This window comes from Pseudomonas delhiensis (assembly GCF_900187975.1).
GTDB lineage: Bacteria > Pseudomonadota > Gammaproteobacteria > Pseudomonadales > Pseudomonadaceae > Pseudomonas > Pseudomonas delhiensis.
In genome coordinates this window covers 169,801-280,594 of the sequence record NZ_FZPC01000001.1, presented here as the reverse complement: position 1 = coordinate 280,594, position 110,794 = coordinate 169,801, and the positions used below count along the sequence as shown (strand labels likewise).

Annotated in this window: 102 protein-coding genes (2 of these 102 running past the window's edge); 46 read left to right on the top strand and 56 right to left on the bottom strand. The window is 69.1% G+C overall.

The genetic code is table 11. The features are described from left to right. Positions 1–65: the 3' portion of a LysR family transcriptional regulator ArgP gene (locus CHC02_RS01280; protein WP_089389703.1), read on the top strand. 835 nt of this gene lie to the left of the window's left edge; the window shows 65 of its 900 coding nt (coding positions 836–900); its start codon lies off the left edge, out of view; its stop codon occupies positions 63–65. Here the strand turns inward: CHC02_RS01280 and CHC02_RS01275 are convergent. Further along, positions 52–1,104, bottom strand: coding sequence for a saccharopine dehydrogenase family protein (locus CHC02_RS01275; protein WP_089389702.1), 1,053 nt, complete (start codon positions 1,102–1,104; stop codon positions 52–54). The genes CHC02_RS01280 and CHC02_RS01275 overlap by 14 nt on opposite strands. Positions 1,105–1,283: 179 nt before the next feature. Here CHC02_RS01275 and CHC02_RS01270 point away from each other — a divergent pair, with 179 nt between their 5' ends. After that, positions 1,284–2,273 (top strand): NAD-dependent epimerase/dehydratase family protein, encoded by a 990-nt coding sequence (locus CHC02_RS01270; protein ID WP_089389701.1) that lies wholly within the window; start codon positions 1,284–1,286, stop codon positions 2,271–2,273. 90 nt (positions 2,274–2,363) lie between these two features. Here the strand turns inward: CHC02_RS01270 and CHC02_RS01265 are convergent, their stop codons facing one another. After that, positions 2,364–2,633, bottom strand: coding sequence for a hypothetical protein (locus tag CHC02_RS01265; RefSeq protein WP_244160886.1), 270 nt, complete (start codon positions 2,631–2,633; stop codon positions 2,364–2,366). A 263-nt stretch (positions 2,634–2,896) separates the two neighbouring features. Here CHC02_RS01265 and CHC02_RS01260 point away from each other — a divergent pair, with 263 nt between their 5' ends. Further along, positions 2,897–3,736, top strand: a complete 840-nt coding sequence (locus CHC02_RS01260) for a kinetochore Spc7 family protein (protein ID WP_089389699.1) — start codon at positions 2,897–2,899, stop codon at positions 3,734–3,736. A 241-nt stretch (positions 3,737–3,977) separates the two neighbouring features. Here the strand turns inward: CHC02_RS01260 and CHC02_RS01255 are convergent, their stop codons facing one another. The 6 genes from CHC02_RS01255 to CHC02_RS01230 all read right to left on the bottom strand — a co-directional run bounded on the left by CHC02_RS01255 (position 3,978) and on the right by CHC02_RS01230 (position 9,314). Then, positions 3,978–5,027, bottom strand: coding sequence for an alkene reductase (locus tag CHC02_RS01255; RefSeq protein ID WP_089389698.1), 1,050 nt, complete (start codon positions 5,025–5,027; stop codon positions 3,978–3,980). Further along, positions 5,024–6,226: an MFS transporter gene (locus CHC02_RS01250; protein WP_089389697.1), complete on the bottom strand. Its 1,203-nt coding sequence runs from the start codon at positions 6,224–6,226 to the stop codon at positions 5,024–5,026. Before CHC02_RS01250 ends, CHC02_RS01255 begins: the two co-directional genes overlap by 4 nt. 48 nt (positions 6,227–6,274) lie before the next feature. Then, positions 6,275–6,586 (bottom strand): ArsR/SmtB family transcription factor, encoded by a 312-nt coding sequence (locus tag CHC02_RS01245; RefSeq protein WP_089389696.1) that lies wholly within the window; start codon positions 6,584–6,586, stop codon positions 6,275–6,277. A gap of 629 nt (positions 6,587–7,215) precedes the next feature. Beyond that, positions 7,216–7,746, bottom strand: a complete 531-nt coding sequence (ppa, locus tag CHC02_RS01240) for an inorganic diphosphatase (protein WP_089389695.1) — start codon at positions 7,744–7,746, stop codon at positions 7,216–7,218. Between the two features lie 82 nt (positions 7,747–7,828). Next, positions 7,829–8,647 (bottom strand): M90 family metallopeptidase, encoded by an 819-nt coding sequence (locus CHC02_RS01235; protein ID WP_089389694.1) that lies wholly within the window; start codon positions 8,645–8,647, stop codon positions 7,829–7,831. Positions 8,648–8,654: 7 nt separating this feature from the next. Beyond that, the gene (locus tag CHC02_RS01230; RefSeq protein WP_089389693.1) at positions 8,655–9,314 is read right to left on the bottom strand and encodes a DedA family protein; all 660 of its coding nucleotides are present in this window, start codon (positions 9,312–9,314) and stop codon (positions 8,655–8,657) included. Between the two features lie 173 nt (positions 9,315–9,487). On the opposite strand from CHC02_RS01230, the gene CHC02_RS01225 reads away from it, so the two are divergent. Then, positions 9,488–11,068, top strand: a complete 1,581-nt coding sequence (locus CHC02_RS01225; RefSeq protein WP_089389692.1) for a PP2C family serine/threonine-protein phosphatase — start codon at positions 9,488–9,490, stop codon at positions 11,066–11,068. On the opposite strand, the gene CHC02_RS01220 is transcribed toward CHC02_RS01225, so the two are convergent. The 5 genes from CHC02_RS01220 to eat form a co-directional block, all read right to left on the bottom strand. Continuing rightward, positions 10,964–11,854, bottom strand: a complete 891-nt coding sequence (locus CHC02_RS01220) for a substrate-binding periplasmic protein (RefSeq protein ID WP_089389691.1) — start codon at positions 11,852–11,854, stop codon at positions 10,964–10,966. The genes CHC02_RS01225 and CHC02_RS01220 overlap by 105 nt on opposite strands. 92 nt (positions 11,855–11,946) lie before the next feature. Beyond that, positions 11,947–12,411, bottom strand: coding sequence for a GNAT family N-acetyltransferase (locus CHC02_RS01215; protein ID WP_009615966.1), 465 nt, complete (start codon positions 12,409–12,411; stop codon positions 11,947–11,949). Positions 12,412–12,775: 364 nt separating this feature from the next. Beyond that, complete coding sequence (gene eutC, locus CHC02_RS01210; protein ID WP_089389690.1) at positions 12,776–13,579, bottom strand: ethanolamine ammonia-lyase subunit EutC; 804 nt, start codon at positions 13,577–13,579, stop codon at positions 12,776–12,778. 10 nt (positions 13,580–13,589) lie between these two features. After that, on the bottom strand, positions 13,590–14,984 hold the full coding sequence (locus CHC02_RS01205) for an ethanolamine ammonia-lyase subunit EutB (RefSeq protein ID WP_089389689.1): 1,395 nt from the start codon (positions 14,982–14,984) through the stop codon (positions 13,590–13,592). A 52-nt stretch (positions 14,985–15,036) separates the two neighbouring features. Continuing rightward, entirely contained in the window at positions 15,037–16,401 is a 1,365-nt protein-coding gene (gene eat / locus CHC02_RS01200; RefSeq protein ID WP_089389688.1) for an ethanolamine permease, read from the bottom strand. A 280-nt stretch (positions 16,402–16,681) separates the two neighbouring features. Between eat and qhpR the strand changes: the two genes are divergently transcribed. Continuing rightward, positions 16,682–17,731, top strand: a complete 1,050-nt coding sequence (gene qhpR / locus CHC02_RS01195; RefSeq protein WP_089389687.1) for an AraC-like transcriptional regulator QhpR — start codon at positions 16,682–16,684, stop codon at positions 17,729–17,731. A gap of 320 nt (positions 17,732–18,051) precedes the next feature. Here qhpR and exaC read toward each other — a convergent pair whose 3' ends face one another. Beyond that, entirely contained in the window at positions 18,052–19,572 is a 1,521-nt protein-coding gene (gene exaC, locus CHC02_RS01190; RefSeq protein WP_089389686.1) for an acetaldehyde dehydrogenase ExaC, read from the bottom strand. Positions 19,573–19,876: 304 nt separating this feature from the next. On the opposite strand from exaC, the gene CHC02_RS01185 reads away from it, so the two are divergent. The 4 genes from CHC02_RS01185 (at position 19,877) to CHC02_RS01170 (ending at position 24,312) form a co-directional block, all read left to right on the top strand. Further along, a complete protein-coding gene (locus CHC02_RS01185) occupies positions 19,877–21,787 on the top strand; it encodes a sigma-54-dependent Fis family transcriptional regulator (RefSeq protein ID WP_089389685.1) in 1,911 nt (636 codons plus the stop codon). Between the two features lie 264 nt (positions 21,788–22,051). After that, a complete protein-coding gene (mpl, locus tag CHC02_RS01180) occupies positions 22,052–23,404 on the top strand; it encodes a UDP-N-acetylmuramate:L-alanyl-gamma-D-glutamyl-meso-diaminopimelate ligase (protein ID WP_089389684.1) in 1,353 nt (450 codons plus the stop codon). Position 23,405: 1 nt separating this feature from the next. Beyond that, entirely contained in the window at positions 23,406–24,035 is a 630-nt protein-coding gene (gene ubiX / locus CHC02_RS01175; RefSeq protein ID WP_089389683.1) for a flavin prenyltransferase UbiX, read from the top strand. A 16-nt stretch (positions 24,036–24,051) separates the two neighbouring features. Next, positions 24,052–24,312: a YceK/YidQ family lipoprotein gene (locus CHC02_RS01170; protein ID WP_089389682.1), complete on the top strand. Its 261-nt coding sequence runs from the start codon at positions 24,052–24,054 to the stop codon at positions 24,310–24,312. A 309-nt stretch (positions 24,313–24,621) separates the two neighbouring features. Here CHC02_RS01170 and CHC02_RS01165 read toward each other — a convergent pair whose 3' ends face one another. The 3 genes from CHC02_RS01165 to CHC02_RS01155 all read right to left on the bottom strand — a co-directional run bounded on the left by CHC02_RS01165 (position 24,622) and on the right by CHC02_RS01155 (position 27,366). Next, positions 24,622–25,263 carry an oxidoreductase gene (locus CHC02_RS01165; protein WP_089389681.1) on the bottom strand — a complete coding sequence of 214 codons (642 nt, stop codon included), beginning with the start codon at positions 25,261–25,263 and terminating at the stop codon, positions 24,622–24,624. A 42-nt stretch (positions 25,264–25,305) separates the two neighbouring features. Then, positions 25,306–26,820: a C13 family peptidase gene (locus tag CHC02_RS01160; RefSeq protein WP_089389680.1), complete on the bottom strand. Its 1,515-nt coding sequence runs from the start codon at positions 26,818–26,820 to the stop codon at positions 25,306–25,308. A gap of 90 nt (positions 26,821–26,910) precedes the next feature. Further along, positions 26,911–27,366, bottom strand: a complete 456-nt coding sequence (locus tag CHC02_RS01155; protein WP_089389679.1) for a MaoC family dehydratase — start codon at positions 27,364–27,366, stop codon at positions 26,911–26,913. 152 nt (positions 27,367–27,518) lie between these two features. Between CHC02_RS01155 and CHC02_RS01150 the strand changes: the two genes are divergently transcribed. From CHC02_RS01150 to CHC02_RS01140, 3 genes are read left to right on the top strand one after another with little or no spacing between them, the layout of a single operon-like run. Beyond that, entirely contained in the window at positions 27,519–27,887 is a 369-nt protein-coding gene (locus CHC02_RS01150; protein WP_089389678.1) for a CidA/LrgA family protein, read from the top strand. Further along, positions 27,880–28,593 (top strand): LrgB family protein, encoded by a 714-nt coding sequence (locus CHC02_RS01145; RefSeq protein ID WP_089389677.1) that lies wholly within the window; start codon positions 27,880–27,882, stop codon positions 28,591–28,593. The genes CHC02_RS01150 and CHC02_RS01145 overlap by 8 nt, the downstream gene beginning before the upstream one ends. A 15-nt stretch (positions 28,594–28,608) precedes the next feature. After that, positions 28,609–29,199, top strand: a complete 591-nt coding sequence (locus tag CHC02_RS01140) for an LON peptidase substrate-binding domain-containing protein (RefSeq protein ID WP_089389676.1) — start codon at positions 28,609–28,611, stop codon at positions 29,197–29,199. 171 nt (positions 29,200–29,370) lie between these two features. Here the strand turns inward: CHC02_RS01140 and prpD are convergent, their stop codons facing one another. The 6 genes from prpD to CHC02_RS01110 all read right to left on the bottom strand — a co-directional run bounded on the left by prpD (position 29,371) and on the right by CHC02_RS01110 (position 37,944). After that, positions 29,371–30,855, bottom strand: a complete 1,485-nt coding sequence (prpD, locus tag CHC02_RS01135; RefSeq protein ID WP_089389675.1) for a 2-methylcitrate dehydratase — start codon at positions 30,853–30,855, stop codon at positions 29,371–29,373. 243 nt (positions 30,856–31,098) lie between these two features. Further along, on the bottom strand, positions 31,099–32,286 hold the full coding sequence (prpF, locus tag CHC02_RS01130; protein WP_089389674.1) for a 2-methylaconitate cis-trans isomerase PrpF: 1,188 nt from the start codon (positions 32,284–32,286) through the stop codon (positions 31,099–31,101). 135 nt (positions 32,287–32,421) lie between these two features. Then, complete coding sequence (acnD, locus tag CHC02_RS01125; RefSeq protein ID WP_089389673.1) at positions 32,422–35,031, bottom strand: Fe/S-dependent 2-methylisocitrate dehydratase AcnD; 2,610 nt, start codon at positions 35,029–35,031, stop codon at positions 32,422–32,424. Positions 35,032–35,049: 18 nt separating this feature from the next. Continuing rightward, complete coding sequence (prpC, locus tag CHC02_RS01120; RefSeq protein WP_089389672.1) at positions 35,050–36,210, bottom strand: bifunctional 2-methylcitrate synthase/citrate synthase; 1,161 nt, start codon at positions 36,208–36,210, stop codon at positions 35,050–35,052. A 127-nt stretch (positions 36,211–36,337) separates the two neighbouring features. Continuing rightward, positions 36,338–37,225: a methylisocitrate lyase gene (prpB, locus tag CHC02_RS01115; protein WP_089389671.1), complete on the bottom strand. Its 888-nt coding sequence runs from the start codon at positions 37,223–37,225 to the stop codon at positions 36,338–36,340. After that, complete coding sequence (locus CHC02_RS01110; RefSeq protein WP_089389670.1) at positions 37,222–37,944, bottom strand: GntR family transcriptional regulator; 723 nt, start codon at positions 37,942–37,944, stop codon at positions 37,222–37,224. Before CHC02_RS01110 ends, prpB begins: the two co-directional genes overlap by 4 nt. Positions 37,945–38,140: 196 nt before the next feature. Here CHC02_RS01110 and CHC02_RS01105 point away from each other — a divergent pair, with 196 nt between their 5' ends. After that, positions 38,141–38,752 carry a class I SAM-dependent methyltransferase gene (locus tag CHC02_RS01105; RefSeq protein WP_089389669.1) on the top strand — a complete coding sequence of 204 codons (612 nt, stop codon included), beginning with the start codon at positions 38,141–38,143 and terminating at the stop codon, positions 38,750–38,752. Between the two features lie 7 nt (positions 38,753–38,759). On the opposite strand, the gene CHC02_RS01100 is transcribed toward CHC02_RS01105, so the two are convergent. The 3 genes from CHC02_RS01100 to CHC02_RS01090 all read right to left on the bottom strand — a co-directional run bounded on the left by CHC02_RS01100 (position 38,760) and on the right by CHC02_RS01090 (position 39,959). Beyond that, a complete protein-coding gene (locus tag CHC02_RS01100; RefSeq protein WP_009615991.1) occupies positions 38,760–38,999 on the bottom strand; it encodes a hypothetical protein in 240 nt (79 codons plus the stop codon). Positions 39,000–39,164: 165 nt separating this feature from the next. Then, complete coding sequence (locus CHC02_RS01095; protein ID WP_089389668.1) at positions 39,165–39,395, bottom strand: hypothetical protein; 231 nt, start codon at positions 39,393–39,395, stop codon at positions 39,165–39,167. Between the two features lie 111 nt (positions 39,396–39,506). After that, positions 39,507–39,959, bottom strand: coding sequence for a hypothetical protein (locus tag CHC02_RS01090; protein ID WP_089389667.1), 453 nt, complete (start codon positions 39,957–39,959; stop codon positions 39,507–39,509). Between the two features lie 126 nt (positions 39,960–40,085). On the opposite strand from CHC02_RS01090, the gene CHC02_RS01085 reads away from it, so the two are divergent. Continuing rightward, the gene (locus CHC02_RS01085) at positions 40,086–40,382 is read left to right on the top strand and encodes a type II toxin-antitoxin system MqsR family toxin (protein WP_089389666.1); all 297 of its coding nucleotides are present in this window, start codon (positions 40,086–40,088) and stop codon (positions 40,380–40,382) included. 2 nt (positions 40,383–40,384) lie between these two features. Further along, positions 40,385–40,786, top strand: coding sequence for a type II toxin-antitoxin system MqsA family antitoxin (locus CHC02_RS01080; protein WP_089389665.1), 402 nt, complete (start codon positions 40,385–40,387; stop codon positions 40,784–40,786). A gap of 451 nt (positions 40,787–41,237) precedes the next feature. On the opposite strand, the gene aauR is transcribed toward CHC02_RS01080, so the two are convergent. The 8 genes from aauR to ada all read right to left on the bottom strand — a co-directional run bounded on the left by aauR (position 41,238) and on the right by ada (position 50,209). After that, entirely contained in the window at positions 41,238–42,566 is a 1,329-nt protein-coding gene (aauR, locus tag CHC02_RS01075) for a two-component response regulator AauR (RefSeq protein ID WP_089389664.1), read from the bottom strand. Continuing rightward, positions 42,563–44,449 (bottom strand): sensor histidine kinase, encoded by a 1,887-nt coding sequence (locus CHC02_RS01070; protein ID WP_089389663.1) that lies wholly within the window; start codon positions 44,447–44,449, stop codon positions 42,563–42,565. Before CHC02_RS01070 ends, aauR begins: the two co-directional genes overlap by 4 nt. A gap of 163 nt (positions 44,450–44,612) precedes the next feature. Further along, entirely contained in the window at positions 44,613–45,347 is a 735-nt protein-coding gene (locus CHC02_RS01065) for an amino acid ABC transporter ATP-binding protein (RefSeq protein ID WP_089389662.1), read from the bottom strand. Beyond that, positions 45,344–46,012: an amino acid ABC transporter permease gene (locus CHC02_RS01060; RefSeq protein ID WP_176450303.1), complete on the bottom strand. Its 669-nt coding sequence runs from the start codon at positions 46,010–46,012 to the stop codon at positions 45,344–45,346. Before CHC02_RS01060 ends, CHC02_RS01065 begins: the two co-directional genes overlap by 4 nt. After that, entirely contained in the window at positions 46,009–46,755 is a 747-nt protein-coding gene (locus tag CHC02_RS01055) for an amino acid ABC transporter permease (protein WP_089389660.1), read from the bottom strand. The genes CHC02_RS01060 and CHC02_RS01055 overlap by 4 nt, the downstream gene beginning before the upstream one ends. A gap of 332 nt (positions 46,756–47,087) precedes the next feature. Then, positions 47,088–47,996, bottom strand: coding sequence for a glutamate/aspartate ABC transporter substrate-binding protein (locus CHC02_RS01050; protein ID WP_089389659.1), 909 nt, complete (start codon positions 47,994–47,996; stop codon positions 47,088–47,090). Positions 47,997–48,427: 431 nt separating this feature from the next. Further along, on the bottom strand, positions 48,428–49,069 hold the full coding sequence (locus CHC02_RS01045; RefSeq protein ID WP_089389658.1) for a phosphatase PAP2 family protein: 642 nt from the start codon (positions 49,067–49,069) through the stop codon (positions 48,428–48,430). Positions 49,070–49,150: 81 nt separating this feature from the next. Continuing rightward, a complete protein-coding gene (ada, locus tag CHC02_RS01040; protein ID WP_089389657.1) occupies positions 49,151–50,209 on the bottom strand; it encodes a bifunctional DNA-binding transcriptional regulator/O6-methylguanine-DNA methyltransferase Ada in 1,059 nt (352 codons plus the stop codon). Between the two features lie 122 nt (positions 50,210–50,331). Here ada and CHC02_RS01035 point away from each other — a divergent pair, with 122 nt between their 5' ends. From CHC02_RS01035 to CHC02_RS01015, 5 genes are all read left to right on the top strand, one after another. Continuing rightward, complete coding sequence (locus tag CHC02_RS01035; RefSeq protein WP_089389656.1) at positions 50,332–52,692, top strand: ATP-binding protein; 2,361 nt, start codon at positions 50,332–50,334, stop codon at positions 52,690–52,692. Between the two features lie 18 nt (positions 52,693–52,710). Continuing rightward, positions 52,711–53,892 carry a response regulator gene (locus CHC02_RS01030; protein ID WP_089389655.1) on the top strand — a complete coding sequence of 394 codons (1,182 nt, stop codon included), beginning with the start codon at positions 52,711–52,713 and terminating at the stop codon, positions 53,890–53,892. Positions 53,893–53,984: 92 nt separating this feature from the next. Next, complete coding sequence (locus tag CHC02_RS01025; RefSeq protein ID WP_089389654.1) at positions 53,985–54,878, top strand: PA4780 family RIO1-like protein kinase; 894 nt, start codon at positions 53,985–53,987, stop codon at positions 54,876–54,878. A gap of 50 nt (positions 54,879–54,928) precedes the next feature. Beyond that, positions 54,929–55,426: a nucleotidyltransferase family protein gene (locus CHC02_RS01020; protein ID WP_089389842.1), complete on the top strand. Its 498-nt coding sequence runs from the start codon at positions 54,929–54,931 to the stop codon at positions 55,424–55,426. Between the two features lie 92 nt (positions 55,427–55,518). Beyond that, the gene (locus CHC02_RS01015) at positions 55,519–56,409 is read left to right on the top strand and encodes an EamA family transporter (RefSeq protein ID WP_089389653.1); all 891 of its coding nucleotides are present in this window, start codon (positions 55,519–55,521) and stop codon (positions 56,407–56,409) included. Between the two features lie 786 nt (positions 56,410–57,195). On the opposite strand, the gene cueR is transcribed toward CHC02_RS01015, so the two are convergent. The 3 genes from cueR to CHC02_RS01000 all read right to left on the bottom strand — a co-directional run bounded on the left by cueR (position 57,196) and on the right by CHC02_RS01000 (position 60,518). Continuing rightward, entirely contained in the window at positions 57,196–57,597 is a 402-nt protein-coding gene (gene cueR, locus CHC02_RS01010; protein WP_089389652.1) for a Cu(I)-responsive transcriptional regulator, read from the bottom strand. Continuing rightward, on the bottom strand, positions 57,584–60,007 hold the full coding sequence (locus tag CHC02_RS01005; RefSeq protein ID WP_089389651.1) for a heavy metal translocating P-type ATPase: 2,424 nt from the start codon (positions 60,005–60,007) through the stop codon (positions 57,584–57,586). The genes cueR and CHC02_RS01005 overlap by 14 nt, the downstream gene beginning before the upstream one ends. Positions 60,008–60,113: 106 nt before the next feature. Then, the gene (locus CHC02_RS01000) at positions 60,114–60,518 is read right to left on the bottom strand and encodes a hypothetical protein (protein WP_089389650.1); all 405 of its coding nucleotides are present in this window, start codon (positions 60,516–60,518) and stop codon (positions 60,114–60,116) included. Between the two features lie 152 nt (positions 60,519–60,670). Here CHC02_RS01000 and CHC02_RS00995 point away from each other — a divergent pair, with 152 nt between their 5' ends. Beyond that, positions 60,671–60,868 carry a heavy-metal-associated domain-containing protein gene (locus tag CHC02_RS00995; protein ID WP_009616013.1) on the top strand — a complete coding sequence of 66 codons (198 nt, stop codon included), beginning with the start codon at positions 60,671–60,673 and terminating at the stop codon, positions 60,866–60,868. Here CHC02_RS00995 and CHC02_RS00990 read toward each other — a convergent pair. Beyond that, entirely contained in the window at positions 60,847–61,500 is a 654-nt protein-coding gene (locus tag CHC02_RS00990; RefSeq protein WP_089389649.1) for a TetR family transcriptional regulator, read from the bottom strand. The genes CHC02_RS00995 and CHC02_RS00990 overlap by 22 nt on opposite strands. Positions 61,501–61,648: 148 nt before the next feature. On the opposite strand from CHC02_RS00990, the gene CHC02_RS00985 reads away from it, so the two are divergent. The 3 genes from CHC02_RS00985 to CHC02_RS00975 all read left to right on the top strand — a co-directional run bounded on the left by CHC02_RS00985 (position 61,649) and on the right by CHC02_RS00975 (position 67,374). After that, a complete protein-coding gene (locus CHC02_RS00985; RefSeq protein WP_176450302.1) occupies positions 61,649–62,833 on the top strand; it encodes an efflux RND transporter periplasmic adaptor subunit in 1,185 nt (394 codons plus the stop codon). Between the two features lie 13 nt (positions 62,834–62,846). Beyond that, the gene (locus CHC02_RS00980) at positions 62,847–66,011 is read left to right on the top strand and encodes an efflux RND transporter permease subunit (RefSeq protein WP_089389648.1); all 3,165 of its coding nucleotides are present in this window, start codon (positions 62,847–62,849) and stop codon (positions 66,009–66,011) included. Positions 66,012–66,198: 187 nt separating this feature from the next. Next, positions 66,199–67,374 (top strand): multidrug effflux MFS transporter, encoded by a 1,176-nt coding sequence (locus CHC02_RS00975; RefSeq protein ID WP_089389647.1) that lies wholly within the window; start codon positions 66,199–66,201, stop codon positions 67,372–67,374. A gap of 6 nt (positions 67,375–67,380) precedes the next feature. On the opposite strand, the gene CHC02_RS00970 is transcribed toward CHC02_RS00975, so the two are convergent. Together CHC02_RS00970 and CHC02_RS00965 are read right to left on the bottom strand one after the other, a co-directional pair. Then, on the bottom strand, positions 67,381–67,560 hold the full coding sequence (locus CHC02_RS00970; RefSeq protein WP_089389646.1) for a hypothetical protein: 180 nt from the start codon (positions 67,558–67,560) through the stop codon (positions 67,381–67,383). A gap of 92 nt (positions 67,561–67,652) precedes the next feature. Further along, positions 67,653–68,546: an AraC family transcriptional regulator gene (locus tag CHC02_RS00965; RefSeq protein ID WP_089389645.1), complete on the bottom strand. Its 894-nt coding sequence runs from the start codon at positions 68,544–68,546 to the stop codon at positions 67,653–67,655. Between the two features lie 273 nt (positions 68,547–68,819). Here CHC02_RS00965 and CHC02_RS00960 point away from each other — a divergent pair, with 273 nt between their 5' ends. Beyond that, positions 68,820–70,715: a propionyl-CoA synthetase gene (locus tag CHC02_RS00960; RefSeq protein WP_089389840.1), complete on the top strand. Its 1,896-nt coding sequence runs from the start codon at positions 68,820–68,822 to the stop codon at positions 70,713–70,715. A 667-nt stretch (positions 70,716–71,382) separates the two neighbouring features. Next, positions 71,383–74,109 carry a winged helix-turn-helix domain-containing protein gene (locus CHC02_RS00955; RefSeq protein WP_089389644.1) on the top strand — a complete coding sequence of 909 codons (2,727 nt, stop codon included), beginning with the start codon at positions 71,383–71,385 and terminating at the stop codon, positions 74,107–74,109. A gap of 263 nt (positions 74,110–74,372) precedes the next feature. On the opposite strand, the gene CHC02_RS00950 is transcribed toward CHC02_RS00955, so the two are convergent. Then, positions 74,373–75,230: a hypothetical protein gene (locus CHC02_RS00950; RefSeq protein ID WP_089389643.1), complete on the bottom strand. Its 858-nt coding sequence runs from the start codon at positions 75,228–75,230 to the stop codon at positions 74,373–74,375. Positions 75,231–75,320: 90 nt separating this feature from the next. Here CHC02_RS00950 and CHC02_RS00945 point away from each other — a divergent pair, with 90 nt between their 5' ends. Beyond that, a complete protein-coding gene (locus CHC02_RS00945) occupies positions 75,321–75,983 on the top strand; it encodes a TetR/AcrR family transcriptional regulator (RefSeq protein WP_089389642.1) in 663 nt (220 codons plus the stop codon). A 68-nt stretch (positions 75,984–76,051) separates the two neighbouring features. Further along, complete coding sequence (locus CHC02_RS00940; protein ID WP_089389641.1) at positions 76,052–76,990, top strand: alpha/beta fold hydrolase; 939 nt, start codon at positions 76,052–76,054, stop codon at positions 76,988–76,990. A gap of 373 nt (positions 76,991–77,363) precedes the next feature. Here the strand turns inward: CHC02_RS00940 and CHC02_RS00935 are convergent, their stop codons facing one another. After that, positions 77,364–78,203, bottom strand: a complete 840-nt coding sequence (locus tag CHC02_RS00935; protein ID WP_089389640.1) for a metal-dependent hydrolase — start codon at positions 78,201–78,203, stop codon at positions 77,364–77,366. 123 nt (positions 78,204–78,326) lie between these two features. Here CHC02_RS00935 and CHC02_RS00930 point away from each other — a divergent pair, with 123 nt between their 5' ends. The 3 genes from CHC02_RS00930 (at position 78,327) to CHC02_RS00920 (ending at position 80,873) form a co-directional block, all read left to right on the top strand. After that, complete coding sequence (locus tag CHC02_RS00930) at positions 78,327–79,343, top strand: AraC family transcriptional regulator (RefSeq protein WP_089389639.1); 1,017 nt, start codon at positions 78,327–78,329, stop codon at positions 79,341–79,343. A 72-nt stretch (positions 79,344–79,415) separates the two neighbouring features. Then, on the top strand, positions 79,416–80,060 hold the full coding sequence (locus CHC02_RS00925) for an MBL fold metallo-hydrolase (protein WP_089389638.1): 645 nt from the start codon (positions 79,416–79,418) through the stop codon (positions 80,058–80,060). An 84-nt stretch (positions 80,061–80,144) separates the two neighbouring features. Next, a complete protein-coding gene (locus CHC02_RS00920) occupies positions 80,145–80,873 on the top strand; it encodes a YiaD family glycine zipper/OmpA-like lipoprotein (protein WP_089389637.1) in 729 nt (242 codons plus the stop codon). 554 nt (positions 80,874–81,427) lie between these two features. Here CHC02_RS00920 and CHC02_RS00915 read toward each other — a convergent pair. The 4 genes from CHC02_RS00915 to CHC02_RS00900 form a co-directional block, all read right to left on the bottom strand. Next, positions 81,428–82,342 carry an acyltransferase gene (locus CHC02_RS00915; RefSeq protein ID WP_089389636.1) on the bottom strand — a complete coding sequence of 305 codons (915 nt, stop codon included), beginning with the start codon at positions 82,340–82,342 and terminating at the stop codon, positions 81,428–81,430. 125 nt (positions 82,343–82,467) lie between these two features. Then, entirely contained in the window at positions 82,468–84,591 is a 2,124-nt protein-coding gene (gene pta, locus CHC02_RS00910; protein WP_089389635.1) for a phosphate acetyltransferase, read from the bottom strand. 59 nt (positions 84,592–84,650) lie between these two features. Beyond that, positions 84,651–85,838, bottom strand: a complete 1,188-nt coding sequence (locus CHC02_RS00905) for an acetate kinase (RefSeq protein ID WP_089389634.1) — start codon at positions 85,836–85,838, stop codon at positions 84,651–84,653. Between the two features lie 5 nt (positions 85,839–85,843). After that, entirely contained in the window at positions 85,844–86,176 is a 333-nt protein-coding gene (locus tag CHC02_RS00900; protein ID WP_089389839.1) for a DUF3565 domain-containing protein, read from the bottom strand. Between CHC02_RS00900 and CHC02_RS00895 the strand changes: the two genes are divergently transcribed. The 6 genes from CHC02_RS00895 to CHC02_RS00870 all read left to right on the top strand — a co-directional run bounded on the left by CHC02_RS00895 (position 86,145) and on the right by CHC02_RS00870 (position 91,169). Continuing rightward, positions 86,145–86,630 (top strand): FKBP-type peptidyl-prolyl cis-trans isomerase, encoded by a 486-nt coding sequence (locus CHC02_RS00895; protein ID WP_089389633.1) that lies wholly within the window; start codon positions 86,145–86,147, stop codon positions 86,628–86,630. The genes CHC02_RS00900 and CHC02_RS00895 overlap by 32 nt on opposite strands. 203 nt (positions 86,631–86,833) lie before the next feature. Beyond that, the gene (locus CHC02_RS00890; protein WP_089389632.1) at positions 86,834–87,316 is read left to right on the top strand and encodes a glutathione peroxidase; all 483 of its coding nucleotides are present in this window, start codon (positions 86,834–86,836) and stop codon (positions 87,314–87,316) included. 115 nt (positions 87,317–87,431) lie between these two features. After that, positions 87,432–88,172, top strand: coding sequence for a nitroreductase family protein (locus CHC02_RS00885; protein WP_089389631.1), 741 nt, complete (start codon positions 87,432–87,434; stop codon positions 88,170–88,172). Between the two features lie 78 nt (positions 88,173–88,250). Next, a complete protein-coding gene (locus CHC02_RS00880) occupies positions 88,251–88,844 on the top strand; it encodes a TetR/AcrR family transcriptional regulator (RefSeq protein ID WP_089389630.1) in 594 nt (197 codons plus the stop codon). 58 nt (positions 88,845–88,902) lie between these two features. Then, a complete protein-coding gene (locus tag CHC02_RS00875) occupies positions 88,903–90,015 on the top strand; it encodes an NADH:flavin oxidoreductase (RefSeq protein WP_089389629.1) in 1,113 nt (370 codons plus the stop codon). Between the two features lie 194 nt (positions 90,016–90,209). After that, positions 90,210–91,169: a DegV family protein gene (locus tag CHC02_RS00870; RefSeq protein ID WP_089389628.1), complete on the top strand. Its 960-nt coding sequence runs from the start codon at positions 90,210–90,212 to the stop codon at positions 91,167–91,169. Here the strand turns inward: CHC02_RS00870 and CHC02_RS00865 are convergent, their stop codons facing one another. Next, positions 91,170–92,372: a glycosyltransferase family 4 protein gene (locus CHC02_RS00865; RefSeq protein ID WP_089389627.1), complete on the bottom strand. Its 1,203-nt coding sequence runs from the start codon at positions 92,370–92,372 to the stop codon at positions 91,170–91,172. A gap of 191 nt (positions 92,373–92,563) precedes the next feature. On the opposite strand from CHC02_RS00865, the gene acpA reads away from it, so the two are divergent. The 3 genes from acpA to CHC02_RS00850 all read left to right on the top strand — a co-directional run bounded on the left by acpA (position 92,564) and on the right by CHC02_RS00850 (position 95,774). After that, a complete protein-coding gene (gene acpA, locus CHC02_RS00860) occupies positions 92,564–94,258 on the top strand; it encodes an acid phosphatase (RefSeq protein ID WP_089389626.1) in 1,695 nt (564 codons plus the stop codon). 119 nt (positions 94,259–94,377) lie between these two features. Then, positions 94,378–95,214, top strand: coding sequence for a hypothetical protein (locus CHC02_RS00855; protein WP_139210174.1), 837 nt, complete (start codon positions 94,378–94,380; stop codon positions 95,212–95,214). Between the two features lie 8 nt (positions 95,215–95,222). Continuing rightward, positions 95,223–95,774: a hypothetical protein gene (locus CHC02_RS00850; RefSeq protein ID WP_244160881.1), complete on the top strand. Its 552-nt coding sequence runs from the start codon at positions 95,223–95,225 to the stop codon at positions 95,772–95,774. A gap of 68 nt (positions 95,775–95,842) precedes the next feature. On the opposite strand, the gene CHC02_RS00845 is transcribed toward CHC02_RS00850, so the two are convergent. The 3 genes from CHC02_RS00845 to CHC02_RS00835 form a co-directional block, all read right to left on the bottom strand. Then, positions 95,843–98,446 carry an autotransporter outer membrane beta-barrel domain-containing protein gene (locus CHC02_RS00845; protein WP_089389624.1) on the bottom strand — a complete coding sequence of 868 codons (2,604 nt, stop codon included), beginning with the start codon at positions 98,444–98,446 and terminating at the stop codon, positions 95,843–95,845. Positions 98,447–98,943: 497 nt separating this feature from the next. Next, on the bottom strand, positions 98,944–99,684 hold the full coding sequence (cysZ, locus tag CHC02_RS00840; protein ID WP_089389623.1) for a sulfate transporter CysZ: 741 nt from the start codon (positions 99,682–99,684) through the stop codon (positions 98,944–98,946). 86 nt (positions 99,685–99,770) lie between these two features. After that, complete coding sequence (locus CHC02_RS00835; protein ID WP_089389622.1) at positions 99,771–101,708, bottom strand: sensor domain-containing diguanylate cyclase; 1,938 nt, start codon at positions 101,706–101,708, stop codon at positions 99,771–99,773. A 367-nt stretch (positions 101,709–102,075) separates the two neighbouring features. On the opposite strand from CHC02_RS00835, the gene trxB reads away from it, so the two are divergent. Beyond that, a complete protein-coding gene (trxB, locus tag CHC02_RS00830) occupies positions 102,076–103,023 on the top strand; it encodes a thioredoxin-disulfide reductase (RefSeq protein WP_089389621.1) in 948 nt (315 codons plus the stop codon). 812 nt (positions 103,024–103,835) lie between these two features. On the opposite strand, the gene CHC02_RS00825 is transcribed toward trxB, so the two are convergent. The 5 genes from CHC02_RS00825 to folM form a co-directional block, all read right to left on the bottom strand. Next, positions 103,836–104,174, bottom strand: a complete 339-nt coding sequence (locus CHC02_RS00825; RefSeq protein ID WP_009616043.1) for a HopJ type III effector protein — start codon at positions 104,172–104,174, stop codon at positions 103,836–103,838. 13 nt (positions 104,175–104,187) lie between these two features. Beyond that, complete coding sequence (locus CHC02_RS00820; protein ID WP_009616044.1) at positions 104,188–104,511, bottom strand: DUF1244 domain-containing protein; 324 nt, start codon at positions 104,509–104,511, stop codon at positions 104,188–104,190. Between the two features lie 118 nt (positions 104,512–104,629). Next, positions 104,630–105,001: a dihydroneopterin triphosphate 2'-epimerase gene (folX, locus tag CHC02_RS00815; RefSeq protein WP_009616045.1), complete on the bottom strand. Its 372-nt coding sequence runs from the start codon at positions 104,999–105,001 to the stop codon at positions 104,630–104,632. Positions 105,002–105,003: 2 nt separating this feature from the next. Then, positions 105,004–105,564, bottom strand: a complete 561-nt coding sequence (gene folE, locus CHC02_RS00810; protein WP_208604337.1) for a GTP cyclohydrolase I FolE — start codon at positions 105,562–105,564, stop codon at positions 105,004–105,006. A gap of 29 nt (positions 105,565–105,593) precedes the next feature. Further along, entirely contained in the window at positions 105,594–106,304 is a 711-nt protein-coding gene (folM, locus tag CHC02_RS00805) for a dihydromonapterin reductase (RefSeq protein WP_089389619.1), read from the bottom strand. A 148-nt stretch (positions 106,305–106,452) separates the two neighbouring features. Between folM and CHC02_RS00800 the strand changes: the two genes are divergently transcribed. Then, positions 106,453–106,905 (top strand): flavodoxin, encoded by a 453-nt coding sequence (locus CHC02_RS00800; protein ID WP_089389618.1) that lies wholly within the window; start codon positions 106,453–106,455, stop codon positions 106,903–106,905. Between the two features lie 208 nt (positions 106,906–107,113). Here CHC02_RS00800 and CHC02_RS00795 read toward each other — a convergent pair whose 3' ends face one another. Beyond that, positions 107,114–107,998 carry a LysR family transcriptional regulator gene (locus tag CHC02_RS00795; RefSeq protein ID WP_089389617.1) on the bottom strand — a complete coding sequence of 295 codons (885 nt, stop codon included), beginning with the start codon at positions 107,996–107,998 and terminating at the stop codon, positions 107,114–107,116. A gap of 98 nt (positions 107,999–108,096) precedes the next feature. Here CHC02_RS00795 and CHC02_RS00790 point away from each other — a divergent pair, with 98 nt between their 5' ends. The 4 genes from CHC02_RS00790 to CHC02_RS00775 form a co-directional block, all read left to right on the top strand. Beyond that, positions 108,097–108,474, top strand: coding sequence for a CidA/LrgA family protein (locus tag CHC02_RS00790; RefSeq protein WP_089389616.1), 378 nt, complete (start codon positions 108,097–108,099; stop codon positions 108,472–108,474). Beyond that, positions 108,461–109,159, top strand: a complete 699-nt coding sequence (locus CHC02_RS00785; RefSeq protein ID WP_089389615.1) for an LrgB family protein — start codon at positions 108,461–108,463, stop codon at positions 109,157–109,159. Before CHC02_RS00790 ends, CHC02_RS00785 begins: the two co-directional genes overlap by 14 nt. A gap of 89 nt (positions 109,160–109,248) precedes the next feature. After that, positions 109,249–110,025, top strand: a complete 777-nt coding sequence (locus tag CHC02_RS00780; protein ID WP_089389614.1) for a class II aldolase/adducin family protein — start codon at positions 109,249–109,251, stop codon at positions 110,023–110,025. Continuing rightward, positions 110,025–110,794: the 5' portion of an alpha/beta fold hydrolase gene (locus CHC02_RS00775; protein ID WP_089389613.1), read on the top strand. 127 nt of this gene lie beyond the right edge of the window; the window shows 770 of its 897 coding nt (coding positions 1–770); it begins with the start codon at positions 110,025–110,027; its stop codon lies off the right edge, out of view. The genes CHC02_RS00780 and CHC02_RS00775 overlap by 1 nt, the downstream gene beginning before the upstream one ends.

The window sequence follows — 110,794 nt, the reverse complement described above, 5'->3', positions numbered from 1 at the left end:
CCGCGCTGACCGCCCACCTGCTGCGCCGGGCCGCGGCCAGCCTGGTGCCGATCAGCCGCGGATGACGATGCGCCCGCTGCCCGGCAGGGCCTCCACGCAGCGCGGGCCGAACAGCTGCGACGGAGTGAAGTAGCCGCCGGGGCCGTGGTGGCCGAGCAGGTGGCGCACGGCCAGGAGCACGCCGTGCACGGTGACGTCGTAGCCGTTGGCGGTCTCCAGGCGCGCCGTGCGCCGCTCGCCGCGGCCGTTGCGCGCCTCGCCCCAGACCCAGGTGCGCAGCCGGCTGCGCGCCTGCTCGTCGGGGCCCTTCACGCGCCGCTGCACCTGCTGCTTGAGCCAGTGCTGGACGCCGTCGCGGCCCAGCAGCGGGCGCAGCGGGTCGATCAGGCGCATGCCAAGGGCCGCCAGCGGCGGCGCCGGCAGGTACACCTCGATATTGGGGATGCCGGTGCTGTAGAAGGCGGTGGCGACGTCGCCCCAGGGAATGCTCACGGCGTGCTTGAGGCCGCGGCCGAAGTCGATGTCGCGGCGCTTGTAGCCCAGCGGCACCTCGACCAGGCGGCCGTCGCGGCGCACCTTGCCGCCCAGCTTCAGGCCTTCCACCGTGGTCTTGGCGGTGCCCGGCGAGAGCCCGCTGCCGGTGTCGAAGCCCAGCGCCAACTGGGTGGCGTCGGGCAGCGCCTCGGCCAGGCAGGCGGCGACGCAGTCGGTGGGGATGACGTCGAAGCCGACGCCGGGGCAGACCACGCAGCCGGCGGCGCGGGCGCGCTCGTCGAGGCCGTGGGCGTGTTCGAAGACGCCGATCTCGCCGGTGATGTCGACGTAGTGCGTGGCATTGGCCAGGCAGGCCTCCAGCAGGGGCGCGGCGGTGGCGGAGAAGGGGCCGGCGCAGTTGGCCAGCACGGCCACGTCGGCCAGGGCCCCGGCTGCGCCGTCGGCGCCGAACACCCGGCACTCCAGGCCCAGCACGCTGCCCAGCGCCTGCACGGTGGCGGGGTCGCGCCCGCCCAGCAGCGGGCTCAGGCCCTGGCGCCGGGCCTCCTCGGCCACCAGGCGGCCGGTATAGCCGTTGGCGCCGTAGATCATCCAGTAGGGCTTGCTCATTCGGAGGCCTCGCACAGGGAACGGGGAAGGATCGCCGTGGTTCTAACCGGCCGCGACACGGCTTGTCACCCGGCCGCGAGTCGGGCGGCCGGCAAGGACGCTGTTCTGGCGTGCGCGGCCAGCGTGGCCGGGCGGGTGGCCTGCTAGAGTCGGCAGACAACAACTATAGAGGTGCGTGCATGAAGATTCTGGTCACCGGCGCGAGCGGGTTCATCGGTGGGCGTTTCGCCCGCTTCGCCCTGGAGCAGGGCCTGGCGGTACGCGTCAACGGCCGCCGCGCCCAGGCCCTGGAGCCGCTGGTGCGGCGGGGCGCGGAGTTCATGCCGGGCGACCTGGCGGACGCGGCCCTGGTGCGGCGCCTGTGCGATGGCGTGGACGCCGTGGTGCACTGCGCCGGCGCGGTGGGCGTGTGGGGCCCCTACGAACACTTCCACCAGGCCAACGTGGTGATGACCGAGAGCGTGGTCGAGGCCTGCCTGAGGCAGGGCGTGCGGCGCCTGGTGCACCTGTCCTCGCCGTCGATCTACTTCGATGGCCGCGCCCACGTCGGCCTGAACGAGGACCAGGTGCCGACGCGCTTCGCCAACCACTACGGCGCCACCAAGTACCAGTCGGAAAAGGTCGCCCTGGGCGCCGCCGAGTTCGGCCTGGAGGTGCTGGCGCTGCGCCCGCGCTTCGTCACCGGCGCCGGCGACACCAGCATCTTCCCGCGGATGATCGCGGCGCAGCGCAAGGGCAGGCTGAAGATCATCGGCAAGGGCCTGAACAAGGTCGACTTCACCAGCGTGCAGAACCTCAACGACGCCCTGTTCAGCGCGCTGCTGGTCACCGGCACGGCGCTCGGCCAGGCCTACAACATCAGCAACGGCCAGCCGGTGCCGCTGTGGGACGTGGTCAACTACGTGATGCGCCGCCTCGACCTGCCGCCGGTGACCGCGCACATGCCCTACCCCCTGGCCTGGTCGCTGGCGGCGCTGAACGAGGGCCTCTGCTACCTGCGCCCGGGCCGCCCCGAGCCGGTGCTGACGCGCATGGGCATGGCGGTGCTGGCCAAGGACTTCAGCCTGGATATCGGCCGCGCCCGCCAGTTCCTCGGCTACGAGCCGCGCGCCAGCCTGTGGGACGCGGTGGACGAGTTCTGCGACTGGTGGAAGGCCAGCGGCCTCTGAAGCGTCCGTCGCGGCTTCCATCGCTTTCGTAGGATGGGTGGGGCGCAGCGAAACCCATCGCCCGGGATATTGCTGCGCTCGACCCCGGCGTCACCCGCGCAACGGTCCCGAGTAATGCCGTTGCCCGGACTCGCTGGGCAGGAAGCTCGGCTCCTGCACCACCCGCGGCAGGCGCACGCCGCTCAGTTCGCTGAGGCGCTGGCCCAGCTCGCGGGTGCCCTCGCGGCTGGAGCCCTCGCAGGCGTGCAGCATGAGCGCGATGGCGTCGGCTTGCTGGAACTGGATGTCCAGCGCCTGTTCCTCGCGCAGACGGCGGCGCAGTTCGCGCATGCAATCCAGGATGGCCTTGTTGAATTCGATCACCCAACTCCCTCCCCCGCAGTGGGCGCCAGGGTGGCGCCGGTGCTGAGGCGGAGCAAGGCATATGCCATACTGTCGCCTCGCCACTATTTCCGCGGCCTGGCGGGAACCCCGGCCGCGCCGGCGTGGTCTCTGCCAGGGCCGGCGCGCGCCGCCGCGGTGCGCCGCGCCCCCCGATGGCGCGCTGTCCAAGGTCCCGGCGCGAACGGATATACTGCGCCCTGCGCAGGCGCCATGCCGCTTTCCCTCCACAGGTTTCCTTCATGCGTAACGACAGTTTCGACGACTTCGACGATGTGCCCAGCCTGACCACCGACGCCGCCGACCGCGACGAGTTCGGCCACCATCCGCGCCGCGTCTACGAGCCCGACGGCAAGCGCCTGGCGCCCCAGCCCAAGGGCGGCGCCAGCACCGGCCCGCTGTGGGCGCTGGTCGCGGCCATGGCCATCGCCCTGGGCGCCGTGGCCTGGTGGAGCCACCAGCAACTGGCGCTGATGGAGCAGCAACTGATCGCCACCCAGGAAAGCTTCGCCAAGATCAGCGAGGAAGCCGCCGGCCGCCTCGACGACATCCGCGGCAAGTTCGTCCAGAACGAATCCTCCGTCACTAGCGAGCGCGAGCAGCTCAAGCTGCAGGTCAAGCAGTTGCAGGGCCGGCTCGCCGACCAGGCGCGCCAGCAGCAGGACTCGCTGTCGCAGATCGACGGCCAGCAGGCCAAGCGCCTCGACCAGTTGAGCAACGAGCTCAAGGCCCAGCAGGACAGCGCCGCGCAACTGATCGCCCAGCTCGACGGCAAGATCAAGTCGCTGGCCGACGAACAGGCGAAGGTGAAGAGCCTGCAGGGCGACCTGGCCAGCGCCAACGCGCAGATCCAGAACCTGAGCGCCGACATCGCGGCGCTGAAGAAGCGCGGCGACCAGAGCCAGTCGATCAAGAGCATCCAGGACGACCTGCTGATCCTGCGCAGCGAAGTCGAGGGCAAGCAGGGCCAGCAGGGCGGCAGCACCGCCGAGTTCGACGCCTTCCGCGCCCAGGTCACGCGCAACATCAACGCGCTGCAGGCGCAGGTGCAGAACCTCCAGCAGCAGCTGACCAACCGTTGAGCATCCGTGTAGGAGCGGGCCCTGCCCGCGATTCGCGCGCAGGGCGCGCTCCTACATAGCTTCTGAACGGTATTCACTGGCGGCTTTCGTGCTTTGGGTTGGCTCCGTTCCCTCTCCCCAGCCCTCTCCCTGAAGGGGGAGGGCTGGGGAGAGGGGCTCTTGGCTCTTCGCATACGAAAAGCGCCACGCCACAAACGAAAAGGGCGCCTTCAGGAGGCGCCCTTTTCTTCATGCCCAGCCCTTACAGCCGCGGGTAGTCCAGGTAGCCGACCGGGCCCTTGGCGTAGAAGGTCTCCGGGTGCGCCTCGTTCAGCGGCGCGTCCTTGGCCAGGCGCTCCACCAGGTCCGGGTTGGCGATGAAGGGGATGCCGAAGGCCACCGCGTCGGCCTTGCCGCTGGCCAGCCATTCGTTGGCACTGGCCTTGGTGAAGCGCTCGTTGGCGATGTACGGGCCGCCGAAGATTTCCTTCAGTTTCGGGCCGATGCTGTCCGGGCCCTCCTTCTCTCGGGTGCAGATGAAGGCCACGCCGCGCTTGCCCAGCTCGCGGGCCACGTAGCCGAAGGTGGCCAGCGGGTCGGCATCGCCCATGTCGTGGGAGTCCATGCGCGGCGCCAGGTGCACGCCGACTCGGCCGGCGCCCCAGACTTCGATGGCGGCGTCGGTGACTTCCAGCAGCAGGCGCGCGCGGTTCTCGATGGCGCCGCCGTAGCGGTCGCTGCGCTGGTTGGTGCTGCTCTGCAGGAACTGGTCGAGCAGGTAGCCGTTGGCGCCGTGGATCTCCACGCCGTCGAAGCCGGCGGCCTTGGCGTTCTCGGCGCCCTGGCGGTAGGCCTCGACGATGTCGGCGATCTCCTCGGTCTCCAGGGCGCGCGGGGTGACGTATTCCTTCAGCGGGCGCACCAGGCTGACGTGGCCGGCCGGCTTGATGGCGCTGGGCGCCACCGGCGTCTCGCCGTTCAGGTACAGCGGGTCGGAGATGCGGCCCACGTGCCACAGCTGCAGGAAGATGCGCCCGCCGTTGGCGTGCACGGCCTTGGTCACGTTGCTCCAGCCGCGCACCTGGTCGTCGGACCAGATGCCGGGGGTGTCCGGGTAGCCGACGCCCATGGGCGTCACCGAGGTGGCTTCGCTGAGGATCAGGCCGGCGTCGGCGCGCTGGGTGTAGTACTCGGCCATCAGCGCGTTGGGCACGCGGCCCTCGTCGGCGCGGCAGCGGGTCAGCGGGGCCATGATGATGCGGTTCGGCAGTTGCAGGTCGCCGAGGGTGATGGGGTCGAAGAGCGTGGTCATTGCTGCGGTGCTCCGTTACGGGGTTGATCCGGGGTTCGGTCGAGGACGGGTTGCGTCTGGTTGGGCCTGCCGCTGAAGGCGATCATTACCGCGATCAGCGCCAGCACTGCGAGCAGGGCGCCGGCCAGGGGCACGCGGGTCAGGCCCAGGCCGTGGTCGATGACGCTGCCGCCGACCCAGGCGCCGACGGCGTTGCCGACGTTGAAGGCGCCGATGTTCAGGGTGGCGACCAGGTTGGGCGCGCCCTGGCCGACGCGCACCACGTTGACCTGCAGGGCCGGCACGGCGGCGAAGGCGGCCGCGGCCCAGAGGAACAGGGTGACCTCGGCCGGCAGCAGCGAATGGCTGGTCCAGCTCAGCGCCGCGGAGACCACCGCCATGGTGGCGAAGACCCCCGCCAGGGTGGTGCCCAGGCGCCAGTCGGCGAGGCGGCCGCCGAGGATGTTGCCGAGGGTCAGGCCCAGGCCGATCAGCACCAGGGTCCAGGTCACGCCGCGCGGCGACACCTGGGTGACCTCGCCCAGCAGCGGGGCGACGTAGGTGAACAGGGCGAACACCGCGGCGGAGAACAGCACGGTGGTGCCCAGCGCCAGCCACAACTGGCCGCTGCGCAGGGCCGCGGCTTCCTGGCGCAGGTCCACGGCTTCCTCGTCATGCCCGGCGGGCAGGATGCGCCACAGGCCGATCAGCGCGAACACGCCGATGACCGTCACCACCCAGAAGGTCGAGCGCCAGCCGGCGGCCTGGCCGAGGGCGGTGCCCAGCGGCACGCCGAGCACGTTGGCGAGGGTCAGCCCGGTGAACATCAGGGCCACGGCGGAGGCCTTGCGGTTGGCCGGCACCAGGCCGGCGGCGACCACCGAGCCGATGCCGAAGAAGGCGCCGTGGCAGAGCGCGGTGACGATCCGCGCCAGCATCAGCATGCCGTAGCTGGCGGCCACCGCGCAGAGGAAGTTGCCGAGGATGAAGATGCCCATGAGCATCAGCAGCGCGCGCTTGCGCGGCAGCCTGGCGGTGAGCAGCGCCATGATGGGCGCGCCCACGGCCACGCCGAAGGCATAGCCGCTGACCAGCCAGCCGGCGCTGGGGATGGAGACGGCGAGGTCGCCGGCGACGTCCGGCAGCAAGCCCATGATGACGAATTCCGTGGTGCCGATGGCGAACGCGGACAAGGCGAGGACGAGAAGCGGAAGGGGCATGCGCCTGCTCCTGGAAAAGAGTGGGATGTTCTAGGCAGTTCGCTGCGGCTACAGCGCTTCGCTCAGGTGGCGAACAAAGGCCGCGATGGTTTCCTCATTGCGTTTGAAGAAATGCCACTGGCCGATTTTCCGACTGGTCACCAACCCGGCGCGCTGGAGGGTGGCCAGATGCGCCGAGACGGTGGATTGCGACAACCCGGTGCGCTGGTCGAACTTCCCGGCGCAGACGCCGATGGCGAAAGGCTGGTGCTCCTGCTCGTCGAAATAGCGCTCCGGGTCCTTCAGCCAATGCAGCATGTCGCGCCGCACGGGGTGGGCCAGGGCCTTGAAGATTTCGTCGAGGTTCAGTGCTTCGCTCATCGCTGCCTTTGTGTGTATCGCTTGGGAACGAACTATATATCGATGAAAAGCGATATGAATTCGTTTGGGTCGATGATGATGATCGATGGGGTTGATAGTAGGCGGCCGCGGCCGGTGCCGGGAGGCACGATGGGCCGATGGCAATCCGAGTAGCCGGCGATGCGTTCCAGGGTAACGCTCGCGTCGGGAAGCGCCCTCGGACAATGGGAGGGCTTCCGCCAGAGTACTTGGCAAATGGACTGGGAGCGCCCGGCCGGCGTCATGGCCTCGGTGAGTTCGCCGAGGCCTTTCGCTTTTCCAGGGGAAGCATTATTGCTCATGGCCCAGGAGGCCGTGAGGGCGCCAAGGCAGCAGTAGGAAAAGTCGAGCCTTGAAATTAAAAAAGCCAGCTTGTGGCCGGCTCTTCAGGGGGTGGCCCGTCCTTACTTCTGGTAAGCCGCGACCGCCTTTGAATTCTGTGGACGCGGCTCTGGCGCCGGCGTCGTGGGCGCGCACTTTAGCAAATTCGGCCGGGCTTGCCTAATGGCATTTCCGCCAGGGCGCCGTCGTTGCGACGGGCGTGCCTTTCGCGCGCAGAAAAAAGCCCCGCGCGGGGCGGGGCTTCTTCGTGGCGGGTCACCCCGCGACCATCACTTGGCCTGGAAGGCGGCGACGGCCTTGGTGATGTAGGAGCGAGCCTCTTCGGCGTTGCCCCAACCTTCGACCTTGACCCACTTGCCCTTCTCGAGGTCCTTGTAGTTCTCGAAGAAGTGCTTGATCTGCTCCAGCAGCAGGGCCGGCAGGTCGGTGTATTCCTTCACGTCCTGGTACAGCACGCTCAGCTTGTCGTGCGGTACGGCGATCAGCTTGGCGTCGCCGCCGGCTTCGTCGCTCATGTTCAGCACGCCGACCGGACGGGCGCGGATCACCGAACCCGGGGCCACCGGGTAGGGGGTCACGACCAGCACGTCCAGGGGGTCGCCGTCGTCGGCCAGGGTGTTGGGGATGAAGCCGTAGTTGGCCGGGTAGAACATCGGGGTGGCCATGAAACGGTCGACGAACAGGCAGTCGGTGTCCTTGTCGATCTCGTACTTGATCGGCGCGTGGTTGGCCGGGATCTCGATGGCGACGTAGATGTCGTTCGGCAGGTCTTTGCCAGCCGGGATGCTGCTGTAGCTCATGGACGACTCCAAGGGGGTTGGTCGGGCCGAAAAAGTGCGGCGGATTATAGGCAGATTGCCGTGGCCAAGCCACAGACATCGCTCAGTGCGCCGGAGTTTCCTGATAGTCGGGGTGCTCGCGCTGCAACCGCTGCAGGCGCGCAAGCGGATCTTGCCGGTAGAACAGCGCCAGTTGCTCGTAGACCTTCGGATAGGCCTGGTGCAGCAGGTCGGGGGCGGTGAAGAAGTATTCGCTGGTGACGGCGAAGAATTCCGCCGGGTTCTCCGCGGCGTAGGGGTCGATGGCGGTGTGCGCGCCGGGATGGCGGTCGAGCTTGCGGTTCATCTCGTCGTAGGCCGACTTCATGGCCGCCGACCAGTCGCCGATGCGCATGTCGCGGTGCAGCGGCGGCAGGCCGTTGGCGTCGCCGTCGAGCATGTCCAGCTTGTGCGCCAGTTCGTGGATCACCAGGTTGTAGGCGTCCCAGCCGCCGCCGTTCTCCACCCCGGGCCAGGCCAGCACCACCGGGCCCTGCAGCGAGGTCTCGCCGCTGCGTTCGTCGTCGAACTCGTGGATCACCCCGGCCGGGTCGCGGTGCTTCTGCGGGCTGAGGAAGTCGTCGGGGTAGAGCACCAGTTCGTGGAAGCCGCCGTACCAGTTCAGCTCCGGCAGGTGCAGCAGCGGCAACTGGGCCTGGGCCGCCAGCAGCAGGCAGCGGAAGTCGTCCAGCTCGACGCCGGGCAGGGCGGTCAGGTGCTTGTCGCGCAGGAACAACAGCGCCCGCTCGCCGAGCAGGCGCAGTTCCTCTTCGCCCAGGCCGTCGAGGATCGGCAGGCGCCGCAGCACTTCGGCCCACAGCTGCGCGTCCAGCGGGTGGCGGGCGAGGAAGCGCCGGCGGCGCCAGGCGCTGAACGACCACATTGCGGTATCAGCGCTCCGAGGCCTGCGGCTTGGTGGGGCGCGCCAGCTTGTGGCGGACCACGCCGATCAGCATGGGCACCAGGGAGAAGGCGATGATGGCGATGATCATCACCGACAGGTTCTGCTTGATGAAGGGCACGTTGCCGAAGAAATAGCCCAGGGTGACCAGGCCGCCGACCCAGGCGATGCTGCCGGCGACGCTGAAGAACAGGAAGCGCAGGTAGGGCATGTAGGCCATGCCGGCGACGAAGGGCGCGAAGGTGCGCACGATCGGCAGGAAGCGCGCGAGGGTCACGGTCTTGCCGCCGTGGCGCTCGTAGAAGGCGTGGGTCTGATCCAGGTAGTCGCGGCGGAACACCTTGGAGTCCGGGTTGCTGAACAGCCGTTTGCCCAGGGTGCGGCCGATCACGTAGTTGGTGCTGTCGCCGCTGATGGCCGCGAACAGCAGCAGGCCGCCGAGCAGCCACGGGTCCATGCCGCCGGTGGCGCAGATGGCGCCGGCGATGAACAGCAGGGAGTCGCCGGGGAGGAAGGGCGTTACCACCAGGCCGGTTTCGCAGAAGATCACCAGGAACAGGATGGCGTAGATCCAGGCTCCGTAGTTGTTGACCAGCAGCGAGAGATAGGTGTCGAGGTGCAGGACGAGGTCGATCGGGTTGAAATCCATGAAGAGCCTTGAAAACCGCGTGGTGAACTGCCGAGCCCGGCATTATAGGCGCCCCCGTGTTGCAGTGGGGGGCGCTTTGTCGCGGGCCTCTGCCCAGGACAGGTTGCAGGATATTACACGTCGGCATGAAGGCTGCAGTCCCGCCGGGGAAATCCCTGTCGGAACCTTGCCCCATGTCCCTGCATCCCGCCCATTCGCCCCTGCCCGGCGTCGCCCTTGGTGCCGGGCCCGACCTGCCGGCCCAGGCCGCGCGGGTGCGCGCCGAGTGGCTGGGCGGGCGCCAGGGGCGGCCGGCGGTGTTCATGCTGGGGCTGCTCTGGGGACGCGGCTGCCCCAATCTGGTGCGGGAACTGGAGGCGCAGCTGGATGCGCTCTTCGCCGATTTCGCCTGCGCCCCCGAAACCTGGTCCGAGGCCCAGGCCGTGCGCCAGGTGCTGGCGTCGCTGAACATGCTGAACTTCCGCCGCGCCCGGGCTGGCCGGCCGGGCGCCGAACTGGCCGCGGGGGTGCTGCTGGTCCAGGGCGGGCAGGCGCATTTCCTGCGCTGTGGAAACATCGGCCTGCTGCGTTACCGCGCGGGCGAGCTGCAGGGCCTGCCCGGCCGCGAGGATGGCAGCCTGGGCGGCCAGGCCGAGCTGCCGCTCACCCAGCACAACCTGCCGCTGCAGGCGGGCGAGGCCTTGCTGATGGCGCCGCAGCCGCTGCTCGAGGTGATCGATCGGCGGCCGCTGCTGGAGGGGCTTGGACGGCCCGCCGAGGTCGAGCTGCCGGCGCTGCTGGAGCCGCTCCTGCAGGCACCGGGAGCCGCCGCGCTGGTGCTGCCGGAGCGCCTGGTGGCGCAGCCGGGCCTGCCGGTGCCCGCCGGCTGGCCGGCGCCGCCGGTGCTGCGGCCGGGGATAGCGCTGGAGGGCTGGCGGCTGCTGGAGGCCTGCCCCTACGGGCCCGAGGGGCGGCTGTTCCGCGTGCGCCACGAGGACGGCCGCGAGGCCTGGCTGCTGGCCGCGGCACAGGCCGCCGACCAGGCCTTCTGGCTGCGCGAGTGGGCGTTGCGCGGCTGCAAGGTGGCGAGCCTGCCCGACGTGCTGTCGCCCCGCGCGCCGCGCCAGCATGCCTACCAGCTGTTCGCCCTGCCGGCGGGGCGCTGGCGCAGCCTGGCGGATTGGCGCGGTGCCTGGCGCAAGCCGGCGCCGGCGGAGCTGCTGGGCCTGCTGCGGCAACTGGTGCAGGCCCTGCGGGCGCTGCAGCGGCGCGGCATGCAGGGGCTGTGGATTTCCCCCAGGCAGATCGTGGTGGACGACCGCGGGCACCTGCTGCTGTTGCCGGAGCTGGCCGCGACAGTGCCGGGCTGCCCGCGCCAGGCGCTGCCGGCCGACGTGTTGCCGATGGCGCCGGAACTGCGCGCGGGCGGCGCCCTGGACAGCCGCGCCGAGCAGTTCGTGGTGGCTGCCTACGCCTACTGGCTGGCCAGCGGGCGCTGGCCGGAGCCGGCGCTGCCGGAGGCGGGGGCGGCGGTGCGCTATCAACCCCTGGCGGACCTCGGGGTGGCCGTGCCGCCCGGCTGGGATGGCTGCCTGGCGCGGGCCCTGGCGCCGGAGCCGGAGAACCGCTTCGAGGCGCTGTCGGAACTGGTCCAGGCCCTGGAGGCCGGGTTAGCGCAGGCTCGCCTGCCAGTCCAGGGTTGGCGCCGCTGGGCTGTTGTCGGCGCCTTCGCGGGCGCGGTCGTGGCCGCCAGCGCCTGGTACCTGCTCGGCTAGCGGGTGTTCGGCCACGGCGCGGATGCCCTGGGCCGTTTCCAGGTGGGCGTCGGCGATCAGTTGCTGCAGGCGCCCGCTCTGGCGCAGCGTGCGCAGGCCGCGGTCGAGGTTGGCCGCCAGCGCCTCTCCGCCGGTGCGGGCCTTGGGAATCAGCACGTAGAGGGGCTTGATCTCCAGCGGCGGCTCGATGAATTCCAGCTGTTCGCGCAGCGCCGGGGCATTGCGCGCCAGCAGGTGGTAGCCGGTGTAGCGGTCCACCACCGCCAGGTCGAGGCGCCCGCGCAGGAGCTTTTCCAGGTTCTGCCAGTCGTTGTTGACCACTTCCCTGGTGAGGAAGTCGGCGTTGTCGAAGTCGGCCTGGTTGACGTAGCCGCGCACCACGCCGATGCGGTAGGGGCGCAGGCTGTTCAGGTCGCCGGCGCGGTAGGCGATGGCGTGGTCGCGGCGGTGGAAGAAGCCCAGCTGCGAATCCAGCAGCGGCATCGAGGTGTAGAAGTCGCGGCTGCGGTCGGCCGACAGGTAGGCCGGCATCAGGGCGTCGTAGCGGCCTTCGCGGGTTTCGTTGAGGGCCCGTTGCCAGGGCAGGAACACCCGTTCGGCGCGGTCGCCGTTGAGCGCCAGGGCCTCGTCGAGGATGCGGCTGGCCAGGCCCTGGCCGGGCAGGTCGGCGCCGACGTAGGGCTCCCAGTCGAGGGTGGCCACGCGCAGGGTATCGGCCTGGACGGTGCCCAGGCCGAACAGCAGGAGCAGGGAGAAGTGACGCAGTAGACGCTGGGGAATGCCCATGGAGCCCCTTAGCCGCCGAACGCCGGGCGGCACGTGCGATGCTTCACTGTAATGCTGGCTTTACGCTATTGCCAGCGTGATGCGCCCCCGGCTTAGACCAGATCGTCGCTGATCGGGAGGATATAGTTCTTGAACTCGGTGTCCTCGCGGAAGCCGATGGACTCGTAGACCTTCTGCGCCACCTCGTTGTTGGTGCTGGTGGACACGCGCATGCGCACGGCGTTGGTTTCCCGCGCCATCTGCCGGGCGTGCTGCAGCAGGTGGTCGGCCACCAGCTGGCGGCGGGCGTCCTCGGCGACGTAGATGTCGTTGAGGATCCACACGCGCTTGAGCGACAGCGAGGAGAAGCTCGGGTAGAGCTGGCAGAAGCCCAGCAGCTTGTCGTCGCTGTCGTCCGGCAGCGCCAGGTAGATCACCGACTCCTTGCGCTTGAGGCGCTTTTCCAGGAATTTCCGCGAGGATTCGGGGTAGGGCAGCATCCCGTAGAACTCACGGTACTTGACGAACAGCGGGGCGAGCAGGTCGAGGTGATCGAGGGTGGCTTGCACGATGCGCATGGGCGGATCTCTGCGTTCGGTGAATGGGCTGCTGTCACGATGCAGGTGCTGTGCCAGCACAACACTGCCCTGGATGCTGCACCAGAAATCGTTGAAAGCGCAATCCAAGCGAGCGTTTGATCGAGAGCGGCGCGTCGGCACGCCCTACGGTGCCAGTTGCGTAGGGCGCATAACGCCTACGGCGTTATCCGCCGGATCGCGGACAGCGTCCGCTCCTACGGTTCCAGGAAGCACGGTTGTAGGCGCGGACTCCGTCCGCGATTGGATTGACCGGCCACGCCGGATGCCCCGGTGGCAGGACCTGCGGCGGATAACCGCGAACGGTTGTTCGCCCTACGGTTCCAGTCAGCCCCTGTTCCGAGGCTCAGCGCCCGGCCAGCAGGAAGTTGGCCCCAGGCCCCTGGCCCTCCAGCGTCGGCAGCTCCGCCTCGTCCTTCAGGTTCACCCCCGAGAGCTGGCGGCGGCAGGCTTCGCGCATCAGGTACAGCAGGCGGTGGGCGGCCATGCCGTAGCTCAGGCCTTCCAGGCGGACGTTGGAGATGCAGTTGCGGTAGGCGTCGTTCAGGCCCACCTTCGGCGCCCAGGTGAAGTACAGGCCGAGGCTGTCCGGCGAGCTGAGGCCGGGGCGTTCGCCGATGAGGATGACCACCATCTTCGCCCGCAGTAGCTCGCCGACCTCGTCCGCCACCGCCACGCGGCCCTGTTGCACCAGGGCAACCGGCGACAGGCTCCAGTTCTCGGCCGCGGCCATTTCCTCCAGGCGTTCCAGGAAGGGCAGGGCGTGGCGCTGCACGGCCAGGGCGGAGAGGCCGTCGGCCACCACCACGGCCAGGTCGTAGCCCGCCGGGTTGGCCTCGGCGTGGCGGCGCAGCAGCGCTGCCGAGTCTTCATCCAGGCGGCGGCCCAGGTCCGGGCGCTGCAGGTAGGTGTGGCGGTCGGGGGCGGCGCTGTGCAGCAGCAGGCTTTCGCGCCCGCGTTCGGCCAGGGCGGCGCTCAGGCCGGCGTGGTCGAAGCTCAGGTGCACGGCGTCGCGGGCCTGGGCGTGGGCGAACTGGAAGTCCAGCTGCGCGCGGGTCGGCAGGCTGGTGCCGGCGCGGCCCAGGGCGATGCGCGCGGGGGTCAGGCGGCGCAGTTCCTGCCAGGGGTTGGGGGTGGCCTCTTCGCTCATCCGCGCGTCCTCAGTTCAGTTGCGCCAGGGCCGGGCGGAACGCCGGCGGCAGTTGCTCGGCCAGGCGCACCCGGCCTTCGCGTTGTTGCAGGATGTGCATGCGCTCCAGCCACTGCTCGAACTCCGGCGCCGGGCGCAGGCCCAGGGCCTGGCGGGCGTAGAGGGCGTCGTGGAAGGAGGTGGTCTGGTAGTTGAGCATCACGTCGTCGGAACCGGGGATGCCCATGATGAAGTTGATGCCGGCCACGCCCAGCAGCGTCAGCAGCATGTCCATGTCGTCCTGGTCGGCCTCGGCATGGTTGGTGTAGCAGATGTCGCAGCCCATGGGCACGCCCAGCAGCTTGCCGCAGAAGTGGTCCTCCAGGCCGGCTCGGATGATCTGCTTGCCGTTGTACAGGTACTCCGGGCCGATGAAGCCGACCACGGTGTTCACCAGGAACGGCTTGAAGTGCCGCGCCACGGCATAGGCGCGGGCCTCGCAGGTCTGCTGGTCGACGCCGTGGTGGGCGTTGGCCGAGAGGGCGCTGCCCTGGCCGGTCTCGAAGTACATGAGGTTGTCGCCCAGCGTTCCACGCTTGAGCGACAGGCCCGCCTCGTAGCCTTCCTGCAGCACCGCCAGGCTCACGCCGAAGCTGGCGTTGGCCGCCTCGGTGCCGGCGATGGACTGGAACACCAGGTCCAGCGGCGCGCCGCGGTTGATCGCCTCGATGGAACTGGTGACGTGGGTCAGCACGCAGGACTGGGTGGGAATCTCGTAGCGCTGGATGATGGCGTCGAGCATCTCCAGCAGGGTGCAGATGGAGTGCAGGCTGTCGGTGGCCGGGTTGATCCCGAGCATGGCGTCGCCGTTGCCGTAGAGCAGGCCGTCGAGGACGCTGGCGGCGATGCCGGCGGGGTCGTCGGTCGGGTGGTTGGGCTGCAGCCGGGTGGACAGCCGGCCGCGCAGGCCCTGGGTGTTGCGGAAGCGGGTGACCACGCGGATCTTCTGCGCCACCAGCACCAGGTCCTGCACGCGCATGATCTTCGACACCGCCGCCGCCATTTCCGGCGTCAGCCCCGGGGCCAGGGCGCGCAGGCTGGCTTCGTCGGCGGCATCGCCGAGCAGCCAGTCGCGGAAGTCGCCCACCGTCAGGTGGCTGACCGGGGCGAAGGCGGCGCGGTCGTGGCCGTCGATGATCAGGCGGGTGACCTCGTCGCTTTCGTAGGGGACCAGCGCCTCGTCGAGGAAGCGCTTGAGCGGCACCTCGGCCAGGGCCATCTGCGCGGCCACGCGCTCGGCGTCGCTGGCCGCGGCGATGCCCGCCAGGCAGTCGCCGGAGCGCGCCGGGCTGGCCTTGGCCATCAGCTCCTTGAGGCTGTCGAAGCGCCAGGTCTGGCCACCGACGCTGTGGGCGTATCCGGGCATGGGAACTCCTTGTGCTCAACGGCGCCGGACCTCGCGGCCCGGCGCGGGTGGATCAGCCTTCGCTGGCGAAGCTCGCCGGCACGCCACGGCGCGCGGCGATGACCAGGTTGCAGCCGATGTAGCCGGCCAGCATCAGCGCCAGGAATACCATGGCGATCACCTGGTTGTACCACAGCATGGCCGCCAGGCAGACCAGCGCCAGGCCCAGGGCGATGCCCGGCACCACCGGGTAGCCGGGGGCGCGGAAGCTGCGTTCCAGGTGCGGCTCGCTGCGGCGCAGCTTGAACAGGCTGAGCATGCTCATGATGTACATGACGATGGCGCCGAATACGCTCATGGTGATCATCGCCGCGGTCAATGTCATGCCCTGCAGGCTGATCAGGTTGTCGCTGAAGATTGCCGCGATGCCCACCACGCCACCGGCGAGGATGGCCCGGTGCGGGGTCTGGAAGCGCGACAGCTTGGCCAGCCCTGCGGGCAGGAAGCCGGCGCGGGCCAGGGCGAAGAACTGCCGCGAGTAGCCGAGGATGATGCCGTGGAAGCTGGCCACCAGGCCGAACAGGCCGATCCACACCAGCATGTGCATCCAGGTGGAGTCGTTGCCGACCACCGCCTTCATGGCCTGCGGCAGCGGGTCGTTGATGTTCGACAGTGCGCGCCAGTCGCCTACGCCGCCGGCGAAGACCATCACGCCGATGGCCAGGGTCACCAGGGTGAGGATGCCGGCGATGTAGGCGCGCGGGATGGTGCGTTTCGGGTCCTTGGCTTCCTCGGCGGCCATGGCCGCGCCCTCGATGGCGAGGAAGAACCAGATGGCGAAGGGGATCGCCGCGAAGATGCCGCCGATGGCCGCGCCGCTGAAGGTGCTGGAGCCGGCCCAGCCGTTGAGCACGAAGTTGCTGAAGCTGAAGCCCGGCGCCACCACGCCCATGAACACCAGCAGCTCGGCAACGGCCAGCACGGTGACCACCAGTTCGAAGGTGGCGGCGATGCTCACGCCGAGGATGTTCAGCGTCATGAAGATGGCGTAGGCGCCGGTGGCCGCCCATTTCGGGTCCAGCGCCGGGAACTGCACGTTGAGGTAGGCGCCGATGGCCATGGCGATGGCCGGCGGGGCGAAGACGAACTCGATCAGGGTGGCGATGCCGGCGATGCTCGCGCCGGTCTTGCCGAAGGCCCGCAGGCTGTAGGCGAAGGGCCCGCCGGCGTGGGGGATGGCGGTGGTCAGCTCGGTGTAGCTGAAGATGAAGCAGGTGTACATCAGGGCCACCATCAGGGTGGTGACCAGGAAGCCCAGGGTGCCGGCGGTGCCCCAGCCGTAGCTCCAGCCGAAGTATTCGCCGGAAATCACCAGGCCCACGGCCAGGCCCCAGAGGTGCAAGGTTCCCAGCGTCGGTTTTAGTTGTGATGCGCTCATTGTGGACTCCTCTGCCCCTGGGGGCGTGGATGGGTTGCCTGGCTTCGATGGTAGCGACGCAGGCCGCCCAGGACTTGACCCTGGAACCCGGCGTGCGGCCTCTGCGGTCAACTTGCAACAGGGTGTTACCCATCGCCCCAGGATGGCGCGGGGCCTGCTCGGGAATGACGCAACGCCTCAGTGAAAACACCCCGGTGATGGGGGCTGGCGGGCCCTGGAGGCGAGGCACGGTAATTGCTTCGTCGTTTTGTCGAATAAGTGATCAATAACGAGCGTGCCCATGAACCCGTCCCTGTTCTCCAGCGCAGTCGCCATGCCTTCGGCGAGCAACCTCGGCGTGCTGTCCGCCGCCGCCAGCGGACTGGATGGCTTCATCACCGCCCAGGGCGGCGACATCGACCGCGTCTTCGGCCGCGCCGGCATCGACCCCGAACGCCTGCGCCACCCCACGCTGAGCCTGGCCCTGACCAACTACTGCCAGGTGCTGGAGGAGGCCGCGCGGCAGTCCGGCTGCGACAACTTCGGCCTGCGCTATGGCCAGCAGTTCCAGCCCCGTGCCCTCGGCCTGCTGGGCTACGTCGGGCTGTGCTCGGAAACCCTGGAGGACGCCCTGCGCAACTTCGCCGCGGCCTTCCCCTTCCACCAGCACAGCACGCTGATCCGCCTGGTGGACTGCGGCGAGTGCTACCGCTTCGACTACCAGGTGCAGCACGGCGCCATCCTCGACCGCCGGCAGGATGCCGAATTGACCATGGGCATGGCGCTGAACCTGCTGCGCCACGCCCTGGGCCAGGACTGGACGCCGCGCGCGGTGGGCTTCGAGCACGCGCGCCCGGAGGACTGGCAGGAGCACGCGCGGGTCTTCGGCGCGCCGGTGCACTTCCAGCGCGGCTGCAATTCGCTGCTGGTGCCCAAGGCCGACATCAAGGGCCGGCTGATGCCCGAGCGCGACGCCAACCTGCTGTTCCTGGTGCAGGACGTGATCCGCCGCCTCGGCGAACAGGGCCGCGGGCCGGACCTGCTGGAAGACGCCGGCACCCAGATCCGCCTGGCCCTGAGCGAAGGCGAGCCGGTGCTGGAACTGATCGCCGAGCGCCTGGAACTGACCACCGCCGGCCTGCAACGGCGCCTGCGCGAGGCCGGGCTGAGCTTCAGCCAACTGGTGGAGAACACCCGCCGCGAACTGGCGGTGCACTACCTGCGCCAGCGCCAGCGGCCGATCTCCGAACTGGCGCCGCTGCTGGGCTATTCCGAGACCAGCGCCTTCTCCCGCGCCTTCCGCCGCTGGTTCGGGGTGAGCCCGCGGCAGTGGCGTAGTCATGGGGACTGATCCGGGCGCATGACCGTTCGCGGTTATACGCCGATACACCTGCCCCTGCGCTCCTGAGCCGCTCATGTATCTGTAGGAGCGGATCTTATCCGCGAAACGCGCCGGAGTGTCCGGCTATCGCGGACAAGGTCCTACGCTGCGCCGGCCATGGAGTTTCACTGTAGGAGCACGCCCTGCGTGCGAATCGCGGGCAGGGCCCGCTCCTACAGGTTGAGGCCGAATATCCGGCTCATTCCGAACGGTTATTCGCCCTGCTTTTCCGAGGCAAAAAAAGCGCGGCCCGAAGGCCGCGCAGGAAGAGAGTCGGAAGCCCGGGTGGATCAGAAGAAGCCCAGCGGGTTGATGTCGTAGCTGACCAGCAGGTTCTTGGTCTGCTGGTAGTGGTCGAGCATCATCTTGTGGGTCTCGCGGCCCACGCCGGATTTCTTGTAGCCGCCGAAGGCGGCGTGCGCCGGGTACAGGTGGTAGCAGTTGGTCCACACGCGGCCGGCCTTGATGCCGCGGCCCATGCGGTAGGCGCGGTTGATGTCGCGGGTCCAGACGCCGGCGCCCAGGCCGTATTCGGTGTCGTTGGCGATGGCCAGGGCCTCGGCTTCGTCCTTGAAGGTGGTGACGCCCACCACCGGGCCGAAGATTTCCTCCTGGAACACGCGCATCTTGTTGTTGCCCTTGAGCAGCGTCGGCTGGATGTAGTAGCCGGTGGCCAGGCTGCCTTCGAGTTTCTCCACCGCGCCGCCGGTCAGCACCTCGGCGCCTTCCTTCTGGGCGATGTCGAGGTAGGAGAGGATCTTGTCGAACTGCTGCTGCGAGGCCTGGGCGCCGACCATGGTGTCGGTGTCCAGCGGGTCGCCGCGCTTGATCGCCTTGACCTTCTTCATCACCACTTCCATGAACTGCGGGTAGATGGATTCCTGCACCAGGGCGCGGGACGGGCAGGTGCACACCTCGCCCTGGTTGAAGAAGGCCAGCACCAGGCCCTCGGCGGCCTTCTCGATGAAGGACGGCTCGGCCTGCATGATGTCTTCGAAGTAGATGTTCGGGCTCTTGCCGCCCAGTTCCACGGTGGACGGGATGATGTTCTTCGCCGCGCACTCGAGGATGTGCGAGCCCACCGGGGTGGAGCCGGTGAAGGCGATCTTGGCGATGCGCTTGCTGGTGGCCAGCGCCTCGCCGGCTTCCTTGCCGAAGCCCTGGACGACGTTGAGCACGCCCGGTGGCAGCAGGTCGCCGATGATCTCCATCAGCACGCAGATGCCCAGCGGCGTCTGCTCGGCCGGCTTGAGCACCACGCAGTTGCCGGCGGCCAGGGCCGGGGCCAGCTTCCAGGCGGCCATCAGCAGCGGGAAGTTCCACGGGATGATCTGCCCGACCACGCCCAGCGGCTCGTGGATGTGGTAGGCCACGGTGCTGTCGTTGATCTCGGCGGCGGAGCCTTCCTGGGCGCGGATGCAGCCGGCGAAGTAGCGGAAGTGGTCGGCGGCCAGGGGGATGTCGGCGTTGAGCGTCTCGCGCACGGCCTTGCCGTTGTCCCAGGTTTCGGTGACGGCCAGCACTTCCAGGTTCTGTTCGATGCGGTCGGCGATCTTCAGCAGGATGTTCGAACGCTCCTGCACCGAGGTGCGGCCCCAGGCGTCGGCCGCGGCGTGGGCGGCATCCAGGGCCTTGTCGATGTCGGCGGCGTCGGAGCGGGGGAACTCGGCGATCGGCTGGCCGTTCACCGGCGAGGTGTTGACGAAGTACTGGCCATTGACCGGGGGTACGAACTCGCCACCGATGTAGTTGCCGTAGCGGGACTTGAAGGAAACGACAGCACCTTGGCTACCGGGTTGGGCGTAACGCATGGTGGATCTCCTGGCTCTTGTGCTTGTTGGGGAGGACGCGTTTGTGGTCTGACAAGCGTAGAGCAAGGGCCGGGCCATGCCAGCGGGAACCGCGTGGTTGCTGGGCCGGTGGTCGGCTGGCGGGCAGCCGCCGACGGGCGGTGTGGCAACGGCGGTACAGGTCGGGGTGACAGTTTGTAGCGTATCCGGCACAGCGGCTGACCGGCAGGTCACCGAGGCATTGCATTGCGCGGCGCACTGGACGATGCTGCGGGGACGGTCGCCCCGGGACTGCCTGCCGTCCCTTCCGTGGAGAACCATAACAATGAGTGCGAACGCCATGAGTCGCCACGCCCGCCAGGTCATGACAGTGGCCCGCGGGCAGCAACCGGCCAGCGGCCCCGCCGCCGATCCGTCCATCGCCCGTTCCTGGCTGCGCTGCCTGGAGGAATACCACCTCGACCCGGCGCAGACCCTGCCGCCCACGGTGCTGGAGCACCGGCGCATGCTGGAGCGCCGCGAGGGCCTGCAGCAGGTGCTGGAGATCGCCAGCGGCGAGATGACCAGCCTGCGCCAGCAGCTCGCCGGCGCCGGCCACGCGGTGCTGCTCACCGACGCCCGCGGGGTGATCCTCAACCGCGTCTGCGACGAGGCCGAGCGCGCCACCTTCGAACACGCCGGGCTGTGGCTGGGCGCCGACTGGAGCGAGGCCCGCGAGGGCACCAACGGCATCGGCACCTGCCTGGTCGAGCGCCAGGCCCTGACCATCCACCGCGACGAACATTTCCGCAGCCTGCACACCGGCCTGACCTGCTCGGCGAGCCCGGTGTTCGACCCCCACGGCGAACTGCTGGCGGTGCTCGACGTGTCCTCGGCGCGCCGCGACCTGTCGCGGCAGAGCCAGTTCCACACCATGGCGCTGGTCAACCTCTCGGCGAAGATGATCGAGAGCTGCTACTTCCTGCGCCGCTTCGAGGGCCAGTGGCTGCTGCGCTTCCACCTGCAGGCCGAGTACGTCGGGTTGTTCAGCGAGGGCCTGGTGGCCTTCGACGGCGCCGGGCGCATCCTCGCCGCCAACCAGGGCGCGCTGAACCTGCTGGACCGCCCGCGCGACGGCCTGCTCGGCCGCTGCGTGGAGGACTGCTTCGACATCCGCCTGGACGACCTGCTCGGCCGCGCCAGCGCCCAGGCCGGCCTCAGCTGGCCGCTGCGCAGCCATGCCGGGCGCCAGTTCCATGCCCAGTTGCGTGGCGAGCCGCGGCCGCTGGTGGTGCCCGTGGCGCGCCCGGCGCCGGCCGCCCCGGGGCTGTGCCTGGGCGACGCGCGCCTGGCCGCGGACTTCCGCCGCGCCCTCAAGGTCTACGCCCACGACGTGCCGCTGCTGCTGCACGGCGAGACCGGCTCGGGCAAGGAGGCCTTCGCCAAGGCCGTGCACCAGTCCGGCGAGCGCGCCGGCAAGGCCTTCGTCGCGCTGAACTGCGCGGCCATCCCGGAGAGCCTGATCGAGAGCGAGCTGTTCGGCTACCGCGGCGGCAGCTTCACCGGCGCGCGCAAGGAAGGCATGCGCGGCAAGCTGCTGCAGGCCGACGGCGGCACCCTGTTCCTCGACGAGATCGGCGACATGCCCCTGGCCCTGCAGACGCGCCTGCTGCGCGTGCTGGAAGAGCGCCAGGTGGTGCCCCTGGGCGACGGCGTGGCGCAAGCGGTGGACCTGCGCCTGATCAGCGCCACCCACCGCAACCTGGATGAGCTGGTGGCCGCCGGCAGCTTCCGCGAGGACCTCTACTACCGCCTCAACGGCCTGGTGCTGCAACTGCCGGCCCTGCGCGAGCGCGAGGACAGGCCGCAGTTGCTGGCGCAACTGCTCGCCGAGGAATCCCGGGGCCGGCCCATCGTGCTCGACGAGGACGTGCGCCAGGCGCTGCTCGACCACCCCTGGCCGGGCAACGTGCGCCAGCTGCGCAACGTGCTGCGCACCCTGGTGGCGCTCAGCGAAGGTGGCCGCGTGCACCTGGCCGACCTGCCGGTGGACATCCGCCGCGCCGCGCAGCCCAAGCCGGTACCCGAAGCGGAGGCGCCCACCGACAGCCTGCTCGATGCCGAGCGCGGCGCCCTGCTGGCGGTGCTGGAAGCGCAGCGCTGGCACATGAGCCGCACCGCGCAGCAGCTGGGCATCAGCCGCAATACCCTGTACCGCAAGTTGCGCCGCCACGGCCTGAGCCGCTCCGTGCCGTAGGGCGTACAACCGTTCGCGGTTGTACGCCGTTTGACCTTGGCCCCAGGCGGCTCCGGGTTCGACCCTGGCGGAGGGTGAGGGTTGGGTGTATCGGCGGATAACCGCGAACGGTTATTCGCCCTACGCCGGGCCTACCGCCAGCGTGCGCGGAACCCCCGGCGAATGGCGCCGTCTGATGCATCCAGCCACCCCGCCGGCACCCGGCGCTGTGCTAATCTGCCGCCCATTCGAAGCGCCTTCCCAGGCTTGATTGCAGGAGTCTGCATGCATATCCACATCCTCGGCATCTGCGGCACCTTCATGGGCTCGCTGGCCGTGCTGGCCAAGGAACTGGGGCACCGCGTCACCGGTTCCGACGCCAACGTCTACCCGCCCATGAGCACCCAACTGCAGGCCCAGGGCATCGAGCTGATGCAGGGCTACGAGCCCGCCCACCTGGAGCCGGCGCCGGACCTGGTGGTGATCGGCAACGCCCTGTCGCGCGGCAACCCGGCGGTGGAGCACGTGCTGAACAAGGGCCTGCCCTACGTTTCCGGCCCGCAGTGGCTGGCCGACCACGTGCTGCAGGGGCGCTGGGTGCTGGCTGCGGCCGGTACCCACGGCAAGACCACCACCAGCAGCATGCTGGCCTGGGTGCTGGAGCATGCCGGCATGAGCCCGGGCTTCCTGATCGGCGGCGTGCCGCAGAACTTCGGCGTCTCCGCGCGGCTGGGCGGCACGCCGTTCTTCGTGGTGGAGGCCGACGAGTACGACAGCGCCTTCTTCGACAAGCGCTCGAAGTTCGTCCACTACCGCCCGCGCACCGCCATCCTGAACAACCTGGAATTCGACCACGCGGACATCTTCCCGGACCTGGCGGCCATCGAGCGGCAGTTCCACCACCTGGTGCGGACCATCCCCGGCGAAGGCCTGATCATCCACCCCGAAAACGAAGCCGCGCTCAAGCGCGTGATCGGCATGGGCTGCTGGACGCCGGTGCAGACCACAGGCATCGGCGGCCAGTGGCAGGCGCGCCTGCTCAGCGCCGACGGCTCGCGCTTCGAGGTGCTGTTCGACGGCGCCGCGCAGGGCACCGTGGAGTGGGAGCTGACCGGCCAGCACAACGTCGCCAATGCCCTGGCCTGCCTGGCCGCGGCGCGCCACGTCGGCGTGGTGCCGGAGCTGGGCTGCGCCGCGCTGTCGGCGTTCAAGAGCGTCAAGCGGCGCATGGAGAAGGTCGCCGAAGTGAAGGGCGTGACCCTCTACGACGACTTCGCCCACCACCCGACCGCCATCGCCACCACCCTCGACGGCCTGCGCAAGCGCGTCGGCGACGCCCCGGTGATCGCCGTGGTGGAGCCGCGCTCCAACTCCATGAAGCTGGGCGCCCACCGCGACGGCCTGGCCGACAGCGTGGCCCAGGCCGACCGGGTGTTCTGGTACGCGCCGCCGAACCTGGGCTGGGACCTGGCCGCCACGGTGGCCGGCTCGACCGTGCCGACCCAGGTGTGCGACTCCCTGGACGCCATCATCGAGGGGGTGAAGGCCGTGGCCGCCCCGGGCACCCAGGTGGTGATCATGAGCAACGGCGGCTTCGGCGGCCTGCACGGCAAGCTGGCCAAGGCCCTGGAGGACTGAGATGGCAGGAGCCGAACGCGTCACCCTGGCGATGACCGGCGCTTCCGGCGCCCAGTACGGCCTGCGCCTGCTCGACTGCCTGGTGCAGGAAGACCGCGAGGTGCACTTCCTGATCTCCAAGGCCGCGCAACTGGTGGTGGCCACCGAGACCGACGTGACCCTGCCGGGCAAGCCCCAGGCGATGCAGGCCTTCCTCAGCGAATACACCGGCGCCGCGCCCGGGCAGATCCGCGTGTACGGCAAGGAGGACTGGATGGCCCCGGTGGCCTCCGGCTCCGGCGCGCCCGGCGCCATGGTGGTGGTGCCGTGCTCCACCGGCACGCTGTCGGCGATCGCCAGCGGCGCCTGCAACAACCTGATCGAGCGCGCCGCCGACGTCGCCCTGAAGGAGCGCCGCCAGTTGATCCTGGTGCCGCGCGAGGCGCCGTTCTCCAGCATCCACCTGGAGAACATGCTCAAGCTGTCCAACCTGGGCGCGGTGATCCTGCCGGCGGCGCCGGGTTTCTACCACCAGCCGCAGACCATCGACGACCTGGTCGACTTCGTGGTGGTGCGCATCCTCAACCAACTGGGCATCCCCCAGGACATGCTGCCGCGCTGGGGCGAACACCACCTTGTCAGTGACGAATAAGCTCCTCGCCGCCCTGATGCTGCTGCAACTGGGCGGCTGCGCCACGGTGAAGACCCTCAACGCCAACAAGCCCGGCGCCCCGCTGATCTACGCGGGCACCCGGCTGGACTGGTACTCCATCAACGGCGGCTGCTGCCCCCGGGACCACTACGGCACCGAGGCGCCAACCTACCCACGCCTGGACCTGCCGGGCAGCGCGTTGCTGGACACCGTGCTGCTGCCGCTGTCGATCGCCGCGGAGCTGGGCATCGGCCTGCAGGTGTGGGGCGGGAATTGACGCCGCGGGCCTTGCCCGCGATTCGCGCGCAGGGCGCGCTCCTACAGGTGGGCGTTGCGTAGGAGCAGATCTCATCCGCGAACCGCGCCGGAGCCTCCGGCTATCGCGGACAAGGTCCGCTCCTACAGGGGAGTGCCATGCCTCATACCGAACTGTAGGAGCGGGCCCTGCCCGCGAAATCGCGCGCAGGGCGCAACAGGAAACACCGTCGTAGGATGGTGTTGAGCGAAGCGATACCCATCGCCACGGCAGCATGGGTTTCGCTGAGGCTCAACCCATCCTACGAAGAGCATCTCGGTGCAGCTGGGGTTATTTGCCTAGCCTGCGCAACTCATCCGACTCGACGAAACGCACGCCCTTGCCGGTCTCCAGGGCCAGGCGCCAGAGGGCGCGGGCCAGGGCGCAGGCTTCGATGCCGTGGAGCTTGCCGGGGAGGATGCGGGCGAAGGGGGCGGCGAGCAGTTCGGCCAGGCGGATCTCCTCGCGCTGGCCCAGCAGCAGGGAGGGGCGGGCGATGGTCAGTTGCGGCCAGCCCTGTTTCTGCAGGGCCTCTTCCAGCTCGCCCTTGACGCGGTTGTAGAACAGCGAGGACTTGCTGTCCGCGCCCAGCGCGCTGACCACCACGTAGTGCCGCGCACCGAGCTTGAGGGCGTGTTCGCCCAGGGCCAGCGGCAGGTCGTGGTCCACCGCCTTGAAGGCCGCTTCCGAGCCGGCTTCCTTGAGGGTGGTGCCCAGGCAGCAGAACACCGTGTCCACCGGCCCTGCCAGGTTGGGGATGAGTTCGGCCAATGGGCCTATGGGGTTCTCCAGGCGCGGGTGGGCGGCCAGTGGCCGGCGGGTCGGCGCCAGCACGCGCTTGACCGTCGGCTCGCTGAGCATGCGGTCGAGCAGGTGCTCGCCGGTGAGGCCGGTGGCGCCGGCGAGAAGGACATGCGTCGGTGTTGAATACATCCTGGTTTCTCCGCTGACACAGTTACAAGCGTAGTTGCCGGGCTAACGTTTTTCCTGCACGTGCCCCGCATCGGCGCTCAGGGCCCGGCTGGCCTGGCCTGCGCGCAAGGTGTTCCAGCGCTGCAGGACGGCCGGTGGCGCCCACAGCTGCGGTTCGGAGGCGTCGAAGCCGTCCTCCGCCTCGCGCCGGGCGACCTCGGCGCTGGCCTGCTGGAAAGCCTGCTGCAGGTCGTCGGTGGCGTTCAAGGCGTTGGCGAACAGGGCTTGGCCGAAATAGGTGAAGTCCGCTTCCTCGGAACAGCCGAAGGACACCCGGTCGCTGCGCGCCGCCGTCATGATCAGCGTCCTGTCGTCCTTCAGGGGTTCGATGAAGCCTCCGCTGTAGCAGGCCGAGATCACCAGAACCTTGTAGCGGTCCTTCAGCGGCGCGAGCAGTTCGGCGAGGTCGGCGGCGGGCAGGTTGTCCAGGCGGATGCCGGGCATGTCGAGGACCAGTTGGTGGTCGTGGCTGCCGTGGCTGGTCAGGTAGATGAACACCAGGTCTTCCGGGCCGCTGCTGCGCGCCAGGGTGCGGACCGCCCGCGCCAGGCTCTCGCGGGTGGCCATGGGGCGGTCGTCGGCGTGGTTGCGGTTGTTCACCAGGGTGACCACGCCGCGCGCGCCGAAGCGCTGGCCGAGCAGGCGGGCGACGTAGTCGGCCTCGCGCAGGAACACGCTCTGCTTGCCGTCGCCGCCCACGCTCAGGGCGTACAGCTCCACCTGCGGCGTGGAGGGCGGCAGCGCGGCCAGGGCGCGGTCGAGCAGGCGGCCCTGTTCCAGCAGGCCGACCTCCACCGGGTTGGGCAGGCGCCGGCCCTGTTCGTCGCGGCGCAGCAGGCCGTTGCTCCAGGTGCCGGCCTGCAGGCGCCCGTCGGCGCCGCGCAGGCTGCCCTTGCCGGCGAACTTGCCGTCGGCGAACTGGCCGCGGTAGACCTGGCCGTCGGCCTGGGTCAGCACGCCTTCGCCGGCGAAGCGCCAGTCCTTGAAGCCGCCTTCGTAGCGGCTGCCGTCGCGGCCCTCGTACTTGCCCGGGCCGTTCAGCGCGCCCTGGCTGAACTGGCCGCTCCACACGTCGCCGTCGGCGTTGACGAAACGCCCCTGGCCACTGAACTCGGTGTTCTCGAAGCCGCCCTCGTAGCGGTCGCCGTCGGCGTCGCTGAAGCTGCCCTTGCCGCGCAGCTGGCCGTTCTCGAAGGTGCCTGCGTACTCGTTGCCCTGGCCGTCGTCCAACTGGCCCTGGCCATGGTAGAGGCCTTCGCGGAAACCGCCCTGGTAGTGGCTGCCGTCGGCGCCGTGCCATTCGCCCTGGCCGTCGAACAGGCCCTGGGCGAAGCGGCCCTGGTACCAGGCGCCGTTGCCGTATTCCAGGCGCCCCTCGCCGTGCAGGCGGCCCTCGACGAGGGCGCCGTGGTAGCGCGCACCGTCGGGCAGCACCAGGTCGGCCGGGGGCTGGGCGGGGCCCTGGTCGCAGGCGGCGAGGGCCAGGATCAGGGCGAGGAGGGGAAGGTGCAGGCGCATGCGGCAGGGTCGGTCACGGCGGTTTTGCACCAGTGTGACGCAAAAAAGCCCGCGGGCGCGGGCTTTTTTGTGGGAGGCCGGGGGCCGGCGTCAGACGAAGGCCAGGCTCAGGGACTCGGCGATGTAGGCCGGCTTGGGCAGGCCCTCGATCTCCAGGGTGCAGCGCGCCTTGATCAGCCACTGCCCGGGGTTCTTCTCGGTGACGTCGAGAATGGTCACCTGCAGGCGCACCCGCGAGTCCACCGGCACCGGCTGGATGAAGCGCACGCTGTCCAGGCCGTAGTTGACCACCATCTTCGGGTTCTCCGGGAGCACCAGCAGGCCTTCGCAGAGCTTGGGAATCAGCGACAGGGAGAGGAAGCCGTGGGCGATGGTGCCGCCGAACGGGGTCTTCTTCGCCTTCTCCGGGTCCACGTGGATGAACTGGTGGTCCTCGGTGCACTCGGCGAACTGGTTGATGCGGTTCTGGTCGACGGTGAGCCAGTCGGAATGGCCCAGGTCCTTGCCAATGTAATCCTTGAGGGTGCTGACGGGAACGAACGGCATGTTTTCCTCCGCGAACGCGTGTTGTTGTTTTCGGCGTGCGATGCAGCATGGCACAGGTGGATGGCGGCTGCGCACCTATGCTTGAAGCGAATGCCGTGCCATAGGCCGGGCGTACTTGGGCATAATGTCGGGCTTTTTCACAGGAGGTTGCCATGCTGCTTCGCGGCCTGACCTGGCTGGTGCTGTTCCAACTGCTGGGCACCGGCCTGAATGTTCTCATCCTGCCGATGATCCCCGGCCCCATCATTGGGCTGGTGCTGCTGCTGGCGTTCCTGCTGGTGCGCGGCGAGGTGGGCGAGCCGATCACCGAGGCGGCGTCCTCGCTGCTGCGCTACCTGCCGCTGCTGCTGGTGCCGCCGGCGGTGGGGGTGATGGTCTACGGCCGCCAGCTGCTGGCGGACTTCTGGCCGCTGGCCGGGGCCCTGGCGCTGTCCCTGCTGGGCTCGTTCCTGTTCGCCGGCTGGCTGATGCAGAAGCTGATCGACCGCCAGCGCGGCCGCAAGGAGGCCCGCGATGCTTGACTGGCAAGGCGCCTGGCAGGCGGTCATCCACCACCCGCTGTTCTGCATCGGCATCACCCTGGCGGCCTACCAGCTGGCGCTGGCCGGCTACGAGCGCACGCGCTGGGTGTTCCTGCAGCCGGTGCTGGTGTCCATGGCCATGGTGATCCTGGTGCTGCTGGGCACCGGCATCGACTACCAGGCCTACAGCGCCGGGGTCAGCGTGCTGACCGTGCTGCTCGGCCCGGCCACCGTGGCCCTGGCGGTGCCGCTGTTCCTCAACCTCAGGCGCATCCGCCAGTTGTTCTGGCCGACCCTGGCGACCCTGCTGGTGGCCGGCCTGCTGGCCACCGTGGCCGGCATCGGCCTGGGCTGGCTGTTCGGCCTGCGCGGCGAGCTGCTGATGAGCCTGGCGCCGAAGTCGGTGACCTCGCCCATCGCCATGCTGGTGGCCAACCAGATCGGCGGCGTGGCGGCGCTGGCGGCGGTGTTCGTGCTGATCACCGGGGTGCTCGGCGCCATCCTCGGCCCGGAGCTGCTGCGCCGCATCGGCGTGCGCCACCCGGCCGCCCAGGGCATGGCGCTGGGCATGACCGCCCATGCCGTGGGCACTTCCCGGGCCCTGCAGGAGGGCGAGGAATGTGGCGCCTTCGCCGCCCTGGCGATGAGCCTGATGGGCGTGGCCACCGCAGTGCTGCTACCGTTGGCGGTAGCCTTGATCGCCTGAAGCAGGAAGATTCACATGAAGTTGCCGCTCTTCCCCCTCAACACCGTGCTGTTCCCCGGCTGCCGCCTGGACCTGCAGATCTTCGAGGCGCGCTACCTGGACATGATCGGCCGCTGCATGAAGCAGGGCGGCGGCTTCGGCGTGGTGTCCATCGTCGAAGGCCGCGAGGTGGGCGAGGCCCCCGAGGCGTTCGGCAAGGTCGGCTGCGAGGCGCTGATCCGCGACTGGCAGCAGCTGCCCAACGGCCTGCTGGGCATCCGCGTCGAGGGTGGCCGGCGCTTCCGCGTGCTGGATACGCAGGTGCAGCCGGACCAGTTGCTGGTAGCCGACGTGGCCTGGCTGGAGGAGCTGCCCGACCAGCCGCTGACCGAGGAGCACGACGACCTGGCGGCGCTGCTCGGCGCCTTGTCGCTGCACCCGATGGTCGCCACCCTGGAGATGGGCGGCGAGGTCAGTGGCCAGCAGGAGCTGGCCTGCCAACTGGCCTACCTGCTGCCCTTCGAGCCGGAGCAGAAGCAGGTGCTGCTGGAGATGGACGACCCCACGGTGCGCCTGGCGCGCATCCAGGTGCTGCTGGAGCAGCTGCAGGGGGATCTGCTGGCCTGAGCGTTGTGGCTGCCCCGTAGGAGCGGATCTCATCCGCGAATCGCGCCGTTGGTTCCGGCTATCGCGGACAAGGTCCGCTCCTACGGGGAGAGAATGCCATGCCTCACGGCAACCTGTAGGAGCGGGCCCTGCCCGCGATTCGAGCGCAGGGCGCGCTCCTGCAAGAGCGCTTCAGATCACCAGCAAGTCCATGAACCTGTGCACCGGCGTGGCCTCCAGCTGCGCCGGGTCGTTGCACAGCGCGGCTATCCGCGCGCAGCGCTGCGGGGCGAAGCGGGTGGCCAGGGCGTTGCGGAACTTGGCTTCCAGCAGCGGAATGCCTTCGGCGCGCCGGCGGCGGTGGCCCACCGGGTATTCCACCTCGATCTTCGGCGTGCTGCTGCCGTCGCTGAAGAACACCTGCACGGCGTTGGCGATGCTGCGCTTGTCCGCCTCCAGGTACTCGCGGCTGTAGCGCACATCCTCCACCACCTCCATCTTCTCGCGCAGGCGGTCGATCAGCGGGTGCGCGGCGTGGAAGGCGTCCTCGTAGTGTTCCGCTTCCAGGGTGCCGTAGATCAGCGGCACGGCGACCATGTACTGGATGCAGTGGTCGCGGTCGGCGGCGTTGGCCAGCGGGCCGGTCTTGGAGATGATGCGGATCGCCGATTCCTGGGTGGCGATGACGATGCGGGTGATCTCGCTGATGCGGTTGCGCACCAGCGGGTGCAACTGCACCGCGGCTTCCACGGCGGTCTGCGCGTGGAACTCGGCGGGGAAGCTGATCTTGAACAGCACGTTCTCCATCACGTAGCTGGCGAAGGGCTGCGGCAGGCGGAACCGGCGCTGGTCGTCGGGCTTGAGCGCCAGGTCCTTGTTGGTGTGGCTGAACAGCACGTCGTAGAAGCCCCATTGCGGCGCGCTGAGCACGCCGGGGATGCCCATCTCGCCGCGCAGGGCGATGTCCGCCAGGCGCAGGCCGCGGCTGCTGGCGTCGCCGGCGGCCCAGGACTTGCGCGAACCGGCGTTGGGCGCGTGGCGGTAGGTGCGCAGCGCCTGGCCGTCGACGCAGGCGTGGGAGAGGGCGCAAAGCAGCTGCTCGCGGTCGGCGCCGAGCAGCCGCGCGCTCACGGCCGTGGAGGCCAGCTTGACCAGGAACACGTGGTCCAGGCCGACGCGGTTGAAGGCGTTCTCCAGGGCGAACACGCCCTGGATCTCGTGGGCCAGGACCATGGATTCCAGCACGTCGCCCATGCTCGGCGGCGGCTCGCCCCTGGCCTGGGCCAACTGCGCCAGGTGGTCGGCGATGGCGAGGATGGCGCCGAGGTTGTCCGACGGGTGGCCCCATTCGGCGGCCAGCCAGGTGTCGTTGTAGTCCAGCCAGCGCACCAGCGCGCCTATGTCCCAGGCGGCCTTGACCGGGTCCAGGCAGAAGCGCGTGCCCGGCACCCGCGAGCCGTGGGGCACCACCGTGCCGTCCACCTGGGGGCCGAGCAGCTTGGTGCATTCGGGGAAGCGCAGGGCCAGCAGGGCGCAGGCCAGGCTGTCCATCAGGCACAGCCGCGCGGTGTCACGGGCCTCGGCGGAGTCGACGCGGTAGGTCAGGACGTAGTCGGCGATCTGCTGCAGGACGACGTCGTAGTCGGGGCGGGTGTTCGGATCGGCGTTGGTGCTCATGGCGTGCTCCTTCGCGGTAATCCGGGAGAGTCTAGACGCTGGAGGCGGATACCCTTGGCAACGGAGCCATCACGGACGTAGGGCGTATAACCGTTCGCGGTTATACGCCGCTACACCGACCTCGTGCCCTGCTCCTCGGCCGAGCCCGGAGTGCCTTGAAACAGGCGCTCCGTGGCCAAACCCGGTACGCGCCTGAAACCAAGGTCAAACGGCGGATAACGTGGAACGTTATCCGCCCTACGCTCAGAAGGCGTCGCCCGGCACCCGCACCCAGCCTTCCATGAGGATGCGCGCGCTGCGGCTCATGATGGCCTTGGTCACGGTCCATTCGCCGTCCACCCGTTTGGCCTCGGCGCCCACGCGCAGGGTGCCGGAGGGGTGGCCGAAGCGTACGGCGGTGCGCTCGCCGCCACCGGCGGCCAGGTTCACCAGGGTGCCCGGCACGGCGGCGGCGGTGCCGATGGCCACGGCGGCGGTGCCCATCATGGCATGGTGCAGCTTGCCCATGGACAGCGCGCGCACCAGCAGGTCGACGTCGCCGGCCTGCACCTGCTTGCCGCTGGAGGTGCGGTAGTCCTTGGGCGGGGAGACGAAGGCGATCTTCGGCGTGTGCTGGCGGGTGGCCGCCTCTTCCGGTGTCTTGATCAGGCCCATGCGCAGGGCGCCGGCGATGCGGATCTGCTCGAAGCGCGCCAGTTGCTCGGGATCGGAGTTGATGTCCTCGCGCAGTTCGGTGCCCTGGTAGCCGATGTCCTCGGCGTTGACGAACACGGTGGGGATGCCGGCGCTGATCATGGTCGCCTTGAAGGTGCCGACGCCGGGCACTTCCAGGTCGTCCACCAGGTTGCCGGTGGGGAACATGGAGCCGCCTTCCTCGCCGTCGTCGGAGGGGTCGAGGAACTCCAGCACGATCTCGGCGGCGGGGAAGGTCACCCCGTCCAGCTCGAAGTCGCCGGTCTCCTGGACCTGGCCGCTGGTCACCGGCACGTGGGCGATGATGGTCTTGTGGATGTTGGCCTGCCAGATGCGCACCACGCAGGTGCCGTTGTCCGGGATGCGCGCCGGATCGACCAGGCCGGCGTGGATGGCGAAGGCGCCGGCGGCGGTGGAGAGGTTGCCGCAGTTGCCGCTCCAGTCGACGAAGGCCTTGTCGATGGAGACCTGGCCGTAGAGGTAGTCCACGTCGTGGCCGGGCTGGCTGCTTTTCGACAGGATCACGCACTTGCTGGTGCTGGAGGTGGCGCCGCCCATGCCGTCGATGTGCGCCGAATACGGGTCGGGGCTGCCGATCACGCGCATGAACAGCTTGTCGCGCGCTTCCCCCGGCACCTGGCAACGCTCGGGCAGGTCCTGCAGGCGGAAGAACACGCCCTTGCTGGTGCCGCCGCGGATGTAGGTGGCGGGGATTTTCACTTGGGGTACGTGGGGCATGGGTCAGGTCCTGTGGGCTTTTCGTAGGAGCGAGCTTGCTCGCGAACGGCCCCGCAGCGGGGATGGGGTCGCGAGCAAGCTCGCTCCTACAGGATTGGTGCCGGCCCGCCGCTCGTGCGGGCCGGAGCCGTTACATCACGCCGCGGACGACTCGAGGAAGTCCTTGGCGAAGCGCTGCAGCACGCCGCCGGCCTTGTACACGCTGACGTCGGCGGCGGTGTCGAGGCGGCAGGTCACCGGTACCCGGACCACTTCACCGTTGCGCCGGTTGACCACCAGGGTCAGGTCGCAGCGCGGCGACAGTTCACCTTCGATGTCGTAGGTCTCGGTGCCGTCCAGGCCCAGGGTCAGGCGCGTGGTGCCCGGCTTGAACTCCACCGGCAGCACGCCCATGCCCACCAGGTTGGTGCGGTGGATGCGCTCGAAGCCCTCGGCCACGATCACTTCCACCCCGGCCAGGCGCACGCCCTTGGCCGCCCAGTCGCGGGACGAGCCCTGGCCGTAGTCGGCGCCGGCGACGATGATCAGGTTCTGCTTGCGGTTCATGTAGGTCTCGATGGCTTCCCACATGCGCATCACCTTGCCTTCGGGCTCCACGCGGGCCAGCGAGCCCTTCTTCACCTGGCCATCGACCACGGCCATCTCGTTGACCAGTTGCGGGTTGGCGAAGGTGGCGCGCTGCGCGGTCAGGTGGTCGCCGCGGTGGGTGGCGTAGGAGTTGAAGTCCTCCTCCGGCAGGCCCATCTTGTGCAGGTACTCACCAGCGGCCGAGTTCATCAGGATGGCGTTGGACGGCGACAGGTGGTCGGTGGTGATGTTGTCCGGCAGGATCGCCAGCGGCAGCATGCCCTTGAGCGTGCGCTCGCCGGCCAGCGCGCCTTCCCAGTACGGCGGGCGGCGGATGTAGGTGGACATCGGGCGCCAGTCGTACAGCGGGCTGTCGGCTTCCTTCACGCTGCCCAGGTCGAACATCGGGATGTACACCTGGCGGAACTGTTCCGGCTTCACGCTGCTGGCGACGATGGCATCGATCTCTTCGTCGGACGGCCACAGGTCCTTCAGGGTGATGGGGTTGCCGTTGGCGTCGGTGCCCAGCGGGTCCTGCTCGATGTCGAAGCGCACGGTGCCGGCGATGGCGTAGGCCACCACCAGCGGCGGCGAGGCGAGGAAGGCCTGCTTGGCGTAGGGGTGGATGCGCCCGTCGAAGTTGCGGTTGCCCGAGAGCACGGCGGTGGCGTACAGGTCGCGGTCGATGATTTCCTGCTGGATCTTCGGCTCCAGCGCCCCGGACATGCCGTTGCAGGTAGTGCAGGCGTAGGCGACGATGCCGAAGCCGAGTTTCTCCAGCTCGGTCAGCAGGCCGGCCTCTTCCAGGTACAGCCTGGCGACCTTGGAACCCGGCGCGAAGGAGGTCTTCACCCAGGGCTTGCGCACCAGGCCCAGCGCGTTGGCCTTCTTCGCCAGCAGGCCGGCGGCGACCACGTTGCGCGGGTTGGAGGTGTTGGTGCAGCTGGTGATGGCGGCGATGATCACCGCGCCGTCGGGCATCAGGCCATGGGCTTCTTCATCGCGGCCGGACTCCAGCTTGGCCTCGTCGGCGATGCCGCGCTCGGCCAGCGCCGAGGTCGGCAGGCGGCGGTGCGGGTTGGACGGGCCGGCCATGTTGCGCACCACGCTGCCCAGGTCGAAGCTGAGCACGCGCTCGTACTCGGCGGTCTTCAGGGCGTCGGCCCACAGGCCGAGGGTCTTCGCGTAGTTCTCCACCAGCGCCACCTGCTCCGGCTCGCGGCCGGTGAGCTTGAGGTAGTCGATGGTCTGGCCGTCGATGTAGAACATCGCGGCGGTGGCGCCGTATTCCGGGCACATGTTGGAGATGGTCGCGCGGTCGCCGATGGTCAGGCTGTCGGCGCCTTCGCCGAAGAACTCGACGTAGGCCCCCACCACGCGCTCCTTGCGCAGGAACTCGGTCAACGCCAGGACGATGTCGGTGGCGGTGATGCCGGGCTGGCGCTTGCCGGTCAGCTCGACGCCGACGATGTCGGGCAGGCGCATCATCGACGGGTGGCCGAGCATCACGGTCTCGGCTTCCAGGCCGCCGACGCCGATGGCGATCACCCCCAGGGCGTCCACGTGCGGGGTGTGCGAGTCGGTGCCGACACAGGTGTCGGGGAAGGCCACGCCGCCGCGCGCCTGGATCACCGGGCTCATCTTCTCCAGGTTGATCTGGTGCATGATGCCGTTGCCGGCGGGGATCACGTCGACGTTCTTGAACGCGGTCTTGGTCCACTCGATGAAGTGGAAGCGGTCCTCGTTGCGACGGTCCTCGATGGCGCGGTTCTTCTCGAAGGCCTCGGGGTCGAAGCCGGGGGCTTCCACGGCCAGGGAGTGGTCGACGATCAGTTGCGTCGGCACCACCGGGTTGACCTTGGACGGGTCGCCGCCCTGGTCGGCGATGGCGTCGCGCAGGCCGGCCAGGTCGACCAGCGCGGTCTGGCCGAGGATGTCGTGGCAGACCACGCGCGCCGGGTACCAGGGGAAGTCGAGGTCGCGCTTGCGGTAGATCAGTTGTTCCAGCGCGGCAGTCAGCAGTTCCGGCTCGCAGCGGCGCACCAGTTGCTCGGCCAGCACGCGCGAGGTGTACGGGAGTTTGTCCCAGGCACCAGCCTGGATCTCTTCGACGGCCGCGCGGGCATCGAAGTAGTCCAGTTGTGTGCCGGGCAGGCTTTTACGGTATTGGCTGTTCATGAGGCTATTCACCATTGTTCAGGGGCGATCCTTGAGCGGCACGAACTTCAGGTCCTCGGGACCGGTGTAGTTGGCGCTCGGGCGGATGATCTTGCCGTCGATGCGCTGCTCGATGACGTGGGCGGACCAGCCGGCGGTGCGGGCGATCACGAACAGCGGGGTGAACATGGCGGTGGGCACGCCCATCATGTGGTAGCTGACGGCGCTGAACCAGTCGAGGTTGGGGAACATCTTCTTGATTTCCCACATCACGCTTTCCAGGCGCTCGGCGATGTCGAACATCTTGCTGTTCTTCTGCTCCTCGGAGAGCTGCCGGGCGACTTCCTTGATCACCTTGTTGCGCGGGTCGGACACGGTGTAGACCGGGTGGCCGAAGCCGATCACCACTTCCTTCTTCTCGACGCGGGCGCGGATGTCGGCTTCCGCCTCGTCCGGGTTGTCGTAGCGCTTCTGGATCTCGAAGGCCACCTCGTTGGCGCCGCCGTGTTTCGGGCCGCGCAGGGCGCCGATGGCGCCGGCGATGCAGGAGTACATGTCCGAGCCGGTGCCGGCGATGACGCGCGAGGTGAAGGTGGAGGCGTTGAACTCGTGCTCGGCGTACAGGTTCAGCGAGGTGTGCATGGCGCGCACCCAGGACTCGCGCGGCTTCTCGCCGTGCAGCAGGTGCAGGAAGTGGCCGCCGATGGAGTCGTCGTCGGTCTCCACGTCGATGCGCTTGCCGTTGTGGCTGTAGTGGTACCAGTACAGCAGCGCCGAGCCGAGGGAGGCCATCAGCTTGTCGGCGATGTCGCGGGCGCCGGGGTGGTTGTGGTCGTCCTTCTCGGGCGACAGGCAGCCCAGCACGGAGACGGCGGTGCGCATCACGTCCATCGGGTGGGCCGAGGGCGGCAGGGTTTCCAGGGCGGCCTTGACGCCCGCCGGCAGGCCGCGCAGGGCCTTCAGCCTGGCCTTGTAGCCGGCCAGCTCGGCCACGTTCGGCAGCTTGCCGTGGACCAGCAGGTGGGCGATTTCCTCGAATTCGCAGCGATTGGCGAAGTCGAGCACGTCATAGCCACGGTAGTGCAGGTCGTTGCCGGTGCGGCCGACGGTGCACAGGGCGGTGTTGCCGGCGGCGGTGCCGCTCAGGGCCACGGATTTCTTCGGCTTGAAGCCGGTGGTGGTTTCGGCGGTAGCGCTCATCGTATCTCTCCTCACGAATCCGGTTGCTTGTTCTTGTTCCGCAGGCACTGCGGCCTGGCATTTCGAGTCGGTGGCGGCAGGCCGGGCGCTTTGTCCTGCAGCCTATAGCCTGCCGCCTGAAGCCGCTTTACTTCTTGTTCGCCGCGAACAGCGCGTCGAGCTTCTGCTCGAAGGCGTGGTAGCCGATGCGGTCGTACAGCTCCGCACGAGTCTGCATCAGGTCGATGACGTCTTTCTGATGGCCCTGCTGGCGGATCGCGGTGTACACCGCCTCGGCGGCCTTGTTGGCGGCGCGGAAGGCCGACAGCGGGTAGAGCTGGATGGCCACGCCGACCGAGGCCAGCTCGTCGCGGGTGAACAGCGGGGTGGCGCCGAACTCGGTGATGTTGGCCAGCACCGGCACGCCCAGGGCCTCGACGAAGCGCTGGTAGGTCGGCAGGTCGTAGGCGGCCTCGGCGAAGATGCCGTCGGCACCGGCTTCCACGTAGCGCAGGCAGCGCTCGATGGCGGCGTCCACACCCTCGGCCTGGATGGCGTCGGTACGGGCGATGAGGAAGAAGTTCGGATCGGTCCTGGCGTCGGCGGCGGCCTTCACGCGGTCGGCCATTTCCTCGGTGGAGACGATTTCCTTGCCCGGACGGTGGCCGCAGCGCTTGGCGCCGACCTGGTCCTCGATGTGCGCGGCGGCGGCGCCGGCCTTGATCAGGCTCTTGACCGTGCGCTCGATGTTGAAGGCGCTGGGGCCGAAGCCGGTGTCGATGTCCACCAGCAGCGGCAGGTCGCAGACGTCGGTGATGCGGCGCACGTCGGTGAGCACGTCGTCCAGGGTGTTTATCCCCAGGTCCGGCAGGCCCAGGGAGCCGGCGGCGACGCCGCCGCCGGAGAGGTAGATGGCCTTGAAGCCGGCGCGCTTGGCGAGCAGGGCGTGGTTGGCGTTGATCGCACCGATCACCTGCAGCGGTTTCTCTTCGGCAAGGGCGGTACGGAAACGCTGGCCGGGGGAAAGCAGACTCATGACTCACCTCGTTCGTTGGCTGTCTTGGCTTGGGCGTCCAGGTAGTGACGCTCGATGTTGCGCTTGGAGGCGCCGATGTGACGGCGCATCAGCAGTTCGGCCAGTTCGCCGTCACGGTCGGCGATGGCATCGAGAATGCGGTGGTGCTCGGCGAAGGCCTGGCGCGGCCGGTTCGGCGTGGCGGAGAACTGCAGCCGGTACATGCGCACCAGTTGGTACAGCTCGCCGCAGAGCATGCGGGTGAGGGTGCGGTTGCCGCTGCCCTGGATGATCCGGTAGTGGAAGTCGTAGTCGCCTTCCTGCTGGTAGTAGCCGCGCCCGGCCTGGAAGGCCTCGTCGCGCTCGTGGGTGTCGAGCACCCGGCGCAGCTCGTCGATCTCGGCCTGGCTCATGCGTTCGGCGGCCAGGCGGCAGGCCATGCCTTCCAGGGATTCGCGGATCTCGTACAGCTCGATCAGCTCGGCGTGGCTCAGCGACACCACCCGCGCGCCGACGTGGGGCACGCGCACCAGCAGCTTCTGCCCTTCCAGGCGGTGGATCGCCTCGCGCAGCGGGCCGCGGCTGATGCCGTAGGTGCGCGCCAGCTCCGGCTCGGAGATCTTGCTGCCCGGGGCGATATCGCCCTTGACGATGGCCGACTGGATCTTGCGGAACACGTGTTCCGAGAGGGTCTCGCCGTCGCCTTCGACGTCGCTGGGAAGGAGCAGGGATTCGTTCATGGTGTCGACAATCCACATCGGGTGCGGCGAAAACTAACCTCGAATATTTGTCCGGTCAAGGGGATTGTCGACAATCGTCTAATGGGCGGCCGGGTTATGCGCAAAGCGTCCAGGGAATCCTGCGGATGGCCGAAAAGCCCCGCGCGGCGCGGCCTGCACTGCGCTAGGCTGGGCAAAACCGCAAGGGGGGAAGACGATGGGTGTCTACGACCGCTACCTGCTGCCACGGCTGATCGACTGCGCCTGCGGCATGGGCCAGGTGATGAAGCAGCGCTCGCTGCTGGTGCCGCGGGCCCGCGGCCGGGTGCTGGAGATCGGCATCGGCACCGGGCTGAACCTGGGTTTCTACGATGCGGGGAAAGTGTCGACAATCGTCGGCGTCGACCCGGCGGCGCAGATGCAGGGCCTGGCGCGCAAGCGCGCGGCGGGCATCGGCATCCCGGTGGAGATGGTGGCGCTGGAACTGGGGCAGATTCGCGCCGATGCCGGCAGCTTCGACTCCGTCGTCTGCACCTTCACCCTCTGCAGCATCCCGGACGTGCTGGCGGCGCTGCGGGAGATGCGCCGGGTGCTCAAGCCGGGCGGCGAGTTCCTCTTCTGCGAGCACGGCCTGGCGCCGGACGCCGGCGTGCGCGCCTGGCAGCACCGCCTGACGCCGATCTGGAAGCCCCTGGCCGGCGGCTGCCACCTGGACCGCGACATCCCGGCGCTGATCGCGGCCGGCGGCTTCCAGGTGCGCGAGCTGAGCCGCGAGTACCTGCCGGGGCCGCGGCCGATGACCTATGTCTACAAGGGGATGGCCGACTGAGGCGGCCTCAGGCTGGCACCGGGCCCAGGGCCATCACCCGCAGGATGTGCACGCTGCGGATGAACAGGTCGGCCACCGGCCCGCGGCGGTCGGCGCGGCAGTCGTCCAGGCGCACCAGGCTGGGGGCGCAGCCGGCCAGCAGGTCGAAGTAGTCGCGCAGTTGCATGCGCCCGCGCAGGCGGTGCGGGCGCTGGGCGTTGTCCAGGGTTTCCAGTTCGACCCAGAGGGTGTCTTGATCCGGTTGCATGGTGGGCTCTCGCACGGCGCTGCTGCCGAAGGCTGCGTAGGAAGTTGCCGAAGATTCCTCTGTGACTGACGCCACGGCGCCCGGTTCCCCGGGCGCTTGTGAATCGTGGCGATATTCAGCTTCGGTTCAGCCAGGCCCGCGCCCGGGCACGTTTAGGCGCGGCGCCTAGGCGGCTGCGTCGCTGTCGTCGGTGCGGACCACCCAGCGGATGTTCACCCCGCGGATGAACAGGTCGCCCTGGCCATGCAGGTCCGTCAGGCGCACCAGGGCGGGCGTGTCGCCCAGCAGCAGGTCGTGGTAGTCGTTCAGGCTGATGCGCCCGCGCAGGATGCGCGGGGCGTGGTTGGGCAGGTGGGTTTCGAGTTCCACCGGCAGGCTGTCGTGATCGTGGGGCATGGCGGGCGCCGCTGGGTGCAATGAGCCCGCAACTGTAGGTTCGGCCCGGCGCCCGGCCTAGTGGAGATTCACCGCTGCTTCTGTAGGAAAAAGCCTGGGTTGCGTGTCGGCTCAGAGACCTTCGTCATCACGCACCAGCACGCAATGGCAGCCATCTTCCTCTTCGTGCCAGTCGTGCAGGAAGTACATCTGCACCTTGTCCGGGCTCGGCATCACGGCGACGAAATCACCGATCTCCGGGACGAAGAAGGCCTTGCTGCCGGGCTCGGCCTCGCACTCCACCAGGGCGCTGAAGAAGGCCGCCGGGTCGGCATCCTCGAAGAACGCCTCGCGCTCGGCGGCGTCCCAGTCGGCGGGCGCCTCGAAGGGGCCGAGAATGAGCACCCTGGCGTCGCCCAGGTCCAGTTCCTCGGCGTCCGGGTCGTTGTCGTCGGGGCGGTAGAAGCAGGCATCCACCGCCTTCGCGTCGGCCAGGATGGCCTGGCGTGCGGCCAGGCGCCGCTGCGGATCGACGCCGGCGTCGGCGCAGAGCTGGTTCCAGAAGGCTTCGGATTTGGCGGACATGGGGTGGCTCCGGCGGGGCGGCGATGGGGAAGGCGGGTAGTGTCCCGGAGCTTGCGTGGGAGTGCAATGCGGCAGGCTGGAATTAACCAAGTTGCTAAATGGTCAGGGTTTGTCTAGCCTTGCTCGATGGAGAAATCGACGCCTCATTGCCGTCTCGACCGAGTCAAGTCGCTGCTTGCCCGGGGCAGGGTTCGCGCGACCTATTCCGCGCTCTCCGGCGGCGCGGCGCTGGGGTTGGACTTCGCCGACATGCTGGCGGTCATCGAGGCCCTGGCGCCCCGTGATTTCCACAAGAGCATGACGACTCACGCCGATCATCGTGTCTGGCAGGACGTCTACCGACCTTCGACCGCCGTGGGTCGGATCTATCTGAAGTTGACCGTCATAGACGATGTGCTTGTCGTGTCCTTCAAGGAGCTATGAGCATGAAATGTCCCCTCTGCGGTGGAGCCGAACTGCTCCACGAGACCCGCGACCTTCCCTATGCCTACAAGGGGGAGAGCACCCTGATAACAGCTGTGCGCGGTGAGTTCTGCCCGGCCTGTGGCGAGGCGGTGCTGGACGCCGACGAGTCGGCGCGGGTGAGTGCCCAGATGCTGGCCTTCAACAAGCGGGTGAACGCTTCGATGGTCGATCCGGGGTTCATTGCCGCCGTGCGCAAGAAGCTGGCGCTGGACCAGCGCGAGGCCGCGGAGATCTTCGGTGGCGGCGTGAACGCGTTCTCCCGCTACGAGAATGGCAAGACGCGCCCGCCGTTGGCGCTGGTCAAGCTGCTCAAGGTGCTCGACCGCCATCCCGAATTGCTGGAAGAGGTGCGCTCGGGGTAAGGAGCCTCTCCTACACCTTCCGGCAAATATGACACCCCGTAGGATGGGTTGTGCCGATGGGCGGTTCGGTGCGATGGGGCGGGCAATCGCGGACAGAGTCCGCTCCTACGTTGCAGGCGAGCATGGCTTCTCGTAGGAGCGAGCTTGCTCGCGAACAAAGACGGTGCCATGCGGTTCGCGAGCAAGCTCGCTCCTACAAAGAGCATCTCGGCGCGGGCCACAAGACAGTTGCTCCTACGTCCGTGCTCGACCGTAGGGCGAATAACCGTTCGCGGTTATCCGCCGCCGGCCGGAACGCCGGTGCCCGACGGCCGCGGCGGATAACGCCGTAGGCGTTATGCGCCCTACGGGTTGGAAAGAGGCGGCGCAGCCTGCAAGACAGTTGCTCCTACGCCCGTGCTTCCCTGAAACCGTAGGAGCGGACTCCGTCCGCGATTCGCTGGTTTCCGCCCTACGCCAACCCGTACTTCTTCACCTTGTCGAACAGCGTGGTCTTGGCCATGCCCAGGGCCGCGGCGGCCTGGCTCAGGTTGCCGGCGTGGCGTTCCAGGGCGGCCTGCAGCAGGCTGCGTTCGAAGGCTTCCACGGCTTCGGCGAAGCGCGGTTCGCTGGCGTCCGGGCCGAGGCCGCTGGCGGCCAGCACCGGCAGGCCGAGGGCGAAGCGTTCGGCGACGTTGCGCAGTTCGCGCACGTTGCCCGGCCAGTCGTGGGCCATGAGGCTGGCGGCGGTGGCGTTGTCGATGGCCGGCGCCGGGCGGTCGAAGCGCAGCGAGGACTGCTGCAGGAAGTGCTCGAAGAGCATCAGGATGTCCTCGCGCCTCTCGCGCAGCGGCGGCAGTTGCAGGGTGATGACGTTGAGGCGGTAGTAGAGGTCGCTGCGGAAGCCGCCTTCGCGGCCCATGGCGGCCAGGTCCGACTTGGTCGCGGCTATCACCCGGCAATCCACCGGGATCAGCTGGTTGGAGCCCAGGCGCTCCAGCTGGTGTTCCTGCAGCACGCGCAGCAGCTTGATCTGCAGGTTCAGCGGCATGCTCTCGATCTCGTCGAGGAACAGGCTGCCGCCGTCGGCGTGCTCGATCTTGCCGATGCGCCGCTTGCCGGCGCCGGTGAAGGCGTGGGCCTCGTGGCCGAAGATCTCGCTGTCGATCAGGCTCTCCGGCAGGCCGCCGCAGTTCAGCGCGACGAAGGCCTTGGGCTGGCGCCGGCTGTAGTCGTGCAGGCAGCGGGCGACCAGTTCCTTGCCGGTGCCGGTCTCGCCCTCGATGAGCACGTTGGCCGAGGTGTCGGCGACGTTGGCGATCAGCTCGCGCAGCGCCTGCATCGCCGGCGAGCGGCCGATCAGCCGGGCTTCCAGGGCCTGGCGCCCGGCCAGCTGGCGGCGCAGCTGGCCGATCTCGCGGCTGAGCCGGCGGCGTTCCAGGGCGCGCCGCGCCACGTCCACCAGGCGCTCGGGGGCGAAGGGCTTTTCCATGAAGTCGTAGGCGCCGTCGCGCATGGCCTGCACGGCCATGGCGATGTCGCCGTGGCCGGTGATCAGCACCACCGGCAATTGGGCGTCCTTCTCGCGCAGCCGGGCCAGCAGTTGCAGGCCGTCCATGCCGGGCAGGCGGATGTCGCTGACGACGATGCCGGGGAAGTCGGCGCCCACGCGCCGCAGCGCTTCCTCGGCGCTGGCCACGCCGTCGCTGTCGATGTCTTCCAGGGCCAGGGCCTGCTGGCAGCCGAGCAGCACGTGGGGGTCGTCCTCGACCACCAGTACGCGGAGTTTTTCGTCGCTCATGGCGTGGGTTCCTGAGTGGGCAGCAGGGGCAGGCTGAGTTCGAAGGCGGTGCCGCCGGCCTCCGGGTGGGCCACGCCCAGGCTGCCGCCGGCGGCGGTGGCGAGGCTGGCCGAGAGCGTCAGGCCCAGGCCCAGGCCGTGCTCGCCGGGCTTGGTGGTGAAGAAGGGTTCGAACAGGTGCTCGCGGGCATCCGGCGGGATGCCCGGGCCGTTGTCGCGCACCGTCAGCAGGTACTGCGCGCCCTCGCTGCGGCCGCTGAGCCAGAGCTGGCGGTCGGCCTGGCCGCTCATGGCGTCCAGGGCGTTGGCGACGAGGTTGACCAGTATCTGCTCCAGGCGCGTCTGGTCGATGCCCAGGCAGGCGTCGTCGAATTCGCGGTGCAGCACCAGCGGGCAGTCCTTCAGGCGCACCTGCAGCACCCGCAGCGCGGCGTCCACCGCCTTGCCCAGGCGCGCCTGGCCGTGGTCGTCGGCGCGCCGGGCGAAGGCGCGCAGGCTGGCGGTGATGCGGCCCATGCGGTCGACCATCTCGTTGATGGCCTCCAGGTTGCTGCTGGCGGTGTCCAGGGCGCCGCGCTGGAGGAAACGCACGGTGTTGCCGGAGAGGGTGCGCAGCGCCGCCAGCGGCTGGTTCAGCTCGTGGGCGATGCTGGTGGACATCTGCCCGATCACCGCCAGCTTGCCGGCCTGGACCAGGCGGTCCTGGGCCTTGCGCAGGGTGTCCTCGGCCTGGCGGCGCTCGCGGATCTGCTCGCGCAGATGCTGGTTGCTGGCGCGCAGGTCGGCGGTGCGCTCGGCGATGCGCCGCTCCAGTTCGTTGTTCGCCTGTTGCAGCGCCTCGCGGGCCGCCAGGCGGGTGGCCAGGACCTTGCGCCGCTCGTTCCAGGCGATCAGCAGGAACGCCAGCAGGGCGAAGCCCACCGCGGCCAGGGCGCCGTGGATCATGGCCTCGCGGCGCACGTCCCGCAGCGGGCTGAGCAGGGTGAAGTCCCAGGGCGTGTCGCCCAGGCGGCGGGTCTGCTTGAGGTACAGGTGCTCGGCGTGGGCCGCGCCGTTGGCGTCGTGGTCGCGGAAGCCGATTTCCTCCACGCCCTCGCCCAGGGCGCGGCGCGAGCTGGGCTGCCATTCGTTGAGCGCCCACCAGTAGTATTGCAGGCTGCGCGCCAGGCGCTCCTTGTCCGCGGCGCTGAGCGGGCGCACCGCCTTCAGGCGCAGCTGCGGGTTGCTGGAAAGGATGACGATGCCGTTCTCGTCGCTGACGAAGGCCTGCAGCTGGGCCTTCTCCCAGCGCTCCTCCAGGGCCTCCATCTTCACCTTGACCACCGCCACGCCGACGATGCGCCCGCCGTGCACCAGGCCGTGGGCCAGGTAGTAGCCGGGCTCGCCGACGGTGCTGCCGATGCCGTAGAAGCGCCCCGGGCGGCCCTGCACGGCGTCCTGGAAGTAGGCGCGGAAGGACAGGTCCTCGCCCAGGTAGCTGTCGGCGTCCTGCCAGTTGCTGGTGGCCAGCACCCGGCCGGAGGTGTCCAGCAGGTAGATGGCGCGGCTGCCGGCGCGGCGGTTGAGGCCTTCCAGGTAGGTGTTGACCTGGTCGCGGCGATAGGGCGTGGGCTCCAGCAGCAGGCGGGTGACGCCGCTCTCCAGCTCCAGCAGGCTGGGCAGGTAGGTGTAGCGGCTGATCTCGCTTTCCACCCCGCGTGCGTGCAGCTCCAGCTGGCGTTCGCCGCTGGCGACCAGGGCGCGGGTGCCGGCGCCGGCGCTGACCAGGTAGCCGCCATAGCCGAAGCCGAGCATCAGCAGGATCAGCGGGATCGGCAGCAGCAGGTTGCGCACGAGGCTGGGCTTCACGGTCGGCGGTGGCAGGGTCAATGGCTGGGCGGGCATTGCATCACAGTCGTCGGAAGCGGGCCAGCCCGGCGCCGGGGCCGAGCCGATGGAGAGGCTCTTCGTAGGAGCGAGGGGGACGCCTAGTTCTTGCTCGCGAACGAGCCCCGCCGCGGAATCCGTTCGCGAGCAAGCTCGCTCCTACGAGAGGCCTGTCGGCTTCTCAGTGGGTGAGGATCTTGGCGAGGAACTGCCGGGCGCGCTCGGAGCGGGCCTCGAGGTCGCCGAAGAATTCCTCCTTGGCGCAGTCCTCGACGATCTGCCCGCGGTCCATGAAGATCACCCGGTCGGCCACCTTGCGGGCGAAGCCCATCTCGTGGGTCACGCACATCATGGTCATGCCTTCCTGGGCCAGCTGGACCATCACGTCGAGCACCTCGTTGACCATCTCCGGGTCCAGCGCCGAGGTGGGTTCGTCGAACAGCATGACGATCGGGTCCATGGCCAGGGCGCGGGCGATGGCCACGCGCTGCTGCTGGCCGCCGGAGAGCTGGCCGGGGTGCTTGTGCGCGTGAGCCTTCAGCCCGACGCGGTCGAGCAGCGCCAGGCCCTTCTCGGTGGCCTCGTCCTTGCCGCGGCCGAGCACCTTGACCTGGGCGATGGTCAGGTTCTCGGTGATGGTCAGGTGCGGGAACAGCTCGAAGTGCTGGAACACCATGCCCACCCGCGAGCGCAGCCTGGGCAGGTTGGTCTTCGGGTCGGCGATGGAGGTGCCGTCGACCACGATGTCGCCCTTCTGGAACGGCTCCAGGGCGTTGACGCACTTGATCAGCGTCGACTTGCCCGAGCCCGAGGGGCCGCAGACCACCACCACCTCGCCCTTGCTCACCGAGGTGCTGCAGTCGGTGAGGACCTGGAAGTCGCCGTACCACTTGTTGACGTTCTGGATGGTGATCATAGGGCTAACCCTTTCTGCAGGCGCTTGACCGCGAAGGATGCGGTGAAGCTGACGATGAAGTAGACGAGACCGGCGAAGATCAGGAATTCGTGGGGCTGGCCGATGATGTCGCCGCGCGAGCGCGCCGCGTTGAGGAAGTCCATCAGGCCGACGGTGTAGACCAGCGAGGTGTCCTGGAACAGGATGATGCTCTGCTGCAGCAGCAGCGGGGTCATCTTGCGGAACGCCTGGGGCAGGATGATCAGCCGCATGCACTGGCCGTAGGTCATGCCCAGGGCCTGGGCCGCGCCCATCTGGCCCTTGGGAATGGCCTGGATGCCGGCGCGGACGATCTCGCAGAAGTACGCCGCCTCGAACATCACGAAGGCCACCAGGCAACTGGTGAAGGCGCCCACCGGGGTGTCGCTGCCGGTGATCCAGCGCAGGATGTAGGGCACCGCCAGGTAGAACCAGGTGATCACCAGCAGCAGCGGGATGGAGCGGAAGTAGTTGACGTAGAAGCCCGCCAGGTTGCTCAGCAGGCGGTTGTGGGACATGCGCATCAGCGCCAGCAGGGTCCCCAGCACCACGCCGCCGGCCACGCCCAGGGCGGTCAGCTGCAGGGTCATGGCCATGCCGTCCCACAGGCCCGGCAGCGCCGGGACGATCGAGCTGAAATCCATCACTTGCCCCCCACGGAAATCAGGCCGGGCAGCGCGACCTTGCGCTCCACCAGGCGCATGAACAGCATCAGGCTCATGTTCAGGGTGAAGTAGATCAGCGTCGCCAGGGTGAAGGCCTCGAACAGGTTGGCGCTGAATTCGGCGGTCTGCTTGGTCTGCGCCAGCAGCTCCATCAGGCCGATCAGCGAGGCCACCGAGGAGTTCTTGAAGATGTTGAGGAACTCCGAGGTCAGCGGCGGGATGATGATGCGGAAGGCCTGCGGCAGCAGCACGTAGCGGTACACCTGGGGCAGGCTGAAGCCCATGGCGCGGCCGGCGGCTATCTGCCCGGGGGGCAGGGCCTGGATGCCGGTGCGCACCTGTTCGCACACCCGCGCCGCGGTGAACAGGCCCAGGCACACCACCACGCTGATGAAGGCCGAGGTTTCCGGCGCCAGGCCGAGCTTGAACCAGTCCTGCAGCGGCTGCGGCAGCAGGTCCGGGACCAGGAAGTACCAGAGGAACAGCTGCACCAGCAGCGGCACGTTGCGGAACAGCTCGACGTAGCCGGTGCCGATGGCCGACAGCCAGCGGTTCGGCGCGGTGCGCAGCACGCCCAGCGCCGAGCCCAGCGCCAGGGCGACCAGCCAGGCGGTGAGGGCGACGGCGATGGTCCAGCCCAGGCCGGTGAGATACCAGTCCAGGTAGATCTCGTCGCCGATCCCGGTGGACTTGAAGAACACGCTCCAGTCCCAGTTGTAGTTCATGCAGGTTTCCCTCGAAGGCCCCCGTGAGGGCGTCGAAACGGTCGGAACGCGGCGCGCGGGCGCCTGCGCCCGTGGGTGATGGGCGTGTTCCGCAGGTGGATCAGGAAAAAAGGAAGAGGAGGCCGGGAGCGCCGCCGGCGCTCCCGCTCCCCGCCGGCCCGCGCCTCGTGAGCGCGGGCTGGCGCCACCGTTAGAGCCTGTTTACGATCTCGCGAGCTAGAGCAGAACAAGGCGAAAACAGGCGAGGAAGCGCAGTTTAGATAGCTAAATGAGCATTACTCGCCTGTTTTTAACGCAGTTATGCCGACGCGCAGCAGATCGTAGACAGGTTCTTACATCTGCTCGGCAGACTTGTCGGTGGGACTGGCGATCAGCTTCTTGAGCGTGTCGCTCATCGGGAATTCGAGGTTCAGGCCCTTGGGCGGCACCGGCTGGGTGAACCACTTGGCGTAGATGTCGTTGATCTGCCCGGAGGCGAAGGTGTCGGCGATGGCCTTGTCGACCACCTGCTTGAAGCCCTCGTCGCCCTTGCGCACCATGCAGCCGTAGATCTCGTAGGACTGCGGGGTGCCGACCACCGTCCAGTCGTCGGGCTTCTTGGCCTTGGCCATTTCGCCGTAGAGCAGCGCGTCGTCCATCATGAAGGCCACGGCGCGGCCGGATTCGAGCATCAGGAAGGACTCGCCGTGGTCCTTGGCCGAGATGATGTTCATGCCCATCTTTTTCTCGGCGTTCATCGATTTGAGCAGGCGCTCGGAGGTGGTGCCGGCGGTGGTCACCACGTTCTTGCCCTTGAGGTCGGCGAAGTCGCTGATGCCGCTTGTCTTCTTGGTCAGCAGGCGGGTGCCCACCTCGAAGATGCCGAGGGAGAAGTCGACCTGCTTCTGGCGCTCCAGGTTGTTGGTGGTGGAGCCGCACTCGATGTCCACGGTGCCGTTCTGCACCAGCGGGATGCGCGTCTGCGAGGTGACCAGGTTGTAGCGCACCTTGAGGTCGGGCATGCCCAGCTGCTGCTTGACCGCCTCGACCACTTTCAGCTGCAGGTCGTGGGAATAGCCCACCGGCTGGCGCGGGTCGTCGGCCAGGTAGGAGAAGGGAATGGAGGCGTCACGGTGGCCGAGGACGATGGTGCCGGAATCCTTGATCTTCTTCAGGGTGCCGGTGAGTTCCTCGGAAAGGGCCGGAGTGGCGAACAGGGCGGCGACGATGGCCACGCCCAGCACACGGGGTGCGATACGCATTGATGCTTCCTCGACTTGTTCTGGTTGTTGTCGATCCTGCGGCAGGCGTACCCGGCGGCTGGCCCTCCTGGCGCCCGACGGGCAAGCGCGGCGCTGCCGCATGCTCACGGGAAGCTAGAGAGCAGGGACCGTGCCAGTCCCTGGCTATTCAAGTAACTTGCTGATTTTTAATGGTTTATATCTGGCGATGGCGCGCCGTCGAGGACGTCGGCGTTCGGTCTTCCGGATAGATGCCGTTTGTGCGTTCGGTTTTCCGAACGCGGCTGGGCCCACTCCAGTTCCAGGGAAGCATGGTTGTAGGAGCGGGCCCTGCCCGCGAATCGCGCGCAGGGCGCGCTCCTACAGGGGAATGGCATGGCTCGGGCAGCGTAGGAGCGGACTCCGTCCGCGATCAGGCGCATAACGCCGTAGGCGTCATGCGCCCTACGGGCCTAGGCCGCCGGTGCCTGCCGGGCGTCCAGGCGGTGGAAGCCACCCCACTCGCCGCGCCGGAACGGCTTGTCGCGGTCGGCCATGTAGGCGGCGATGCGTTCCAGCACCTGGTGGGTGGGCGCGCGCACGCCGGTCATGCCCTGCAGCGAGGCCAGCAGCAGGACCATGGCCAGCAGCAGCGGCGACAGCGACGGCAGGCGGCGCTGCGTCAGGCAGAGGAAGGCGCCGCTGGCGGCCAGGCCGACAGCCAGCCCGCCATAGACCTCCGCCGGCGAATGCACGTTGATCTGCAACCGCGACACCCCCACCAGCACCGCCAGCACGGCGCCGCCGGCCGCGGCAGCCAGGCGCCAGGTGGATCGGGCGGGCACCAGCAGGCTGCAGAGCACCGGCAGGACGCTGGCGGCCAGCATGCTGTGGCCGGACAGGCCGGTGAAGTTCCACGCGGGAATGCCGATGCCCCAGCCCATGAAGGCCAGTTTGGAGACCAGGGTGGCGCCGGCTGCGAGGCCGAACAGCAACAGCCAGCAGTGGGCGTTGCGGCTTTCCCGGCGCAGCAGCAGCCAGGCATAGATGAACAGCGCGCAGGGCAGCAGCAGGGAGCTGTCGCCGAAGCGGGTGATGAGGTTCCAGAGGTTCATGGGTTTGCAGGCGGTCCTTCGAGGGGCCGAACCATAGCACAGCAGAAGGCTCTGCCATGGGCCCGGCCGATCGGAGGCGGCTCAGGCGGGCTCGTCCTGGCGCGCCGCCCGGCCCTCGCGGCGCAGCAGCTCGTGCTTGCGTTCCAGGCCCCAGCGGTAGCCGCCGCTGCCGCCGTCGGCCGCCACCACCCGGTGGCACGGCACCAGCAGCCCCACCGGGTTGCTGGCGCAGGCGCGGGCGATGGCCCGGGGGTGGCTGTGCAACTGTTCGGCCAGTTCGCCGTAGCGCCGCGTCTGGCCGCTGGGAATCTGCGCCAGGGCGTGCCAGACGCGCAGCTGGAAGGCGCTGCCGTGCAGGTCCAGGGGCAGGCCGGCGGTGCGTTCGGGCTGCTCCAGCTGGCGCAGCACCCGGCCCAGCCAGTCGCCCAGGCCGGCGTCGTCGCGCTGCAGCTCGGCGGCGGCGAAGCGCTGGCGCAGTTCCGCCTCCAGTTGCCCCGCTTCGTCGCCGAACAGCAGGGCGCAGACGCCCCGCGGGCTGGCGGCCAGCAGCACCTGGCCGAGCGGGCAGGGGGCGATGGCGTAGCGCAGCCGGGTGCCGGCGCCCTTCTGCCGGCGCTGTGCCGGGCTCAGCGCGGTGGGGGCTTCGTAGAGCGCGCGGGTGCCGGAGTAGCCCGCCTCCAGGGCGGCGTCGAGCACCGAACGCGCCTGCGGCAGGGCGGCGGCCAGGCGTTGCTGGCGGCGGGCCTCGGCCCAGGCCCGGGGCGTCAGGCCGGTGCGGGCCTTGAAGGCGCGGGCCAGGTGCGAGGCCGAGAGGCCGATGCGGGCCGCCAGCTCTTCCATCGTCAGCGGGCGCTCGGCCTGCTCCAGCAGCTGGCAGGCGGCGGCGACCAGGGCGTCCAGGCGTTGCGCCGGGCTCTCGCCGTCGGGCGTGCAGCGCCGGCAGGGGCGGAAGCCCGCGGCTTCGGCGGCCGCCGCGTCGGCGTGGAAGCGCACGTTGGCGCGGCTCGGCCGCCGCGCCGGGCAGCTCGGCCGGCAATAGACGCCGGTGGAGCGAACGGAAAACACGAAACGCTGGTCGAAGCCGGCGTCACGCTCGCAGACCGCCTGCCAGCAGCGTTCATCATCGGGAAGTGAGGGCATGGTGCTCTCCGTGGAGGACCAGGGACATGGGTAAATTGTCGGCGCCACCCGGCGGGCGGGCAATCCGTAATCGCTTTTCAAACTGCCGGCTACGCTTGCAGGAGGTCCGTCGAGAGCCCGCCATGCCCTGCCGCCGACTCCTTCACCACTGCCTGTTGCTCTGCGTGCTGCTGTGCCCGCCGCTGTGGGGCGCGGAACTGACGCTCAGCCCCCGCGAACGCAGCTGGCTGGAGGCCCATCCGACGCTGCGGGTGGGCATTTCCCGGGACGGCTGGCCGCCGTTCGAGATGGTCGACGCCCAGGGCGGGTTCCAGGGCATCAGCGCCGACTACCTGAACCAGGTCGCGCAGCGCCTGGGCCTGAGCCTGCAGACGCAGACCTTCGACGACTGGGCGCAGGTGATCGAGGCGGCGCGCAACGGCCAGGTCGACCTGTTGCCGACCGTGGCGCGCTCGCCCGAGCGCGAGCAGTTCCTCGCCTTCAGCCAGCCCTACCTGAGCACCAGCAGCCTGATCTTCGCCCGCCGCGACAGCAGCGTGCGGATGCTCGACGACCTGTCCGGCAAGCGCGTCGCCGTGGAGCGCGACTTCGCCGTGCACGACCTGCTGCGCACGGCGGTGCCGGGGGTGTCCTTCGTCATCGTCGACGACACCGCCGAGGCGCTCAAGGCCGTGGCCTCCGGGAGCGCGGACGCCTACGTGGGCAACCTCATCTCGACCAACTACCTGATCGGCCGGCTCAACCTGAGCAATCTCGAGGTGCGCGGCGACAGCGGCCTGGACAACAGCCAGGTGCGCTTCGCCGTGCGCCACGAGCTGGCGCCCCTGGTGCCGCTGCTCGACCGCGCCCTGGCCAGCATCGACGCCGACGAGCAGGAGCGCATCCGCCAGCGCTGGCTGCCGCAGATCGACGCCTTCGACTGGATGCAACTGCTGCAGGCGCTCTGGCCCTACGTGGCGGGCTTCTTCGCCCTGCTCACCTTCGTGCTGATCTGGAACCGCCGCCTGCAGATCCAGGTGGCCGAGCGCGCCCGCGCTGAGGCCGAGGAGCACCGCCAGCGGCGCACCCTGCTGGCGCTGATCAACGCCATTCCCGACCCCATCTGGTTCAAGGACACCGAGGGCCGCTACCTGGGCGCCAACCACGCCTTCGCCGAATGCCTGGGGCTGCCGGCCGAGGACGTCATCGGCCGCAGCGACGCCCAGCTGTTCAGCGATGCCGCCAGCGCCGGCCGCGGCGAGCGCGACCGCCAGGCGCTGTCGGCCAGCCAGCCGTTCGCCAGCGAGGGCTGGGTGGTCTACCCGGACGGCCGGCGGGTGCTGTTCGACACCCTGCGCAGCGCCTTCCACGACGACCACGGCGGGCTGCTCGGGCTGGTCGGGGTGAGCCGCGACATCACCGCGCGCAAGGCCACCGAGGAGGCCCTGGCCCAGGCCCGCGACCTGGCCGAGCAGGCGGCGCGGCTGAAGAGCGAGTTCCTGGCCAACGTCAGCCACGAGATCCGCACGCCACTGAACATCATCATCGGCCTTGCGCACCTGCTGGAGCAGACTGCCCTGGACCCGCAGCAGCGCGACTACCTGGGCAAGATCCAGGGCTCGGGCCAGTACCTGCTGGAGCTGATCAGCGACATCCTCGACCTGTCCAAGGTGGAGGCCGGCCGCCTGGAGTTCGAGCACCTGGACTTCGACCTGGAGCGCCTGCTCGGCGAGCTGGTCGACCTGCTGGCGATCCGCGCCGCGGGCAAGGGCCTGAGCCTGGAGTGCCACATCGACCCGCGGCTGCCCTCGCACCTGGTGGGCGACTCGCTGCGCCTGCGGCAGATCCTGATGAACTACGGCAACAATGCGCTCAAGTTCACCGAGCGCGGCGGGCTGCAGCTGGAGGTGCGCCTGGACATGCAGGCCGGCGACGAATACTGGCTGTACTTCGGCCTGCGCGACACCGGCATCGGCATCAGCCAGGCGCAGCAGGAACGGCTGTTCGAGTCCTTCCGCCAGGCCGACAACTCCATCACCCGCCGCTACGGCGGCTCCGGCCTGGGCCTGGCGATCTGCAAGCGCCTGGCCGAGGCCATGGGCGGCGAGGTCGGGGTGGACAGCGCGCCGGACCAGGGCAGCCTGTTCTGGTGCCGCCTGCCCATGGGCCGGGTGGAGGACGCGCGGCCCATCGACCTGTCGCGCATCCTGCGCTCGCCCCCGGCGCCGCTGCTGCAGGCGCCGGAGCCGGCGCCCGCGCAGGCCCGGGAGGAATTGCCGACGGAACAGCGCCAGCAGGCCGAGCAGGTGGTGCGCCGTCTGGCCCACCTGCTGGCCGCCGACGACCCCCGTGCCGGACGGCTGGTCGGCGAGCGCGCGGGCCTGCTGCGCAGTATCTTCAATGACGGGTACGACGACGTCGCGGCGAGCATCCGCCGCTTCGAGTTCGAGCGGGCCCTGGAAAAACTGCTGGTGTTGTCGCGCGAGCGCGACATCCGCATCTGACCGTAGAGGAGTGAGGCCATGGACAGCATGCTGGACCGGCCGGACCAGGAAGTGATCCTGGTGGTCGACGACCAACCCGACAACCTGATGCTCATGAGCGAGCTGCTCATGGGCCAGTACCAGGTGCGCGTCGCCGGCAGCGGCGCCAAGGCCCTGCGCCTGGCCGCCAGCGAGCCGCGGCCGGACCTGGTGCTGCTCGACATCATGATGCCGGAGATGGACGGCTACGAGGTCTGCCGCCAGCTCAAGGCCGATCCGCTGACCGCCGAGATCCCGGTGATCTTCCTCACCGGCATGGTCAGCACCGCCGACGAGCAGCGCGGCCTGGACCTGGGCGCGGTGGACTACATCACCAAGCCGATCAGCCCGCCGGTGACCCTGGCGCGCATCCGCGCGCACCTCAAGCTCAAGGCCAACGCCGACTTCCTGCGCGACAAGAGCGAATACCTGGAGCTGGAGGTGCGCCGCCGCAGCCGCGAGCTGCAGGCGGCCCAGGACGCCACCCTGGAGGCCATGGCCACCCTCTGCGACCTGCGCGACAACCCCCACAGCCGCCACCTGCTGCGCATCGAGCAGTACATGCGCCTGCTCTCCGACGCCCTGGCCCGCCGCGAGGGCGAGGCCGGCAGCCTGGACCTGGAGCAGATCGAGCTGCTGGCGCGCTCGGCGCAGCTGCACGACATCGGCAAGGTGGCGGTGCCCGACCGCGTGCTGCTCAACCCCGGCCAGCTCAGCCCCGAGGACCAGTTGCTGATGCAGAGCCACACGCGCATCGGCCACGACGCCCTGGCCGCCGCCGAGCGCCGCCTGGGCACCCCGGCGGAGTTCCTGCGCTACGCCAAGGAGATCGCCTACGGCCACCACGAACGCTGGGACGGCACTGGCTACCCGCGGGGCCTGCGCGGCGAGCAGATCCCGCTGTCGGCGCGCCTGCTGGCGCTGATCGACTGCTACGACGAGCTGACCAGTCGCCATCCCTACCATGCGACCCTGTCGCCGGACGAGGCCCGCCAGCACATCCTCGCCGCCAGTGGCAGCCACTTCGACCCGCAGGTGGTGGAAGCCTTCGCCGAGGTCGCCGAGGGCTTCGCCGCCATCGCCATCCGCTACGCCGACGACGCCCAGGCCCTGGGCAGCGAGATCGAGCGCATGGCCGACGCCCTGGGCGAAAGTATCGAAATGACCACGACGCCGCCATGATTCCGGCGGTCGGTGCTGGGCGGCACCCGGCGCATGTCGTATAAGGGGCGGCTGCGGCCGCTTGGGCCGGATAAGAACGACGACGGAGCCTGATGAAGACACCCAAACGCATAGAGCCGCTGATCGAGGACGGCCTGGTCGACGAAGTGCTGCGCCCGCTGATGAGCGGCAAGGAAGCGGCGGTCTACGTGGTGCGCTGCGGCGAGCAGCTGCGCTGCGCCAAGGTCTACAAGGAGGCCAACAAGCGCAGCTTCCGCCAGGCCGCCGAATACCAGGAGGGCCGCAAGGTGCGCAACAGCCGCCAGGCCCGGGCCATGGCCAAGGGCTCGCGCTACGGCCGGCGCGAGCAGGAGGAGGCCTGGCAGAACGCCGAAGTGGCGGCGCTGTTCCGCCTCGCCGGCGCCGGCGTACGGGTGCCCAAGCCCTACGACTTCCTCGACGGCGTGCTGCTGATGGAAATGGTCGCCGACGAAGACGGCGACGCCGCGCCGCGCCTGAACGACGTGGTGCTGGAGCCGGAGCAGGCCCGCGAGTACCACGATTTCCTCATCCGCCAGATCGTCATGATGCTCTGCGCCGGGCTGGTGCACGGCGACCTCTCGGAGTTCAACGTGCTGCTCGGCCCCGACGGCCCGGTGATCATCGACCTGCCCCAGGCGGTGGACGCGGCGGCCAACAACCACGCCTTCCGCATGCTCGAACGCGACGTCGGCAACATGGCCGCCTACTTCGGCCAGTTCGCCCCGGAGCTCAAGGACACCCGCTACGCCAAGGAGATGTGGGCGCTGTTCGAAGACGGCAAGCTGCAGCCGGACACCCCGCTGACCGGCCACTTCGACGAGCCGGAAGAGGAAGCCGACGTCGACGCGGTGATGCGCGAGATCGCCGCTGCCCTGCGCGAGCAGGAACGCCGCGAGGCGGCCCGCGCCGAGCAGGATGGCCCGCCGCGCGCCGAGGAACCGCCACCGCCGCCGTGGCTGCAGTGAGCCCCCAGGCGGCGCGCCTGATCGCGCTGCTCGCCGCCTGCCCGCAGCGCATGGGCCTGCTGCGCGCCCTGCGCGAATACGGCCCGCCCGGCGCCTGGATCGGCGCCGGCTTCGTGCGCAACGCCGTCTGGGACCACCTGCACGGCCTGGCGCCCGGCACCCTGGCGGACGTGGACGTGCTGTATTTCGATGGGCACGACCTGCAGGCCGAGGCCGACGAGGCCTTCGAGCGGCGCCTGGCCCGGGCCTGCCCGCAGGCGCCCTGGTCGGTGCGCAACCAGGCGCGCATGCACCTGCGCAACGGCGACGCACCCTATGCCGACGTCGCCGACGCCATGCGCCACTGGCCGGAAGCCTGCACCGCGGTGGCGGTGCGCCTGGCCGACGAGGGCCTGGAACTGCTGGCGCCGCTGGGCCTGGACGACCTGTTCGGCCTGCGCGTCCGCCCCACCGAACACTTCCGCGGCAAGCCCGGGGCCTACCGCGAGCGCCAGCGCCGCAAGAACTGGCCGAGGCGCTGGCCGAAGCTGGAGATAGAGCGGTTGTAGCGACGCTGTATGCGTTCTTTCCGCGGCAACTGTGTACATACGCCCCGCAGCGGCCCTGCTAGCGTGGCACGATCCCATCCGGAACCACCGCCATGCCCCTGCCGCACATCCTCCTCGCCCTGCTGGTCACGCTGATCTGGGGCGTCAACTTCGTCATCATCAAGGTCGGCCTGCACGATTTCCCGCCGCTGCTGTTCTGCGCCCTGCGCTTCGCCCTGGCGGCGCTGCCGCTGGTGTTCCTGCGCGGGCCGCTGCCAGCGCCGTTCTGGCGCATCGTGCAGATCGGCGTGCTGCTGGGGGTGGTCAAGTTCGGCCTGCTGTTCGTCGGCATGCACCTGGGCATGCCCGCCGGGCTGTCGTCCCTGGTGCTGCAGAGCCAGGTGTTCTTCACCGTGCTGATCGCCGCCGCTTTCCTCGGCGAACGCCCCAGCCGCCGCGCCCTGGCGGGCCTCGCCGTGGCCGCCGCCGGGTTGCTGCTGATCGGCCTGGAACGCCCCCTGGGCGACAGCCTGCTGGCCTTCGCCCTGGTGATGGCCGCGGCCCTGGCCTGGGCCTTCTCCAACATCGCCACCAAGCGCTCCGGGGCCAGCGACATGCTGCGCCTGATCAGCTGGGTGAGCCTGATCCCACCGTTGCCGCTGCTGGCCCTGTCGTGGCTCTTCGAAGGCCCGCAGGCCATCTCGGCGGCGCTGACCGGTATTCGCTGGGAGGGCATGGGCGCGCTGCTCTACATCGCCTTCCTCGCCACCACCGTGGGCTTCGGCCTGTGGAGCTTCCTGCTGCGCCACTACCCGGCCAGCCAGGTCACCCCCTTCGCCCTGGCGGTGCCGGTCTCCGGCCTGCTGTCCGGCTGGCTGCTGCTGGGCGAACGACTCACCGCCCAGGACTGGCTGGCCTGCGCGCTGGTCTTCGTCGGCCTGGCGGTGACGGTGCTGCCGGTTTCGGTGTGGCGGCGTGGAGCGGTGGCGCAGGTTCGTGGCTGATTCCGCTCAGGCGGCCGCTGCGGCCCAGTCGTAGGGCGCATAACGCCAACGGCGTTATCCGCCGATGGCGGCGGATAAAGCGTTCCGCTTTATGCGCCCTACGGTGGAGTTCAGCTCAGTGACAGCGACTCTCTCGATTCCGGTCCTTTCGCTGGCCGGCAGCCGTAGTGGTTGCCGACGTGATGCATTTCCCTTCTCGGCACGGACTAGCCCCTCTCCCTTCAGGGAGAGGGTTGCGGACTCCGACGATGCTCCGGAGCCAGGCTTGACTCCGCACCCCCTCCCTAACCCTCCCCCGCAAGCGGGAGAGGGGACCGTTGGGCAGAATGAAGGGCCATGGAGTCAGCCGGAGGCATCTGCGATCGATTCCGGGCCAGCCGGAGAGCGACGAGCTGCCCGAGCGCTGCGGACAGCCCCCTCTCCCGCAAGCGGGAGAGGGGACCGTTGGGCAGAATGAAGGGTCATGGAGTCAGTCGGAGGCATCCGTGATCGATTCCGGGCCAACCGGCGAGCGACGTGTTGCCCGAGTGCTCCGAACGGCCCCCTCTCCCTTCAGGGAGAGGGCTGGGGAGAGGGTTGCGGACTTCGACGACACGCCGGCGCTGAGCTTGGCTCCGTCCCCCCTCCCTAACCCTTCCCGCAGGCGGGAGAGGGGACCGTTGGGCAGAACGATAGGCCATGGAGTCAGCCGGTAGGTCCGTTCGCGAGCAAGCTCGCTCCTACGAAAGACTCGCCTTGATCCGTAGGGCGGATGACGCCAACGGCGTTATCCGCCGATGGCATCGCTCAGTGACAGCAGCTCCCCGACTCCAGGTCCCTGAGGATCGGGCAGTCCGGGCGGTGGTCGCCCTGGCAGTGGTCGTGGAGTTCCTGCAGGGTGTCGCGCAGGGCGGTGAGTTCGGCGATCTTGCGTTCCAGTTCGGCGATGTGCTGGCCGGTCAGCGCCTTGACGTCGGCGCTGGCGCGGCCGTGGTCCTGCCAGAGGGCGAGCAGGCGGCCGACTTCTTCCAGGGAGAAGCCGAAGTCCCGGGCGCGGCGGATGAAGGCCAGGCGGTGCAGGTCCTGCTCGCTGTAGTGGCGGTAGCCGCTGGCGCTGCGTCCGGCGGGGGCGAGCAGGCCGATGGATTCGTAGTAGCGGATCATCTTCGCCGACAGGCCGCTCTTCTTCGCCGCTTCACCGATGTTCATCCTCGCCTCCCTTTGCGTTCGCGCCGTGCGCCGGCTTCCAGCGCTTGAGCAGCAGGGCGTTGCTCACCACGCTGACGCTGGAGGCGGCCATGGCGGCGCCGGCGACCATCGGGTTGAGCAGGCCGAAGGCGGCCAGGGGCACGCCGACCAGGTTGTAGATGAAGGCCCAGAACAGGTTCTGGCGGATCTTCGCGTAGGTGCGCCGGGCGATGTCCAGGGCCTCGGGGACCAGCCGCGGGTCGCCGCGCATCAGGGTGATGCCGGCGGCGTGCATGGCCACGTCGGTGCCGCCGCCCATGGCGATGCCGACGTCCGCCGCGGCCAGCGCCGGGGCGTCGTTGATGCCGTCGCCGACCATGGCCACCACCTTGCCGCCGGCCTTCAGCTGCGCCACCACCGCGGCCTTGTCCGCCGGCAGCACTTCGGCGTGGACGTCGTCCAGGCCCAGGGCCTGGGCCACCACCCGCGCGCTGCCGCGGTTGTCGCCGGTGATCAGGTGGCTGTCGATGCCGCGTTCGTGCAGCGCCTGCACCGCCTCGGCGGCGCCGGGCTTCAAGCTGTCGCCGAAGGCGAACAGGCCGAGCAGGCGCGGCTGCGGCTGCAGTTCGAGCAGCCAGGACAGGGTGCGGCCCTGGCCTTCCCATTCGACGGCCTTGCCTTGCAGCTCGCCGGCGGCCAGGCCCTGCTCGTCGAGCAGGCGGCGGTTGCCCAGGGCCAGCAGGCGTTCGCCGACCTGGCCCTGGATGCCGCGCCCGGCCAGGGCCTGGCTGTGGCTCACGATGGGGACGCGCAGGTGCTGCTCGGCGCAGGCGCTGAGCACCGCCTTGGCCAGCGGGTGCTCGCTGCCGCGCTGCAGGGCGCCGGCCAGGGCCAGGGCGGCGTCGGGCTCGCCCTCGGCCACGGCGAAGTGCACCAGGCTGGGCGTGCCCGAGGTGAGGGTGCCGGTCTTGTCGAAGGCCACCGCGCTCACCGCGTGGGCCACCTCCAGGGCCTCGGCGTCCTTGATCAGGATGCCGTGGCGCGCGGCCACGCCGGTGCCGGCCATGATCGCCGCCGGCGTGGCCAGGCCCAGGGCGCAGGGGCAGGCGATGACCAGCACGGCCACCGCGTTGATCAGCGCGGTTTCCACCCCGGCGCCGGCCAGCAGCCAGCCGGCCAGGGTGAGCAGGGCGATGCCGATCACCACCGGGACGAAGACGTTGCTCACCTTGTCCACCAGCTTCTGGATCGGCGCCTTGGCCGCCTGGGCGTCTTCCACCAGGCGGATGATGCGCGCCAGCACGGTTTCCCCGCCCAGGGCGGTGGCGCGGAGGGTCAGCAGGCCCTCGCCGTTGATGGCGCCGCCGGTCACCGCGTCGCCTGGGCCCTTTGGCACCGGCAGGCTTTCCCCGGTGATCAGCGCCTCGTCGGCGTGGCTGCGGCCGTCGAGCACCCTGCCGTCCACCGGGAAGCGTTCGCCCGGGCGCACCAGCAGTTCGTCGCCCAGGCTCAGTTCGGCGATGGCGACGTCTTCCTCGTGGCCGTCGCGGATGCGCGTGGCGCGTTCCGGGCGCAGCGCCTCCAGGGCGCGGATGGCCGCGGCGGTCTGGCGCTTGGCGCGGCTTTCCAGGTACTTGCCGAGCAGGACCAGGGCGATCACCACGGCGCTGGCCTCGAAGTACAGGTGCGGCATGGCGCCGGGGGCGGCGCTCAGCCACAGGTACAGGCTCAGGCCGTAGCCGGCGCTGGTGCCCAGGGCCACCAGCAGGTCCATGTTGCCGCTGCGGGCGCGCACCGCCTTCCAGGCCGAGACGTAGAAGCGCGCGCCTATGACGAATTGCACCGGGGTGGCCAGGAGGAACTGCACCCAGGCCGGCAGCATCCAGTGCAGCCCGGCCCATTCGGCGAGCATCGGCAGCACCAGGGGCACGGCCAGGACGATGGCTGCCAGCAGGTACCAGCGCTCGCGGGTCAGGCGCGCCAGGGCCGGGTCCTCGGCGGGGCGTTCGGGTTGCAGCAGGCGGGCGTGGTAGCCGGCCTTCTCCACCGCGGCGATGAGCGTGGCCGGCTCGACCGGGCCGAGCAGGTCCAGGCGGGCGCGCTCGCTGGCCAGGTTGACGCTGGCCTCGCGCACCCCGGGGACCTTCTTCAGTGCGCGCTCCACGCGGCCCACGCAGCTGGCGCAGGTCATGCCGTCGATGGCCAGTTCCAGGCTGTGGCTGGGCACCTGGTAGCCGGCGTTCTGCACCGCGGCCACCAGGGCCGGCAGCTGTTCGGGCGAGTCGAGGCTCACCCGCGCCTGCTCGCTGGCCAGGTTGACGCTGGCCGCCAGCACCCCCGGCACCTTCTTCAGGGCCCGTTCGACGCGGCCGACGCAGGATGCGCAGGTCATGCCGGTCACCGGCAGGTCGAGTTCGATGGGGCTGTTCATGGACGCTCCTCCTGATGTCCGCGGCCCGGCTCCGGCGGGGCGGCGGTCACGATCCGACGATGCCCGGAGGATGAACCTTGCCACGAGGGCAAGGTCAAGCCCTGGTTCAGGGAAGGTTGACCGGCGTCAGGAACAGCCCGCCCTCGCGGTAGCCGATGCGGTAGCTGCGGATCTCCCCGGCGCGCAGGCGCAGCGTCTGCGTCTGCTGTTGCTGCATGCCGTCGCGGCAGGCGCCGGTGGAGGAGACGGCGAGGCGGATGGGCACCTCGCCGGGGGACAGGTTCAGCGCCACCGCGCCTTCGGGCTGCAGGCGCGTCAGCAGTTCGCCGCGCACGTAGAGGTCGATGTCGCAGGCGCTGCCGCTCTGCAGGCCCTGGCGGCTGATGTTGAGCACGGCGTAGCCGGGCGGTGGCGGTTCCTGCTGCGGCCAGGCCTGCACCGTGGGCGGGTCGGCGGCCAGGGCCAGGGCGGGCCAGAGCAGGCAGGGCAGGACGCGGAGCAGGCGGCGCATGGGAGGCTCCCGGTAGGGCTCGGATGCGCAGAGCTTGGCCGAGGGCGGCGCCGGGGGCAAGCCCGCAGCGCGGTGCCGCAGGGGGCTTGACCTTGCCACGGTGGCAAGGTCGACACTGCGCCCATCGTCAACCGAACCCGAGGAGTTCGACCATGCAAGCGTTCAGTGTGAAAGGCATGTCCTGCGGCCACTGCGTGCGGGCCATCACCCAGGCGATCCAGGCCCGCGACGGCGCCGCCGAGGTCCAGGTGGACCTGGCCGGCGGCGAGGTGCGGGTGGCCAGCCGCCTGGCGGCCGAGGAGGTGCTGGCGGCGATCCGCGAGGAGGGCTACGAGGCCGCGCTGGCCTGAGCCGCGCCGGCCTGGCTCCAGTCGCGGACCAGGCCGCGGAACAGCGGCTCGAAGAGCGACTCGGCGTCCTGCAGCGGGTCGAACAGCTGCGGGTCGCGCAGCCAGTCGTTGATCAACCCCAGGATCAGGCCGTGGACCGCCCGCGAGGCGGTCTTCGGCGTTACCCCCGGCAGCAGCCGCACCCGGCATTTGTCGCGGGCGAAGAGCTGCTCGCAGAGGTCGATGAACTGGCGGATGAAGGCGTTGTGGCGAAGGATCGCCTCGCGCAGCTCCTCGGTGAACTCGCAGCGCTGCAGCAGGATGGTCAGCACCCGGCGCTTCTGCGCGTTCTGCGCCAGGCTCTGCACCACCTCCACGCAGAGGTCGAACAGCGACTGCAGCGGGTCCACCCCGTCGCAGCCGGACAGGCGCAAGGCCAGTTGCTCCGGCGGCAGGCGCACCTGGGCGAGCAGTTCGTTGAACAGGTGGGCCTTGTTCTCGAAATGCCAGTACACCGCGCCCCGCGTGACCCCGGCGTTGCGGGCGATCTCCTCGAGGCTGGTGCTGGAAACGCCGTTTTCCAGGAAAAGCGTCTCCGCCGAGTCGAGGATCGTCTGGCGGGTCCTTTCCGAATCTTCTTTAGTTCTTCTCATGGCGCGGTTTGCTATACGGGCTAGGCTCACTAGTGTCCCCGCAGTTTACTGAAATTTCGAGCGGGAACCGTGAGTTACTGGCGGATGGCAGTTTTCCCCGACAACCGTGCCGAATCATCCCGTTCGACATTTTCCATGGAGAGGTTCTATGCCGTTCACCCCGCGCGTGTCCGCCGCCCTGGCCCTGTGTGCCCTGGTCGCTGCGCAGCCCCTCAGGCCAGCCCTGGCGGACGAGGCGGGCGCGGCGCCAGCGCCGCCGGAGGTCACCGTGGAGGTGGCCAGGAGCAGCAGCCTGCCGCTGAGCCTGGAATACTCGGCGCGGGCGGCCGGCTACCGCGAGGTGGAGGTGCGCGCCCAGGTCAGCGGCATCCTGCAGAAACGCACCTATGAGGAAGGCCGGCCGGTGAAGCAGGGCCAGGTGCTGTTCCAGATCGACCCGCGCCCCTACCAGGCGGCCCTCGGCCAGGCCAAGGGCGCCCTGGCCCAGGCCCAGGCGCGCTACCGCCAGACCGACCGCGACCTCAAGCGCATCCGCGAGCTGCAGCGCAAGGGCTTCGCCAGCGCCAGCGAGCTGGACCGCTACACCTCCGACTACGAGCAGGCCAAGGCCGACGTCGAGGCGGCCAGGGCCAACGTCGACGCCAAGCAGATCGACCTGGACTACACCACGGTCAAGGCGCCCATCTCCGGCATGGCCAGCAAGGAGACCCGCTCCGAGGGCAGCCTGGTCACCGCCAGCGACCCCAACACCAGCCTGCTCACCGAGCTGACCCAGCTCGACCCCATCTACGTCAACTTCGCCTATTCCGACACCGAGGCCGCGCGCCTGCGCGACGGCGTGCAGCAGGGCCGTCTGGTGCTGCCCGAGCACGGCAAGCTCAATGCGCAGGTCTTCTTCGGCGACGGCAGCCGCTACCCCATCGACGGCGTGGTGGACTTCACCGACAGCTTCGTCAACACCGGCACCGGCACCATCAACGCCCGCGCCGTGGTGCCCAACCCGGACACCCACCTGATCCCCGGCCAGTTCGTCCGCGTGGTGATCTCCGGCATCACCCGCAAGGCCGCGGTGACCGTGCCCGAGCGGGCCCTGGCCCAGGGCCCGCGGGGGACCTTCGTCTACGTGGTGGACAAGGACGGCTTCGCCCGCGTGCGCCAGGTGTCGGCCTCGCAGGTGGTCAACCAGCGCTGGGTGATCGATTCGGGCGTCGACGACGGCGACAGGGTGATAGTCGACGGCCTGCCCAAGGTCCGCCCGGACCAGCCGGTGAAGGCCGTCGAGGCGCCCGCCGCGCCGGCGCAGCAGGCCCCCGCCGCGCAAGCCCAGTCCTGAAGGAGCGGCCATCGTGATCTCGCGCTTCTTCATCGACCGCCCCGTGTTCGCCATGGTGATTTCCATCGTCATCCTGCTCGCCGGCCTCGCCGCCCTGCGCGCGCTGCCGGTGGCGCAGTACCCGGAGATCCTGCCGCCGCAGGTGTCGGTGACCGCGTCCTACCCCGGCGCCAGCTCCCAGGTGATCGCCGAGACCGTGGCAGCGCCCCTGGAGCAGGAGATCAACGGCGTCGAGGGCATGATCTACCAGCTGTCCAACTCCGACAGCAGCGGCGCCATGAGCCTGACCGTGTACTTCCAGGTGGGCACCGACCCGGACCAGGCCACCATCAACGTCAACAACAAGGTCCAGGCCGCCCTGGCCAAGCTGCCGGAGGAAGTGCGCCGGCAGGGCGTGAAGGTGCAGAAGAAGTCCTCCGACATCCTCCAGGTGGTGACGCTGTATTCCCCGGACGGCTCGCGCGACCCGGTGTTCATCAGCAACTACGCGCTGATCAACGTGATCGACGAGCTCAAGCGCATCCCCGGCGTCGGCGACGTCACCCAGTTCGGCTCCAAGGACTACGCCATGCGCATCTGGCTGCGCCCGGACAAGCTGGCGCAGTACAACCTCACCCCCAGCGACGTGGTCGACGCCATCCGCGAGCAGAACTCGCAGTTCGCCGCCGGCAACTTCGGCAAGGAGCCGCTGAACACCCCGCAGGACTTCACCTACACGGTGAGCACCCAGGGCCGCTTCACCGACCCGAAGGAGTTCGAGGGCGTCATCCTGCGCACCGACAGCACCGGCGCCAGCCTGCGCCTGAAGGACGTCGCGCGCATCGAGCTGGGCGCCCAGGACTACTCGATGAAGACCACGCTGAACGGGAAGCTCAACGCGTCCTTCGGCGTCTACCTGCAGCCGGGCGCCAACGCCCTGGACACCGCCGAGGCGGTGAAGAGCACCATGGCGCGGCTGGCCAAGCGCTTCCCCGAGGGCGTGGTGTACAAGATCCCCTACGACACCACCACCTTCGTCAAGGTGTCCATCGAGGAGGTGGTGCACACCTTCTTCGAGGCCCTGGTGCTGGTGATGCTGGTGGTCTACATCTTCCTGCAGAACCTGCGCGCCACCCTGATCCCGGTGCTGGCCATCCCGGTCTCCCTGGTCGGCACCTTCGCCGGCATGTACCTGCTGGGCTTCTCCATCAACCTGCTGACGCTGTTCGGCATGGTGCTGGCCATCGGCATCGTGGTGGACGACGCCATCGTGGTGCTGGAGAACGTCGAGCGGGTGATGCGCACCGAGAAGCTGCCGCCGCGGGAGGCGGCGATCAAGGCCATGGAGGAGGTGACCGGGCCGATCGTCGCCATCGTCCTGGTGCTCTGCGCGGTGTTCGTGCCGGTGGGTTTCCTCGGTGGCCTGGCCGGGCAGATGTACCAGCAGTTCGCGATCACCATCGCGGTCTCGGTGGTGATCTCCGGGATAGTCGCGCTGACGCTTTCGCCGGCGCTCTGCGCGCTCATCCTCAAGCCCGAGCACAAGGAGCCGGCGGCGCCGTTCCGCTGGTTCAACCGCATGTTCGACGCGGCCACCGCGGCCTATGGCGCCGGCGTGCAGTTCTTCCTCAAGCGCGTGCTCATCGGCCTGCTGGTGTTCGGCGGGATGATCGCGCTGATGGTGCTGCTGTTCGGCCGGGTGCCCGGCTCGCTGGTGCCCGACGAGGACCAGGGCTACGTGATCAACGCCTACCTGCTGCCGCCGGCGGCCTCGCTGTCGCGCACCTCGGCGCTGACCGACGCCGTCTCGCAGCAACTGGAGAAGCACCCGGCGGTGCAGGACGTGCTGACCTTCGCCGGCCTGAACATCCTGACCAACGCCAACACCACCAGCGCCGGGGTGTCCTTCGTCACCCTCAAGGACTGGAAGGAGCGCCAGGCCCCCGAGCTGGACGCGCGCAACCTGACGCGCACCTTCATGGCCATGGGCGCCAGGCAGCAGGATGGCCTGGTGATGAGCTTCAACCCGCCGCCGATCACCGGCATGAGCACCACCGGCGGCTTCGAGGCGTACATCCAGGACCGCAGCGGCGGCACCTCCGGGCAGCTGGAGCAGATGGTCCAGAAGTTCATGGCGGCGGCGGCCAAGCGCCCCGAGCTGGCCGGGGTGACCAGCACCTTCAACGCCAACGTACCGCAGTACTACATCAACCTCGACCGCACCAAGGCGCGCTCGCTGGGGGTGGCGATCAACGACGTGTTCACCGCCATGCAGGCGACCTTCGGCGCCTACTACGTCAACGACTTCACCCTCTACGGGCGCACCTGGAAGGTCAACCTGCAGTCCGAGGCGGACTTCCGCCGCAAGCCCGAGGACCTGACCCAGGTGTACGTGCGTTCCTCCACCGGCGACCTGGTGCCGCTGTCGGCCCTGGTCAGCGTGCAGCGCACCCTGGGGCCGGATTCCTACGCGCGCTTCAACGTGTTCCCCGCGGCCAAGCTGCTCGGCGGCCCGGCGCCGGGCTACAGCTCCGGCCAGGCCCTGGCGGCGATGCAGGCGGTGGCCGACCAGACCCTCGGCGACAGCTACTCGCTGGCCTGGATCGGCTCGGCCTACCAGGAACTGGAGACCCAGGGCTCGGGCAGCACCGCCTTTCTCTTCGGCCTGATCCTGGTGTTCCTCATCCTCGCCGCCCAGTACGAGCGCTGGACCCTGCCGCTGGCGGTGGTCACCGCGGTGCCCTTCGCGGTGTTCGGCGCCATACTCGCCATCTGGCTGCGCGGGCTGAGCAACGACGTGTACTTCCAGGTCGGCCTGGTGACGCTGATCGGCCTGGCGGCGAAGAACGCCATCCTGATCATCGAGTTCGCCGTGATGGTCCGCGAGGAGCAGGGCCTGGGGCCGCTGCAGGCGGCGCTGGAGGCGGCCAAGCTGCGCTTCCGGCCGATCGTCATGACCTCCCTGGCGTTCATCCTCGGCTGCGTGCCGCTGGCCATCAGCAGCGGCGCGGGCTCGGCCAGCCGCCACTCGATCGGCACCGGGGTGATCGGCGGGATGCTCGCCGCCACCGTACTGGCGACCTTCCTCATCCCCATGTTCTACATGCTGGTGGAGTCGGCCGCCGACCGCCTGGGCAGGCGCAAGGCCAAGGCCCGGCCGGCCGCCGAAGCGGCCCCGGGCGAAGGCCCGGCGCACTGACGGGCAGCGGGCGCCGGCCGCCCGGCCGGTGCCCGCGCAACCTGTCGAAGCCTCGTGGATTTTCGATTCGGCCCTGCCCCGGCGGCGGCGAATTGCTATGCTTGGCGGCGTTTCGTTAGCCTGCTTCCAATCAACCCGCCCGAACCTTCCAGGCCCCGTCCCGCAGCGACGGCGCCCACGGTGCTCCATGAACTTTCGCATCCTGCTGATCCTCGGCGCGCTGAGCGCCTTCGGCCCCATGGCCATCGACTTCTACCTGCCCAGCTTCCCGGCGTTGGCCGCGGCCTTCGGCACCGACGTCGAGCACGTGCAGATGAGCCTGTCGGCCTACTTCGCCGGCCTGGCCATCGGCCAACTGCTCTACGGCCCGCTGGCCGACCGCTACGGCCGGCGCCTGCCGCTGGTGCTGGGGGTGAGCATCTTCACCGCGGCCTCGCTGGCCTGCGCCTTCGCGCCGAACCTGGAATGGCTGATCGGCGCGCGCTTCGTCCAGGCCCTGGGCGGCTGCGCCGGCATGGTCATCTCGCGGGCGGTGGTACGCGACCTGTGCGACCCGATAGCCGCGGCCAAGGCCTTCTCGCAACTGATGCTGGTGATGGGCCTGGCGCCCATCCTCGCGCCCCTGGGCGGCGGCGCGCTGCTGGGGCTGTTCGGCTGGCAGTCGATCTTCCTCTGCCTGGTGGCGTTCAGCGCCGTGGCCGGCAGCGCCATCGCCCTGTGGCTGCCCGAGACCATCCCCGCCGGCCCGCGGCCGCCGTTGTCCGGCGCCCTGGGCGAGTACCGCCGGCTGCTCGGCGACCGTTCCTTCCTCTGCTATGCGCTGACCGGTGGGGTGGCCATCGCCGGGATGTTCGCCTACATCGCCGGCTCGCCCTTCGTCTTCATCCAGCTCTACCAGGTGCCGGCGGAGCACTACGGCTGGATCTTCGGCAGCAACGCCGCCGGCTTCATCCTCATGGCCCAGGTCAACGCGCGCCTGCTGCGCTACCGCGGGCCGGGGTTCTGGCTGCGCCGCGCGGTGTGGGTGTACTTCCTCTGCGGCCTGGCGCTGCTGGCGATCACCCTGTACCGCCCCGAGCACCTGCTGGCCCTGCTGGTGCCGCTGTTCGGCGCCATCGCCAGCCTGGGCTTCCTGCTGCCCAACTCCTCGGCCTGCGCCATGGCCGGGCAGGGCAGCCACGCCGGCAGCGCCTCGGCGCTGATGGGCAGCCTGCAGTTCAGCGTGGCGGCGCTGGCCTCGGCCCTGGTCGGGGTACTGCACGACGGCAGCGCGCTGCCCATGGCGCTGGTGATCACGGCATGTGGCGGGTGCGCGGCGCTGCTGGGCTGGTTCACCGGGCAGATCAGCGAGCGCAGCGTCTGAACCGGCTCAGCCGGCCACTGGCTGCTCCGTGCGCGGCAGTGCGTGGGGCGCGCGCAGGCGGGCCTCCAGGGTGCTGACGAAGCGCCGCGCCTCCTGCTCGTTGCGGAAGTCCACGGCGAACTGATCGAGGCAGACCTGCCAGCGCTTGCCCTGGGCGCCGGACGACGGACGAACGAGTATGTGCATGGCGCGACACCCGGGTCTGTGTTGGGGGGGAAGCTGAGTGTAGTTCCGCCTGCCGCGCTGTCCGGGGCGAATCGACAATCGGCGCCGGGCCCTCAGGCGCCGCCGCGGCCCTCGCCCAGGCGGGCCCGGTAGGCGCTGGGCGACAGCCCCATGACCTTGCTGAAAAGTCTTGAAAAATAATAGCTGTCGTCATAGCCCAGGGCCTCGCTGACCTGGGCGACGCTGTGCCCGCTGCTGTCCAGCAACTGGCAGGCGTATTCGATCTTCAGGTGCAGGAAGTGCTGCACCGGCGTGCGCCCGGTGAGCGCGCGGTAGCGGTTGACGAAGTGGAACTTCGACAGGTTGCAGAAGGCCGCCAGCCGGGCCAGGTCCAGGCGCTGGTGCAGGTTCTCGCGCATGTAGGCGTGCAGGCCGTCCAGGTCCAGCCCGCCCTCGCGCAGCGGGCGCAGCAGCGGCAGTTGGCAGAGCAGGGCGCGCAGGCGGCTGGCGGCGAGCAGGAAGGGCTGGAAGCGGTAGCCGCTGTGGCGCGCCTCGAGCAACTGGGCGAAGCCGCCGAGCAGGGCGTGCTGCACGCCCCAGTGGCGCACCGGCGAGGCCCCGTAGCCGGCGGCCTGGCGCAGCCAGGCGGCGCCGTCGCCGCGCAGGTGCACCCAGGAGATGCTCCAGGGCTGCGCGGCGTCGGCGCGGTACGCGTGGGCCATGCCCGGCGGCAGCCAGACCAGGTCGCCGCAGCCGATGGTCATGGCCTGGGGGCCGCCGGGGCCCTCCACCCGCAGGTGGCCGATGCCTTCGCTGCAGTAGATCAGCAGGTGGTCGTCGTGGCGGTCGCGGCTCATCTGGTGGTCGCGGGCGCGCCGGTAGTGGCCCAGGGACGTGGGGTAGAGGTCGCGGCTGAGCGGGTGCGCGGCCAGCTTGCCGAGCAGCGTGGGCGGCAGCAGCAGGCGCAGGCTGTCGGCGGGAAGCGGCCAGTCCGAGGTACGTGACATCTGGGTAGCGGGCTCAGCAATTTAATCCATCAAGACCACAATTTAGTCGATCTTGGCGCCTGCGTGCGGGTGATAGCTTTGCCCTGGAGGAAGGAGGCGTGATGCCCTTCCGCAATAAAAGCCGGTTTGCCCCGCGGGCAGGCCGGTTCGGCCGAGGGGCGTGGTCTCGCAGGAAGGTCCCGCCGGCTTACGACCAAAGGTTGATGGCGGGCCCCCGCGGCCTGTCCATACTCGTTATTCGACCTCGATAAAAACAATTCAGAGGGTCAGATGATGAATTACCGGCAAACCCATGCCCGCTCCATTGCGGACCCTGCCGCCTTCTGGGCCGAACAGGCCGAGGCCGTGGCCTGGTACCAGCGCCCGCGCAGCATCCTCGAAACGCTTCCCGACGGCAGCCACCGCTGGTTCGCCGATGGCCGCCTGAACAGCTGCTACCTGGCCCTGGACCGGCAGATCGCCCTGGGCCGCGGCGAGCAGGCGGCGCTGATCTACGACTCCCCGGTCACCGGCGTGCAGCAGCGCTTCAGCTTCCGCGAGCTGCGCGACGAGGTGGCGCGCCTGGCCGGCGCCCTGCGCGCCCTGGGCGTGGGCAAGGGCGACGGGGTGATCATCTACATGCCCATGGTGCCGCAGGCGGCCATGGCCATGCTGGCCTGCGCGCGCATCGGCGCGGTGCACTCGGTGGTGTTCGGCGGCTTCGCCCCCTACGAGCTGGCGCTGCGCATCGACGATGCCAAACCCAAGCTGATCCTCACCGCCTCCTGCGGGCTGGAGTTCGAGCGCGTCATCGAATACAAGCCGCTGGTGGACAAGGCCCTGGAACTGGCCCTGCACCAGCCGGCCCACGTGCTGGTCTGGCAGCGCCCGCAGGCGATGGCCGAGCTGCACGCCGGGCGCGACCTCGACTGGCGCGAGACGGTGGCCCACGCCGAGCCGGCCGACCCGGTGGAGGTGGCCAGCGGCGACCCCCTGTACATCATGTACACCTCCGGCACCACCGGTAAGCCCAAGGGCATAGTGCGCGACAACGGCGGCCACGCGGTGGCCCTGCACTATGCGCTGCCAACCATCTTCGGCATGCGGCCGGGCGACGTCTGGTGGGGCATCTCCGACGTCGGCTGGGTGGTCGGCCACTCGCTGATCGTCTACGGCCCGCTGATGAACGGCTGCACCACGGTGTTCTACGAGGGCAAGCCGGTGCGCACGCCGGACGCCGGCAGCTACTGGCGGGTGATCCAGGAGCACCAGGTCAACGCGCTGTTCTGCGCGCCCACGGCGATCCGCGCGATCCGCAAGGAAGACCCCAATGGCGAACTGCTCGGGCAATACGACCTGGGTTCGCTGCGCCAGCTGTTCCTGGCCGGCGAGAAGCTCGACAGCAGCACCCACCAGTGGCTGGAGGAACTGACCGGCAAGCCGGTGTTCGACCACTGGTGGCAGACCGAGACCGGCTGGCCGGTGACCGCGCCCTGCACCGGGCTGGGCTGCCAGGAGCAGCGCGCCGGTTCCAGCAACCTGGCGGTGCCCGGCTACGCCGTGCAGGTGGTGGACGAGGAGGGGCGCCTGCTGGCGCCGGGGCAGACCGGCTCGATCGTCATCGGCCTGCCGCTGCCGCCCGGCTGCGCGCAGACCCTGTGGAACGACCACCCGCGCTACCTCAGCGCCTACCTGCAGGCCTTCCCCGGCTACTACCACACCGGCGACGGCGGCTTCGTCGACGAGGATGGCTTCGTCCACATCATGGGCCGCACCGACGACGTGATAAACGTCTCCGGCCACCGCCTGTCCACCGGCGAGATGGAGGAGCTGCTGGCGCTGCACGAGGCGGTGGCCGAGTGCGCGGTGGTCGCCGTGCAGGACCCGCTCAAGGGCCACGTGCCGCTGGGCCTGGTGGTGCTCAAGGACGACGCGCGCATCAGCGAGGAGCAACTGCAGCGCGAACTGGTGACGCTGGTCCGCGAGCGCATCGGCGCGCTGGCCTGCTTCCAGCGCGCGGTGGTGGTCAAGCGCCTGCCCAAGACGCGCTCGGGCAAGATCCTCCGCGCCGTGCTGCGCAAGATCGCCGACGCCGAGGACTACGCGCCGCCGTCCACCATCGACGACCCGGCCATCCTCGGCGAGATAGCCGCCCGGCTGCAGGCCGTGGGCCTCGCCCGGGCCGGCTGAACCCACGCGCCGGCCCGCGGGCCGGCTTTCCTCCAGGGCCGCGGTGCGGCCCTTTTTGTCCGTGGCGGACCTGTAGGAGCGGGCCCTGCCCGCGATTCGCGCGCAGGGCGCGCTCCTACAGGGGAACGGCGTAGATGGGGCAGCAGGAGCGGATCTCATCCGCGAACCGCGCCGATATGCCCGGCTATCGCGGACAAGGTCCTACGTCCGTGCTCGACCGTAGGGCGAATAACCGTTCGCGGTTATCCGCCGCCGGCCGGAACGCCGGTGCCCGACGGCGGCGGCGGATAACGCCGTAGGCGTTATGCGCCCTACGGCCGTGCTCCCCTGGACCCGTAGGAGCGGGCCCTGCCCGCGATTCGCGCGCAGGGCGCGCTCCTACGGGGCACCTCGGCGCGGCCAACGCACAGGCATGTCAACCCTCAGAAAACCGCGAACCCCGTTACCTTTCCGATGATTGGCGGATATTCCGGCTATGAATACGGAATCCGCTGTCGATACAGAAGAGGATGTTCCGTCGGAATATGTCGTATTTATCTGAGAATGCTGAATTATTTAGTGGCAAAACGCCGGGTTATGTAACAAATTCGGCTTCAAATAGCCCGGTCGAGCTACTAGGCTCGGCTACGACGGACCCCCAATAAGAGCTAGAGCAAAGAGCCAGGGCATGACCGATTTCTCGACGCTGCCACTCCCGCCGGAAACCGCCGGCCCGCCGGGTGGCAGCCGCTTCTATCGCCCGCCGCTGCCCGCCGGCTACGTCAGCCGCGCGCGGCTGTGCCAGCGCATGGGCGCGGGCCTGGGCGGGCGCCTGTTGCTGCTCAGCGCCCCGGCCGGGTTCGGCAAGAGTTCCCTGGCCATCGAGTTCTGCGAATCCCTGGCGCCGCACTGGCGCAGCCTGTGGCTGGGCCTGAGCGCGCGGGACAGCGACCCGGGGCGCTTCCTCGAACGCCTGCTGGAAGGGCTGCGCCTGTACCTCCCGGGCCTGGGCGACGATGCCATGGCGGTGCTGAAGATGCGCCAGCGCCACCAGCCGTTCGCCTTCGAGGCCTGGCTCGACGACCTGCTCGACGAGCTGGCCGAGCGCCTGGCCCCCGAGGCGCCGCTGTTGCTGGTGCTGGACGACTACCACCTGGCCCAGGGCGCGGTGCTCGACCGCTGCCTGCAATTCCTCCTCAACCACCAGCCGCCCGGCCTGGTGCTGCTGGTCACCAGCCGCCAGCGCCCGGACTGGCACCTGGCGCGCCTGCGCCTGTCGCGCCAGCTGCTGGAGCTCAACGAGCAGGACCTGCGCCTGACCGCCGAGGAAACCGCCGCCCTGGTCTCGGCCAGCGGCACCCCGGCCAGCGAGGCGCTGGTCGAGCGCCTGATCGAACGCAGCGAAGGCTGGATCGCCGGCCTGCGCCTGTGGCTGCTGGCCCACCCCGAGGGCCTCGGCGGGCAGGGCTGCGACGCGCCGCTGAACGGCACCGAGGAACTGATCCGCGACTACCTGCTGGAAGAGGTGATCGACAAGCAGCCGCCCGAAGTCCAGGCCTTCCTGCTGCAGACGGCGCGCTTCGAGCGCTTCTGCGGCGAGCTGTGCGACGCCCTGCGCGACAGCCACGACAGCGCCGCCATCCTGCGCCACCTGCAGCGGCACCAGGTGTTCCTGGTACCGCTGGACGAGCAGGGCCAATGGTTCCGCTACCACCATCTGTTCTCCGACCTGCTGCTGGCCCGCGAGCTGCCCGCCGACGGCCCCTCGGCGGCTTCGCTGCACCTGCGCGCCTGCCGCTGGTTCAGCTCCCGCGGGCTGCTCGACGAGGCGGTGGACCAGGCCCTGCGCGCCGGCCACCCGGAAGTGGCGGCGAGCCTGGTGCAGAGCCTGTCGGAAGAACAGCTGCTGGCCGAGCAGAACGTCGCCACCCTGCTGCGCTGGAAGATGGACCTGCCCGACAGCCTGCTGGCCAGCACGCCGCGGCTGATCGTGCTGTACAGCTGGGCCCTGGCCCTGGCCTGCCAGCTGGACGCCGCCGAGGAACTGGGCGCCCAGCTGGCGCGCTTCCTGCCGGCCGCCGACGCCGCCACCCAGGCCGACCTGCTGGCCCAGTGGCAGGCCCTGGCCGGCATCATCGCCCGTGGCCGCGGCGACATCGAAGGCGCCGAACGGCATTGCGCCGAGGCCCTGGCGCACCTCCCGGCGGAACGCTCCGGGCCGCGCCTGATGTGCCTGTCGAGCCTGGCCAACCTGGCCATCGTCCGTGGCGACTCCTGGGGCGCCCGCGGCCTCAACCGCGAGGCCCTGGAGCTGGCGCAGCGCTTCGGCAACCCCTTGCTGGAAGCGCTGGTGCACTACGATCGCGCCCGCGGCCTGCAGGCCCGCGGCGAGGTGTTGCGCGCCAGCGAGGAACTGGAACAGGGCCTGGCGCGCCTGGCCGGGCAACCGGCGCACCGGCGCTACGCCGTGCGCGGCCGCCTGCTGATCTACCAGGGCTACCTGCGCGGCCTGGGCCTGCAGGTCGACGAGGCGCGGCAGAAGCTGCGCGCCGGCATCGAGGAGGCGCGCGCCTGCCGCGACGTCAGCCTGGTGATCGGCTACTGCGCGCTGGCCGGCCTGGAAGGGCGCCAGGGCAACTACACCCAGGCCTTCGCCCAACTGGCCGAGGCCGAGCGCCTGATGCACGTGTGGGACGTGCCGCCGGTGTACTACCTGTCGGTCATCACCCTGGTCAAATGCGAGCTGTGGCTGGCCCAGGGGCAGCTGGAGCTGGCCTCGGCCTGGCTGGAGCGCCTGAGCGAAACCTACTCCGGGGCCAACCCGGCGACGCCGCCGGAGTGCCACCCGCAGCTGCCGTACTACATCGAACTGCTGCAGGCGCAGTTGGCCCGCCGCGAGGAACGCCCGGGCGAAGCCGAGCGCCGCCTGCGCACGCTGATCGCCGCGGCCCAGCCGGCCGCGGCGCAGATGCCGGCGCACCTGGCCCAGGCGCAACTGGTCGGCCTGCTACTGCAGCAAGGCCGCGAGCGCGAGGCCCGCGAGGCGCTGGACGCCTGCCTGCAGGGCGCCATCGGCGGGGCCCTGCTGCCCTTGCAGGAACTGCTCGTCCACGAACCGGACTGGCTGCGCGAGCAACTGGAACTACGCGCGCCCTGTCCGCTGCAGCGCCTGTTGCTGCAACGCCTGCCGGCCCAGGCGGAACGCCCGGCGACCCCCGCCGACGGCCTCAGCGGCCGCGAGCTGGCGGTGCTGGAGCTGATCGCCCAGGGCCTGTCCAACCAGGAAATCAGCGAGCGCCTGTTCATCTCCCTGCACACGGTGAAGAGCCACGCCCGGCACATCAACGACAAGCTCGGGGTCGAGCGGCGTACCCAGGCGGTGGCCCGGGCGAAGGTGCTGGGGTTGTTGCGTTAGGGCGTTTCCCCATCCTATAGGAGCGGGCCCTGCCCGCGATTTCGCGCGCAGGGCGCGCTCCTACAGGGGAACTGTGTGGTGGGGCGGCGTAGGAGCGGATCTCATCCGCGAATCGCGCTGGAACCGCCGGCTATCGCGGACAAGGTCCGCTCCTACAGGGGAGCACCGTCGTGGGATGGTGTTGAGCGAAGCGATACCCATCACCACCGCCGCATGGGTTTCGCAGGCTCAACCCATCCTACGAAGAGCGCCTCGACCCCACGCTATTCCTTCGGCGCGCTCAGGTCCAACGCCTTCGGCGCCGGCGCGCCCTTGGCCGGCTTGGCCAGCTGGCGCTGCACGTCGGCCTGGATGGCCTGCAGCACCGGCAGCAGGTCGCGCATGTTCTCCTGCACTTCCGGGTAGGGATGCTTGTCGGCGAAGGCCTGCACCCGCGCCAGCAACTGGCCGCGGGTCTCGCCGGGCAGGTGGATGAACAGCTCCGGCAGCTGCTTGGCCAGCTCGGCGCTGTACAGCACCAGGTCCTGGCGCTCGAACTGCGCGGTCAGGCCCAGGTAGTCCAGGGCGCTGCTGGTCAGCATGGCCGCGGCGGCCTTGGCCTCCTGCATGCCCTTCAGGCGCACCGGGTTGCGCTGCTCGCTCTGGGCCAGGGTCATCCAGAATTCCACCGTCAGGTTGAACAGGATGGCCTGCTCGCGCAGCGAGTAGCTCATCAGGCCCAGGGCCTCGGCGCCGTAGGGTTGCCTGGCGGCGCGGAAGTCGAAGTACAGGCGCATCAGCTCCTTGAGCTTGAACAGCACCTCGCGCGCCTCGTTCTGGCGCAGTTCCAGCGGCGCGTAGATGTTCATCTGCGGGCGGAAGTTCTCCTCGCTGACCATGCGCTGGTAGATCGGCCCGGTGAATTCGCCGCTGCGCCGCGGCAGGCTGTTGGCCTGGGTCTCCTCGATCTTCTTCAGGGCGTCGATCAGTTGCTGGTAGTCCTCGCTGGTCCAGGTGCGCTGGATGTCCGGGATGCGCTGGCCGAGGTAGTACAGTTCGTTGCCGGCGGCCGCGGCGGGGCGGCAGACGACCAGCAAAAGGATGGCCAGCGGCCACAGCAGGCGGCGTGTTAGGGTCGGCACGAACGGGCTTTCCTTGCGCGGGAGCGGTCGGCCTAGGTTAGCGACGGGCGGGGCCGGCGTCACCCCGCGCCTTGGTTGGGTGGAGGGGGCATGACGATCCAGGAATCCGGCGCGGTGCTGGCGGTGTTCGAGGACCTCGGCGGCTATGGCGCCCTGGCGCGCCAGGAGGGCAGCGGCGAGGGGCCGCTGGTCAACCACCTGCAGCGCGCCAACATCCAGCTGGCGAGCATCCCGGTGTTCGTCGCCAGGGGCCTGGCCGAGACCACGGTGAACGACCTGCTGGCGGCGGCCAGGGTCTCGCGGCGCACCTTCTACAAGTACTTCGACGGCAAGCTGGACGTGCTCGAGGGCATCTACCGCACCGCCGTGCAGCTGCTGCTGATGCGCTTCCGCGAGATGCGCACCGCCACCGGCAGCAGCGAGGCCTGGCTGCGCGCCATGGTCGCGCGCTTCTTCGACTACCACCAGGCGGTGGGGCCGATCATCCGCCTGATGCACGAGGAAGCGTTACGCTCCGACTCACCCCTGGCTGCGCACCGCCGCCAGGCGCTGCACGAGTTGCAGGCGCTGCTGGAGGAACGCTTCGTCGGCGAGGGCGTGCGGCACGCGCCGCTGACCTACCAGGCGCTGCTCTGGGCCCTGGAGGCGGCCTCCCACGAGCTGCTCGGAGCCGCCGTGCGGCCCGACCTGGAGGAGGTCAAGCGGGTGCTCGGCGACCTGCTGGTCGACAGCCTCTGCAAGCGCACTACCTAGGTTGGGCGCGGCGCGGCCGCGGCTGTGCTCTGATCGGGCATCGACAACAACGCGCACCGGAGTGCCCCATGTCCGCAACCTACAGCCTGCAGCCGCCGCTGGCGGCCGGCTTCGCCCGCCTGGGTTTCGGCGCCCTGCCGCTGGAAGCCCTGATCGACCGCTACGCGCCCGCCGAAGCCGGCTCGCGCTTCATCGAGGTGGACGGTTTCCCGATCCACTACCGCGACGAGGGCGGCCGCGACAAGCCGGTGCTGGTGCTGGTGCACGGGGTGATGGCGTCGCTGCACACCTGGGACGGCTGGGTGGCCGAGATGGGCCGGCACTTCCGCATCGTCCGCCTCGACGTGCCCGGCTTCGGCCTCACCGGCGGCGGCCGCGACCGCGACTACAGCGGCGAGCGCCTGGTGAAGGTGTTCGGCCTGTTCCTCGAGCGCCTGGGGCTGGACAGGGTGTCCATCGCCGGCAACTCCCTGGGCGGCTACATCGCCTGGAACTACGCCCTGGCCCAGCCGCACAGGGTGGAGCGGCTGATCCTGGTCGACCCGGCCGGCTACCCGATGAAGAAGGTGCCGCTGATGATCGCCAGCGCCGCGCTGCCCGGCGCCGGCCTGCTGATGCCGGCCTGGATGCCGCGCGCCCTGGTGGCCCAGGGGATCAAGGAGGTCTACGGCAACCCGCAGCGCATCCAGCCCGGGGTGGTCGACCGCTACTACGACATCAGCCGCCGCCCGGGCAACCGCCGCGCCATGATCGACATCTTCCGCGTGCTGGTGAAGGCCAACCGCGAGGAACTGCCGGGCACCCCGGCGCGGGTGGCGCAGATCAAGGTGCCGACGCTGCTGATGTGGGGCGAGCGCGACCGCTGGATCTCGCCGAAGCACGTGCCGCTGTGGCAGCGCGACCTGCCGGGGCTGCAGGTGAAGACCTATCCCGGCGTGGGGCACATCCCCATGGAGGAGATCCCGCAGCAGACGGCGGCGGATGCGTTGCGGTTCCTGCATGCCTGATTGAGCTGGCGATATTGAAGCAGCCCCGGTTAGCCGGGGCTTTTTCGTTGGCTTTTCGTAGGAGCGAGGGGGACGCCTGGTTCTTGCTCGCGAATGGGTTTTCCCTATGGCGCCGTGCCAGGCCTGACTCCGTTCCCTCTCCCCAACCCTCTCCCGCAAGCGGGAGAGGGGGCTGTCCTGAGCGGCGTCGAAGTCAGGTGTAGTCCTCCCCCCGTAGGGCGCATAACGCCTACGGCGTTATCCGCCATCGGCCTGCGTGCCGGGGCCAACGGCGGATAACCGCGAACGGTTATTCGCCCTACGGTTGGGCTGCACGAACGCCAGAAACACCAACGCCCCGGCTGGGCGGGGCGTCGGTAGGGCAGGGGCTGGCTCAGCCCGCATGCGCCATCGGCTGCGGATCGTATTCCTTGCGCACCTGGTACAGCAGGTCGAGGTTGTCGTGCTGCCAGGGGTGGAAGTCCTTGCGGAAGAAGTCGCGGTACTCGCGCAGCAGCGGGCGGAACACGCCGTCCTTGCCCCAACTCCACTTCAGGCCGTCGCGCCACACGCGCCAGTTCCACAGCAGGCCGTCGCGCTTGAGCATGTGCACCAGGCCGCGGAAGGTGTCGAGGACGAAGAAGAAGGTCGCCATCACCATCGCCCGGCGCAGCAGGCGGCGGCTGCCGCAGACCTGGTTGTAGACGTCGAAGGCCACCGCCTTGTGCTCGGTCTCCTCCAGGGCATGCCAGCGCCACAGGCGCTGCATCACCGGCTCGGCGCCTTCCAGGGCGCGCGGGTTGGTGAGCAGGCCGTTGGCCATGATCGCGGTGATGTGCTCCAGCGCCGCGGTGGCCGCCAGTTGGCGGCGGGTGCTGAATTTCTTCTGGGTGTAGCGGATGCGCGCCTGGGCCAGCTTCTCGATGCGCGTGATGTCGTAGCCGAGGTCCTTCAGGCGCTGGCTGTACACCAGGTGTTCGCGGCTGTGGTGGCCTTCCTGGCCGATGAAGCCGCGGATCTGTTCCTTGAGCACCGGGTCGGCGATCTGCTCGCGGAAGTTGCGCACCGAGTCGATGAAGAAGCGCTCGCCATCGGGGAAGAGCACCGACATGGCGTCGAACAGGTGCGACTTGAAGGCATCGCCACCATGCCAGTGGCGGGGCAGCGGATCGGGCAGTTCGAAGTCCATGTGCCGTGGCTTGATTTCCAGTCCTGCGGGGGTCGTGCTGGCCATGACGGCTCCGTTAGTGTGGGTTTCCATGGAACCGATCTTGGGCTTGCGGGGGAAGGCTCACAAGGTTATCTTCTGCCAACTTTCCGGTCATATCCGGCCAGCGGTCAGAACAAGAAGAAGCCCATGAAGCAACCGCTCAACTTCACCGCCGAACTGGTCCCGGTGGCCTACGCCCAGGCCCTGCTCGACCTCGCCGAGGAACTCGGCGTGCCGCGCCAGCGCCTGTTGGAGCTGGCCCGGGTGCGCCCCGAGGTGCTGCAGAGCCCGGCCGGGCGCCTGTCCTTCGTCGACTTCAACCTGCTCGCCGGCGCCGCCCTGGCCAACTGCGGCGAGCCGGCCTTCGGCCTGTTGCTGGGCCAGCGCCTGAACGTGTCCACCCACGGCATCCTCGGCTACGCGGTACTGTCCAGCGCCAACCTGGAAAAGGCCATCGACTTCGCCCTCAAGTACTACCGCGTGCTGGGCCTGGCCTACGACCTGGAGCGGGTCGAGGAGCAGGACCGCTCGCAGCTGCGCGCCAGCGAGTCTATCCCCCTGGGGCCCATGCAGCGCTTCGCCGGCGAGGGCCTGATGACCAGCCTGTACACCATCGCCCGCTTTCTCGTCGGCGAGCCGCTGCAGGGCGTGGAGGTCGGCTTCGCCTTCCCCGAGCCGCCCTACGCCGGGCGCTACACCGAGGTGTTCGGTGTGGCGGCGGCCTTCGACCAGCCGTTCCACTTCATCAGCCTGCCGCGGGAATACCTGGGCCGCCCCATGGCCCTGGCCAACCCGGCCACGGTGCAGATGTGCGAGCAGCAGTGCGAGGCGCTGCTGGCCAGCCTGGACGTGCAGGAGGGCCTGCTCACCCGCATCCGCCGCCTGCTGCTGGCGCGGCCCGGCGAGTTCCCCGACCTGGACACCGCGGCGCGCGAGCTGCACACCAGTGGCCGCAGCCTGCGCCGGCACCTGTCGAGCCTGGGCACCACCTACCAGCAGGTGCTGGACGACGTGCGCAAGCGCCTGGCCCTGCAGTACCTCACCACCACCCACCTGCCGCTGTACGAGATCGCCCTGCTGCTGGGCTTCAACGACCCATCGAACTTCCGCCGGGCGTTCCGCAAGTGGACCGGCAAGCTGCCCACCGACTACCGCGGCGACTGAGCACGGGGAGTTGAAGCGCAACGGCTTTGCCGTCACCCTTGGCGTTTGTCGAAACCAGCCAGGAAACACCCCATGGACGCCGCCCAGCCCGCGCTGATCCGCGAAACCTTCCCCGTCGGCCCCCTGCAGTGCAACTGCACCATCATCGGCGACCCGCTGACGAAGAAGGCCATCGTGGTCGACCCCGGCGGCGACCACGAGCTGATCCTGCAGCGCCTCGACGCCCTGGGCCTGAAGGTGGTCAGCATCATCCACACCCACGCGCACCTGGACCACTTCCTCGCCTCCGGGCAGATGAAGGAGAAGACCGGCGCCACCCTGCACCTGCACCAGGGCGACCAGTTCCTCTGGGACAACCTGGAGATGCAGTGCCGCATGTTCGGCGTGCCCTACACGCCGGTGCCCTCGCCGGACCAGTGGCTGCGGGACGACGAGGAACTGGCCTGCGGCTGCGGCGTGGCGCTGCACACCCCGGGGCACACGCCCGGCTCGATGAGCTTCTGGTTCCCCGGCGCCAGGCTGCTGATCGCCGGCGACACCCTGTTCCGCCGCGGCATCGGCCGCACCGACCTGTGGGGCGGCGACTACGGCGCCATCGAGCGCTCGATCAGGACGCGCCTGTACAGCCTGGACGAGGAGGCCACCGTGGTCACCGGCCACGGCCCGGATACCCGCCTGGGCGATGAAATGCGCGAGAATCCGTTCATCCGTGCTTAAGGTTGCTGTGGAATCTTTTGCACGACCTGAGCTCTAACCTGCCGCCCGGGAAAGGGCGTATCGCTATTCGAGGAGTCTTCCTTCATGTTCACCGCACGTCGTCTGTCCATGGTCGCGGCCGTCACCGCCTTCGCTCTCATGGCCGGTTGCGCCTCGCAGAACCCCTATGACCCCAACACCCAGGTCCCGCCGGAAGGCGGCGTGAGCAAGACCGCCAAGTACGGTGGCCTGGGCGCGCTGGCCGGTGCCGTGGCCGGTGCCGCCATCAACCACGACAACCGTGGCAAGGGCGCGCTGATCGGCGCCGCGGTGGCCGGTGCGGCCGCAGCCGGCTACGGCTACTACGCCGACAAGCAGGAGGCCCAGCTGCGCCAGCAGATGCAGGGCACCGGCGTGCAGGTGCAGCGCCAGGGCGACGACATCAAGCTGATCATGCCGGGCAACATCACCTTCGCCACCGACTCGGCGAACATCGCCCCGTCCTTCTACGCGCCGCTGAACAACCTGGCGAACTCCTTCAAGCAGTTCAACCAGAACAGCATCGAGATCGTCGGCTACACCGACAGCACCGGCAGCCGCCAGCACAACATGGACCTGTCGCAGCGTCGTGCGCAGAGCGTGGCCACCTACCTGACCTCGCAAGGCGTCGACGGCACCCGCGTGAGCACCCGCGGCATGGGGCCGGACCAGCCGATCGCGAGCAACTCCACGGTCGACGGCCGCGCGCAGAACCGCCGCGTCGAGGTCAACCTGAAGGCCCTGCCGGGCGCCCAGGGCACCGCGCCCCAGGGGGGGCAGCAGCAGTACCAGTAAGCTTCGCCTGCATGAAGAAGCCCGCCGGATGGCGGGCTTTTTCGTATTCGGCGGAAGGATTCCGGCGGGGGCGGTGCCGGTGGTGGATCGATCGCGGACGGAGTCCGCTCCTACGCCCCCTCCCGCGCCATTCCCGTTGTAGGAGCGCGCCCTGCGCGCGAATCGCGGGCAGGGCCCGCTCCTACAGGTTGCCGGGAAACACGGTATTTCTCCCCCGAGCGGACCTTGTCCGCGATAGCCGGAGACTCAGGCGCGATTCGCGGATGAGATCCTACGTTCCAGGCGAACGTGGCTTCTCGTAGGAGCGAGCTTGCTCGCGAACAAACGCGGTGCCATGCGGTTCGCGAGCAAGCTCGCTCCTACGAAGAGCAACTAGGCGCAGGCCGCGAGACAGTTGCTCCTACGACCGTGCCCGACCGTCGGGCGAATCACCGTTCGCGGTTATCCACCGGTGTCCGGGACAATACCCATCGCCATGGCCGCATGGGTTTCGCCAAGGCTCAACCCATCCTACGAAGAGCATATTGGCGCGGGCGCACCACCATCGACCTCGTTCAGGCCCTGGCCGCCGCCGGATACTCGCGGTGCAGCTGCGCCAGCAACTGGTCCTTGCGCTCCCACAGCTGGTTCACCCAGCGCTGGAATTCGGCGCGGTAGTCCGCGTCCTGGTCGTAGCTCTTGCCGATGAACTGCCGCGGGATCTCCAGTTCCTCGAAGCGCACCACCACGCGCTTCAGGCGCCCGGACAGCAGGCACCAGAAGGTCGGGCTGCCGTCGGGGTAGTGGATGGTGACGTTGACCAGGGTGCGCAACTGCTCGCCCATGGCGTCGAGGACGAAGGCGATGCCGCCGGCCTTGGGCTTGAGCAGGTGCTGGAAGGGCGAGCCCTGCTCGTCGTGCTTGGCGCGGGTGAAGCGGGTGCCTTCGAGGAAGTTGAAGATGGCCACCGGGATGCGCTTGAACTTGGCGCAGGCCTTGCGGGTGGTGGCCAGGTCCTGGCCCTGCTTCTCCGGGTGCCTGGCCAGGTAGGCCTTGCTGTAGCGCTTCATGAAGGGGAAATCCAGCGCCCACCAGCACAGGCCGATGACGGGCACCCAGATCAGCTGCTGCTTGAGGAAGAAGCGCAGCAGCGGGATGCGGCGGTTGAGCTGGTACTGCAGCACGAGGATATCGACCCAGCTCTGGTGGTTGCTGGTGACCAGGTAGGAATGGTCGTACTCCAGGCCCTCCAGTCCTTCGACGTTCCAGCGGGTGCGCTGCACCAGGTTCATCCAGCCCTTGTTGCAGCTGATCCAGCCTTCGGCGATCAGCCCCATGATCCGCCGGCACAGCGCCTGGGCGGGGGCGAAGGGCAGCAGCAGCTTGAACAGCGTCATGCCGAACAGCGGGATGCACCAGCACAGGGTGCTGACGATCAGCAGCAGGCCGGCGAGCGAGCCGCGCAGGGCATGGGGAAGGAAGTTGAGCATTGGCGTTCCTTGTACATGGGCGACGCACGGGGCGGCGCGTGGTCGGGGTTCCGGCCCCGCTGTTGGCGGTGGCACCTTCCTGTGCCGGCGTTGGCCTGGGCCGCCCGCGGGCGGCCCTCCTGGTGTCAGGTCTGTCGCGTGTCGGCCTGGATCGCGGTGAGCGCGATGGTGTAGACGATGTCTTCCACCAGGGCGCCGCGCGACAGGTCGTTCACCGGCTTGCGCAAGCCTTGCAGCATGGGGCCGATGCTGATGCAGTCGGCGCTGCGCTGCACCGCCTTGTAGGTGGTGTTCCCGGTGTTCAGGTCGGGGAACACGTACACGGTGGCGCGGCCGGCCACCGGGCTGTCGGGGGCCTTCTGGCGGCCGACGCCGGCGACGGCGGCGGCATCATACTGCAAGGGCCCGTCGATCAACAGATCGGGGCGTTTTTCCTGCGCGATGCGCGTCGCTTCCCGCACTTTCTCGACATCCGCGCCGGTTCCCGAGTCCCCCGTGGAGTAGCTGATCATCGCCACCCGCGGGGTGATGCCGAAGGCCTGCGCCGAATCGGCACTCTGCAGGGCGATTTCCGCCAGGTCACTGGCCGAAGGATCGGGATTCACCGCGCAGTCGCCATAGACCACCACCTGGTCGGGCAGCAGCATGAAGAACACCGAGGACACCAGGTTGTAGCCGGGCGCGGTCTTGATCAGCTGCAGCGCCGGGCGGATGGTGTTGGCGGTGGTGTGGATGGCCCCGGAGACCAGGCCGTCCACCTCGTCCAGGGCGAGCATCATGGTGCCCAGCACCACGTTGTCCTCCAGCTGCTGCTCGGCCATGGGCGCGTTGAGGTTCTTGCCCTTGCGCAGCGCCACCATGGGTTCGACGTAGCGGCTGCGGACCCGGTCCGGGTCGATGACCTCCAGGTCCGCCGGCAGGGCGATGCCGAGCATCTGCGCCACCGCCTGGACGTCGTCGGGCTTGGCCAGCAGCACGCAGCGGGCGATGCCGCGGGCGTGGCAGGTCACCGCCGCCTGCACGGTGCGCGGCTCGCTGCCCTCGGGCAGGACGATGCGCTTGCCGGCGCGGGCGGCGCGCTGGGTCAGCTGGTAGCGGAACACCGGCGGCGACAGGCGCGGCTCGTGGGGCGCGCCGCAGCGCTCGCGCAGCCATTCGAAATCGATGTGCCCGGCGACGTACTCGGTGACGCGCTCGGCGCGCTCGCGGTCGTCGATGGGGATTTCCTTGTTCATCCGCGTGAGGTCGCCGGCGGTGTCGAAGGAGCCGGTGTTCACCGTCAGCACCGGCAGCCCGCTCTGCAGGGCGCTGCGGCACAGTTCCATGATCCGCGCGTCCGGGGCCAGGCCGCTGCACAGCAGCAGGCCGGCCAGGGGCACGCCGTTCATCGCCGCCAGGCATGCGGCGAGGATGATGTCGTCGCGGTCGCCCGGCACCACCACCAGCACGCCGGGCTTGAGCAGGTGCACGGTGTTCGGCGCCGAGGGCGCGCAGAGGATGATCTTCTGCACGCGGCGCTGCTCGTAGTCGCCGGCGTTGAGCACGCTGGCGTCGAGCAGGTCGGCCACGTCGCGGGTGCGCGGGGCGTTGAGGTCGTCCTGCCAGGGGATGCAGCCGAGCAGGCGGAACTCGCCGCCGCGCATCAGCGCCGAATGCTCGCTCAGGCGCGAGGCGAAGCGTTGGGCGGCGGCCTCGCCTTCCAGCGGGCGGCCTTCGCCGTCGACGTCGCGGACCTTGTTGAGGATCACCCCGAGCAGTTTCGGGTCGTGGGCGCCGCCGAACAGCTGGGCCTGGATCTCCAGGCGGTCGCACAGCTCGTTGAGCGTCTCGTTCTCCGGCGCCGAGACCAGGATCACCTCGGCGTCGGTGCTCTTGGCCAGGTGGAAGTTGATGCGCGCGGCGTAGCTGACGTGGCGGGTGGGGACCATGCCCTCGATGATCATCACGTCCTGGCCCTCGGCGGCGGCCCGGTACTCGTGGATGATGCCTTCGAGCAGGTCGTCCAGCAGGCCGTCGCCGAGCATCCGCTCGACCTTGCCCAGGGGCAGCGGGGTGGGTGGCTTCAGGCCGTGGGTGCGGGCCACCAGCTCGCTGGAGCGTTCCGGGCCGTCGTCGCCGGGCTGCGGCTGGGCGATGGGTTTGTAGAAGCCGACCTTCAGGCCGGCGCGCTGCAGGGCGCGGATCAGGCCCAGGCTGATGGACGTGAGGCCCACGCCGAAGCCGGTGGGGGCGATGAAGAAGGTGTGCATCCGGGCTCCTTAAGCCGTTCGGTTTCGCTGCGGCCCTTGTGGGGCCGGAGTGACAATCTTCAGCCGAGCACGGCCAGGGTGTCGAGGGCGATCTGGCGTTCCTCGTTGGTCGGGATCACCAGCACCCGCGGGTGGCCCTGCGCGTGGATCGGTCCCTCGACGCCGCGCACGCAGCGGGCGTTGGCCTCGCCGTCGAGCTGCAGGTTCATCACGTGCAGGTGCTGCACCGTGAGGTTGCGCACCAGGGGCGAGTTCTCGCCGATGCCGCCGGTGAAGATCAGCCCGTCCAGGCGCGGCAGGGCACAGGTCATGGCCGCCAGGGACTTGGCCAGGCGGTAGCAGAACACCTCGATGGCCAGGGCCGCATTGGCGTGGCCCTGCTCGCGGGCGTGCTCCAGGGTGCGCATGTCGTTGGACAGCCCCGACAGGCCGAGCAGGCCGCTGTCGTGGTTGAGCATGTGGTCGATCTTCTCCAGGCTCCAGCCCAGGGTGCGCGCCAGGTGGCTGTGCAGGTTGGGGTCGACGTCGCCGCTGCGGGTGCCCATCACCAGGCCTTCCAGCGGCGTCAGGCCCATGCTGGTGTCGCGGCTCTGGCCCTCGGCGATGGCGCAGGTGGAGCTGCCGTTGCCCAGGTGCGCGCAGATCCAGTAGCTGTCGCCCAGGGCCAGGCCGCTGATCTCGGCGGCGCGGTGGCTGACGTAGCGGTGGCTGGTGCCGTGGAAGCCGTAGCGGCGCACGTGCTGCTCGCGGTACAGCGGCTCCGGCAGGGCGTAGCGGTAGGCGCGCGGCGGCAGGCTCTGGTGGAAGGCGGTGTCGAACACGGCGACCTGGGGCAGCCGTGGATAAAGCGCCATGGCCGCCTCGATGCCCAGCAGGTTGGCCGGGTTGTGCAGCGGCGCCAGGGGCACGGTGTCGCGGATCGCCTGGAGCACCTCGGCGTCGATCCGGCAGGCCTGGGTGAAGCGCTCGCCGCCGTGCACCACGCGGTGGCCGATGGCGTGCAGCGGGCCCTTCACGGCCTGCTCCACCAGCGGCAGCAGGCGCGCCAGGGCCGCTTCGTGGCCGGCGCCGTCGCCCAGCTCCAGGCTGTCGCGCTGGCCGCCGCGGACCCAGCCGAGCACCGCCCCGGGCTCGCCCAGGCGCTCGGCCAGGCCGTGGAGGACGAAACCCTCGCGGTCCTCGCTGGCCAGGGCGAACTTGATCGAGGAACTGCCGCAGTTGATTACCAGGATGTTGCGTGCCGCCATGCTTGTCAGTCCTTGTCGGGGTGGGATGCCCGCGCGCACCAGCCGCAGGCGAAGGGCCGGCCGAGCAGCGCCGCGCGCGCCTCGGCGTCCAGCACCCAGGGGCGCGACTGCCAGGGCGGCTGGTGGCGCAGGTGCTGGGTATGGCCGCAGGACAACACTGCCACCCAGTGGCCGTCCTCGTCCTGATGGAAGTCAAGCAGGCGCGGCGGCTCGCGCACGGGCCATCCGTCCGCCTTCGGGTCGCTTTCATCCCCGGCCCGGCGTAAACTTGCCCGCTCAACTTCTTTTTCCGAAAGGTTCTTCCCCATGCAGATCGCAGCCAACAAGGCGGTTTCCATCGACTATACCCTGACCAACGACGCAGGTGAGGTCATCGACAGTTCCGCCGGCGGCGCTCCGCTGGTTTACCTGCATGGTGCCGGCAACATCATTTCCGGCCTGGAGAAGGCCCTGGAAGGCAAGCAGGTTGGTGACGAGCTGGACGTCGCCATCGAGCCGGGCGAAGCCTACGGCGAATACAGCGCCGAACTGGTCGCCACCCTGAGCCGCGAGATGTTCGAAGGCGTCGACGAGCTGCAGGTCGGCATGCAGTTCCACGCTTCGGCGCCGGACGGCGGCATGCAGATCGTCACCATCCGCGACATCGACGGCGACGACGTGACCGTCGACGGCAACCACCCGCTGGCCGGCCAGCGCCTGAACTTCAAGGTCAAGGTGGTCAACGTGCGCGAGGCTTCCGCCGAGGAAGTCGCCCACGGCCACATCCATGGCGAAGGCGGCCACCACCACTGAGGTGTTTCGTCGGGCCGATTGATGGCCCGGTGACACCCGGTCGGAGCTGCTAAGCTTGTACCCGTGAAAGGCGCCTGAGGGCGCCTTTCGCATGCACGGATGCTGGGCCTTTTTCCCGAACCGACTGGGATGCGCTGCGTGGACGACTTGTCCGGCCGGGCGCACGGCACTTCGTGTGCCTATTTCATTCAAGGAGTACTCCAATGAGCGCTTTTCACGATCTGACTCTGCGTGGCCTGGACGGCCAGGATCTGCCGCTCTCCCCATTGAAGGGCAAGGTGGTGCTGGTGGTGAACGTCGCCTCCAGGTGTGGTCTGACCCCGCAGTACGCCGGGCTGGAGAAGCTCTACCAGCAATACCGCGACCGCGGCTTCGTGGTCCTGGGCCTGCCCTGCAACCAGTTCGCCGGCCAGGAACCGGGCAGCGAGACGGAAATCCAGTCGTTCTGCTCGCTGAACTACGGCGTCAGCTTCCCGATGTCGGCCAAGCTCGAGGTCAACGGCTCCGAGCGCCATCCGCTGTACCGCCTGCTGGCGGGCGAGGGCGCCGAGTTCCCCGGCGACATCACCTGGAACTTCGAGAAGTTCCTGCTCGCCCCCGACGGCCGCGTGCTGGCCCGCTTCAGCCCGCGCACCACGCCGGACGACCCGGCCCTGGTGCAGGCCATCGAGAAGGCCCTGGGCTGAGCCCGCGCCCCGGCAGGTGAGGGCGCTTGCGCCAATCCTGCCGGCATTTCTCTCCTACGCCTGTGCGCGGCGCCGCTGGCCGGGTTTAATCCCCGGACCGACCGAGGACGCCGCCATGACCCGATTCGTCGCCGAAACCCCTGACCTTGCCTGCGGGCCGGCCGCCCTGCGCCAGCTCATCGAGCAGCGCCGCTCGGTGCGCCGCTTCACTGACGAGCCGGTGCCGGACGCGGTGCTGCGCGACTGCCTGGAGCTGGCGACCCTCGCGCCCAACTCCTGCAACCTGCAGCCCTGGAGCTTCCAGGTGATCCGCGAGCCGGCGCTGCGCCAGCGCCTGCACGAGGTCTGCCTGAACCAGAACGCCGCGCGCACCGCGCCGGTGCTGATCGCCGTGCTGGCGCGCCCGGACACCTGGCGCGAGGCCTGCCGCCAGGTGGTCGAGCAGTGGCCGGAGCCGCAGGTGCCGGAACAGGTGCGCAAGTTCTACGCGAAAGCCGCGCCCTTCCAGTACGACCAGGGCGCCTTTGGCCTGCGCGGCCTGTTCAAGCGTTGCCTGGTGCGCCTGGCCGGCCTGCGCCGGCCATTGATGCGCACGCCCAACAGCCATGGGCAGATGCGCCTGTGGGCGGTGAAATCCACGGCCCTGGCGGCGCAGAACCTGATGCTCGCGGTGCAGAGCCACGGCTACGCCAGCTGCCCCATGGAGGGCTTCGACGAGGTGCGCCTGCGCCGCGTACTGGACATCCCGTCGCGGGCCGTGCCGATCATGCTGCTGGCGGTGGGCCGGGCCAGCGAGCGCGGGGTGTACAACCCACGCCTGCGCTTCCCGCTGGAGCAGCACGTCAACTGGCATTGAGGCCGCCGGTTGTGGCGCGGAATCACCGCCATCAATAGTGCTGGGCAGGGCGAGACGACCGGTCATATCCTGCGCCCCATGAACACCAGCATCCGACTCGACAAGCGCGACCTCATCCTGGCCAAGGGCTCGGCGGTCATGACCCGCTGCGGCTACCACGGCACCGGGGTGCAGGACATCGTCCAGGCCGCGGGCATCCCCAAGGGCTCCTTCTACCACTACTTCGACAGCAAGGAAGACTTCGCCCTGCAGGCCCTGGAGCAGATCTACGGCCCGCGCCTGCAGCGCTACGCCGAGGCCCTGGGCAACCCGGCGCTGGGCCCGCGGGCGCGCATCCTCGGCTACTACGCCGAGCTGATGGCGCACTTCGCCCGCCAGGAAAAGGCCGAGTACCACTGCTTCATCGGCAGCCTGAGCTTCGAGATGGCCGAACTGTCGCCGGCCATCGGCGCCAAGGTCGACGCCATCCTCCAGCGCGGCGCCGACATCCTCCGCGACTGCCTGGCCCAGGCGCAGCGCGCCGGCGAGCTGGCGGCGGACGAGGACTGCGAGAACCTCGCCGCCTTCATCGCCAACGCCTGGCAGGGCGTGCTGGGGCGGCTGAAGACCAGCGGCTCGCTGCAACCCATGGAAGCCTTCATCGCCCGCCTGGAGCGGGTGCTGGCGGCCTGAACATCGTGCAACCCACTGACGGGACGCCCGGCCACCCGGCCGCCCCTGGAGAACTTTCGTGAGCGCATCCGTAGAGAGCCTGTTCGAACCCTTCCGCCTCGGCAACCTGGAGCTGCCGAGCCGCGTGGTCATGGCCCCGATGACCCGCAACTTCAGCCCGGGCGGCGTGCCCCACGCCCAGGTGGTGGAGTACTACCGCCGCCGCGCCGCCGCCGGCGTCGGCCTGATCGTCACCGAAGGCACCACCGTCGGCCACAAGGCCGCCAACGGCTACCCGAACGTGCCGCGCTTCTACGGCGAGGACGCCCTGGCCGGCTGGAAGCAGGTGGTCGACGCGGTGCACGCCGAAGGCGGCAAGATAGTCCCGCAGCTGTGGCACGTCGGTTCCGTGCGCCGCCTGGGCGTGGAGCCGGACGCCAGCGTCCCCGGCTACGGCCCCAGCGGCAAGGTCAAGGACGGCCAGGTGCTGGTCCATGAAATGACCAAGGAAGACATCCAGGACGTCATCGCCGCCTTCGCCCAGGCCGCCCGCGACGCCAAGGCCATCGGCATGGACGGCGTGGAGATCCACGGCGCCCACGGCTACCTGATCGACCAGTTCTTCTGGGACGGCAGCAACAAGCGCACCGACGAGTACGGCGGCAGCCTGGCCAACCGCTCGCGCTTCGCCATCGAGCTGATCCGCGCCGTGCGCGAGGCGGTGGGCCCGGACTACCCGATCATCTTCCGTTTCTCGCAGTGGAAGCAGCAGGACTACAGCGCGCGCCTGGTACAGACCCCGGAAGAGCTGGCGGCCTTCCTCGAGCCGCTGTCGGACGCCGGCGTGGACATCTTCCACTGCTCGACCCGCCGCTTCTGGATTCCCGAATTCGAAGGCTCGGACCTCAACCTGGCCGGCTGGACGCGCCAGCTCACCGGCAAGCCGACCATCACCGTGGGCAACGTCGGCCTGGACGGCAGCGAGTTCCTCGCCTTCTTCGGCAAGACCGACGAAGTGGCCCAGCCCTCGGGTATCGAAGGCCTGCTGGAGCGCCTGGGCAAGCAGGAGTTCGACCTGGTGGCGGTGGGCCGCGCGCTGCTGGTGGACCCGGACTGGGCGCTGAAGGTGCGCGACGGCCGCCTGGCCGACATCAAGCCGTTCAGCCGCGATGCGCTGATGTCCCTGGCCTGATCGCCGCGGATCGACGAAGCCGCCCGGGACACTCCCGGGCGGTTTCTTTCGTCGGTGTCCTAAGGGCATTTCTGCCGTATTTACAAATCTTTTCCGAAGCAGGCCTTCCGATCTGCTGACTTGAAGGTCGGAAACGGGCATTGTAGGGCCGCCAACACAACAATAGGCCGGCACACGGCCAAAGGAGCTAAGCCATGCGGATTGGCCTGGTGGTGGATGCGACCTGCGACCTGCCCCCCGAATTCCTCGCCGCTAACAATATCCGCGTACTGCCCATCGGCATCCGGTTGGGCCAGCGCCGGATCATCGATGACCGCGACCCCGAGACCACCCTGCGCTTCTATTCCGAGGACCTGCCCAAGGTCGCCCCGGAGGACGGCAGCGAGCCGCTGACCGCCGCGGAAACCCAGGCCTGGTTCCTCGAACAACTGGTCACCGACTTCGACTACGTCATCTGCCTGACCGTCAGCAGCGCGCGCAGCCCGATCTTCGACAATGCCACCCAGGCCTCCTTCGGCCTGCTGCAGAACTACCGCGAGCGCCGCGCCGCCGCCGGCATCGCCGGCCCCTTCGCGCTGCGCGTGGTGGACAGCCAGACGGTGTTCGCCGGCCTGGCGGTGCTGGCCGCCGAAGGCGCGCGCCTGCTCGGCGAGGACCAGCACCCCAACGCCATCCGCACGCGCCTGGAGCAACTGAGCCAGCAGATGAACACCTTCCTGGTCGCCAACGACCTGGGCCACGTGCGCCGCCGCGGCTTCCAGAAGGGCGACCGCAGCAGCATCGGCGACCGCCTGCGCGGCGCCTTCCTCGGCATCGGCTCGATGCTCGACATGAAGCCGGTGCTGAGCCTGGTGCAGGGCGAGGACAAGCCGGTGTCGGTGTCGCCGAACTACGAGAAATCCGCCGAGCGCCTGCTCAACTTCGCCCGCGCGCGGGTGGAGGCCGGCGAGCTGCTGGCCCCGCACGTCGGCCTGAGCTACGCCGGCGACCCTTCGGCGCTGCGCGACCTGCCGGGCTTCGAGGCGCTGGAGAAGGCCTGCGGCGAACGCGGCATCGCCATGCACCTGGGCATGCTCAGCCCGACCGGGGGCATCAACCTCGGCGCCGGGGCCATGAGCCTGTCCTTCGCCGCCGAGCCCAAGCCCTTCGCCTGATCACTTGCGCACGGTATCGGCGCCCAGCGCGCCGGTGCCGTCGGCCGTCGCCGGCAGCGGCTGGCGGACGGCCTCCAGCAGGTAGCCCTCGAAGCGTTCGACGATGCCGCGCCATTCCAGGCGGCCGGCATGCTGGCGCGCGTTCAGGCGTACCCGGCGCAGGTGCTCGCGGTCTTCCAGCAGCCAGCTGGCGGCATCGATGAAGGCGGCCTCGTCGCCGGGAATCGCCAGGGCGCCGTCGTGCCCGTGGCGGATGTGCTGGGCCGCGGCGGCCTGGTCGTAGGCGACCACCGCCAGGCCCGAGGCCAGGGCCTCCAGGACCACGTTGCCGAAGGTCTCGGAGAGGCTGGGGAAGAGGAACAGGTCGCCGCTGGCGTAGTGCCGGGCCAGCTCCTCGCCGCGCTGCAGGCCGCAGAACACCGCCCCGGGCAATTCGCGGGCGAGCTGCGCGCGCTGCGGGCCGTCGCCGACTATCACCAGGCGCAGGTTCAGCTGCGGGTGGGCGGCTCGCAGTTGATCGAAAGCACGGCCGAGCAGGCCGAGGTTCTTCTCCGCGGCCAGGCGGCCGACGTGCAGCACGGCGATGTCCTGCTCGCCCAGGCCCCACTCGCGGCGCAAGGCGTCGTCGCGGCGGCCGGGCTGGAACAGCTGGCCGTCCACGCCGCGCGCCAGCTGGGCGAGGTGGGCGAAGCCGCGGCGTTCCAGCTCCAGCGCCTGGCTGGCGCTGGGCACCAGGGTGCGCAGGGTGCGGTTGTGGAACCAGCGCAGGTAGGCGGTCACCAGGCGCTTCAGCGGGCCCAGGCCGTAGTGCGCGCCGTACTGCTGGAAATTGGTGTGGAAGCCGCTCAGGGCGGGGATCCGCAGGCGCCTGGCGGCGCGCAGGGCGGCCAGCCCGAGCGGGCCTTCGGTGGCGATGTAGAGTACGTCCGGGCGCAGCCGCCGCCAGTGCCGCAGCAGCTTGTGCAGGCACGACTGGCCCCATTGCAGGCCGGGGTAGCCGGGCAGTGGCCAGCCGCGGGTGAGCAGCAGCTCGTCGTCGCTGTGGCGGCCGTCGTCGACGCTTTGCCGCGGGCGCACCACCTGCACCCGGTGGCCGAGCTGCAGCAGCCCGGCGGCGAGGCGCCCGAGGGTGTTGGCCACACCGTTGATCTCCGGCGGGAAGGTTTCGCTGATCAGCGCGATGCGCAGGGGAGTCGTGCTCATGAACGGCAGTCTCCGCCTGGCCGGTGTAGCGGGTGTGACGCCTGGATTGCGGAAATGTGACGGACGATTCGGGCGTTTCCCGCGAGGCTTTGGGAAAGGCCTGTCATAGAGCCTTCGCCTGGCTGTCACACGGGGCTGCTAGAGTGCCGCGATTTCCGATAGCCGCGATTTCCGATAACAGGGAGCCGTCGATGAGCGACAAGCGCGATCAGAATCCCGGGCAGGACCTTGCCCAGCCACTGCCGGACGCCGGCCGCCGCCGCTTCCTTGGCGGCGCCGCGGCCCTGGGGGCCGGGGCGGCGCTGGCCGGCCTGGTGGGCGAGGGCACGGCCCGGGCCGCCGAAACCGTGCGCGAGCTGAGCGGCACCGAGCTGGACCGGGCGCTGCGCGAGCAGGTGAAGACCATAGTGGTGATCTACGCCGAGAACCGCAGCTTCAACAACCTGTTCGGCGACTTCCCCGGCGTGGAGAAACCGCTGTCGTCGCTGCAGCCGGCCGACTACCGGCAGCGCGACCGCGACGGCAGCCTGCTGGACAAGCTGCCGCCGGTGTACGGCGGCGTGCTGCAGGTCGGCCAGAGCCTGGAAGGGGTGAGCTACGCCGAGGGCGTGCAGTACCAGGAGAACCTGGCCAACGCGCCCTTCGCGCTCAAGGGCCCGCAGGGCGAGGATCTGCCCCTGGGCCTGGTGACCCGCGACCTCTGGCACGTGTTCTACCAGAACCAGATGCAGATCAACGGCGGGCGTAACGACATGTTCGTCGCCTGGGCCGACTCCGGCGCGCTGCCCATGGGCTACTACGCGCAGAGCCCCTACAGCCTGCGCCTGTGGGACCTGGCCCGGGACTTCGTGCTGTGCGACAACTTCTTCCAGGGCGCCTTCGGCGGCTCCTTCCTCAACCACCAGTACCTGGTGGCGGCCACCCCGCCGGTGTACCCGGACGTGCAAGACTCGCCGGCCCGCACGCAGATCGCCCAGCTGATGAGCGACGACCCCGCCGACCCGCGCCTGAAACCCCTGGAGGGTTCGCCGGCCAGCGTCAGCGGCGGCGCCCCGAAGTTCGGCCCCAGCGCCCTGACCCCCGACGGCTACGGCGTCAACACCATGCTCCCGCCCTACTGGCCGACCGTGCAGCGCGACCCCCAGCGCCCGGACTACGCGCTGCCCGGCCAGCCCAACGTGATGGTGCCGCAGCGCCACGAGCACATCGGCGACAAGCTGAGCAAGAAGGGCGTCGACTGGGCCTGGTACGCCGGCGCCTGGGAAGCCACCCTGGAGCAGTACAGGAACTCCGCCGGCATCCCGAAGATTCCCAATTTCCAGTACCACCACCAGCCGTTCAACTACTTCGTCCAGCAGGGCCCGGAACACCCCGGGGAGCGCACGAAGCGCCTGCGCGACGGCGGCCTGGGCGACGACCCGTCGAGCAACCGCTTCTTCGCCGACGCCCGCGCCGGCACGCTGCCGGCGGTGACCTTCTACAAGCCCCAGGGCAACCTCAACATGCACGCCGGCTACGCCGACGTGGCCAGCGGCGACCGCCACATCGTGCGCGCGGTGAAGCACCTGATGGAAAGCCCGCAGTGGCAGAACATGGTGATCGTCATCACGGTGGACGAGAACGGCGGCTGGTGGGACCACGTGGCGCCGCCCCGGGGCGACCGCTGGGGCCCCGGCTCGCGCATCCCGGCGCTGGTGGTGTCGCCCTTCGCGCGCCACGGCACGGTGGACCACAGTGTCTACGACACCGGCTCCATCCTGCGCCTGATCACTCGCGTGTTCGACCTGGAGACGCTCGACGGCCTGAAGCTGCGCGACGACGCCATGCGCGCCCGCGGCCAGCAGCCCATGGGCGACCTGACCGCGGCACTGCGTTTCACAGCATGAAGAAAGAGCGCCCCGCTACACGCCGGGGCCGATGCCGCTTTTAGCGCAAAACCCTACAGCCCAACCAACTGGCCCGCGATCATGCAACCAGTCATTTGCCCCCGGTCGGGGCGCCTGGCTTGTGCCAAGCCAACGGGCCGTTCGATGGCTCAGGGGCTTATCTTGACAGCCCGCTTCATTCATTCGTTCGCGAGCCCCCCTGGGGCGTCCCGGTTGCGCTGGGTTCATTCGACACGGTGAACTTCGTCCGGCTGGTACGGGACCTCGGAGGCCTCAATACCCGGATCAGATATACGTTCTACCAAGGCAGGCAGTACGTCGTCCTGTCCGGTTACCCGGGGCTGCGCCGGATACTGACCGGCACGCGCTATTCCGTCGACAATGCCAAGCTGGTCCAGATGGGCGTAGGACGTTACGGCATTCGCGGCAGCTCCCTCAGTGGCTTCAGGCTTTCCTGCTATGTGGCAGTAGGGCTGGAGGTCCTTGAGTGGTACTTCAACGACCAGTTGAGCATGTTGGATTTGCTTGGTGGCGTTGGCATCGGTTTGGTCAAGGCGGGGATCGCTTCGGCGGTTGGGTATGCGGTTGCTACAGGTATTAGTGTGATGTTTGGATTTGCTGTCCTTCCTGTGTTGGTTGGGGCATTAGTGGTATTTGGTGTTGGTGTCGGGTTGAATTTACTGGACCAACGCTATGGTATTAAACAGCGTGTGAGAGACTCTCTCCATTTCGCGGTGGACAATGCTTCCTCGCTTACAGCTCGATTCGAGGCGCTGGATGTAAACAACGTCAGAACTTATGCCGAACGTGCTGTCGGTGAAGTGATCGATGCTGCTGTGGACCAAGCGGTCGATGAGGCCAGGAACTGGTTGCTTAAACGCGTACCACCTGGTTTGGTGCCCGAGGTGCCTTTTCGGGCGCGTATCCTGGAAAACCTCAAGCTACCAAAGCTCTAATCCAGCCCATGAGATTCAATGAAGATGCGGTGACTCCCATTTCTGAACGATGGCTACGCCCTATCGGCTTCGCTCTGATATTGGTTGGGCTGGCAATAATTGTCGGGAGCTTGCTGATATGCATTGAAATGTTGTTTCCGATCTATCTTCGCCTCTGGCGACAGGCTCCCATAGTCGAAACGGTCTATCCGGCCTTCTTCATGATTGCTGGGTTGCTATTGGGCCCCGTGACCTTACTTGGTGGTTTCCACGGGCTGCTATTTGGAAAACCTCTAACCTCCCGAAGTCCGGTCTGGTTCAAGATCGCGTTATGGCTGTTCAAGGTTGGCGCCGTATTAATGATAGTGGTAGGGCCTGCATTGGCTATTGGTACCACTGCTGCACTTGCCGCCATGGACTACCAAACCTGCAGCCAACTACGCAGGTCCGGTTCTGGCTGGCAGGTCTTCTGGGTGAAGAACGATAGTTTCTGTTTCCGTCCGGACAGCTATATCGAGGACAACTGGCCCTGCAAGGACATTGATGGCAAGACCTATTGCCTCAGGGCGGATGGGTTGTAGCGGCCGGCATCCCGTCCCCTGGGGGATGCCGGAAGGGCAGGGCGAACCCTGCCCCTGTACCCGCCGGCTCAGAAGTTGACCTTCAGGCCCAGGGTGAAGGCCTGGTCGCGGTAGCCGTTGTCGCCGTGCTGGCGGGCCACTTCGCCCCAGACGTTGACCCGGCTGTTGAGCTTGCTGGTGGCGCCCAGCTTGACCTCCAGGATGTCGTCGGCGCCGTCCATGTCGAAGCGGGTGTTGCCCATCTTCGCGCCGAAGTCGTCGGAGTTGTGGATCCAGTTGGCCTCCAGGTAGGGCTCGACGCCATAGGTGCCGGCGAAGCCCTGCGCGTCATTGCTGCGCAGTGCGGCGCGGGCGCCCAGGCGGGTCATGAGGTTGCCGTCGCCGCGTCCGGTGACGCGGGTGCCGTTGGCCTCGCGGTGGCTGTCGGCCTTGACGCCCATGTAGACCACTTGCGCCTGGGGTTGCACGTACACGCTGGCCTTCTCGGTGCGGGCCACGCGGAAGGTCTTGCCGGCCTCGACGGAGGCGGTGATGCCGTCGGAGTCGTAGTGCTCCTTGGCCAGTTGCTCGCCATGCACCTCGTTGTCGAAGCGGTTGTACAGCACCCAGGTGTCGACATAGGCGCCGTTCTCGTCGTCGCGGTCCTCGTACCAGGTGCCGTAGAGGCCGAGGCTGTAGCCATCGATCTCGCCCCTGGCGCTGTAGCCGGTGATCCGCGAGCGGCTGGTGGAGTTGCCGTTGGCGTAGCCGCCCAGTACCCCGAGCACCCAGTCGCCCTTGTCGTTGCTGTAGCGCAGCAGGTCGCTGCCGAGCTGGATGACGTAGCGGTTGCTTTCGGTCTTCAACTGGCCGGTGCTGTCGTTCCAGCGGCTGGCGCCGTCGACGCTGCGCAGCCACAGCATCGAGGTCCTGGCCTCGCCGGTGTCCGGATCGACGTAGGTCAGGTTGCCGGTGCGGTCGTGCAGGCGGTGCAGGAACAGGGTGTTGGCTGCCGCCAGGTTGGCGGTGTAGGCGCCGCCCTCCGGCTGGCGGATGCGGTCCCCGTCGCTGGGCGGGGCCGGCGGTGCCGGGGGCTCCGGGATGGGCGGGATGCCGGGCTCGGGATCGGGCCCCGGTTCCGGCTGCGGCTCAGGTTCGGGCTCGGGTTCCGGTTCGGGATCGACGGTGGGCTTGTAGGAGGTCAGGTACCAGTCCTTGTCCGAGCCGGTGGAGCCGACGAAGGTGCCGCCACGACGCAGCAGGTATTCGTAGCCGCCTTCGGTCACCCGGTCGGACTGGAACTCGCCGGCGGACAAGCCGGCCACCTCGATCATGCGGATGCCCTCGATGGTCTGCTCGCCCGTGCCGGTGGTATTGTTCACCGTCACCCGGGTGTCGCCGGAGGTGTCGCCATTGACCACCAGACGGTCGGTGGCCGAGTTGTCGTCGCCCAGGTGGGTGTTCATCACCAGGCGCCCGCCGCCGGTGAAGTCGCCGTCCACGGTCAGGGTCTTGTACTGGTAGTCGCTCGCGTCCCCCTGGCGCAGGTAGGCCAGGGTAGCGCCGCTACCCAGGTTCAGCGAGCTGAGGTTGGAGTCGGCGCTCAGGTCCCAGCGGCTGGCGCCCTCGATGGCCAGGTGGATCTCCCCGGCGCTGGCGGTGGCGGTGCTGCCGTTGAAATAGGAGCCGGCGGCCATCTTCAGGTCGATGACGCCGCCCTGGTCGGCGAGCAGCCTGGCCCCCAGGCGCCCGGCCTGGTCGCTGGCCGCGCTGCTGTCGAGGTGGTAGACGGCGGCCTGGCCGCTGCTGATCCGCGAGCCGGCGCCGCTGGCGTAGAGGGCCCGGTTGCCATCGGTCACGCTGACGCGGGTGTCGCCGTCGAGGTTGACCACGCCGCCACGGGGGCCATTGGCATCGCTGAGTGTCTGGGCATAGATGCCGTAGGCGTTGTTCTTCTCGGTGGCGATGCTGGTGTCGCCCAGGTTGATCACCCCGCCACGGTTGGCATAGACGGCATGGGCCGCGTTGCCCTTGGTGAGGATCACGCTGCCGTCGCCCAGGGTGACCTCGGCGTCGCCCTTGTAGCTGCTCGCGCTCAGGTCACGGTTGCCGGCGTACACGGCGTAGCCGGTACCGTCGAGCCAGTTGGAGGCGCCGCCATGGGTGGTGATGTGCGCATCCTTGCCGATCACGATCTGGTTCTTGCCGCCGTTCTTCGAGGTGTTGGCGCGCACGCCCATGCCCGTGCCTTCGGCGGTGATGGAGGCCCCGTCGCCGATGGTGACCGTCGAGTTGATCGCGTTCTCGGTGACATTGATGCCGTCCGCCGAGGAGCCCCTGGTGACGATGGTCAGCGAGTCGGCGCGGATGTTGTTGGTGCCGATGTTGGCCTGGATGGCGTCCGCGGTGGAGCCGGTGGTGGTGATCAGCAGGTTCTTCAGGTTGTAGGTCGAGTTGTTGCCGTAGATGCCGAAGCCGGCCAGGCCGCCGCTGCCGCCGGTGGAGCCGTTGGCGGTGGTGTTGATCACGACGTTGTCGTAGCCGGCGGGGTTGCCGAAGTACAAGGGCACGTCGCAGGTCAGGGTGCTGCTGGCGGCATCGCCGGTGCAGCCGGCGTTGGCCCCCTGCATGGGCAATGACAGGGCCGCGGCCAAGGCGACGTGAAGCGCCAGGGCTGTCTTCTGGAATCGCATGGTTCACCTCCTTGCACCGCCGCTTCGCGGAAGGGCGGGGCTTGAGCCAACGCGCGTCAGGGCACGAGGAGAAGGAATGCGGCAGCTGCGGGCTGCCGATGCCGATCCGCCAGCGTTGGACGATGGGGCCTGGACTGGCCAGGCAGACTGGGTGCGCAGCTGTGCCGCGCCACCACGAGGCTTCTGGTGAGGCGGTGGTGTGGGAATATTCTTTGGGGTGAGCAGGAAAAAACCGATTGATATAAGTCAGCCGATTTTTTTGACCGTCCGGCTTGAAACCCGTCTTTTCGAAATTCTTTGATGAGGGGCAGTTTTATGGCGCCAGAAGAACGTCGAACACGAACGGAACGCGAAAGCGGCTGCGAATAAGTTGCGACTCAGCGCAAGGCGGAGCCACGGGGAGGGGAAGAGGTGGCAGGCATGGGCTGGGGAGGAAGGGACATCCTGCAGCGGAGGGCACCGCTGCAGGATGAGAAGGGAAAGGCGATGCGCCCGGGTTATTTCACCAGCGCCTTCTCCCCCTCCTCGCGCACCCAGAACAGCACTGCGCCGGCCACGGCGGCGGGCATGGCGACCAGGTTGACCAGCGGGATCAGCAGCGCCAGGTAGGTGATGCCGCCAAAGCCCATGCAGGCCCAGCGCTTGCTGCGCAGCCAGGCGAGCATCTCGTTCCAGCCCAGCTTGTGGTTGTCCGCCGGGTAGTCGATGTACTGCACGGCCATCATCCAGACGCCGAACACCAGCCACAGCGGGGTGGCGATGATGTTCAGGCCGGGGATCAGGCTGAGGATGAACAGGGCGATGGCGCGCGGCAGGAAGTAGCCGAGCTTGCGCAGTTCGCGGGCGACGGTGCGGGGCACCATGGCGGCCAGTTCGGCCCAGCTGAAGGCCGGGAAGTCGTCCTGGCCGCGCACCACCACCTCGACCTTCTCGGCGAGGAAGCCGTTGAACGGCGAGGCGATCAGGTTGGCCACCAGGGTGAAGCTGAAGAACAGGATCAGCAGCACCAGCAGGACGAACAGCGGCCAGAGGATGTACTGGAGGAAGTCCAGCCACTGCGGCAGGCTGGGCATCAGCCAGTCGACCCAGTGGCTGAACTGGTTCACCGCGAAGCCGATCAGGCCGACGAACAGCAGCAGGTTGATCGTCAGGGGCAGCAGCACGAACAGGCGCAGTCCCGGGCGCATCATGAGTTTCAGGCCTTCGCCGAGGTATTGCGGGCCGCTCAGGGTGGACATGGAACATCTCCGTAGGAAACCAGCTTGCGACCTTAGCAGGGCCGGCGCACGCTCGCGAGCCGTCTGTTTTGCCTGTTGTGTGGGGTTCAGGCGCGGTAGCGGCTGTAGTGGTTGCGCTGTTGCTTGGCGCGGTACATGGCGCTGTCGGCGGCGTGGATCAGGCCTTCGGCGTCGCCGGCGTCGGCCGGGTAGAGGGCGATGCCGATGCTGGCGGAGAGGAACTCCAGGCGCTGCTCGCCGGCGTGGTAGTCCTGGTTGAGGCTGGCCAGCAGGCGCCCGGCCAGGCGCTCGGCGCTGTCGCAGTCCACGCCTTCGAGGACCACCGCGAACTCGTCGCCGCCCAGGCGGAAGGCCATGTCCGGCTGGCGCAGGTTGCCGCGCAGGCGCTCGCCCACGGCGGCCAGCACGGCGTCGCCGGCGGCGTGGCCGAAGCGGTCGTTGACCGGCTTGAAGTGGTCCAGGTCGACGTACAGCAGGGCCACGCTGGTGCCTTGCGCGCAGCGCTGCAGGGCCAGGGGCAACTGTTCGCCGAAGGCCTTGCGGTTGCCCAGGCCGGTCAGCGCGTCGCGGTAGGCGAGGTCCAGCAGGCGCTGCTGGTAGGCAACCTGCAGGCTGATGTCGCGGAGGATGCCGCGGAAGCCGCGGAACTGCCCCTGGGCGTCGGTGATCGGCGAGACCTTCGTCTCGAAGATCACGCGCTGGCCGTCGCGGCGCTTGAAGGGCGCGGCGAAGGTGGTTTCCTGCTCGCCGTCGCGCACCTGCTGGTAAAGGCCGCGGGCGCGCGTCACGTCCTGTTCGTCGAGCAGTTCCCGGTAGGAGTGGCCTTCCACTTCCTCGGCCGTGTAGCCGAGCAGGCGGCAGAAGGCGGTGTTCACCGTGAGCACCACGCCGTCGCCGTCCATCTCGAAGTAGCCGTCGCGGATGCTGTCGAGGATGGCGCGGTCGCGGGCCTCGCTGCGCTCCAGGCGTTCGAGCATCTGGTTGACTTCGCAGGCCAGCTGGCCGACTTCGTCGCGGCCCATGTCGGCCAGACGGGCGGGACCGGTGTCGGCGCCGATGCTCGCCACCTCGCGGTTGAGCCGCTGCACGCGGCGGATCACCCAGATCTCCAGGACCAGGTAGGCCAGCAGCAGGGCGGTGAGGCTGATCAGCAAGGTCATGCCGAGGAACAGGCGGATGGCCTCCTGGCCCTGCTGGTAGGCGACCCGCGACTTGCTGATGGCCAGGCTGAACTGCGGCGTGTCGGTGGCGTCCAGGAACAGCAGTGTGACCTGCTGGGTACTGGCGTCGAGCACCCGCCGCGGGCTCAGCAGGGTGCCGCCGTTGCGCCCCGGCAGGTGCAGGGTGCGCCAGCCGTCGCCGGGCATTACTCCGGGCTGCACCTGCAGGCGCGCGTCCATCTGCTCCTGCAGGGCGCGCACGTGGCGCTGGTCGAGCAGGTAGCCGGCGACGATGGCGCCGACCGGCTCGGCGCGGCCCAGGTTGTCGCTGATCGGCTGGCTGAGCAGCAGCAGCGGGGTGCCGTCCACCAGCAACCATTGCGCCAGGCTGCGCGACGGGTCGCCCTGCAGGTCCAGCACGCCCAGGTCCAGGGCGCGGCGCAGCAGGCCCTGGCGCAGTCGCTCGGGGCTGGGCGCGCCGGCTATCGCCTGGGACGCGGCGAGCCGTGCCTCGTCCCAGCGCTGGGTGACCACGCGGCCCTGGCGGTCGAGGTAGAGCGCGAAGTCGAAGCCCAGGTTGCCGAGCATGTCGATGTCCAGGTTCTCCCGCACGAACCCCGGCGTGGGGTGCAAGACGAAGCCGTAGCTGGCGTCCCACCAGGCGTAGCTGCGCAGCAGGTCCAGGTGGCGCTGCTTCTCGAAGGCCAGGCGGTTGTCGAGCACGCGCACCTCGTCGTACAGGCGCTGGCGGTCGTCGCGGTCGAAGCGTTCGAGCAGGATGTGCTCGGACAGCAGCCAGATGCCCAGCAGGCTGAGGGCCAGCAGCGGCAGGTACAGCAGGAGCAGTCGGTTTCTCAGTGGCATGCCGGGCGCGCAGGTGGGAGAGGGGCGAATACTGAGTCTAGTTGGCCTGCCGCGGGGGATAGCCGGCCTCTATCGGGGGCATTGAGATTGGGCATTTCGTTCGCGGCGCGGCGGGCCTTACGCTGCGCGGCAATCTCCAGTCGCGAACGGATCGGCCGGCGAAGCGGAATGTCCCTGACTTATCTCAAAGTGACTTTGGGAAACGTCTGACAGACTTCAGGCCGTGGGTGACTCCACGGCAGCGCCGCCCGCTCCTGACGGCCCTGCCTTCCTCGCGATCTGTGCGTTTAGCGGGAGCTGCCGCGCCTCCCAACCTTCCCCCAGGTACCTTGGCAGCTCCCTTTTCTTGTTCGACGAGGAGTCAGCCATGCCTGAAGTTCGTCATGCCCGCGTCATCATCCTGGGTTCCGGCCCCGCCGGTTACTCGGCCGCCGTCTATGCCGCCCGCGCCAATCTCAGGCCGTTGCTGATCACCGGCCTGCAGGCCGGCGGCCAACTGACCACCACCACCGAGGTGGACAACTGGCCCGGCGACCCCCACGGCCTCACCGGCCCTGCGCTGATGCAACGCATGCAGGAGCACGCCGAGCGCTTCGAGACCGAGATCGTCTTCGACCACATCCACGCCGTGGACCTGGCCGGCAAGCCGCTGGTGCTCAAGGGCGACAGCGGCACCTACACCGCCGACGCGCTGATCATCGCCACCGGCGCCAGCGCCCGCTACCTGGGCCTGCCTTCGGAGGCGGCGTTCATGGGCAAGGGCGTTTCCGCCTGCGCCACCTGCGACGGCTTCTTCTACCGCAACCGCGAAGTGGCGGTGGTCGGTGGCGGCAACACGGCGGTGGAGGAGGCGCTGTACCTGGCCAACATCGCCAGCAAGGTGACCCTGGTGCACCGCCGCGAGACCTTCCGCGCCGAGAAGATCCTGCAGGACAAGCTGCATGCCCGTATCGCCGAAGGGAAAATCGCCCTGAAGCTCAATGCCCAGGTGGAGGAGGTGCTGGGTGACGACATGGGCGTCACCGGCGTGCGCCTGCGCAACAACGATGGTGGCGCCGAGGAACTGCAGGTGGACGGCCTGTTCGTGGCCATCGGGCATACCCCGAACACCTCGCTGTTCGAGAACCAGCTGCAACTGAAGGACGGCTACCTGGTGGTCAACGGCGGCCGCGACGGCAACGCCACCGCCACCAGCATCCCCGGCGTGTTCGCCGCCGGCGACGTGGCCGACCACGTCTACCGCCAGGCCATCACCTCGGCCGGCGCCGGCTGCATGGCGGCGCTGGACGTGGAGCGCTACCTGGATTCGCTGTAACGGCCCCAAGAGCCGGCGTGCAGGAAGGAGCCCCGCTGGTCGGGGCTTTTTCCTTTTTGACGGGGGCGCCGTGGCAGCCGTCCAGCCCGATCGCGGACGGAGTCCTACGCTGGCCGAGCCATGCCATTCCCCTGTAGGAGCGCAGCCCTGCGCGCGAATCGCGGGCAGGGCCCGCTCCTACAACTCCTGTGAGGCACGGTCGTAGGACTCTGTGCGTGATCATGGCGGATAACGCCGTAGGCGTTATGCGCCCTACGAACTATCGCGAACGCGGAAACCCAGGGTTCGCGAGCAAGAACTAGGCGTCCCCCTCGATCCTACGAAAAAAACCAAGCGGCTCGTGCTCTGGCTTTTGCATTGGGACTTCCAGAGAAACATCCAAGCGCACCGGAACGCCCCTTCAGAAGGCCGAGCGAAACCGGCGCTCAGGAGGTCATGCGACATGGATGTCGCGAGAGCCCCGACCAGTACAGGGACGTGCTGTCGGGGCGGGCCTCCGTGGCGGGGGAGTTCGTGAGGGTAGCCCGGCTTTATCGGGCCCGTATGTCGGGGCAAGCGTTTTGGTTACTTTGGGCGGGGGTGACCTTCCACCGATTGCCAAAGTGACTCGCCCGAGGGAGCGAAACAAGAAACATCAACGCACTCGGAGCGGCGCGCTACACCAAGCCCCCAAGCCACTGGGTTCCCGCGTTCGCGGGAATGACGAGGGGGGTAAGGAGCGTGGAACCGAATCTCACGCGCGAGCGAGCCCTGCCCCAAAACGCCACCCAAGAAAAAGCCCCGCATCGCGGGGCTTTTCTACATCCGAGGCCTCAACCGCGCCGCGACAACGGCTGGCGCTCGAAGCGCACGCCAGCCAGGCCGGTGTTCTGCAGGGCGCGGATGTTGGCGTGGTCGGTGCCCTCGGGCGTATCACGCACCGCGCGGTAGTGCTCACCGAAGGCCAGCAGGGTTTCCTCCAGGCTCAGGCCCTCGAGGATGGCGAAGCCGAGGGTCTTGCAGGAGCCCTCGTTCTGCCCGGCCGGGTTTTCCACCGGGCCGTTGCTGAAGGCGCTGGGGCTGTAGCTGTAGTGCTCGGCGATGAACGCCAGGGTATCGGTGAACAGGTGCTGCTCGCTGCGCAGGCGCGCGCGGAAATCGGTGAGGGTCATCAAGGCGGGCTCGTCAGTGTTTCTTGGCGGTGTCGAAGGCGGCCTGCTGCTCGGGCGAGGCTTCCTTCTGGTATTTCGCCTTCCATTCGGCGTAAGGCATGCCGTAGATCTCCTCGCGGGCCTGTTCCGGGCTCAGCTCCAGGCCCATGTCGTCGGCCGCGGCCTTGTACCACTTGGACAGGCAGTTGCGGCAGAAGCCGGCGAGGTTCATCAGGTCGATGTTCTGCACGTCCTTGCGGTTGCGCAGGTGCTGCACCAGGGTGCGGAACGCCGCGGCTTCCAGTTCCGTGCGTTGTTCCTGGCTGAGGTCGAGGATGCTGTGTTCGGGCTTGCTCATAGGTCGGGCTCTCGCGTGGCGCGTCGTCGTGGGACGTCGGGGCTCTTCGGGGCTGCGCAGATGATAAGAGCGGGGGCGGGCGCCAGCAATGGCCGTTGGCCAGGCGGCGCCGCGTGGCTCAGCGCTGCGCGGCGAGGGCGATCGACACCGACTCGGCGAAGCGCAGGGCGTGGGGCTTGTCCACCTCCACCTCGGCGTAGCGCACCGCCGGGTGGGCCATGACCAGGTCGAGGATTTCCTGGGTCAGGCGCTCCAGCAGGGCGAAGCGGTTCTCCTCGACGTGGGCGATGATCGCCTTGGTGATGGTGCGGTAGTTCAGCGCGTGCTCGATGTCGTTGACCTGCACCGCCTCCTGCGAGGGGTAGAGGATGGTCAGGTTGATCAGCACGTCCTGCTTGTTGAGGATTTCCTCTTCCTTGATGCCGATGTAGGTGCGCACGCGCAGATCCTTCACGCGGATCCGCGCCATGCCCGGCTGCAATTGCGTCATTGTCACTTGCTCCGTCCGATCAGTTGCAGGAACTCCTGGCGGGTGTTGCTGGAGTCGCGGAAGGCGCCGAGCATCACCGAGGTGAACATCTGCGAGTTCTGCTTCTCCACCCCGCGCATCATCATGCACATGTGCTGGGCCTCGATCACTACCGCCACGCCGGCGGCGCCGGTGATGCGCTCGATGGCCTCGGCGATCTGCCGCGTCAGGTTCTCCTGGATCTGCAGGCGCCGCGCGAACATGTCGACGATGCGCGCCACCTTCGACAGCCCCAGCACCCGCCCGGTGGGAATGTACGCCACATGGGCCTTGCCGATGAAGGGCAGCAGGTGGTGTTCGCACAGCGAATACAGCTCGATGTCGCGGACGATCACCATTTCGTCGTTGTCCGAGGCGAACAGCGCGCCGTTGACGATCTCCTCCAGGCTCAGCTCGTAGCCGTGGCACAGGTAGCGCATGGCCTTGGCGGCGCGCTTGGGGGTGTCGAGCAGGCCTTCGCGGTCGGGGTTCTCGCCCAGGCCCAGGAGTATCTCGCGGTAGTTCGCGGACAGGGAATCGGTCATTGCAGGGTTCCTCGCGCCACGGCGGGCGGTCATTTGAGGTGCCGGCCGCCGTTGACGGTCAAGGTGGTGCCGGTGACGTAGGGGGTGTCCAGCAGGTAGCGGATGGCCTGGTAGACGACGTCCGGCCCGGGCTCGATGCCCAGGGCGGATTTCGCCAGGGTGCGCGCGCGGTAGTCGGCGTCGTCCCCGGTGTTGAACATGACCAGCGCCGGGGCGATGGTGTTGACCTTGATCTTCGGCGCGAAGCGCGCGGCGAAGGACAGCGTCAGGCTGTCCAGCCCGGCCTTGCTGGCGCAGTAGGCGACGTGCTTGGCGCTGCCCCTGCGCACCACGTCGTCGCTGACGTGGATGATGTCGGCCGGCTGCGAGCGCTCCAGCAGCGGCGCGCAGTGCAGGTTGATCAGGTAGGGGGCGAGCATGTGCACGCTGAACAGCGCGCGGAAGGCCTCGGCCTCGTGGCCGGGCGTCTCGGCGAGCCAGGTGGAGGCGTTGTGGACGATGGCGCGCAGGCTGTCGGTGTGGGCCTTGAGCACGTCGATGAAGGCGAGGATGCCGGCCTCGTCGGCGAAGTCGCCGTGCAGGCAGGTCGCGCCGCGCTCGCGCAGTTGCTGCAGCCCGGGCTTCTCGCTGCGGTAGCTGACGATCACCGGCTGGCCCGCGTCGAGCAGGCGCAGGGCGCAGTGCAGGCCGACGCGCTGGCTGGCGCCGGTGATCAGGATGGGGGCCGGGGATGCGCTCATGCGAGCCTCGTGGCTGGTGGAAAACGGCCGGCGGAGGCATATCCGAGCGGCGCGGTGGGAAAAAACTATACCAGCCCGGCGGCGCCGGCGAACACCCGTGGCCGGCTTGCGGCATAATGGGCGTTTGTCGCATGAACCGGGAGTTTCCATGAAAGTCGCCATTCTGTCCGGGTCGGTCTACGGCACCGCCGAGGAGGTCGCGCGCCATGCCAAGCGCCTGCTGGAGGCCGCGGGCCTAGAGACCTGGTTCGAGCCGCGCGCCGGCCTGGACGCGCTGGTCGAGGCCGCGCCCGACGCCTTCCTGACGGTCACCTCGACCACCGGCCTGGGCGAGCTGCCGGACAACATCCAGCCGCTGTACTACGCCCTGCGCGACCGCCTGCCGAACTGGCGCGGCCTGCCCGGCGCGGTGATCGGCCTGGGCGACTCCAGCTATGGCGACACCTACTGCGGCGGCGGCGAGCAGGTGCGCGAGCTGTACGCCGAGCTGGGCCTGCGCGAGGTGCTGCCGATGCTGCGCCTGGACGCCAGCGAGACGGTCACCCCGGAGACCGACGCCGAGCCCTGGATCGCCGATTTCATCGCTGCATTGAAAGGCTGATCCATCCCCCGGCGTTGGCTGTGGCCCCGGCGTATCGGCGGATAACCGCGAACGGTTATTCGCCCTACGCCGCTGGGTTCGGTGTAGGGCGAATAACGCCTACGGCGTTATCCGCCGTTTGGCCGTGATCCTCGGCGGCTCCGGGGTTGACCTGGGCATTGGCTGTGGCCCCGGTGTATCGGCGGATAACCGCGAACGGTTATTCGCCCTACGGATGCAGCGGAAACTCCTCCAGCAGCGCCAGCCAGGCCTTGGCCGCGTGGGACAGGTAGGCGTCGCGGCGCCAGATGAAGCAGATGTCCCAGCGCAGGTCCGGTTCGCTCAGCAGCACCCGTGCCACCCCTGGCCGTACCACTTCCTCGGCCACCGCGCGCGGCAACAGCACCACGCCCTGGCCGGCGGCGACCAGCGCGCCGAGGAAGTCGGCCTGGCCGCTGCGGCCGCCCTCGCGGGGTTCGAAGCCGGCCTCGTGGCAGGCGCGCAGCAGGCGGTCGTTGAGGGTGAAGCTCTGCTGGTAGAGCAGGAAGGGGGTGTCGGCCAGCTCGGCCAGGGCGATGCTTTCGCGCCCGGCCAGCGGGTGCTCGGCCGGCAGCAGGGCGTCCAGCGGTTCGTTGCAGAACCGCTGCCAGTCGAAGCCGGGGTCGCTGGGGGTGAGGGCGCCGGCCAGTTCCAGTTCGCCGGCGTGCACCGCCTGCTCCAGGCTCTTGCTGCCGCCTTCCACCAGGTGCACCTGGATGTGCGGGTAGCGCTTGCGGTACTCGGCGAAGCGCCAGGCGAACAGGGCGTCGGCGCCCAGCAGCGGCAGGCCCAGGCGCAGCTCGCCGCGCTTCATCTGGCTGAGGTCGTCCAGTTCGGTCAGCAGTTCGCGGCGCAGGCGCAGCATGTCCTCGGCACGGCGCAGCACCACTTCGCCGGCGGCGGTCAGGCGCACGTGCGGGCCGCTGCGCTCCAGCAACTGCACCTGCAGGCTCTGCTCCAGCTGGGCCACCTGCTTGCTCACGGCCGACTGGCTGGCATGCAGGCGTACCGCGGCCTGGGTGAAGCTGCCCTGGCGCACCACCTCGACGAAGCTGCGTAGCTGCTTGAATTCCATTCTGGAATGGCTCCGATTCGAACAATTCGCTTTGGGGATAGTACCCCCGGGCTTAACCTGAGCGCCATCCACTCCGCAGCGCCACGCAGGCACCCGAAATGACTCGCCGCATCCTCCGACTGGGCTTCGAACTCGCCGTCCTCATCGCCTTCTGGTGGTTCGGCGGCTGGCTGGCCAGGGCCACCGGCCTGCCGCTGCCCGGCGGGGTGGTGGGGCTCGGCCTGCTGCTGGCGCTGTTCGCCAGCGGGGCGGTGCGCCCGGCCCTGCTGCAGGGCGGCGCCGGGCTGCTGCTGGCGGAGATGCTGCTGTTCTTCATCCCCGCGCTGATGAGCCTGCTGGACTACGGCCCGCTGCTGCGCAGCGAGGGCTGGAAGATATTGCTGGTGATCATGTGCAGCACCCTGCTGGTGATGCTGGTCACCGCGCTGTCGGTGGAAGGCATGTACCGCTGGAGGTCGCGCCATGAGTCTCGATAAGCAAGCCCTGTTCTGGTTGGCCCTGACCCTCGGCGGCTACCTGTTCAGCCGCCAGTTGTACAAGCGCGTGCGCTGGTACGGCTTCGCGCCCATCGTGTTCGTCCCGGTGCTGCTGTTCGCCGTGGCCATCCCGCTGCACGCCCGCTACGCCGACTACGCCCGCGACACCAACTGGCTGGTGGCGCTGCTGGGCCCGGCCACCGTGGCCTTCGCCGTGCCCATCTGGCAGCAGCGGGCGCTGCTCGCCCGGCACTGGCCGGCGCTGCTGGTGGGCATGTGCGCCGGCTCCGCGGTGGCCATCGGCAGCTCCTGGGCGCTGGCCAATGCCCTGGCCCTGGACGGCCAGGTGGCGCTGTCGCTGGTGCCGCGTTCGATTACCACGCCGCTGGCCATGGAAATGTCTCACGACCTGGGCGGGGTGCCGGAGCTGACTGCGGCCTTCGTGATGATCACCGGGGTGTTCGGCGCCCTGGCCGGCGGCCTGCTGATGAAGCTGCTGCCGCTGCGCTCGACCCTCGCCCGCGGCGCCCTGCTGGGCGTCGGCGCCCACGGCGCGGGCACCAGCCGGGCCTACGAGTTCGGCGGCGAGGAGGGTTCCACCGCCGGGCTGCTGATGGTCCTCACCGGGCTGTTCAACCTGTTGCTGGCGCCCGCCGTTGCACTGGTCCTACAATTCAACTCCTAAGATGCGACTGTCAGACCTCCGACAGTCGCGCCGCCCCCGGCTGACTAGACTGGCCCCATCGAACAACAACAACCGATGAGGACCGCCCCATGAACGCCGCCGCTCCCGCACCCTCCGTGAAAGACCAGGTCTCCGAGGCCGAATGGCAGACCCGCGTCGACCTCGCCGCCTGCTACCGGCTGATCGCCCTGCACGGCTGGGACGACCTGATCTTCACCCACATCTCGGCCAAGGTCCCGGGCACCGAGGACTTCCTCATCAACCCCTACGGCATGATGTTCCACGAGATCACCGCCTCCAGCCTGGTGAAGGTGGACCTGGCCGGCAGGAAGCTGATGGACAGCCCCTACGACATCAACCCCGCCGGCTACACCATCCACAGCGCGGTCCACGAGGTGCGCCACGACGTCGGTTGCGTGCTGCACATCCACACCCCCGCCGGCATCGCCGTGTCGGCGCAGAAGAACGGCCTGCTGCCGCTGTCGCAGCAATCGCTGTTCGTGCTCTCCAGCCTGGCCTACCACGGCTACGAGGGCGTGGCCCTGAACCACGACGAGAAGGCTCGCCTGCAGGCCGACCTGGGCGACAGGAACTTCATGATCCTGCCCAACCACGGCCTGCTGACCGCCTTCGGCACCGTCGCCGACGCCTTCCTCGGCATGTTCACCCTGCAGCGCGCCTGCGAGGCGCAGATCATGGCGCAGAGCGGCGGCGGCGAGCTGATCCACATCCCGCAGCAGATCCTCGACGGCGCCCGGGCGATGCTCGCCGGGGTGATGAAGACCTCCCAGGGCATGGGCGGGCAGTTGGCCTGGCCGGCGCTGCTGCGCAAGCTCGACCTGCAGAACCCCGGCTACCGCGACTGATGGCCGGCATCGCCATCCCCCTGCGCGACTGGCGCGCGCAGGGGCGCAGCTTCGACTTCCACGGCCACGCCATCCGTTACTGGGAGGCCGGCGCCGGCGAGCCGCTGCTGCTGATCCACGGCTTCCCCAGCGCCTCCTGGGACTGGAACAAGCTGTGGCAGCCGCTGGCCGGGCGCTACCGGGTGATCGCCTGCGACATGCTCGGCTTCGGCGACTCGGCCAAGCCGCGCGGCCACGCCTACCGCATCCACGAGCAGGCTGACCTGCAGCAGGCGTTGCTGGAGCATCTGGCGGTGCGCGAGCCTGTGCACCTGCTGGTCCACGACTACGGCAACAGCGTCGGCCAGGAACTGCTGGCGCGGCACCTCGAAGGGCGCATCCAGCTGGCCTCGCTGGTGTTCCTCAATGGCGGGCTGTTCCCCGAGACGCACCGCCCGGTGCTCTCGCAGAAGCTGCTGCTCAGCCCCCTGGGCGGCTTCTTCGGGCGCTTCTTCGACCGTGGCAAGCTGGCCGCCAACTTCGCCAAGGTGTTCGGCCCGCGCACCCAGCCGAGCGAGGAGGAACTGGACGCCTTCTGGAGCCTGGTCGCCTGCAACGACGGGCCGAAGGTGATGCACCGGCTGATCCACTACATCCTCGACCGCCGCGAACACCGCGAGCGCTGGGTCGGCGCCATGCAGCGCGCCGGCGTGCCGCTGCGGCTGATCGACGGGCCGCTGGACCCGATCTCCGGCGCGCACATGGTCGAGCGCTACCGCCAGTTGATCCC

Bases quoted from the DNA above. Each gene is read 5' to 3' on its own strand.
- CHC02_RS01275 (WP_089389702.1), bottom strand. From the start codon at position 1,104: ATGAGCAAGCCCTACTGGATGATCTACGGCGCCAACGGCTATACCGGC.
- CHC02_RS01270 (WP_089389701.1), top strand. From the start codon at position 1,284: ATGAAGATTCTGGTCACCGGCGCGAGCGGGTTCATCGGTGGGCGTTTC.
- CHC02_RS01260 (WP_089389699.1), top strand. From the start codon at position 2,897: ATGCGTAACGACAGTTTCGACGACTTCGACGATGTGCCCAGCCTGACC.
- CHC02_RS01255 (WP_089389698.1), bottom strand. From the start codon at position 5,027: ATGACCACGCTCTTCGACCCCATCACCCTCGGCGACCTGCAACTGCCG.
- CHC02_RS01250 (WP_089389697.1), bottom strand. From the start codon at position 6,226: ATGCCCCTTCCGCTTCTCGTCCTCGCCTTGTCCGCGTTCGCCATCGGC.
- CHC02_RS01245 (WP_089389696.1), bottom strand. From the start codon at position 6,586: ATGAGCGAAGCACTGAACCTCGACGAAATCTTCAAGGCCCTGGCCCAC.
- ppa (WP_089389695.1), bottom strand. From the start codon at position 7,746: ATGAGCTACAGCAGCATCCCGGCTGGCAAAGACCTGCCGAACGACATC.
- CHC02_RS01235 (WP_089389694.1), bottom strand. From the start codon at position 8,647: ATGTGGTCGTTCAGCGCCTGGCGCCGCCGGCGCTTCCTCGCCCGCCAC.
- CHC02_RS01230 (WP_089389693.1), bottom strand. From the start codon at position 9,314: ATGGATTTCAACCCGATCGACCTCGTCCTGCACCTCGACACCTATCTC.
- CHC02_RS01225 (WP_089389692.1), top strand. From the start codon at position 9,488: ATGTCCCTGCATCCCGCCCATTCGCCCCTGCCCGGCGTCGCCCTTGGT.
- CHC02_RS01220 (WP_089389691.1), bottom strand. From the start codon at position 11,854: ATGGGCATTCCCCAGCGTCTACTGCGTCACTTCTCCCTGCTCCTGCTG.
- CHC02_RS01215 (WP_009615966.1), bottom strand. From the start codon at position 12,411: ATGCGCATCGTGCAAGCCACCCTCGATCACCTCGACCTGCTCGCCCCG.
- eutC (WP_089389690.1), bottom strand. From the start codon at position 13,579: ATGAGCGAAGAGGCCACCCCCAACCCCTGGCAGGAACTGCGCCGCCTG.
- CHC02_RS01205 (WP_089389689.1), bottom strand. From the start codon at position 14,984: ATGCCCGGATACGCCCACAGCGTCGGTGGCCAGACCTGGCGCTTCGAC.
- eat (WP_089389688.1), bottom strand. From the start codon at position 16,401: ATGAGCGCATCACAACTAAAACCGACGCTGGGAACCTTGCACCTCTGG.
- qhpR (WP_089389687.1), top strand. From the start codon at position 16,682: ATGAACCCGTCCCTGTTCTCCAGCGCAGTCGCCATGCCTTCGGCGAGC.
- exaC (WP_089389686.1), bottom strand. From the start codon at position 19,572: ATGCGTTACGCCCAACCCGGTAGCCAAGGTGCTGTCGTTTCCTTCAAG.
- CHC02_RS01185 (WP_089389685.1), top strand. From the start codon at position 19,877: ATGAGTGCGAACGCCATGAGTCGCCACGCCCGCCAGGTCATGACAGTG.
- mpl (WP_089389684.1), top strand. From the start codon at position 22,052: ATGCATATCCACATCCTCGGCATCTGCGGCACCTTCATGGGCTCGCTG.
- ubiX (WP_089389683.1), top strand. From the start codon at position 23,406: ATGGCAGGAGCCGAACGCGTCACCCTGGCGATGACCGGCGCTTCCGGC.
- CHC02_RS01170 (WP_089389682.1), top strand. From the start codon at position 24,052: ATGCTGCTGCAACTGGGCGGCTGCGCCACGGTGAAGACCCTCAACGCC.
- CHC02_RS01165 (WP_089389681.1), bottom strand. From the start codon at position 25,263: ATGTATTCAACACCGACGCATGTCCTTCTCGCCGGCGCCACCGGCCTC.
- CHC02_RS01160 (WP_089389680.1), bottom strand. From the start codon at position 26,820: ATGCGCCTGCACCTTCCCCTCCTCGCCCTGATCCTGGCCCTCGCCGCC.
- CHC02_RS01155 (WP_089389679.1), bottom strand. From the start codon at position 27,366: ATGCCGTTCGTTCCCGTCAGCACCCTCAAGGATTACATTGGCAAGGAC.
- CHC02_RS01150 (WP_089389678.1), top strand. From the start codon at position 27,519: ATGCTGCTTCGCGGCCTGACCTGGCTGGTGCTGTTCCAACTGCTGGGC.
- CHC02_RS01145 (WP_089389677.1), top strand. From the start codon at position 27,880: ATGCTTGACTGGCAAGGCGCCTGGCAGGCGGTCATCCACCACCCGCTG.
- CHC02_RS01140 (WP_089389676.1), top strand. From the start codon at position 28,609: ATGAAGTTGCCGCTCTTCCCCCTCAACACCGTGCTGTTCCCCGGCTGC.
- prpD (WP_089389675.1), bottom strand. From the start codon at position 30,855: ATGAGCACCAACGCCGATCCGAACACCCGCCCCGACTACGACGTCGTC.
- prpF (WP_089389674.1), bottom strand. From the start codon at position 32,286: ATGCCCCACGTACCCCAAGTGAAAATCCCCGCCACCTACATCCGCGGC.
- acnD (WP_089389673.1), bottom strand. From the start codon at position 35,031: ATGAACAGCCAATACCGTAAAAGCCTGCCCGGCACACAACTGGACTAC.
- prpC (WP_089389672.1), bottom strand. From the start codon at position 36,210: ATGAGCGCTACCGCCGAAACCACCACCGGCTTCAAGCCGAAGAAATCC.
- prpB (WP_089389671.1), bottom strand. From the start codon at position 37,225: ATGAGTCTGCTTTCCCCCGGCCAGCGTTTCCGTACCGCCCTTGCCGAA.
- CHC02_RS01110 (WP_089389670.1), bottom strand. From the start codon at position 37,944: ATGAACGAATCCCTGCTCCTTCCCAGCGACGTCGAAGGCGACGGCGAG.
- CHC02_RS01105 (WP_089389669.1), top strand. From the start codon at position 38,141: ATGGGTGTCTACGACCGCTACCTGCTGCCACGGCTGATCGACTGCGCC.
- CHC02_RS01100 (WP_009615991.1), bottom strand. From the start codon at position 38,999: ATGCAACCGGATCAAGACACCCTCTGGGTCGAACTGGAAACCCTGGAC.
- CHC02_RS01095 (WP_089389668.1), bottom strand. From the start codon at position 39,395: ATGCCCCACGATCACGACAGCCTGCCGGTGGAACTCGAAACCCACCTG.
- CHC02_RS01090 (WP_089389667.1), bottom strand. From the start codon at position 39,959: ATGTCCGCCAAATCCGAAGCCTTCTGGAACCAGCTCTGCGCCGACGCC.
- CHC02_RS01085 (WP_089389666.1), top strand. From the start codon at position 40,086: ATGGAGAAATCGACGCCTCATTGCCGTCTCGACCGAGTCAAGTCGCTG.
- CHC02_RS01080 (WP_089389665.1), top strand. From the start codon at position 40,385: ATGAAATGTCCCCTCTGCGGTGGAGCCGAACTGCTCCACGAGACCCGC.
- aauR (WP_089389664.1), bottom strand. From the start codon at position 42,566: ATGAGCGACGAAAAACTCCGCGTACTGGTGGTCGAGGACGACCCCCAC.
- CHC02_RS01070 (WP_089389663.1), bottom strand. From the start codon at position 44,449: ATGCCCGCCCAGCCATTGACCCTGCCACCGCCGACCGTGAAGCCCAGC.
- CHC02_RS01065 (WP_089389662.1), bottom strand. From the start codon at position 45,347: ATGATCACCATCCAGAACGTCAACAAGTGGTACGGCGACTTCCAGGTC.
- CHC02_RS01055 (WP_089389660.1), bottom strand. From the start codon at position 46,755: ATGAACTACAACTGGGACTGGAGCGTGTTCTTCAAGTCCACCGGGATC.
- CHC02_RS01050 (WP_089389659.1), bottom strand. From the start codon at position 47,996: ATGCGTATCGCACCCCGTGTGCTGGGCGTGGCCATCGTCGCCGCCCTG.
- CHC02_RS01045 (WP_089389658.1), bottom strand. From the start codon at position 49,069: ATGAACCTCTGGAACCTCATCACCCGCTTCGGCGACAGCTCCCTGCTG.
- ada (WP_089389657.1), bottom strand. From the start codon at position 50,209: ATGCCCTCACTTCCCGATGATGAACGCTGCTGGCAGGCGGTCTGCGAG.
- CHC02_RS01035 (WP_089389656.1), top strand. From the start codon at position 50,332: ATGCCCTGCCGCCGACTCCTTCACCACTGCCTGTTGCTCTGCGTGCTG.
- CHC02_RS01030 (WP_089389655.1), top strand. From the start codon at position 52,711: ATGGACAGCATGCTGGACCGGCCGGACCAGGAAGTGATCCTGGTGGTC.
- CHC02_RS01025 (WP_089389654.1), top strand. From the start codon at position 53,985: ATGAAGACACCCAAACGCATAGAGCCGCTGATCGAGGACGGCCTGGTC.
- CHC02_RS01020 (WP_089389842.1), top strand. From the start codon at position 54,929: ATGGGCCTGCTGCGCGCCCTGCGCGAATACGGCCCGCCCGGCGCCTGG.
- CHC02_RS01015 (WP_089389653.1), top strand. From the start codon at position 55,519: ATGCCCCTGCCGCACATCCTCCTCGCCCTGCTGGTCACGCTGATCTGG.
- cueR (WP_089389652.1), bottom strand. From the start codon at position 57,597: ATGAACATCGGTGAAGCGGCGAAGAAGAGCGGCCTGTCGGCGAAGATG.
- CHC02_RS01005 (WP_089389651.1), bottom strand. From the start codon at position 60,007: ATGAACAGCCCCATCGAACTCGACCTGCCGGTGACCGGCATGACCTGC.
- CHC02_RS01000 (WP_089389650.1), bottom strand. From the start codon at position 60,518: ATGCGCCGCCTGCTCCGCGTCCTGCCCTGCCTGCTCTGGCCCGCCCTG.
- CHC02_RS00995 (WP_009616013.1), top strand. From the start codon at position 60,671: ATGCAAGCGTTCAGTGTGAAAGGCATGTCCTGCGGCCACTGCGTGCGG.
- CHC02_RS00990 (WP_089389649.1), bottom strand. From the start codon at position 61,500: ATGAGAAGAACTAAAGAAGATTCGGAAAGGACCCGCCAGACGATCCTC.
- CHC02_RS00985 (WP_176450302.1), top strand. From the start codon at position 61,649: ATGCCGTTCACCCCGCGCGTGTCCGCCGCCCTGGCCCTGTGTGCCCTG.
- CHC02_RS00975 (WP_089389647.1), top strand. From the start codon at position 66,199: ATGAACTTTCGCATCCTGCTGATCCTCGGCGCGCTGAGCGCCTTCGGC.
- CHC02_RS00970 (WP_089389646.1), bottom strand. From the start codon at position 67,560: ATGCACATACTCGTTCGTCCGTCGTCCGGCGCCCAGGGCAAGCGCTGG.
- CHC02_RS00965 (WP_089389645.1), bottom strand. From the start codon at position 68,546: ATGTCACGTACCTCGGACTGGCCGCTTCCCGCCGACAGCCTGCGCCTG.
- CHC02_RS00960 (WP_089389840.1), top strand. From the start codon at position 68,820: ATGAATTACCGGCAAACCCATGCCCGCTCCATTGCGGACCCTGCCGCC.
- CHC02_RS00955 (WP_089389644.1), top strand. From the start codon at position 71,383: ATGACCGATTTCTCGACGCTGCCACTCCCGCCGGAAACCGCCGGCCCG.
- CHC02_RS00945 (WP_089389642.1), top strand. From the start codon at position 75,321: ATGACGATCCAGGAATCCGGCGCGGTGCTGGCGGTGTTCGAGGACCTC.
- CHC02_RS00940 (WP_089389641.1), top strand. From the start codon at position 76,052: ATGTCCGCAACCTACAGCCTGCAGCCGCCGCTGGCGGCCGGCTTCGCC.
- CHC02_RS00935 (WP_089389640.1), bottom strand. From the start codon at position 78,203: ATGGCCAGCACGACCCCCGCAGGACTGGAAATCAAGCCACGGCACATG.
- CHC02_RS00930 (WP_089389639.1), top strand. From the start codon at position 78,327: ATGAAGCAACCGCTCAACTTCACCGCCGAACTGGTCCCGGTGGCCTAC.
- CHC02_RS00925 (WP_089389638.1), top strand. From the start codon at position 79,416: ATGGACGCCGCCCAGCCCGCGCTGATCCGCGAAACCTTCCCCGTCGGC.
- CHC02_RS00920 (WP_089389637.1), top strand. From the start codon at position 80,145: ATGTTCACCGCACGTCGTCTGTCCATGGTCGCGGCCGTCACCGCCTTC.
- CHC02_RS00915 (WP_089389636.1), bottom strand. From the start codon at position 82,342: ATGCTCAACTTCCTTCCCCATGCCCTGCGCGGCTCGCTCGCCGGCCTG.
- pta (WP_089389635.1), bottom strand. From the start codon at position 84,591: ATGCACACCTTCTTCATCGCCCCCACCGGCTTCGGCGTGGGCCTCACG.
- CHC02_RS00905 (WP_089389634.1), bottom strand. From the start codon at position 85,838: ATGGCGGCACGCAACATCCTGGTAATCAACTGCGGCAGTTCCTCGATC.
- CHC02_RS00895 (WP_089389633.1), top strand. From the start codon at position 86,145: ATGCAGATCGCAGCCAACAAGGCGGTTTCCATCGACTATACCCTGACC.
- CHC02_RS00900 (WP_089389839.1), bottom strand. From the start codon at position 86,176: ATGGAAACCGCCTTGTTGGCTGCGATCTGCATGGGGAAGAACCTTTCG.
- CHC02_RS00890 (WP_089389632.1), top strand. From the start codon at position 86,834: ATGAGCGCTTTTCACGATCTGACTCTGCGTGGCCTGGACGGCCAGGAT.
- CHC02_RS00885 (WP_089389631.1), top strand. From the start codon at position 87,432: ATGACCCGATTCGTCGCCGAAACCCCTGACCTTGCCTGCGGGCCGGCC.
- CHC02_RS00880 (WP_089389630.1), top strand. From the start codon at position 88,251: ATGAACACCAGCATCCGACTCGACAAGCGCGACCTCATCCTGGCCAAG.
- CHC02_RS00870 (WP_089389628.1), top strand. From the start codon at position 90,210: ATGCGGATTGGCCTGGTGGTGGATGCGACCTGCGACCTGCCCCCCGAA.
- CHC02_RS00865 (WP_089389627.1), bottom strand. From the start codon at position 92,372: ATGAGCACGACTCCCCTGCGCATCGCGCTGATCAGCGAAACCTTCCCG.
- acpA (WP_089389626.1), top strand. From the start codon at position 92,564: ATGAGCGACAAGCGCGATCAGAATCCCGGGCAGGACCTTGCCCAGCCA.
- CHC02_RS00850 (WP_244160881.1), top strand. From the start codon at position 95,223: ATGAGATTCAATGAAGATGCGGTGACTCCCATTTCTGAACGATGGCTA.
- CHC02_RS00845 (WP_089389624.1), bottom strand. From the start codon at position 98,446: ATGCGATTCCAGAAGACAGCCCTGGCGCTTCACGTCGCCTTGGCCGCG.
- cysZ (WP_089389623.1), bottom strand. From the start codon at position 99,684: ATGTCCACCCTGAGCGGCCCGCAATACCTCGGCGAAGGCCTGAAACTC.
- CHC02_RS00835 (WP_089389622.1), bottom strand. From the start codon at position 101,708: ATGCCACTGAGAAACCGACTGCTCCTGCTGTACCTGCCGCTGCTGGCC.
- trxB (WP_089389621.1), top strand. From the start codon at position 102,076: ATGCCTGAAGTTCGTCATGCCCGCGTCATCATCCTGGGTTCCGGCCCC.
- CHC02_RS00825 (WP_009616043.1), bottom strand. From the start codon at position 104,174: ATGACCCTCACCGATTTCCGCGCGCGCCTGCGCAGCGAGCAGCACCTG.
- CHC02_RS00820 (WP_009616044.1), bottom strand. From the start codon at position 104,511: ATGAGCAAGCCCGAACACAGCATCCTCGACCTCAGCCAGGAACAACGC.
- folX (WP_009616045.1), bottom strand. From the start codon at position 105,001: ATGACGCAATTGCAGCCGGGCATGGCGCGGATCCGCGTGAAGGATCTG.
- folE (WP_208604337.1), bottom strand. From the start codon at position 105,564: ATGACCGATTCCCTGTCCGCGAACTACCGCGAGATACTCCTGGGCCTG.
- folM (WP_089389619.1), bottom strand. From the start codon at position 106,304: ATGAGCGCATCCCCGGCCCCCATCCTGATCACCGGCGCCAGCCAGCGC.
- CHC02_RS00800 (WP_089389618.1), top strand. From the start codon at position 106,453: ATGAAAGTCGCCATTCTGTCCGGGTCGGTCTACGGCACCGCCGAGGAG.
- CHC02_RS00795 (WP_089389617.1), bottom strand. From the start codon at position 107,998: ATGGAATTCAAGCAGCTACGCAGCTTCGTCGAGGTGGTGCGCCAGGGC.
- CHC02_RS00790 (WP_089389616.1), top strand. From the start codon at position 108,097: ATGACTCGCCGCATCCTCCGACTGGGCTTCGAACTCGCCGTCCTCATC.
- CHC02_RS00785 (WP_089389615.1), top strand. From the start codon at position 108,461: ATGAGTCTCGATAAGCAAGCCCTGTTCTGGTTGGCCCTGACCCTCGGC.
- CHC02_RS00780 (WP_089389614.1), top strand. From the start codon at position 109,249: ATGAACGCCGCCGCTCCCGCACCCTCCGTGAAAGACCAGGTCTCCGAG.